The organism is Rhizobium sp. 2MFCol3.1 (assembly GCF_000377565.1).
GTDB lineage: Bacteria > Pseudomonadota > Alphaproteobacteria > Rhizobiales > Rhizobiaceae > Rhizobium.
Genome location: NZ_KB898353.1, coordinates 1 through 115,343, shown reverse-complemented (window position 1 = coordinate 115,343; position 115,343 = coordinate 1). Strand labels below are relative to the sequence as shown.

The 115,343-nt window shown below is 58.5% G+C and carries 100 protein-coding genes (1 of these 100 running past the window's edge); 69 read left to right on the top strand and 31 right to left on the bottom strand.

Annotated elements, in window-relative coordinates; genetic code table 11:
- From D460_RS0100540 to D460_RS0100510, 7 genes are all read left to right on the top strand, one after another.
- Positions 1-611 carry the final stretch of a sugar ABC transporter ATP-binding protein gene (locus D460_RS0100540; RefSeq protein ID WP_018896529.1) on the top strand. It extends 925 nt beyond the left edge of the window, so 611 of the gene's 1,536 nt are visible here — the last part of the coding sequence; the start codon falls outside the window, past its left edge; the stop codon is at positions 609-611.
- Between the two features lie 10 nt (positions 612-621).
- Positions 622-1,623, top strand: a complete 1,002-nt coding sequence (locus D460_RS0100535) for an ABC transporter permease (RefSeq protein WP_018896528.1) — start codon at positions 622-624, stop codon at positions 1,621-1,623.
- A complete protein-coding gene (locus tag D460_RS0100530; RefSeq protein ID WP_018896527.1) occupies positions 1,620-2,633 on the top strand; it encodes an ABC transporter permease in 1,014 nt (337 codons plus the stop codon). Before D460_RS0100535 ends, D460_RS0100530 begins: the two co-directional genes overlap by 4 nt.
- On the top strand, positions 2,630-2,950 hold the full coding sequence (rhaM, locus tag D460_RS0100525; protein ID WP_018896526.1) for an L-rhamnose mutarotase: 321 nt from the start codon (positions 2,630-2,632) through the stop codon (positions 2,948-2,950). The genes D460_RS0100530 and rhaM overlap by 4 nt, the downstream gene beginning before the upstream one ends.
- On the top strand, positions 2,947-4,329 hold the full coding sequence (locus D460_RS0100520) for an FGGY-family carbohydrate kinase (protein ID WP_018896525.1): 1,383 nt from the start codon (positions 2,947-2,949) through the stop codon (positions 4,327-4,329). Before rhaM ends, D460_RS0100520 begins: the two co-directional genes overlap by 4 nt.
- Positions 4,330-4,414: 85 nt before the next feature.
- Positions 4,415-5,182, top strand: coding sequence for a hypothetical protein (locus tag D460_RS0100515; RefSeq protein ID WP_018896524.1), 768 nt, complete (start codon positions 4,415-4,417; stop codon positions 5,180-5,182).
- A 217-nt stretch (positions 5,183-5,399) separates the two neighbouring features.
- Complete coding sequence (locus D460_RS0100510) at positions 5,400-5,789, top strand: hypothetical protein (RefSeq protein ID WP_245267695.1); 390 nt, start codon at positions 5,400-5,402, stop codon at positions 5,787-5,789.
- A gap of 35 nt (positions 5,790-5,824) precedes the next feature.
- Here the strand turns inward: D460_RS0100510 and D460_RS0100505 are convergent, their stop codons facing one another.
- Both D460_RS0100505 and D460_RS32355 read right to left on the bottom strand, forming a co-directional pair.
- Entirely contained in the window at positions 5,825-6,556 is a 732-nt protein-coding gene (locus tag D460_RS0100505; protein WP_245267694.1) for a CpsD/CapB family tyrosine-protein kinase, read from the bottom strand.
- Between the two features lie 110 nt (positions 6,557-6,666).
- A complete protein-coding gene (locus D460_RS32355) occupies positions 6,667-8,202 on the bottom strand; it encodes a Wzz/FepE/Etk N-terminal domain-containing protein (protein WP_018896521.1) in 1,536 nt (511 codons plus the stop codon).
- A 471-nt stretch (positions 8,203-8,673) separates the two neighbouring features.
- On the opposite strand from D460_RS32355, the gene D460_RS0100495 reads away from it, so the two are divergent.
- From D460_RS0100495 to D460_RS0100465, 6 genes are all read left to right on the top strand, one after another.
- The gene (locus D460_RS0100495) at positions 8,674-9,987 is read left to right on the top strand and encodes a polysaccharide biosynthesis/export family protein (RefSeq protein WP_018896520.1); all 1,314 of its coding nucleotides are present in this window, start codon (positions 8,674-8,676) and stop codon (positions 9,985-9,987) included.
- Between the two features lie 82 nt (positions 9,988-10,069).
- A complete protein-coding gene (locus D460_RS0100490) occupies positions 10,070-11,611 on the top strand; it encodes an O-antigen translocase (RefSeq protein ID WP_018896519.1) in 1,542 nt (513 codons plus the stop codon).
- Positions 11,612-12,257: 646 nt separating this feature from the next.
- Positions 12,258-12,761 carry a copper chaperone PCu(A)C gene (locus D460_RS0100480; protein WP_018896517.1) on the top strand — a complete coding sequence of 168 codons (504 nt, stop codon included), beginning with the start codon at positions 12,258-12,260 and terminating at the stop codon, positions 12,759-12,761.
- A 56-nt stretch (positions 12,762-12,817) separates the two neighbouring features.
- Entirely contained in the window at positions 12,818-13,186 is a 369-nt protein-coding gene (gene copC / locus D460_RS0100475; RefSeq protein ID WP_018896516.1) for a copper homeostasis periplasmic binding protein CopC, read from the top strand.
- Positions 13,183-14,061: a copper homeostasis membrane protein CopD gene (copD, locus tag D460_RS0100470; RefSeq protein ID WP_018896515.1), complete on the top strand. Its 879-nt coding sequence runs from the start codon at positions 13,183-13,185 to the stop codon at positions 14,059-14,061. Before copC ends, copD begins: the two co-directional genes overlap by 4 nt.
- Positions 14,062-14,183: 122 nt before the next feature.
- The gene (locus D460_RS0100465; RefSeq protein ID WP_026282634.1) at positions 14,184-14,786 is read left to right on the top strand and encodes a HupE/UreJ family protein; all 603 of its coding nucleotides are present in this window, start codon (positions 14,184-14,186) and stop codon (positions 14,784-14,786) included.
- Between the two features lie 73 nt (positions 14,787-14,859).
- Here D460_RS0100465 and D460_RS0100460 read toward each other — a convergent pair whose 3' ends face one another.
- Positions 14,860-15,267, bottom strand: a complete 408-nt coding sequence (locus tag D460_RS0100460; protein WP_018896513.1) for a response regulator — start codon at positions 15,265-15,267, stop codon at positions 14,860-14,862.
- 292 nt (positions 15,268-15,559) lie between these two features.
- On the opposite strand from D460_RS0100460, the gene D460_RS0100455 reads away from it, so the two are divergent.
- The 7 genes from D460_RS0100455 (at position 15,560) to D460_RS0100425 (ending at position 28,312) form a co-directional block, all read left to right on the top strand.
- Positions 15,560-21,034 (top strand): alpha-2-macroglobulin family protein, encoded by a 5,475-nt coding sequence (locus tag D460_RS0100455; protein ID WP_018896512.1) that lies wholly within the window; start codon positions 15,560-15,562, stop codon positions 21,032-21,034.
- A complete protein-coding gene (pbpC, locus tag D460_RS0100450; RefSeq protein WP_018896511.1) occupies positions 21,031-23,121 on the top strand; it encodes a penicillin-binding protein 1C in 2,091 nt (696 codons plus the stop codon). The genes D460_RS0100455 and pbpC overlap by 4 nt, the downstream gene beginning before the upstream one ends.
- Before the next feature lie 105 nt (positions 23,122-23,226).
- The gene (locus tag D460_RS0100445; protein WP_018896510.1) at positions 23,227-25,722 is read left to right on the top strand and encodes a heavy metal translocating P-type ATPase; all 2,496 of its coding nucleotides are present in this window, start codon (positions 23,227-23,229) and stop codon (positions 25,720-25,722) included.
- A gap of 9 nt (positions 25,723-25,731) precedes the next feature.
- Complete coding sequence (gene cueR, locus D460_RS0100440) at positions 25,732-26,127, top strand: Cu(I)-responsive transcriptional regulator (RefSeq protein WP_018896509.1); 396 nt, start codon at positions 25,732-25,734, stop codon at positions 26,125-26,127.
- Positions 26,128-26,288: 161 nt separating this feature from the next.
- Positions 26,289-26,828: a sigma-70 family RNA polymerase sigma factor gene (locus D460_RS0100435; RefSeq protein ID WP_018896508.1), complete on the top strand. Its 540-nt coding sequence runs from the start codon at positions 26,289-26,291 to the stop codon at positions 26,826-26,828.
- Positions 26,815-27,579, top strand: a complete 765-nt coding sequence (locus tag D460_RS0100430; protein WP_018896507.1) for an anti-sigma factor — start codon at positions 26,815-26,817, stop codon at positions 27,577-27,579. The genes D460_RS0100435 and D460_RS0100430 overlap by 14 nt, the downstream gene beginning before the upstream one ends.
- A 19-nt stretch (positions 27,580-27,598) precedes the next feature.
- Positions 27,599-28,312 carry a Bax inhibitor-1/YccA family protein gene (locus D460_RS0100425; protein ID WP_018896506.1) on the top strand — a complete coding sequence of 238 codons (714 nt, stop codon included), beginning with the start codon at positions 27,599-27,601 and terminating at the stop codon, positions 28,310-28,312.
- A 137-nt stretch (positions 28,313-28,449) separates the two neighbouring features.
- Here the strand turns inward: D460_RS0100425 and D460_RS0100420 are convergent, their stop codons facing one another.
- On the bottom strand, positions 28,450-29,571 hold the full coding sequence (locus D460_RS0100420) for an RHE_PE00001 family protein (RefSeq protein ID WP_018896505.1): 1,122 nt from the start codon (positions 29,569-29,571) through the stop codon (positions 28,450-28,452).
- Between the two features lie 360 nt (positions 29,572-29,931).
- Between D460_RS0100420 and cobF the strand changes: the two genes are divergently transcribed.
- The 5 genes from cobF (at position 29,932) to D460_RS0100395 (ending at position 34,253) form a co-directional block, all read left to right on the top strand.
- Positions 29,932-30,699 carry a precorrin-6A synthase (deacetylating) gene (gene cobF, locus D460_RS0100415; protein ID WP_018896504.1) on the top strand — a complete coding sequence of 256 codons (768 nt, stop codon included), beginning with the start codon at positions 29,932-29,934 and terminating at the stop codon, positions 30,697-30,699.
- A 65-nt stretch (positions 30,700-30,764) separates the two neighbouring features.
- Positions 30,765-32,126: a precorrin-3B synthase gene (gene cobG, locus D460_RS0100410; protein WP_018896503.1), complete on the top strand. Its 1,362-nt coding sequence runs from the start codon at positions 30,765-30,767 to the stop codon at positions 32,124-32,126.
- Positions 32,127-32,128: 2 nt separating this feature from the next.
- Positions 32,129-32,761 carry a precorrin-8X methylmutase gene (locus D460_RS0100405; RefSeq protein WP_018896502.1) on the top strand — a complete coding sequence of 211 codons (633 nt, stop codon included), beginning with the start codon at positions 32,129-32,131 and terminating at the stop codon, positions 32,759-32,761.
- Positions 32,758-33,489, top strand: coding sequence for a precorrin-2 C(20)-methyltransferase (locus D460_RS0100400; protein WP_018896501.1), 732 nt, complete (start codon positions 32,758-32,760; stop codon positions 33,487-33,489). Before D460_RS0100405 ends, D460_RS0100400 begins: the two co-directional genes overlap by 4 nt.
- Positions 33,486-34,253 carry a precorrin-3B C(17)-methyltransferase gene (locus D460_RS0100395; protein ID WP_018896500.1) on the top strand — a complete coding sequence of 256 codons (768 nt, stop codon included), beginning with the start codon at positions 33,486-33,488 and terminating at the stop codon, positions 34,251-34,253. The genes D460_RS0100400 and D460_RS0100395 overlap by 4 nt, the downstream gene beginning before the upstream one ends.
- Here D460_RS0100395 and D460_RS0100390 read toward each other — a convergent pair.
- Positions 34,228-34,983, bottom strand: coding sequence for a cobalt-precorrin-6A reductase (locus tag D460_RS0100390; RefSeq protein ID WP_018896499.1), 756 nt, complete (start codon positions 34,981-34,983; stop codon positions 34,228-34,230). The two genes, D460_RS0100395 and D460_RS0100390, sit on opposite strands and share 26 nt — an antisense overlap.
- On the opposite strand from D460_RS0100390, the gene D460_RS0100385 reads away from it, so the two are divergent.
- From D460_RS0100385 to D460_RS0100375, 3 genes are all read left to right on the top strand, one after another.
- A complete protein-coding gene (locus D460_RS0100385) occupies positions 34,982-36,214 on the top strand; it encodes a bifunctional cobalt-precorrin-7 (C(5))-methyltransferase/cobalt-precorrin-6B (C(15))-methyltransferase (RefSeq protein WP_018896498.1) in 1,233 nt (410 codons plus the stop codon). The genes D460_RS0100390 and D460_RS0100385 overlap by 2 nt on opposite strands.
- 10 nt (positions 36,215-36,224) lie before the next feature.
- Positions 36,225-36,983: a precorrin-4 C(11)-methyltransferase gene (gene cobM / locus D460_RS0100380; protein ID WP_018896497.1), complete on the top strand. Its 759-nt coding sequence runs from the start codon at positions 36,225-36,227 to the stop codon at positions 36,981-36,983.
- A gap of 622 nt (positions 36,984-37,605) precedes the next feature.
- Positions 37,606-38,394, top strand: a complete 789-nt coding sequence (locus D460_RS0100375; RefSeq protein WP_018896496.1) for a response regulator transcription factor — start codon at positions 37,606-37,608, stop codon at positions 38,392-38,394.
- Between the two features lie 6 nt (positions 38,395-38,400).
- Here the strand turns inward: D460_RS0100375 and D460_RS32350 are convergent, their stop codons facing one another.
- Positions 38,401-39,411, bottom strand: coding sequence for a sterol desaturase family protein (locus D460_RS32350; protein ID WP_018896495.1), 1,011 nt, complete (start codon positions 39,409-39,411; stop codon positions 38,401-38,403).
- A 216-nt stretch (positions 39,412-39,627) separates the two neighbouring features.
- Here D460_RS32350 and D460_RS0100365 point away from each other — a divergent pair, with 216 nt between their 5' ends.
- The 16 genes from D460_RS0100365 to D460_RS0100295 all read left to right on the top strand — a co-directional run bounded on the left by D460_RS0100365 (position 39,628) and on the right by D460_RS0100295 (position 55,959).
- Positions 39,628-40,530: a DMT family transporter gene (locus tag D460_RS0100365; RefSeq protein ID WP_018896494.1), complete on the top strand. Its 903-nt coding sequence runs from the start codon at positions 39,628-39,630 to the stop codon at positions 40,528-40,530.
- A 399-nt stretch (positions 40,531-40,929) separates the two neighbouring features.
- Positions 40,930-41,208 (top strand): hypothetical protein, encoded by a 279-nt coding sequence (locus D460_RS35790; RefSeq protein ID WP_155947653.1) that lies wholly within the window; start codon positions 40,930-40,932, stop codon positions 41,206-41,208.
- Between the two features lie 212 nt (positions 41,209-41,420).
- Complete coding sequence (locus D460_RS35785; RefSeq protein ID WP_155947652.1) at positions 41,421-41,708, top strand: hypothetical protein; 288 nt, start codon at positions 41,421-41,423, stop codon at positions 41,706-41,708.
- Between the two features lie 464 nt (positions 41,709-42,172).
- Entirely contained in the window at positions 42,173-43,612 is a 1,440-nt protein-coding gene (locus tag D460_RS0100355) for an exopolysaccharide biosynthesis polyprenyl glycosylphosphotransferase (RefSeq protein WP_026282632.1), read from the top strand.
- Between the two features lie 50 nt (positions 43,613-43,662).
- Positions 43,663-44,712 (top strand): dTDP-glucose 4,6-dehydratase, encoded by a 1,050-nt coding sequence (rfbB, locus tag D460_RS0100350; protein WP_018896490.1) that lies wholly within the window; start codon positions 43,663-43,665, stop codon positions 44,710-44,712.
- Entirely contained in the window at positions 44,709-45,605 is an 897-nt protein-coding gene (gene rfbD, locus D460_RS0100345; protein ID WP_018896489.1) for a dTDP-4-dehydrorhamnose reductase, read from the top strand. Before rfbB ends, rfbD begins: the two co-directional genes overlap by 4 nt.
- Entirely contained in the window at positions 45,602-46,480 is an 879-nt protein-coding gene (gene rfbA, locus D460_RS0100340; protein WP_037110721.1) for a glucose-1-phosphate thymidylyltransferase RfbA, read from the top strand. Before rfbD ends, rfbA begins: the two co-directional genes overlap by 4 nt.
- A 3-nt stretch (positions 46,481-46,483) precedes the next feature.
- Complete coding sequence (gene rfbC, locus D460_RS0100335; RefSeq protein ID WP_018896487.1) at positions 46,484-47,029, top strand: dTDP-4-dehydrorhamnose 3,5-epimerase; 546 nt, start codon at positions 46,484-46,486, stop codon at positions 47,027-47,029.
- Between the two features lie 184 nt (positions 47,030-47,213).
- Positions 47,214-48,251, top strand: a complete 1,038-nt coding sequence (locus tag D460_RS0100330; protein WP_018896486.1) for a substrate-binding domain-containing protein — start codon at positions 47,214-47,216, stop codon at positions 48,249-48,251.
- Positions 48,252-48,271: 20 nt separating this feature from the next.
- Complete coding sequence (locus D460_RS0100325) at positions 48,272-49,525, top strand: glycerate kinase (protein ID WP_037110719.1); 1,254 nt, start codon at positions 48,272-48,274, stop codon at positions 49,523-49,525.
- Positions 49,526-49,773: 248 nt separating this feature from the next.
- Positions 49,774-50,808, top strand: coding sequence for a Gfo/Idh/MocA family oxidoreductase (locus tag D460_RS0100320; RefSeq protein ID WP_026282631.1), 1,035 nt, complete (start codon positions 49,774-49,776; stop codon positions 50,806-50,808).
- An 11-nt stretch (positions 50,809-50,819) separates the two neighbouring features.
- Complete coding sequence (locus D460_RS0100315) at positions 50,820-51,722, top strand: sugar phosphate isomerase/epimerase (RefSeq protein ID WP_018896483.1); 903 nt, start codon at positions 50,820-50,822, stop codon at positions 51,720-51,722.
- A gap of 67 nt (positions 51,723-51,789) precedes the next feature.
- Positions 51,790-53,022: a sugar ABC transporter substrate-binding protein gene (locus D460_RS0100310; RefSeq protein WP_026282630.1), complete on the top strand. Its 1,233-nt coding sequence runs from the start codon at positions 51,790-51,792 to the stop codon at positions 53,020-53,022.
- Between the two features lie 143 nt (positions 53,023-53,165).
- Positions 53,166-54,068, top strand: a complete 903-nt coding sequence (locus D460_RS0100305) for a sugar ABC transporter permease (RefSeq protein ID WP_018896481.1) — start codon at positions 53,166-53,168, stop codon at positions 54,066-54,068.
- On the top strand, positions 54,065-54,892 hold the full coding sequence (locus tag D460_RS0100300; protein WP_018896480.1) for a carbohydrate ABC transporter permease: 828 nt from the start codon (positions 54,065-54,067) through the stop codon (positions 54,890-54,892). Before D460_RS0100305 ends, D460_RS0100300 begins: the two co-directional genes overlap by 4 nt.
- Positions 54,889-55,959: an ABC transporter ATP-binding protein gene (locus D460_RS0100295; RefSeq protein ID WP_018896479.1), complete on the top strand. Its 1,071-nt coding sequence runs from the start codon at positions 54,889-54,891 to the stop codon at positions 55,957-55,959. Before D460_RS0100300 ends, D460_RS0100295 begins: the two co-directional genes overlap by 4 nt.
- A gap of 43 nt (positions 55,960-56,002) precedes the next feature.
- Here the strand turns inward: D460_RS0100295 and D460_RS0100290 are convergent, their stop codons facing one another.
- A complete protein-coding gene (locus D460_RS0100290) occupies positions 56,003-57,034 on the bottom strand; it encodes an aldo/keto reductase (protein WP_018896478.1) in 1,032 nt (343 codons plus the stop codon).
- A gap of 655 nt (positions 57,035-57,689) precedes the next feature.
- Between D460_RS0100290 and D460_RS0100280 the strand changes: the two genes are divergently transcribed.
- Positions 57,690-58,271 (top strand): hypothetical protein, encoded by a 582-nt coding sequence (locus tag D460_RS0100280; RefSeq protein WP_018896476.1) that lies wholly within the window; start codon positions 57,690-57,692, stop codon positions 58,269-58,271.
- A 242-nt stretch (positions 58,272-58,513) separates the two neighbouring features.
- Entirely contained in the window at positions 58,514-58,978 is a 465-nt protein-coding gene (locus tag D460_RS0100275) for a hypothetical protein (protein ID WP_018896475.1), read from the top strand.
- A gap of 32 nt (positions 58,979-59,010) precedes the next feature.
- On the opposite strand, the gene D460_RS0100270 is transcribed toward D460_RS0100275, so the two are convergent.
- The 9 genes from D460_RS0100270 to D460_RS0100220 all read right to left on the bottom strand — a co-directional run bounded on the left by D460_RS0100270 (position 59,011) and on the right by D460_RS0100220 (position 71,184).
- A complete protein-coding gene (locus D460_RS0100270) occupies positions 59,011-60,801 on the bottom strand; it encodes a TniQ family protein (RefSeq protein ID WP_018896474.1) in 1,791 nt (596 codons plus the stop codon).
- A gap of 78 nt (positions 60,802-60,879) precedes the next feature.
- A complete protein-coding gene (locus tag D460_RS0100265) occupies positions 60,880-61,905 on the bottom strand; it encodes an ATP-binding protein (RefSeq protein ID WP_018896473.1) in 1,026 nt (341 codons plus the stop codon).
- 10 nt (positions 61,906-61,915) lie between these two features.
- Complete coding sequence (locus D460_RS0100260; RefSeq protein ID WP_018896472.1) at positions 61,916-64,144, bottom strand: DDE-type integrase/transposase/recombinase; 2,229 nt, start codon at positions 64,142-64,144, stop codon at positions 61,916-61,918.
- Between the two features lie 42 nt (positions 64,145-64,186).
- Positions 64,187-64,489 carry a hypothetical protein gene (locus tag D460_RS35780; protein ID WP_155947651.1) on the bottom strand — a complete coding sequence of 101 codons (303 nt, stop codon included), beginning with the start codon at positions 64,487-64,489 and terminating at the stop codon, positions 64,187-64,189.
- Positions 64,482-65,201, bottom strand: a complete 720-nt coding sequence (locus D460_RS0100255; protein ID WP_018896471.1) for a hypothetical protein — start codon at positions 65,199-65,201, stop codon at positions 64,482-64,484. The genes D460_RS35780 and D460_RS0100255 overlap by 8 nt, the downstream gene beginning before the upstream one ends.
- A 105-nt stretch (positions 65,202-65,306) precedes the next feature.
- Complete coding sequence (locus D460_RS0100250) at positions 65,307-66,665, bottom strand: DDE-type integrase/transposase/recombinase (protein WP_018896470.1); 1,359 nt, start codon at positions 66,663-66,665, stop codon at positions 65,307-65,309.
- A 449-nt stretch (positions 66,666-67,114) separates the two neighbouring features.
- On the bottom strand, positions 67,115-67,606 hold the full coding sequence (locus D460_RS0100240; protein ID WP_037110654.1) for a hypothetical protein: 492 nt from the start codon (positions 67,604-67,606) through the stop codon (positions 67,115-67,117).
- Positions 67,607-67,608: 2 nt separating this feature from the next.
- Positions 67,609-67,914, bottom strand: a complete 306-nt coding sequence (locus tag D460_RS0100235; protein WP_018896467.1) for a hypothetical protein — start codon at positions 67,912-67,914, stop codon at positions 67,609-67,611.
- 1,422 nt (positions 67,915-69,336) lie between these two features.
- On the bottom strand, positions 69,337-71,184 hold the full coding sequence (locus tag D460_RS0100220; RefSeq protein WP_018896464.1) for a TniQ family protein: 1,848 nt from the start codon (positions 71,182-71,184) through the stop codon (positions 69,337-69,339).
- A gap of 209 nt (positions 71,185-71,393) precedes the next feature.
- Between D460_RS0100220 and D460_RS0100215 the strand changes: the two genes are divergently transcribed.
- Positions 71,394-71,831 carry a hypothetical protein gene (locus D460_RS0100215; protein WP_018896463.1) on the top strand — a complete coding sequence of 146 codons (438 nt, stop codon included), beginning with the start codon at positions 71,394-71,396 and terminating at the stop codon, positions 71,829-71,831.
- Entirely contained in the window at positions 71,832-72,665 is an 834-nt protein-coding gene (locus tag D460_RS34385) for a hypothetical protein (protein WP_018896462.1), read from the top strand.
- A gap of 603 nt (positions 72,666-73,268) precedes the next feature.
- Here D460_RS34385 and D460_RS32340 read toward each other — a convergent pair.
- Positions 73,269-74,378, bottom strand: a complete 1,110-nt coding sequence (locus D460_RS32340; protein ID WP_018896461.1) for a hypothetical protein — start codon at positions 74,376-74,378, stop codon at positions 73,269-73,271.
- A 577-nt stretch (positions 74,379-74,955) separates the two neighbouring features.
- Positions 74,956-76,092, bottom strand: a complete 1,137-nt coding sequence (locus D460_RS0100195) for an endonuclease/exonuclease/phosphatase family protein (RefSeq protein WP_018896460.1) — start codon at positions 76,090-76,092, stop codon at positions 74,956-74,958.
- Between the two features lie 269 nt (positions 76,093-76,361).
- Between D460_RS0100195 and D460_RS0100190 the strand changes: the two genes are divergently transcribed.
- From D460_RS0100190 to D460_RS0100175, 4 genes are all read left to right on the top strand, one after another.
- Positions 76,362-77,525 (top strand): acyl-CoA dehydrogenase family protein, encoded by a 1,164-nt coding sequence (locus D460_RS0100190; RefSeq protein WP_018896459.1) that lies wholly within the window; start codon positions 76,362-76,364, stop codon positions 77,523-77,525.
- A gap of 162 nt (positions 77,526-77,687) precedes the next feature.
- Complete coding sequence (locus tag D460_RS32335) at positions 77,688-78,557, top strand: alpha/beta hydrolase (RefSeq protein ID WP_081619827.1); 870 nt, start codon at positions 77,688-77,690, stop codon at positions 78,555-78,557.
- Positions 78,558-78,628: 71 nt separating this feature from the next.
- Positions 78,629-79,423 (top strand): indole-3-glycerol phosphate synthase TrpC, encoded by a 795-nt coding sequence (gene trpC, locus D460_RS0100180; RefSeq protein WP_018896457.1) that lies wholly within the window; start codon positions 78,629-78,631, stop codon positions 79,421-79,423.
- A 137-nt stretch (positions 79,424-79,560) separates the two neighbouring features.
- A complete protein-coding gene (locus tag D460_RS0100175) occupies positions 79,561-80,982 on the top strand; it encodes a pyridoxal-dependent decarboxylase (protein ID WP_018896456.1) in 1,422 nt (473 codons plus the stop codon).
- A 102-nt stretch (positions 80,983-81,084) separates the two neighbouring features.
- Here D460_RS0100175 and D460_RS0100170 read toward each other — a convergent pair whose 3' ends face one another.
- A complete protein-coding gene (locus D460_RS0100170; RefSeq protein ID WP_018896455.1) occupies positions 81,085-82,551 on the bottom strand; it encodes an MDR family MFS transporter in 1,467 nt (488 codons plus the stop codon).
- A 154-nt stretch (positions 82,552-82,705) separates the two neighbouring features.
- Entirely contained in the window at positions 82,706-83,599 is an 894-nt protein-coding gene (locus D460_RS0100165) for an alpha/beta hydrolase (RefSeq protein WP_081619826.1), read from the bottom strand.
- An 893-nt stretch (positions 83,600-84,492) separates the two neighbouring features.
- On the opposite strand from D460_RS0100165, the gene D460_RS0100155 reads away from it, so the two are divergent.
- The 6 genes from D460_RS0100155 (at position 84,493) to D460_RS0100130 (ending at position 91,648) form a co-directional block, all read left to right on the top strand.
- Positions 84,493-85,368, top strand: coding sequence for a MurR/RpiR family transcriptional regulator (locus tag D460_RS0100155; RefSeq protein ID WP_018896453.1), 876 nt, complete (start codon positions 84,493-84,495; stop codon positions 85,366-85,368).
- A gap of 313 nt (positions 85,369-85,681) precedes the next feature.
- Positions 85,682-87,841 (top strand): TonB-dependent siderophore receptor, encoded by a 2,160-nt coding sequence (locus D460_RS0100150; protein ID WP_018896452.1) that lies wholly within the window; start codon positions 85,682-85,684, stop codon positions 87,839-87,841.
- A 62-nt stretch (positions 87,842-87,903) separates the two neighbouring features.
- A complete protein-coding gene (locus tag D460_RS0100145) occupies positions 87,904-88,839 on the top strand; it encodes an ABC transporter substrate-binding protein (RefSeq protein ID WP_026282619.1) in 936 nt (311 codons plus the stop codon).
- Positions 88,840-88,854: 15 nt separating this feature from the next.
- Positions 88,855-89,856, top strand: a complete 1,002-nt coding sequence (locus D460_RS0100140) for an iron ABC transporter permease (RefSeq protein WP_348625609.1) — start codon at positions 88,855-88,857, stop codon at positions 89,854-89,856.
- Positions 89,853-90,857: an iron ABC transporter permease gene (locus D460_RS0100135; protein ID WP_018896449.1), complete on the top strand. Its 1,005-nt coding sequence runs from the start codon at positions 89,853-89,855 to the stop codon at positions 90,855-90,857. The genes D460_RS0100140 and D460_RS0100135 overlap by 4 nt, the downstream gene beginning before the upstream one ends.
- Positions 90,854-91,648, top strand: a complete 795-nt coding sequence (locus tag D460_RS0100130; RefSeq protein ID WP_018896448.1) for an ABC transporter ATP-binding protein — start codon at positions 90,854-90,856, stop codon at positions 91,646-91,648. The genes D460_RS0100135 and D460_RS0100130 overlap by 4 nt, the downstream gene beginning before the upstream one ends.
- A gap of 508 nt (positions 91,649-92,156) precedes the next feature.
- Here the strand turns inward: D460_RS0100130 and maiA are convergent.
- The 5 genes from maiA to D460_RS0100100 all read right to left on the bottom strand — a co-directional run bounded on the left by maiA (position 92,157) and on the right by D460_RS0100100 (position 95,667).
- Complete coding sequence (gene maiA / locus D460_RS0100120) at positions 92,157-92,792, bottom strand: maleylacetoacetate isomerase (protein ID WP_018896446.1); 636 nt, start codon at positions 92,790-92,792, stop codon at positions 92,157-92,159.
- 15 nt (positions 92,793-92,807) lie between these two features.
- Positions 92,808-92,975: a hypothetical protein gene (locus D460_RS36300; RefSeq protein ID WP_018896445.1), complete on the bottom strand. Its 168-nt coding sequence runs from the start codon at positions 92,973-92,975 to the stop codon at positions 92,808-92,810.
- Between the two features lie 63 nt (positions 92,976-93,038).
- Positions 93,039-93,455, bottom strand: a complete 417-nt coding sequence (locus D460_RS0100110; protein ID WP_018896444.1) for an organic hydroperoxide resistance protein — start codon at positions 93,453-93,455, stop codon at positions 93,039-93,041.
- 149 nt (positions 93,456-93,604) lie between these two features.
- Entirely contained in the window at positions 93,605-94,933 is a 1,329-nt protein-coding gene (locus D460_RS0100105; protein WP_018896443.1) for a HAMP domain-containing sensor histidine kinase, read from the bottom strand.
- Positions 94,930-95,667 carry a response regulator gene (locus D460_RS0100100; RefSeq protein WP_018896442.1) on the bottom strand — a complete coding sequence of 246 codons (738 nt, stop codon included), beginning with the start codon at positions 95,665-95,667 and terminating at the stop codon, positions 94,930-94,932. The genes D460_RS0100105 and D460_RS0100100 overlap by 4 nt, the downstream gene beginning before the upstream one ends.
- Before the next feature lie 392 nt (positions 95,668-96,059).
- On the opposite strand from D460_RS0100100, the gene D460_RS0100095 reads away from it, so the two are divergent.
- Positions 96,060-97,823, top strand: coding sequence for a cytochrome c biogenesis protein DipZ (locus tag D460_RS0100095; protein WP_018896441.1), 1,764 nt, complete (start codon positions 96,060-96,062; stop codon positions 97,821-97,823).
- A gap of 38 nt (positions 97,824-97,861) precedes the next feature.
- Here the strand turns inward: D460_RS0100095 and D460_RS0100090 are convergent, their stop codons facing one another.
- Positions 97,862-98,206: a hypothetical protein gene (locus D460_RS0100090; protein ID WP_018896440.1), complete on the bottom strand. Its 345-nt coding sequence runs from the start codon at positions 98,204-98,206 to the stop codon at positions 97,862-97,864.
- Positions 98,207-98,855: 649 nt separating this feature from the next.
- Between D460_RS0100090 and D460_RS0100085 the strand changes: the two genes are divergently transcribed.
- Positions 98,856-99,164 (top strand): hypothetical protein, encoded by a 309-nt coding sequence (locus D460_RS0100085; RefSeq protein ID WP_018896439.1) that lies wholly within the window; start codon positions 98,856-98,858, stop codon positions 99,162-99,164.
- Positions 99,165-99,232: 68 nt separating this feature from the next.
- Here D460_RS0100085 and D460_RS32330 read toward each other — a convergent pair whose 3' ends face one another.
- Positions 99,233-100,717 carry a catalase gene (locus D460_RS32330; RefSeq protein ID WP_051110744.1) on the bottom strand — a complete coding sequence of 495 codons (1,485 nt, stop codon included), beginning with the start codon at positions 100,715-100,717 and terminating at the stop codon, positions 99,233-99,235.
- Positions 100,718-101,164: 447 nt separating this feature from the next.
- The gene (locus D460_RS0100070; protein WP_245267693.1) at positions 101,165-102,058 is read right to left on the bottom strand and encodes an aldo/keto reductase; all 894 of its coding nucleotides are present in this window, start codon (positions 102,056-102,058) and stop codon (positions 101,165-101,167) included.
- Positions 102,059-102,303: 245 nt separating this feature from the next.
- Between D460_RS0100070 and D460_RS0100065 the strand changes: the two genes are divergently transcribed.
- Complete coding sequence (locus tag D460_RS0100065; protein WP_018896435.1) at positions 102,304-102,627, top strand: hypothetical protein; 324 nt, start codon at positions 102,304-102,306, stop codon at positions 102,625-102,627.
- Between the two features lie 125 nt (positions 102,628-102,752).
- Here D460_RS0100065 and D460_RS0100060 read toward each other — a convergent pair whose 3' ends face one another.
- Positions 102,753-103,490 carry an SDR family oxidoreductase gene (locus D460_RS0100060; protein ID WP_018896434.1) on the bottom strand — a complete coding sequence of 246 codons (738 nt, stop codon included), beginning with the start codon at positions 103,488-103,490 and terminating at the stop codon, positions 102,753-102,755.
- A gap of 71 nt (positions 103,491-103,561) precedes the next feature.
- A complete protein-coding gene (locus tag D460_RS0100055) occupies positions 103,562-104,098 on the bottom strand; it encodes a TetR/AcrR family transcriptional regulator (RefSeq protein WP_018896433.1) in 537 nt (178 codons plus the stop codon).
- A 188-nt stretch (positions 104,099-104,286) separates the two neighbouring features.
- Here D460_RS0100055 and D460_RS34380 point away from each other — a divergent pair, with 188 nt between their 5' ends.
- Both D460_RS34380 and ilvC read left to right on the top strand, forming a co-directional pair.
- Entirely contained in the window at positions 104,287-104,751 is a 465-nt protein-coding gene (locus D460_RS34380) for a hypothetical protein (RefSeq protein ID WP_018896432.1), read from the top strand.
- 402 nt (positions 104,752-105,153) lie between these two features.
- Complete coding sequence (ilvC, locus tag D460_RS0100045; RefSeq protein WP_018896431.1) at positions 105,154-106,173, top strand: ketol-acid reductoisomerase; 1,020 nt, start codon at positions 105,154-105,156, stop codon at positions 106,171-106,173.
- Between the two features lie 51 nt (positions 106,174-106,224).
- Here the strand turns inward: ilvC and poxB are convergent, their stop codons facing one another.
- The gene (gene poxB / locus D460_RS0100040; protein ID WP_018896430.1) at positions 106,225-107,952 is read right to left on the bottom strand and encodes a ubiquinone-dependent pyruvate dehydrogenase; all 1,728 of its coding nucleotides are present in this window, start codon (positions 107,950-107,952) and stop codon (positions 106,225-106,227) included.
- A 187-nt stretch (positions 107,953-108,139) separates the two neighbouring features.
- Between poxB and D460_RS32320 the strand changes: the two genes are divergently transcribed.
- The 6 genes from D460_RS32320 (at position 108,140) to istB (ending at position 115,238) form a co-directional block, all read left to right on the top strand.
- Positions 108,140-108,739, top strand: coding sequence for a TetR/AcrR family transcriptional regulator (locus tag D460_RS32320; RefSeq protein ID WP_018896429.1), 600 nt, complete (start codon positions 108,140-108,142; stop codon positions 108,737-108,739).
- Positions 108,740-109,195: 456 nt separating this feature from the next.
- Positions 109,196-110,320, top strand: a complete 1,125-nt coding sequence (locus tag D460_RS32315; protein WP_051110743.1) for a HAMP domain-containing sensor histidine kinase — start codon at positions 109,196-109,198, stop codon at positions 110,318-110,320.
- Positions 110,321-110,488: 168 nt separating this feature from the next.
- Entirely contained in the window at positions 110,489-111,505 is a 1,017-nt protein-coding gene (locus D460_RS0100025; protein WP_018896428.1) for a DUF3095 family protein, read from the top strand.
- A 34-nt stretch (positions 111,506-111,539) separates the two neighbouring features.
- Positions 111,540-112,079, top strand: coding sequence for an NUDIX hydrolase (locus tag D460_RS32310; RefSeq protein ID WP_081619825.1), 540 nt, complete (start codon positions 111,540-111,542; stop codon positions 112,077-112,079).
- Positions 112,080-112,896: 817 nt separating this feature from the next.
- The gene (gene istA / locus D460_RS0100010) at positions 112,897-114,450 is read left to right on the top strand and encodes an IS21 family transposase (RefSeq protein ID WP_026282616.1); all 1,554 of its coding nucleotides are present in this window, start codon (positions 112,897-112,899) and stop codon (positions 114,448-114,450) included.
- 11 nt (positions 114,451-114,461) lie between these two features.
- Complete coding sequence (gene istB, locus D460_RS0100005; RefSeq protein ID WP_018896424.1) at positions 114,462-115,238, top strand: IS21-like element helper ATPase IstB; 777 nt, start codon at positions 114,462-114,464, stop codon at positions 115,236-115,238.
- Positions 115,239-115,343: the final 105 nt, after the last annotated feature.

The window sequence follows — 115,343 nt, the reverse complement described above, 5'->3', positions numbered from 1 at the left end:
CCGAGCTCTGTCAGTCCCTGTTCGGCATCACCAAGCCGCTGTCGGGCAAGCTCACGCTTGATGGCCGGGAGATCAGCATCAATTCGCCGCTCGACGCCATCAGGGCCGGCATCGTCTACGTGCCGGAAGAGCGCGGCCGCCACGGCGTGGCGTTGCCGATGCCGATCTACCAGAACATGACGCTGCCATCGCTCGGGCGCACCTCACGCAAGGGCTTCCTGAAGGTGGCCAATGAGTTCGCGCTGGCGCGCAAATATGCCGAGCGACTGGATCTGCGCGCGGCGGCACTTTCGGTTCCAGTCGGAACGCTGTCGGGCGGCAACCAGCAGAAGGTGGTCATCGGCAAGTGGCTGGCGACCATGCCCAAGGTCATCATTCTCGACGAACCGACCAAGGGCATCGATATCGGCTCGAAGGCCGCCGTTCACGGCTTCATCAGCGAGCTCGCCGCCGAGGGCCTCTCCATCATCATGATCTCGTCTGAACTGCCGGAGATCATCGGAATGTCCGATCGGGTGCTTGTCATGAAGGAAGGGCTGTCGGCCGGCCTCTTCGAGCGCAAGGACCTGACGCCGGAAACGCTGGTGCGCGCCGCCACCGGTAACGCTTGAGGTAACCAGCATGTCCAGACTCTTGAGAAAACGCGAAACGCTGCTCTTCATCATCATCGCGGTGATGATCGCCGCCTTTTCGACCCGCGCTGACGGCTTTGCCACACCTGGAAACCTCGCCGGCATCTTCAACGACACGTCGATCCTGATCATCCTGGCGCTGGCGCAGATGACCGTCATCCTGACGAAGTCGATCGACCTGTCGGTTGCCGCCAATCTCGCCTTCACAGGCATGGCGATCGCGATGCTGAATGCCGCGCATCCGGATCTGCCGCTGCTCGTCCTGATCCTCGCTGCGGTCCTGATTGGTGCCTGCCTCGGCGCTATCAATGGCTTCCTCGTCTGGGCGCTCGAGATCCCGCCGATCGTCGTGACGCTTGGCACGCTCACCATCTATCGCGGTATGGCCTTCGTGCTCTCGGGCGGTGAGTGGGTCAACGCGCATCAGATGACGCCGACCTTCCTCAACGTTCCCCGCACCCTCGTTCTCGGCATGCCGGTGCTCAGCTGGGCTGCGATCATCATCGTCGCGCTGATCTATGTCGTGCTGAAATACACCCAGTTCGGCCGCTCCACCTATGCCGCCGGCGGCAATCCGACAGCGGCGGTCTATGCCGGCATCGATGTCGGCTGGACGAAGTTCCTGGCCTTCGTTCTGTCGGGCGCGCTCGCCGGCCTTGCGAGCTACCTCTGGGTCTCGCGTTACGCGGTCGCCTATGTCGATATCGCCAACGGTTTCGAACTCGATAGCGTGGCTGCCTGCGTCATCGGTGGCATATCGATCGCAGGCGGCGTCGGATCGGTGCTCGGCACCGTGCTTGGCGCGCTCTTCCTCGGCGTCATCAAGAACGCGCTTCCCGTCATCGGCATCTCGCCCTTCACGCAGATGGCGATCTCCGGCACCGTCATCATTCTCGCCGTCGTCTTCAACGCAAGGCGCGAGCGCAATCGTGGCCGCATCATCCTGCGCGACAAGGCCGCGGCAGAGACCCCAGCAGAGGTGGCAGCATGAGCACCGTCGTTTCCACACTCGCCGAAAAGCGCGTCATCCCGGATCGCCTGGGAACGCCATTCAAGCGGATCATGTCCAGCTGGGAAGTGCTGCTCTTCGGCGTCGCCGTCGTGATCTTCATCTTCAATTCGCTGGCGTCACCCTACTTCCTGGATGCCTGGAACCTCTCTGACGCGACCTTTAACTTCACCGAAAAGGCGATGATCGCGTTTGCCATGGCGCTGCTCGTCATATCCGGCGAGATCGATCTCTCGGTCGCGGCCATCATCGCACTGGCCTCGACGGCCATGGGCGCTGCTGCTCAAGCTGGTGTCGGCGCGCCCGGCCTCGTCGCCATCGGCGTCGGCGTTGGCCTGCTTTGCGGCATGTTCAACGGTTTCCTCGTATCGGTGATGAAGCTTCCCTCCATCGTCGTCACCATCGGCACGATGAGCCTGTTTCGCGGCATCTCCTACATCGTGCTGGGCGATCAGGCCTACGGCAACTATCCCGAGGATTTCGCCTTCTTCGGCCAGGGATACGTCGTCTGGGTCTTCTCCTTCGAGTTCGTGCTCTTCATCGTATTGGCGATCCTGTTCGCCATCCTGCTGCACGCCACCAATTTCGGCCGCCAAGTTTACACGATCGGCAACAACGACTTCGCCGCGCGCTTCTCCGGCATCCCCGTCGAGCGAGTGAAGTTCATTCTCTTCATGCTGACGGGCGTGATGAGCGGCATCGCCTCGGTCTGCCTGACCTCGCGGCTGGGCTCGACGCGCCCGTCAATCGCGCAGGGCTGGGAGCTTGAGGTCGTCACTATGGTGGTTCTCGGCGGCGTCTCGATCCTCGGCGGTTCTGGCAAGATCGGCGGCGTTGTGATCGCGGCCTTTGTCATGGGTCTCGTCACCTTCGGCCTCGGTCTGCTCAACGTTCCCGGCATCGTCATGTCGATCTTCATCGGCCTGCTGCTGATCATCACCATCGCGATCCCGATCATCGCTCGCCGCATCAAAGCCATGAGTTCGAAATGACGCTGGAAAAACACGCCTTCAAGATGACGCTCAATCCCGGCATGGAAGTCGAGTACATCAAGCGCCACGACGAAATCTGGCCGGAACTGGTCGAGCTGCTGCACCAATCCGGCGCCAGCGATTACTCGATCCATCTCGACCTCGAGACGAATACGCTGTTCGGCGTGTTGACACGAACAAGCGACAACACACTGTCGAGTCTGCCGGAGCATCCGGTGATGAAGCGTTGGTGGGCGCATATGCGTGATATCATGGTCACAAATCCGGATAATTCGCCCGTCCAGACCGACCTCGTCACCGTCTTTCATATGCCATGACATCAAGCCAGAGCTACGCCCGCGTCGCGGTTCTCGATATCGGCAAGACGAATGCCAAGGTCGTCGTGCTCGACAGCGCCACCGGCGCCGAGGTCGCGGTCGTCAAGACCCCGAACGTGGTGATCAAGTCGGATCCCTATCCGCATTATGACGTGGACGCGCTGTGGGCTTTCGCGCTCGATGCGTTGAAGCGGTTTGCGGTTTCGCCCGGCTTCGATGCGATCTCGATCACGACCCATGGTGCCAGCGCCGCTTTGCTTGCTGCGGATGGGGCGCTCGCCATGCCGGTGCTCGATTATGAGCACGAGTATCCACGCGAGATTATCGACGCCTACACGGCGCTGCGCCCGTCATTCGACGAGACCTATTCGCCGCGCCAGTCGATGGGACTGAACATCGGAGCGCAGCTGCATTATCAGCAGACGGTGTTTCCAGAGGCATTCGCGGGCGTCGCGACGATTGTCACTTATGCTCAATATTGGGCGGCGCGGCTGACAGGTGTTTCGGTAAACGAGGTGACGTCGCTCGGTTGCCACACGGATTTGTGGAACCCGCGCGCATCGAGCTACTCCAGTCTCGTCGACACGTTGGGTATAAGACCGCTGATGGCGCCGATCCGGTCGGCTTTCGATGCGCTCGGACCAGTGCTGCCTAAAATCGCTGAGGAGATCGGGCTTTCCAAATCCGTTCCCGTCTATTGCGGCATCCACGATTCCAACGCTTCGCTGCTACCGCATCTGGTCAGCCGGCAAGCCCCGTTCGCGGTCGTCTCGACGGGTACGTGGGTGGTCAACTTCGGTGTGGGTGGCGATCTCGACCATCTCGATCCGAAGCGCGATACGCTTGCCAATGTCGATGCCTACGGGCGTGCGGTTCCGTCCTCTCGGTTCATGGGCGGGCGCGAGTTCGAGATTCTTTCCGCCGAGATCGGTCCTGTGGTGGTCGAGGACGCGGTTGCGGCCATGCCTGGCGTCATCGAGAATGGCATGATGCTCTTGCCGAACGTGGCGCCCGGGTCGGGGCCTTTTCCGGGCAAGGAGCGACGCTGGATCAACGCGGAGGCGGCGAGCGCTGGTGAAGGTTACGCGGCGGTCTGCCTCTACCTGGCGCTGATGACCGAGGCGTGCCTGGGCTTGATCGGCGCCGGCGGGCCCGTTGTGATCGAGGGGCCGTTTTCGCTGAACGAGACCTATCTCGATGTCGTCGCGGCGCTCACCGGCCGGGATGTGATCGCCGTTCCCGGCTCGACGGGCACGAGCGCAGGTGCCGCACTTCTCACCGGAATTGCTCCGATGACAGGTAAAAAGAAGCATTTTCCGCCGCGCGAGATCTTTCGCTTGCCTGAGTATCGGCGGCGCTGGTACGCCGCGCTCGCATAAGACTCTTTCCGGATCGCCTCTTTGCGCCATCTATGAATGCCGGTAGAGTTGAGGCGCATTTCATACCAGGTGAGGAAAGCACGACATGACAGTTTCATCCGGCGAGGGTTTCGATCCGCGGGCGCTGGCCGCGCGTTTGAGTGGCCTTGAAAAGGCAGGCGAAAAGGCACCGACGGCGGACTTTGTATTGCCCGCGACTTTGCGCGAAGCGATGGACGCGCAGAATTTTCTTGCCGCCGATGAGCGCATATCCACGCACGCCTGGAAGGTGGCCATGTCGCCGTCGGGCGAGCCTGTCCTCGCGCCCTTGCATCCCTATTTCGAGGCCGTCTCCGGCGCATCGATTTCCTGGCGTCCGGGCATGAAGTTCGAGGCAGAAGTGGCAGTCCGCCTGGGACAGGATCTCCCGGTCCGTCAGAACGGTGACTACACTCGCGAGGAGATCGTCGCGGCGATCGCAGAATGCCATCTCGGCGCCGAGCTTCTGGCCAGCAGCATCGTGGAAAGCGGACAAGTGTCCTTCCTGCTCTATCTGGCCGAACGCATCGGCAACAAGGGCTATGTTCTGGGTCCCACACTGCCGAAAAGCATCGTCGACACCATTGGCAACACAACGCTCAAGGTGACGCATGGCGAGCAGGTGATCTATGACGCCCTGGCGCGCCATCCGAAGGACGACGTGCTGGTATGGCTGCTGGCCTACGCCAATGACAAGCTGCGCCCGCACACGTCGCTGAAGAAGGGCGCGCTGATCACCACGGGCACGCTCTGCGGAGCGATCGAGCTGACGTCGCGCGGCCCGATCGACATCGTGCTCGGGAATGAAACGCGCCTCAGCCTTTCGATCGTCTGATCGAGGCGCGCGTCGCTCGCTGTTTTTGTATCCGCGGTTGACAATAACGCGGAACATTGACGCCACTCACGCATTCTCCCGGATTGAGCTTTGGGAGGATGTGATGGGGGTATATCGCCTTACCTTGTGCATGCTCGTTGTCTGCTGGGCCGGAGGCGCATCCGCGAGTGAGGCGCCGTTCCTCCAATCACTCGTCGGCAATTGGACCGGCAGCGGAATGATGAAGCGGACAACGGCCTCGTCTCCTATCAATCTGAGCTGCAGCTTCCAATCGAAAGCCAACGGCGAAGCGCTGTCGATGGATGGCAAGTGTACGGGGATGCTGGTCGTCTCTCGCGCCGTATCGGCGCAGCTGAGGGCTGCGGGCGGCAACTATGCCGGCCGGTACATTGGTCCCTCGGGTAGGGTTTCTTCACTCAGCGGCGCAAGGCGGGGCGATGCCATCGAGCTTGGCGTCACATGGTCCAGGATTGTCAACGGCGACCGAAGCGCGACCATGACGATCCAGCGCTCCGGCGCAAACGCGCTGCGGATCCGAACGGTCGACAAGGACCCCGCATCCGGCAAGCAGGTCGTGACAAGCGAGATCAACCTGCAGCGAAAATAAGCTGATCCGTTTGCCGCCACGCCTGCCCGGTGCGATCAGTACCCGTACTTTTCCGCGCTGAACTTGCACTTGTTCAACACCACGCCGAGCACGTTGGTCTTTTCGCTAAGCGTCTGTTCGCAAATGTCGATTTCGCTGAGCGTGCTCTGCTCGGCCGCGGCAACCAGGATGATGCAATCGACATTCGGCAGAAACGCCAGCACGTCGTCGGTCGAAAGCATCGGCGGGAGATCGTATATGACGATATCGTGGCGCATGCGTTCCCGCATGTCCTGCAGGGCCTGCGTGGCGGCTGCGCTCTGGAGAAGCTCGGCGGAAAACTGCACGGACTGCTTGTTGGGGGCAATGGCGAGATTGTTGCCGTGGCGCCTGAAGATATCGTCGGCCTGCAGCTCGCCACGCAGGAAGGATTCCATCGAGGCGGCATCACGCATTCCCAAGGTCTTGCCGACCTGCGGGCGCTTCATGTCGAGATCGAGCAGCACGGTGCGGCAATCCTTCTGGTTCGCCAGACTGAAGGCGAGGTTGAGCGCGGTGAAGGTCTTGCCGCAGCCCGGCGTCGGCGAGGTAATGGCCACGGATGTCCAATTGTTCTCCCGCATGTTCTGCAAGATCTTGGTGCGCATCATGTCGAAAGCGGTATGCGCGGTATCGGAGCGATTGACCGTCACGATCCGGTTTTTCGCGACCAGGCTCGCATCCGGGGTGAACGACTGAAGCTTCTCCCAGGCTAACTCGCTGATTTCCCGCGAAGGCGCTGTGGACATGTTATTCTTCTCCTGGAGCGCTTGCGAAAACGACGATACCAGAGTCTGTTCCATAGGGTTTGCCTTAACTCTCTTGTTCGATGCAGCTGAACGTTTTCAGTGGTTTCGCGCTACATCGAGCCGGGCTTCATGAAGCCCGATAGCAGCCTTTGAAAAGCGTTCGCCAGCGGCGCGTAGAAGTAATGGACGATCAGCAGGACGGCGGGGATGACGCTGGCCGAAACGGCCGCGGCCGCGAACCTCTTGTTGTAGAAACCGCCGCTCGCGTCGGCTGGTGACGCGATATAGGGGATCACGCCGAGCGGTTGACGCTGCAGCAGCTGACTCAGTTCCGATGGCCTGCGGATCGTGCGGTTCATCATTTCGAGCAGGAAGGTGACGCCGAGGCCGAGGCCGATCCCACCGAGACCACCGGCAAGCACGATTATCCGGCGCTTCGACTTTACCGGCGTTTCCGGCGGCTTTGCGGCTTCAAGCAAGGAGAAGCGTCCGCCGTCCGAGCGCGCTTCGATCTGCGTACCAAGCGATGCTTCCGCCCGCCGTGCAATGGCGGTGTTGTACTGTGTTTGGATATTTCCGAGATTGCGCTCGATGACGTTCAGCGCCGTCTGCGTAGCGGGGGTTTCACTGACTGATTTCGTGAGATCGGCGATGCTCTGTGTCAGGGCCGCACGTTCGCGTTCGATCGCCTCCAGTCGCTTGTCGATATCGCCTAGCTGGAGATCGAGAGCCGACGCGCCCTGCTTGCCGGCCTCGCCGGTGGTCCGTGCCGAACCTCGGCCGCGCAGGGCTGCGATGCGGGCACGCAGGTTGACGATATTGGGGCTGTCTTCCGAGAAGATCGCCAACTGTTCGGCGAGTGCCCTGTTCAGATCCAGCAGCATCTGCTGTTCGGTGCTCAGCGGACCGACATTGCCTGTGGTGATGGCGTTTTCCGCAAGCAGGCTTCGCCGCGCGCGAAGGTCTGCTTCCTCACGCTCCAGCGCCACCAGGCGCTCCTGTTGGCTCGCCTGTTGCTGCCGACGGAATTCAAGACTTTCGGGAAGGGTGTCTTTGTGTTCGGTCTTGAATTTGAGGAGCTCGGCCTCGATCCGGTTCAGCTCGACATCGAGCCGTTTGACCTCGTCGTTGAAGAATTGCAGCGTATCGCCGGCGCGGTCGGTACGCTGGCGCTGGTTGTCAAGCAGGATCGACGATGCGAGTTCGTTGGCGGCTTTAGCAGCCAATTCCGGCGTTCCGGCTTCGAAGACTACGCTGAAAACTGTTGTCGCGCCGTCGCCAAGCGGCAACTGATCGAAGGTGATACGCGAACGCATGTCCTTGATTAGCGCGTCCCTTGAAAGCTCGTTCTGGTCGACGCCGTAGACATCCAGCTTGCCGGCGAGCTGCACCAGATTGTCGCCCGTCGTCATCTGTTGCTGCAGGATCAGCAACTGCTCCAGCGAGCTGGTGGGTACCGTCGACTTGACGAGATTGGTCGGTATCTGCGGCGCTTCAACGAGAATTTTCGCTGTTGACTGGTAGGACTTCGGCATCAGAAGAGCAACCGCCAACGCAATCGCTGTCGTGATCACGGTGAGAATTATGATGTGCGGCAGTCGCCTTAGCAGGATCGACAAGTAGAAACGAATATCGATATCACCCATTACAAGTTCGCCTGACTGATCCTGAGAATCTGAAGGTGTTTTACCTGCGCTCATTTTCGGTCAGTTCCCCAGCCGAGGGTAGTTCGTCGATAGTGGATGCCGCGACCTGGTTGCTAGTACCTTTGGACAGGGTTCGGGTTTTTTTGAGTTTAATTGCAGATCAATTTTAGTATATAAGATATTATACTTTGAACTACGGATCGTTTATTTCGCTCTTGCCCGCGATACTTAGCGTGTTCGCAGCTAATTCTTTCGTCGCGGCATTCTTATGGGGCACTCGATCACCAAGAACAGGCGGACGCTAGTCTATTTTGGTAGATAGGGAGATATTGATCTCAGTCAGTAATATAATGAATAATAATTCTGCGAAATTCGATTAAGCCCCCGATATTCTGAATACAAGCAAGGAATGACTAGGTGGGCTCCGCAGTATTTTGAGCGTTTTCGCGCCAGGATGAGGAATGATCGGGCATGGTCATGCAATGCATGCGTTTTTCGACAGGTCGCCATCAGCCCACGCGGCTGGGCAGGTTGCTGACCCTGCTTGCGCTGGGGACGGCGATGTTCGCCGGTACGGCCGCGAGCGCTCCGCTTCCGCCCCACACCAAGATCAGGCTGAGCGTTGTGCAATGGATGCCCACCAAGGGCGTCTATGAACAATGGGGCTCCATCGGCGGCGATCTCACTGTTTCGGATGCCGGCACGGTGTCCGTACCGGTGCTGGGGAGTGTTGCTGTCGGTGATCTTGACGACGACGGCCTGGCCGCGGAAATCGGCAAACGTCTCAAGGAAAAGATCGGGTTGGTCGATGCGCCGGCGACAACTGTTCAGGTACTCGAATATCCGCCGGTGTATGTCGTTGGGGATGTGTCCAAACCCGGCGAGTATAAATTTAGTCTAGGGCTGACCGTCTTGCAGGCAGTGGCATTGGGGGGCGGCGAGTTTCGAAGCACTTCGGCTCTCGAAGGCGCAAGCGAAGTCACACGACTGGTCGGCGCACTCAAGGAATTGGACGATTCGATTACGCGCAGCAATGCTAAGATTGCCAGGCTGGAAACTGAGATGACTGGCGCAACAACTGCTGACTTGTCAAAGCAGGCCGACAAATCCGATCCCTTTGCAGCGGCAATCTATAACCAGGAACAGGTTATATTCGAGGCCAGAACGAGCTCGATAGACCGCAAGGCGAAGTCGCTTGCGGAACTGCGGGAGTTGCTCAACGAAGAGATCCGCGTGCTTGACCAGAAGACGGCCAGCACGGATGCGAACATCAAGTCCATTCAGCAACAGGTAGACAGCACTGCGACGCTCGTTGCGAAGGGTGCCGTGGTGGCGACACGGCAGGGCGAAGTCGAGCGGACGCTGCGAAGCTATCAAGACGATCGGCTGGACATCAGCACCGCGATCATGCGCGCTCGGCAAAGTATCAGTCAGACCACCAGGGATCTGCAGGCACTCTACGACGAGCGAAAGACGGAGGTCGCTTCGGATCTCCAGGCGGAAAGAGCAACGCTCGTCCAGCTGAAGGTCAAGCGCGAAACCAGCCAGAAGCTGGTGCTGGACAGCCTGTCGTCACTCAGCGGCGCCGCTCGCCAGGGCGAGAAGCCGGTCTTGACGTTCGTTATCGTGCGCAGGGAAAACGGGACTGCAAACGAGATTTCCGCATCAGAAAGCACTACACTCATGCCCGGCGATGTCGTTAAGGTAACTCGGACCGCCTCTCAAGCCGCAAACCCGGTCGAGCAGGTTTCCGCTATCCCGAGCGCGGACCAGGCCAGCCGATGAACATTGTCATCTGGCGTGAGAGCCAAGGGAGTATCGCGTATCGGCGACCGCGATCCGCCGAGTTGCAGGGTAGTGTGCCCTGATGGCCGCAGATGTGAGCGTGACGGGACGGCAAAGCTATACTCAGATCCTGAAATCCACAGTTCTGATTGGCGGGTCCTCGGTCGTGAATATCGGCTTCTCGATTATTCGCAACAAGTCGATAGCACTCCTGCTGGGGCCGGAAGGCGTAGGTCTTATCGGCCTTTACAACGCCACGATCGACATCGCTCACGCTGTCGCAGGCTTCGGGATGAACGCCAGCGGCGTTCGCCAGATTGCCGAATCCGCCGGCAGTAATGATCCCGATCGCATTGCTCGAACGGCCATTGCCCTGAGGCGCATTTCCTTGGCGCTCGGGCTTCTCGGAACGCTTGCGATGGCGCTGCTGGCGGAGCCGATCGCCAGGTGGACATTCGGCGACGACCAACACACAACCGCGATGAGGCTCCTGTCCATCGTGATCTTCTTGCAAGTCATGTCGGCAGGACAGGCAGCCCTGGTCCAGGGGATGCGCGACATCGCAGGCCTTGCGCGCCTTGGCATGCTGGGGGCATTTTTCAGCACGGCTATAAGTGTGCCCATCATCTATTTCTTTGGTGAGAAGGGCATCGTGGCGTCTATTGTATGTATTGCCGCCGCAACGCTGGCGACTTCTTGGTGGTACAGCCGCAAGATCGAGATTAAACCGTGTCGCTTGTCATTCACGGATTTACGATTGGAAGCTGCCGGTCTGTTCAAGCTTGGCTTTATCTTCATGGTCAGCGGCTTCCTGACGTTTGGCAGCGCCTACGCAATCCGCATCATCGTGTTGGACGAGGCAGGCATCGTCGCGGCTGGGCTTTATCAGGCCGCATGGTCGCTCGGTGGATTGTATGCAGGCTTCATCCTGCAAGCGATGGGCACGGATTTTTATCCGCGGCTGACCGGTGTGGCCAATGACGACGTCGAATGTAACCGCCTCGTTAACGAACAGACGCAGGTGAGCGTGCTTTTGGCTGGACCTGGCCTGTTTGCCACGCTGACGCTAGCACCGGTTATCATACATGCCTTCTACTCGCCGGCTTTTTATGCGGCCGTCGACCTCTTGCGCTGGATCTGCCTCGGAATGATGCTGCGCATCGTCGCCTGGCCGATCGGTTTTATCATTCTGGCGAAAGGCGCCCAGCGGATATTCTTCTGGACCGAGGTTGCGGCCAGCATCGTTCATGTCGGGCTTGCCTGGATCTGCGTCAAGACCTTCGGAACGGTGGGTGCCGGTATCGCCTTCTTCGGTCTTTATGTTTGGCACAGCATCCTCATCTACTGGATCGCGCAGCGCTATACCGGCTTCCGCTACTCTGCGATCAATCGCATCCTCGTCATGGTGTACCTTCCGCTTTCGGGCCTGGTATTTCTGGCGTTCCAGTTCCTGCCGATTTGGCTTGCCGCATCGATGGGGTGCGCGGCGACCGCCGCGACGGGGCTCTACTCGCTAAAGACCCTCGCCGAGCTGCTGCCACCGGAAGCGCTTCCGCGCGTTGTCAGAACCAGGCTCGGCCGCGCCGCATTGTCTTGGTCTAGCTCCGTACGCCAAGTCCCGTGAGCAGCTGAGATGTGCCGTATCGCCTGCCGATTACCTAAACTGTCGCATTGAGATTTGCCGGCATTTTGCGTAAAGACGATGCAAGTTAGCGGTGAGGGGCCAGGTGAAAGCGGCGGAGGCAGGCATAGTTCGATGGCTGGTGCGTATCAGCTGCGCCGTTGCGCTGGTCCTTGTGGGCTTCGCGCACCAGGCGCCGGCCTTTGCCGATGGCGCATTCATCACCGATGAGCTTTCCGAATATGTGCTGCCGGATGGGACCGCGCCGATTATATGCACGGTCGATACGGCGCAATCGACACATCACGACAGCAAGATTCATACGCATGGCTGCGAAGCGTGTCGGATCAGCGCGTCGACTGTGTTGCCCGCTCCCGTTTTCGTCGCATGGCCAAGCGCTTCGATCCCCACCTATCTTGGCCCGATCCATGGCGCCGAGGCTACCGGAAACCGGCCTTTATCCCCCGGTGGCGGTCCAAGGGGCCCACCGTTGATGGCCGCTCTAATTTGAGCTGCCATGCGGTATGCCGTAGCCGGTGATCCCGTAAGAAATCCCACTGTCCCACACATCCGTCCGCTGCCGATGCCGCACGACACATTCGTCATGCGAGTTCAGCAAACAGCGGTCGCTCTGGCAGGAACAATCATCATGAAGAAGCTTACAGTCCTTCTGGCTACTCTCTTTTTCGCAGGTCTTTTCGGCGCGCCCGCCGGCGCGCAGACGGTCACCGCAGGCGATATAGAAATCTCCAATCCGAGTGCCCGCGCCATGGTGCCTGGTGCGAAAGTCGGTGGCGGCTATCTGAGCATCACCAACAAGGGCAATGCTGACGACAAGCTCGTCGGCATCACCTCGACCCGCGCTAAATCATCTGAAATTCATCAAATGAACGTCGATAATGGTGTCATGACCATGCGCCCGGTTGCGGGTGGTCTTGCCATCCCCGCGGGACAGACAGTCGAGCTCAAGCCGGGCGGCTACCACGTCATGTTCAAGGACGTCGCCGAGCCCTTCAAGCAGGGCGAAACGGTGAAGGCGACGTTGACCTTCGAAAAGGCCGGACAGGTCGATGTCGAATTCGCGGTAGGCGGTGCCAACGCCATGAAGATGGATGGTCATTCCGGGATGAGCGATATGTCCATGCCGCAATAGGCGGCAGGTATTAGACTGTCATCAGCAATCTCAAAGTCATTACAAGGAGCAATCCTATGTCTAGAACGAGCAAAATCCTTATCGCTTCCGTGATCGCCACTCTCGTTGTCGCAGGGCAGGCGAGCGCCCATGCGCATCTCACGTCAAGCGTCCCCGCCGACAAGGCCACGGTGCAGGCGTCTCCCGCCGCGGTGGAACTGCATTTTTCCGAGGAACTTAACCTCCGCTTCTCGGGCGCAACAATTGCCGGTGCTGGCGACAAACCCGTTGCGACCGGTGAAGCCAAGCTGTCGGATGATGGAAAGACGCTCACGGTGCCTGTTTCGGGAAGCCTTGATGCCGGCGGGTATATCGTCGAGTGGCACGTGCTGTCGACGGATGGCCACAAGACCAAGGGCAGCTATGGCTTCACGGTCAAGCCGTGACACCGGATACGGCACTCATTCTTTGCCGTCTTCTTTTCGATGCCACTGTCATTCTGATTTGGGGTAGCTCTGCCTATCTCTGCGCGCTCGTTTCGCCCGAGCTGGCACGTCTTGTCGGAGACCGGCTGCGGTGGTTGAGCGCGGCTGCAATTGCAGTCGCGTTCGCGTCCACCGTTGCCATGCTGCCGCTTCGAACGGCGATCATCGGCGACGGCTGGTCCGATCTGCTGACGCCGGAGATGCTCGGCGCCGTGCTAACGCGGACGGATGTCGGGACAGCCTGGATGGTCCAGGCCGTCGGCGTCGTTTTGCTTGGCGCGACAGTGGTTCTTCCGCCCAAATATCGGCAAATGGGACGGGCCGTCTGTGCGGCACTCCTGTTGCTCGGCCTGACGCTGAGCGGCCACGCGGCGATGAATAGCGGCTGGCTGCGGGTGATGCACCGCATCAACGATGGTGTGCATCTTCTGTCCGGTGGAGCCTGGCTGGGTGCGCTCGTGCCGGTCCTCTTTATCCTGCCGATGCTTGGACGCGGCACGCTGCAGGCCGATGCGCGCGTCGCGGTCATGCGGTTTTCGACGACGGGGCATGTCGCCGTTGTGCTCGTGCTACTCTCCGGCGCCACGAACACCCTGCTCATCCTCGGGAGCGTACCGTCGGATTGGTCGTTCAGCTATCAGCGTCTGCTGAGCGCCAAGATCGCGGTGGTGGCGGCAATGGTCTTGATTGCGATCGTCAACCGCTATGTCTTCGTGCCGAAGTTTGCTCGAGATCACTCTCTTCTTCCGCTGAAGGCCTGCGTTGTCACCGAGATCGTTCTCGGCTTGACGGTTGTCGCTCTCGTCGCCTGGTTCGGCATGTTGCAGCCACGCTAGGCGCGAATACAGCAGGACGACCCATCTACGTCAAATAACGGTGCTGCCGTTTTTTCGCTTTGAAGCCTTGATTCTCCATGCCATTTTCGGCGCAACACTGCATACCAATAATGGGGACGATCATGTTTTCAAAAAGCATCAAATTCAACGCCGCGCTTGCCGCCCTCGTGCTCGCGCCATCGCTTGCATTCGCCCATCCGGGTGCCGGTCAAGCGGTCGGCTTCGCGCATGGCTTCAGCCACCCGATGTCCGGGCTCGACCATATCCTGGCCATGATCATGGTCGGCGTCGTTGCCTGGCAGCTTGGCGGCCGTGCGGTCTGGATGGTGCCTGCCACCTTCGTCGCCGTCATGGGCCTCGGCGGAGCGATCGGCATGATGGGTATCTCGATCCCCTTCGTGGAAGCCGGGATCGCGCTTTCGGTGATCGTCCTCGGCGCCGTCATCGCGCTTAACGTTCGTGCGCCGGTTGCCGTTGCCGCCGGTCTGGTTGGGCTGTTCGCCATTTTCCATGGTCATGCGCATGGTTCCGAAATGCCGGCTGCCGCCGCAGGCATGTCCTACGCCGCCGGCTTCATGATCGCGACAGCCACGCTGCACGCCATCGGTCTTGCTATGGGCTTTGCGATTGCACGGGCCGGTGATGCCAAAGGCGCTTTCGTAACGCGCTTCGCCGGCGGTTTCGCGGCGCTGGCCGGTATCGGTCTGCTGACCGGTCTCATCTGATCGCTGTTTGCTCTGGGATGAGGGGGCCTTGTCGGCTCCTCATTCTACGTTTCGCGGAGGCAACTCGGCGTTTTTAATTCAAGCCGCGGCGAAGGTCCGCTGCTTTCCTCAGCGTGCGTTGCACGGTCGAGGGCATGGCCGGCTTGGTGACGACGCCAAGCGCGCCGTTCAGCTTGTCTGCCACGGCCTCGGGATTGCCGGTCATGAACACCACGGTCACCCCGAATTCCTCCACCAGACGGCGGCCGATTTCCGGGCCGGTCGGTCCGTCCGAGAGGTTGACATCGACGAAGGCGATATCGGCGTCACGCGCAAGCTGCAATGCCTGATCGCGACCGTTCGCCAGACCGGCGACGTCGAAGCCCATCTCTTTTATCGTTTCCTCAAGATCAAGGGCGATGAAAAGCTCGTCCTCGACGATCAGGACACGCTGCTTGGTGCTATTTTCAGTCTGTGAACTGTACTCAACGCCGGTGCCCATACTTGGCCCCCTGTTACTCATTTTCACCAGAACTCGGACGGAAAACGGCTCGGCAACGGATATGTTCCGCCGCGGGACAGCTTTATTTTCGGTTAAGATATTGTTAGTATTAACAAAACGATAATTCACGCCTCTCGTGATGCATGCTCTCTCAGAGATCCACAGCCGGTCTTGATGGTGCTGTTACACGATTGAGATTTACTGCCGGGCAACGCTCCATCCGAGTTGACAACAGGGGTGCGAGTGGGGAGAGTTGCCGCCAAATGAGGCGCCAGCATATTGGGGGGAACCTATGTTCGCACGCGCGTTCTTGACAGCCATAACCGTTGTTCTTTCGACCGCTCTGATTGGTTCACCCGCCTTTTCCGCGGACAGCAAGCGCCAGATACAAACCGTGCGCGATGCCGATTATTTCGGCTTTGATCTGCGCAGCGAGCAGAATGTCACGCTCGACCAGTGCAAGGCATCGTGCATTGGCGACAAGTCGTGCAAGGCCTTCACCTATAACCCCAAGGCCAGCTGGTGCTTCCTGAAATCCGACTTCAAGACGATGAATGCCTTCCCGGGCGCCATCGCCGGGAAGATCGTCGAGGCAGCGGGCAGCCAGGAGCCGGATCTCGGGGCCGCACCTCGCATCGGCTTTCTCTCGGGCGATGTGCTGCAACAGGCGCGCGACGACAAGGCCAATCTCGAGCTCGCCGACGACCAGCAGGGGCAATCCGCCGACAGCCTCATCGCCAATGCGCGGATCGACCTCACGGCAAGTAATGTCGTCGATGCCCTGAAATCCTTCCGGGGGGCGCTGGCGCTGACACCTGACAATGCCGACCTGTGGCTGGAGACGGCGCGCGCTGGCGACAGCTTCGTCAAGACCGACGACAATAACGGCAGCGACATCTATGCGCAGGCCGTGCTCGCCGCCATCAATGGCTACGACCTGACGCGGACGACGACCAGCCGTGCCGATGCGCTTGCGGTTCTGGCCGTTGCGCTGGAGAAGAACGCGAACTACCGGGCCGCGCTGAACGCCTATAAGGCAAGCCTCGCGCTGGTGAATTCGAAGGAAGTTCAGGCCGCCTACCTGCAGCTGAAGTCGACCCAGGGCTTCCGTATCACGGATCACACCGTCGATGCCGATAGCGTGACGCCGCGCGCTTGCGTCACTTTCTCGGAATCGCTGGTCAAGACCACCGACTATACCCCCTTCGTGACGCTGAATGGTGCGTCTCCGAAAGCGCTCGAAACCAAGGACAGGCAGATCTGCGTCGAGGGCCTGACGCATGGCGAGAACTACAAGATCTCTTTCCGCACTGGCCTTCCCTCGTCGGTCGACGAAGTTCTGGAGGCGCCAGTCAGCCTCGACATCTACGTCAAGGACCGCACCGCGAGCGTCCGCTTCACCGGCGACAGCTTCGTGCTGCCATCGACGGCGCGCCGCGGCATCCCGATCGTCTCGGTCAACATGGCCTCGGCCAACCTCAAGCTCTACCGCATCGGCGATCGCGGCATCGCTCCGTTGCTGACCAGCTCGCAGTTCCTCACCCAGCTGGATGGCTATAGCGCCCAGCGGATCGAGGACGAGAGCGGCGAGCTTGTCTGGCAGGGCGCGATCGATATCGCCAATGACCTAAACAAGGATGTCGTCACCAGCTTCCCCGTCGATGAAGCGCTGCCGGAGCGCAAGCCTGGCGTCTACGTGCTGACGGCGACATCGACGACCGGGCCGGACCAGGAATGGAATTCGCAGGCGACGCAGTGGTTCGTGGTGTCGGATATCGGCGTGACGACCTATGCCGGGACCGATGGCCTCAACGTCTTCGCCCGCTCGCTTGCATCAGCCAAGCCGATGGCCGGCGTCGCGCTGCAGCTTCTCGCCAAGAACAACGAGGTGCTCGGCACCGCCACCACCGACGACAACGGCCGCGCCACCTTTACCGCCGGCCTGATCCGCGGCACATCGGCACTGACGCCGGCCGTGATCACGGCGAAGAATGGGACGTCGGACTACGTCTTCCTCGACATGACACGGGCCGGCTTCGACCTCTCGGACCGTGGCGTCACCGGCCGCGCGTCGCCCGGCGCGATCGACGTGCTGACATTCACCGAGCGCGGCATCTACCGCGTCGGCGAAACGGTTCACGCGTCTGCGCTGGCGCGCGATACGGATGGCAAGGCGATCGAAAATCTGCCGCTGACCTTCATCTTCATGCGCCCCGACGGCGTCGAGGATCGCCGTATTGTCAGCCAAACCAGCAATCTTGGCGGCTACAATGTCGATTTTGCCGTGCAGGACAACGCCATGCGCGGTACCTGGACGATGAACATCCATACCGATCCGAAGGGCTCGCCGATCGCCAGCAAGAGCTTCCTGGTCGACGACTTCGTGCCGGATCGGACCGACATGGAGCTGAAGACCGAGGCGAAGGTGATCGGCCCGGACACGCCGGCAACGATCAATATCTCGGGCAAGTATCTCTATGGGGCGCCCGCCGCCGGGCTCACGCTCGAAGGCGATGTCGTCATCAAGCCGACGCGCCAGGCCGATGCGTTTCCGGGCTATTTCTTCGGCCTTGCCGATGAAGAGGCGAGCGAGGATTCGCGCCAGTCGATCGAGGGGCTGCCGGATCTCGACGAAAAGGGCGAAGGCGTTACCGATCTGACGGTCGGCGAGCTGCCCGCAACGACGCAGCTTCTGAACGCGACCGTCTATATTCGAATGCAGGAAGCCGGCGGGCGCGCGATCGAGCGTTCGCTTGTGCTGCCGGTGCAGAACCAGGGGCCGATGATCGGCATCAAGCCGGAATTCTCGGGCGATCTCGGCGAGAACTCGATCGCCAACTTCACGGTCATCGGCGTCAGTGCCGATGGTGCGAAAGAAGAGATGAAGGGGCTTCGCTGGAAGCTCTTCAAGCTCAACCGCGATTATCAGTGGTATCGCGATGGCACGGCCTGGAAATACGACCCGGTCTATACCGCCGAGCAGGTGGGCAACGGCAATGTCGATGCCGGCGTGGATGGCGCCAAGATCGCCTCGCCCGTGCAATGGGGCCGTTATCGCCTTGAGGTCGAAAGCACCGACGCGGATGGACCGACCTCCAGCGTCGAGTTCGACGCCGGCTGGTTCGTGCAGGCTACATCCACGGAAACGCCGGATGGGCTGGAGATCGCACTCGACAAGGATAGCTACAAGGTCGGCGAGACCGCGAAGCTGAAGGTTTCTTCGCGCTATGCCGGCGAACTCATGATCGCCGCCGGCACCGAAACGCTGGTTGCCGTGCAGAACGCGGCGATCGGCGAGACAGGTGGCGAGGTGGATATCCCCGTTACCGCCGATTGGGGCGCTGGCGCCTATGTGACCGCAACGCTCTTCCGTCCGGGCGATGCCCAGGACAGCCATATGCCGATGCGCGCCATCGGCGTGAAATGGCTGAAGGTCGATCCTGAGGATCGGGCCTTGCAGGTCAAGATCGAGGCACCTGAGAAGATGCTGCCGCGCGGCCCTCTGCCGATCACGCTCGCCGTTGCGGGTGCTGGTGCAAACGAGGACGCTTATGTCACGGTTGCCGCAGTCGACGTCGGCATTCTCAACCTGACGCGCTACGAGCCGCCGAACCCGGAAGAATGGTATTTCGGCCAGCGCCAGCTTGGTCTCGAGATCCGCGACCTCTATGGTCGCCTGATCGATGGCTCGCTCGGCGCCACCGGCAAGCTGCGCACAGGCGGCGATGGCGGCGCGATCGCGCTGCAGGCAAGCCCGCCGACGCAAAAGCTCGTCGCCTTCTTCTCCGGTCCGCTGAAGCTGGACGCCGAAGGCAAGGCGCATGTCAGCTTCGATATTCCACAGTTCAACGGCACGGCGCGCCTGATGGCGGTCGCCTGGTCCAAATCCGGTGTCGGCCATGCCACGCAGGACGTGATCATTCGTGACCCCGTCGTCGTCACGGCCAGCCTGCCGCGCTTCCTGGCGCCGGGGGACAAGTCAGAACTGCGCCTTGATATCGCCAATACCGATGCGCCCGCCGGTGACTACAAGCTTGCCGTCACAGGCAATAACTCCGTCGGCATCGACAAGGCCACGCAGACGATCCGTCTGGATGCCGGCGCGAAGCAGGCGGTGACGCTGGCGGTGACCGGTCTTCAACCGGGCAACGGTGTCGTTTCGATCAACCTGTCGGATGCGGCGGGCCTGTCGCTCGACCAGAGCCTCGATGTCCCCGTGCGGCCGGCGGTGTTGCCGGTCACGGAGCGTCGCGTGCTGGCGCTGAAGCCGGGCGCGAAGCTGACGATCGACAAGGCGCTTCTGGCAGACAGCGTCCTTCCGGGCGCGTCGGTCAGCGTCAACGTCACGCGCTCCGCCGCCTTCGACATTCCGGCCTTGCTGATGTCGCTCGATCGCTATCCTTTCGGCTGCGCCGAACAGACGACCAGCCGGGCTTTGCCGCTGCTTTATCTGAGCGAGCTTGCCGAGCAGGTCGGGCTTGATGGCGATGCCGATATCAAGAAGCGCGTGCAGGATGCCATCTATCGTGTCCTGTCCTACCAGGCATCTGCCGGCAGTTTCGGCCTGTGGGGGCCGGATAGCGGCGATCTCTGGCTCGATTCCTACGTCACCGACTTCCTGACGCGGGCTCGCGAGCAGAAATACGACGTGCCGGATCGTGCGCTCGCACAGGCGCTGGAGAACCTGCAGAACGCGTTGAGCTATGACGTCAATGTCAAGGATCAGGGCGACCAGATCGCCTATGCGCTCTATGTGCTCGCGCGCAACAAGAAGGCCGCGGTCAGCGATCTGCGCTACTATGCCGACACGATGATCAACGACTTCCCGACGCCGCTCGCCAAGGCCCATATTGCGGCCGCGCTGGCTCTCTACGGCGATGCGACGCGGTCGAAGAACATCTTCGTTGATGCGCTGCAGATGTCGGCCCAGTCGATGGTCACCAAGGTCAACCTGTCGCGCACCGACTACGGCTCGGTGCTCCGAGATGGCGCCGCCATCCTCGCGCTTGCCGCCGAAAGCCGCCCGGTGCCGCCGATCGTGCCGGAACTGGCGAAGGCCGTGGCCAAGGAGTGGGAGCGCAGCAAGTACACCAGCACCCAGGAACAGGCCTGGATGCTGCTTGCCGCCCGCGCCATCCAGGGCGGCGACGATTCGCTCAAGATCGACGTCAACGGGGCGCTCCACAACGGCGCCTACATGGCGCGGATGAATGGCGAGGCGCTGGCTGATCACGCCCTGACGCTGACCAACCAGACCAGCGATGCCGTCTCGGCTGTCGTCACGACCGTTGCAGCACCGGTGACGCCGCTCCCGGCAGGCGGCGATGGCTTTGCCATCGAGCGCAGCTACTACACGCTGGACGGCGAGGAAGCGAATGTCTCGGAGGCGAAGCAGAACGAGCGCTATGTCGTCGTGCTGCATGTCACCGAGAGCAACAAATGGCCGTCGCGCATCGTCATCACCGACCTGCTGCCGGCCGGCTTCCAGATCGACAATCCGAGCCTTGTCGACAGCGCGCAGCTGACCAACTTCGACTGGATCGGCGATGTGACGGCCGCGCATACGGAGTTCCGCAACGATCGCTTCGTCGCCGCCTTCAATCGCAGCGCCGATGACAACAGGGAAATCAACGTCGCTTACGTCGTGCGCGCCGTGACCCCCGGCGTCTATGATCACCCGGCCGCGAACGTCGAGGACATGTACCGGCCGCAGCTTTCGGCGCGGACGGCAACCGGCAAGATGGAGGTCGTGGCGGCACAGCCATGAGACTGAGGCGGAAAATCGCGATCGGCGTTGTGGCGGCGGTGGCAATCGCCGGCGCCGGGCTGATCGCGCTCGACGCGGCGGACAAGGCATTTCCGCCGCCGCTCGACAAAGCGCGCGTATCCGCCGAGGTGCTCGATGCCGACGGTGAACTTCTGCGCGCCTTCGCGACACCGGAGGGGCGCTGGCGACTGAAGACTGATGTCGGCGATGTCGATCCGCAGTTCCTGCGCATGCTGGTCGCCTATGAGGATCGGCGTTTTTACGAGCATGGTGGCATAGACCCGCGCGCGATCGGCCGCGCCGCCTTCCAGCTCGTCACCAACGGCCGCATCGTCTCCGGGGCCTCGACGCTCTCAATGCAGGTCGCCCGGTTGATCGAGCCGCGTCAGGGACGATCGCTTTCGGCCAAGCTGCTGCAGGTGGTGCGCGCAATCCAGATCGAGCGACGGCTGTCCAAGGATGAGATCCTCGATCTCTATCTGACCCATGCGCCCTATGGCGGCAATCTGGAGGGCGTTCGGGCTGCAAGCCTTGCCTATTTCGGCAAGGAGCCGAAGCGGCTGACGGTGGCGCAGGCCGCGCTCCTCGTGGCATTGCCGCAGCTTCCCGAAAAGCGCCGTCCCGATCGCAACCTCAAGGCCGCCGAGGCGGCGCGCAAGCGCGTGCTGGAGCGCGTCGCGGTCGTTGACGCTGTCGGGGAAGGGGAGGGGGAGCGCGCCGAGGCGACGCTTGTGCCTGCAAGGCGCATGCAGCTGCCGGCGCTTGCGGCCCATGTCGGCGAAGCGGCGCTGCGCAAGGCGCCGGATGCGTCGCCGTACCGGACCACGCTGAAGAAGCGGGTGCAGGAGGGGCTGGAGACCGTCGCCAAAGCCGCTGCGCTGAAGCTTGGCCCGAAGCTGTCGCTGGCGATGGTGATGGCGGATGCGCAGACAGGGGATATCGTCGGCGAAGTCGGCTCCGCCGATTATTTCGACGCCAGCCGATCCGGCTGGATCGACATGACGCGTGTCCCGCGCTCGCCGGGCTCCACGCTAAAGCCGTTCATCTATGGCCTTGCCTTCGAGGAGGGATTGGTCAGCCAGGAGACCATCATCGAGGATCGGCCGGCGGATTTCTTCGGTTACCGGCCGCGCAATTTCGATATGAGCTACCAGGGCGACGTGACGGTGCGCGACGCGCTGCAGCTTTCGCTCAACGTTCCCGCGGTCAAGCTGCTCGATGCGGTCAACCCGGCCAAGCTTCTCATCCGCTTCCGCCGCGCCGAGGTGCGCCCGCTGCTGCCGGCGAACGAAACGCCGGGGCTGGCGATCGGGCTCGGCGGCGTCGGTTTGACGCTCAAGGATCTGGTGCAGCTTTATACCGCGCTCGCCAATCGAGGGCAGGCGGTCAGGATCGGGGACGGCATATCCGGCCAGCCCGGAGAGATCGAAGGCGAGGCGTTGCTTGAACCGGTCGCGGTGTGGAATGTCGCCGACATCCTCTCGGGCGTCATACCGCCCGCCGGTGCGCCGCAGCGTGGCATCGCCTACAAGACCGGCACGAGCTACGGATACCGCGACGCCTGGTCGGTTGGTTATGACGGCCGTTATGTCCTTGGCGTCTGGGTCGGTCGCCCTGACAACGGCGCCTCTCCCGGGCTGACCGGCTATGGCACGGCCGCGCCGATCCTGTTCGAGGGGTTTGCCAAGTCGGGTATCGCGACAACGCCGCTGCCGCGCCCGCCATCAGGGGCCGTTCGCATCGCGCAGGCGCAACTGCCCATCAGCCAGCGCCGCTTCGCCATCAATCCCAGCGGATTGCTGGCCACTTCCGGCCGCGAGCCCGCGCCGCAGATCGTCTATCCGCCTGAAGGAGCGCATGTCGATCTCGGGGCCCAGGGTCTGGCAAAGGGCGGCGAACTCTCGCCGCTGATGCTGAAGCTCCAGGGTGGCCGAGCGCCCTTCCGATGGCTCGCCAACGGCAAGCCATTGCCCGACTTGTCGCGGCGGCGCACCAACCAATGGACGCCCGATGGCGGCGGCTATTCCAAGCTGACGGTCATCGATGCGATGGGCCGGGCGGCAAGTGTCGGCGTCTTCATCGATTGACGCGGTTTTGACCGCCGTCAAGAAACGCGCATTTTGTGCTTGACCTTCCAGTTGCTGGAAGGTTGATAAGCATCTCCACTGCCTTGTCAGGCACAGGAGATACAAATGGACAGCAGCCACGCACATCACCACGGCAACAGCGACCAACACCATCATCCAGCGGATGACGGCGTGGTCCGCGACCCCGTCTGCGGCATGATGGTCGATCCCGCCGCCGGCAAGCCGTCGCTTGAGCATGAGGGACGGCGCTATTTCTTCTGCTGCGAGGGCTGCCGCACCAAATTCGAAGCCGCGCCGCAGGAGTATCTGACGGCAAAGGACCCGGTCTGCGGCATGAGCGTCGATCGCGCGACGGCCAAGCACTTCCTGCGGCATGAAGGCGAGAAGCACTACTTCTGCTCGGCCGGCTGCAAGACGAAATTCGAGGCAGCGCCGGCGGATTGTCGCGATGGCAACAAGCCGCAACCAAAGCCTGCTCCGAAGGGGACGCAGTATACCTGCCCGATGCATCCCGAGGTGATCAGCGATCATCCGGCCGATTGCCCCAAATGCGGCATGGCGCTGGAGCCGATGGGCATCCCGCCCATGGATGAAGGCCCGAATCCGGAGTTGGTCGATTTCACCCGCCGTCTCTGGATCAGCGGCATTCTCTCGGTTCCGCTGCTTGCCATCACCATGGGGCCGATGATTGGCCTGCCTGTGCGCGATTGGCTCGGCGAACCGCTTGCGACCTGGGCCGAACTAGTTCTCGCGACACCCGTGGTGCTCTGGGCGGCACTCCCGTTCTTCCGCCGTGCCTGGGCGTCGCTTGTCAATCGCAGCCCGAATATGTGGACGCTGATCGGTCTCGGTGTCGGGACGGCTTACATCTATAGCCTTGTCGCCACGCTGGCGCCGGACATCTTCCCGCATACGTTCCGTGGGCATGGCGGCGCCGTGCCTGTTTATTTCGAGGCAGCGGCGGTGATTGTGGCGCTGGTTTTCGTCGGGCAAGTGCTGGAGTTGAAGGCGCGAGAACGCACCGGTTCGGCCATTCGCGCATTGCTCGATCTCGCGCCGAAGACCGCGCGGCGTATCGGTCGCGATGGCAGCGAGGCCGATGTGCCGGTCGACGATATCGTGGTTGGAGATCGCCTGCGCGTTCGGCCGGGCGAGCGGGTTCCTGTCGATGGCACGGTCATCGAGGGGCAATCGACGATCGACGAATCCATGCTGACAGGCGAGCCGATGCCTGTCGATAAGGCTGTGGGCGATACGCTGACCGGCGGTACCATCAACAAGAACGGCATGCTGGTGATGACGGCCGAGAAGGTCGGCGCGGAGACCACGCTGTCGCGGATTGTAGATATGGTCGCCAAGGCACAGCGCTCGCGCGCCCCGATCCAGGGCGCCGTCGATCGCGTCTCGGCCTTCTTCGTCCCGGCCGTTGTCGCCGCTGCGATTGCTGCGTTTGCGATCTGGGCTCTCGTCGGTCCCGAGCCGCGCATGGTTCACGCGCTGCTCGCCGCCGTTTCCGTCCTCATCATCGCCTGCCCCTGCGCGTTGGGGCTTGCCACGCCGATGTCGATCATGATCGCCACCGGTCGTGGTGCCCATGAGGGTGTGCTGATCAAGGACGCGGAGGCGCTGGAGCGTTTCTCGAAAGTCGATACGCTGATCGTCGACAAGACGGGCACGTTGACCGAAGGCAAGCCTTGGCTGACGGATGTCGTGGCGCTCGGCAACGTGGCGGATCACCATCTCTTGCAGCTTGCCGCCAGCCTAGAGCGCGGATCGGAGCATCCGCTGGCGGCCGCAATCGTATCAGGGGCGGAAGAGCGCGGGATCGCCTTGGCGGATATCACCGGCTTTGAGGCAGCAACGGGCAAAGGCGTGCGAGGGGATGTCGGGCAGAACGCGGTGGCGCTCGGCAACGCGGCGATGATGGCAGATCTCGGTATAGACGTCGCTGCCCATGGAGAGCTACTCCAATCGCTGCGGGACGAAGGCAAGACGGTGATGTTCGTCGTCGTCGACCAGCGCCTCGCCGGGCTGGTGGCTGTCGCCGACCGTATCAAGCCGACAACGGCTGCCGCGATCAAGGCGCTGCATGCGAGCGGTCTGAAGATCATCATGGCGACGGGTGACAACGAGCGCACGGCGCGCTCGGTCGCCAGAAGCCTGGGGATCGACGATGTGCGCGCCGATACCCTGCCCGAGGGCAAGAAGGCGCTGATCGACGAGCTGCATGCCAAGGGGGCGGTGGTCGCCATGGCCGGCGACGGCGTCAACGATGCACCGGCGCTGGCCGCGGCCGATGTCGGCATTGCCATGGGCACGGGTGCCGATGTCGCGATGGAGAGCGCCGGCATCACCTTGGTCAAGGGCGATCTCAACGGCATTGTCAGGGCAAGGCGGCTCGCCGAGGCGACGATGCGCAATATTCGCCAGAACCTCGGCTTCGCCTTCGGCTACAATGCGCTCGGCGTTCCGCTGGCCGCCGGCCTGCTCTATCCCATCTTCGGGCTGTTGTTGTCGCCGATGATCGCCGCGGCGGCGATGAGCCTGTCGTCCGTCTCGGTCATCGGCAACGCGCTGCGGCTGCGCGCCGCAAAGCTCTAGGAGGTCGCCATGAATATCGGTGAAGCATCGGCACGGTCCGGCCTGCCATCGAAGACCATCCGCTACTACGAGGATATCGGCCTCATCCGGCCCGATAGAAACGACAACGGCTACCGCGACTATGCGGTCGCCGATGTTCACAAGCTGCGCTTTCTGCAGAAGTCGCGCGGGCTCGGTTTCTCGGTGGAGGAGTGCCGGCAGCTGCTGGCGCTCTACGAGGACAAGAGCCGGGCCAGCGCCGATGTGAAGGAGTTGACCCAGGCCAAGCTCACCGAGATCGACCGCAAGATCCGCGAGCTCAGCGAACTCCGGCACACGCTCGAGCACCTGGTCCACGCCTGTCACGGCAATGACCGGCCGGACTGTCCCATCCTCGAGGAACTGTCTGACGAGCAGCATGCCTGACGATTTGCGCGCGTGTGCGACATCTCCGAGCAATGCTTAAGGTCATGATTTTCATTTGATATTCTGCGCGAACTCTGCCGTGTCGTTCGCTGGATGACGAAAAAGCAGAAAAAATCGCAGCCGCAGGGAATAAAACGACGCGCGGCTTCGTATACTCAATCATGGAACGGAAAGAACGCCCATTCGATGTCATCGGTCAGCTCGCAGCGCTTCGGCGCTACGCGCGCTCCCTGGTGCGCAATTCGGATGATGCGGAAGATCTGGTTCATGATGCCCTGGTCCGGGCATACGAGAAGAAGCAGAGCTTCCGCAGTGGCGGTAACTTGCGTACGTGGTTGCTCTCGATCGTGCATAACGCTCACATCGACCGCGTCCGACAGGGGCGATCGCTGACACGACGGCACGATGAGGCCGCCGTAGAGGCCGAGCAGTCCTTGCCAGCCGCGCAGGAACATGCCGTGCGTCTGCAGCAGGTGCGCAATGCTTTCTTCCGCTTGCCGGAGGAGCAGCGCGAGGCCCTCCATCTCGTGGCGATTGAAGACCTCTCCTATCAGGAGGCTGCGGCAGCGCTCGGCGTTCCGATCGGTACATTGATGTCGCGCATTTCGCGCGCTCGCGCCCACTTGCGCGAAATCGAGGAAGCGACACCGCGCGCGCCACATTTGAGGTTGATCGAAGGAGGCGGGAATGAAAGCAGTTGATCCCATTATCGACGCCGATCTCGATGCCTATGTCGATGGCGAACTCGATGTGACCCGGCGCATCCAGGTGGAATCCTATCTTTCCGAGAATCCCGAAACGGCCGCGAAGGTCATGGCGGATCTGAGCATGCGCGGCGAACTGCGCCTTGCTCTCGCTCATGAAGGCGCCTCGGGCCGGGCGGAAACGCGCGATCTTGCGCGCCGTCTCGAGCGTGGGCTTGCCTATGGTCGTATCTTCCACGCCATGCAGCGCGTCGCCGCCGTCGGCGTCATGGTGGCGGCCGGCTGGGTCGCTCACACCTCGTTCGGCGCCTTTACCGCGACAGAAGTAGCCGCGTCCGTACCGGCACCCGCCTATGTCGAGGAGGCCGTTCAGGCCTACAAGACGGCCCTGGTGCGCCAGTCCGTCTCGTCGCAGCCGGCGGAAGGCTACAAGCCGGATGAAATTCGCGCCGCGACGGGCATCGTCATGCCGCAGCTTCCGCGCGACTGGACGATCTCGGACGTACAGATATTCCCGTCCGAATTCGGCCCAAGCGTCGAAATGTCGATCACGGCCGACCAGAAGCAGCTTTCGCTGTTTGCCGTTCGTCCGGGCGTCTTCTCCGTTCAGTCGGTCAACCATATCGCGCTTGAAGGCGCCGAGGCCGCCTATTGGCAGATCGGTGACGTCGCTTACGCGCTGGTGACCGCGGATCGCTCCATCTCACTGGATCAGGCAGCCGATGGGCTTGCCCGTACCCTTTACTAGTTCACTCGAGGAGATCTCAATGAACCCAATCAATCAGCAGCGTTACGGTGCGGCCGTTGGCTCGCAGGCCATGTTCGACGAGGGTCTTCGCCAGCACATGCTGCGCGTCTACAACTACATGGGCATCGGCCTTGTCATCACCGGCATCGTCGCGTTCATCGTTGGCTCGACGCCGGCGCTTTATGTGCCGATCTTCCAGTCACCGCTCAAGTGGGTGGTCATGCTGGCGCCTCTCGCCTTCGTCTTCTTCTTCTCGTTCAAGATCCAGACGATGTCGGCAAGCGCCGCGCAGATGACTTTCTGGGCCTTCTGTGCCGTCATGGGCCTGTCGATGGCCTCGGTGTTCCTGGTCTTTACCGGCACCAGCATCGCACGCACCTTTTTCATCGCCGCGACCATGTTCGGCTCGACCAGCCTCTATGGCTACGTGACCAAGCGTGACCTGTCTCGCATGGGCTCGTTCCTGATGATGGGCCTGATCGGCGTGGTTATCGCCAGCGTGGTCAACATCTTCCTTGGCTCTAGCGCCCTGCAATTCGCGATCTCGGTCATCGGCATCGTCGTCTTCGTCGGCCTGACCGCTTACGACACGCAGAACATCAAGGAACAGTATTCGGAGAACTACGATCAGGAATCGAACCAGAAGCTTGCCGTCTTCGGCGCTCTGTCACTCTACCTGAACTTCGTGAACATCTTCCAGCTGCTGCTCAACTTCACAGGCGAGCGCGAATAGTCGAGTTACGGCGCTTCTGGGGGCAAAGGAAGCGCCAGAACGCCCGATCCGCACTCTGTGACAGGATCGTGGATTGGGTGTTCACCATAGGGAAGCGGCCGGGCGCAAGTCCGGCCGCTTTTCTGTTTTAGAGATGGTCAGATGATGCCCCAGGCGCGGTAGCGTCCGCGCCCTGTGATCTCTCGGATGCCGATATCGTTGAGCAGATTGAGCGCGCCGCGACCGCTGACCTTCAGCTCCCGCGCAACCATCGCCGAAGACACCATCGGTCGCGACAGCACGAATTGCGCAAGGTCAGGCAGACTGCTGTTGGAGCGTCTGTCCTTGAAGCGCATCTGCATCTGCTGCTGTGCCAGCGACAGCCGATCCATCTCCTTCAGACCGAGATCGGCGCTCTCCACCATGGCTTCGAGAAAAGATTGCAGCCTGATGAGGCGTTGCCGGGAGCGTCGGCGTTCGTAGCGAACGGTCTTCAGGCCCGCGAAGAACGAAAACAGATGCGACGTGATCTTGCCGCGCTGGCGCAGATATCCTGAAACCAACAGCCCGCCCAGCCAATGCTGCCGCCGCAGCGGCTCGATCTGCTCCCACGCGTCGAACAACACCGCCGCGCCCAATGTCGGCGGCAAGGTGTCGGCAACGGCGATGACGGAACGCCACTCGCGCAGGCGCGCTGCCTCGTCCCAATCCTCATCATCGAGCAGCGCCAGCCTGTCGTCCGCTCGCTCCGGCCGTGTGGGTTCAGGCTTGGCCTCTCGAACGCCTCTGGCGAGATCGTCGAGAAGCCTGCTCGACCGCTCCAGCACGGCGTCGATTTCGGCCAGCTCCGTCGCCAGCGGCGCATCGGGCTCTTGATCGTCATTGTCGTGATCGCGATAGACGCTCTTGAATTCCGGTGCTCTCTGCTGTTCGCCACCGATCCCTGTCAGAACCGTCATGCCGGTTTCGCTCAAGGCCCAATAGGGATCGCTCGTCCATATTCTGCGGCGCGCGCGCAGGACCGCATGGGCGATCGTCAGTTCATGGCTCGGCGCGCGGGCATCCATATGAGCGTCGTGCAGCACCAAGTCTTCGAGATGCACCAGTTCGCCTGCGACCCACAAGGCACCGACGGCATCGAAGAAGTGGCGGCGCTCGGAAAAGCCGTCGGCGATCGAGGATCGCAGTGCGCGCTCGTCCAGCCGCGCCAAGGCATCTTCCGCCCGAACGAAGAGCGGCAACAGCGTCATCAAGGAGGTGGTATCGATCTCGTGCTTCATCGCCAGCCGTCTCCGGCCGTCCGGCTGGCCTGCGTGTTCCGAGAGATCGGTGTTGGGCGCTTAGGGAGCGCTCTGCTATATCCCGTCAACGCTTCGAAAAATCGTCCTGCCGTGAACATGCCCGGCTATTCCTGCTTTATGGGGTGGTGGTAGATATTGATCACCAGCCCGTTCTTTGTCCGCGGCATGTGGGCCAATGCCAGACGGAACGTTATCGACAAAAAAGATCGCACGATTCGAAAATGGCAGCAATCTACAGCGTCGATCGGTCGCTGATTGCCCACTGTCGGTTTCATCCATGCCCTTGCGGCGCCGGACCATGTGCGTCAAAAGCAGGGAGAATTGATCAGGAGAGCGGGCGTGCGCCACATCTACGTCATCGGTATCGGAACGGGAAATCCCGAGCACGTCACCATCCAGGCCATCGGCAAGATTAACGCCGCCGACATGATCTTCCTGCCGACGAAAGGTGAAGAGAAGGAGAAGCTCGCCTCCGTTCGCCGCGAGATTTGCGAGCGCTTCGTCACCAATGCGAAGACCCGCATTGTCGAATTCGCCATTCCGCAGCGCAAGACGGCTGACCGCAGCTATGTCGAAAGCGTCGATGACTGGCACGCGACATTGGCGCAGACCTATGTGCGGCTGATCAACGATCTTCCCGAAGACGGAACCGGCGCTTTCCTCGTCTGGGGCGATCCGAGCCTTTATGATAGCGTGATCCGCATTATCGAGCGGGCAAGAGCACTCGGTACCGTCGATTTCGACTTCAGCGTCATCCCGGGCATCACCAGCATCCAGGCTCTGGCGGCAAGCCACCGCATTCCGATCAACATGGTCGGTAAGCCGGTCGAGATCACGACCGGGCGGCGGCTTATCGAGCATGGGAACCGGGCGGATAGCACCGTGGTCATGCTGGATGGAGAACAGGCCTTCTCCAAGATCGAGGATCCGGATGCCGAGATATTCTGGGGCGCCTATCTCGGTACGGAGGATGAGATCGTGCGTTCGGGACGGCTTGGCGATGTCGCCGCGGATATCGTGAAGCTGCGCGCCGAAGCGCGGGCGCGACATGGGTGGATCATGGATATCTACCTGCTGCGCAAGGGCCGCGATTTCGATGACCTCTGATACTGCAAATAGCTTTGCCCCACGCCTCGCGATTATGCAGGCACCGGGCGGAAGGAAATGACGAGATGGCACTCGACGAGCGCACCGAGATGGATATTGCAGGCGAAGCCGCGCAACCTTATGCGCGGCGCGGTGCCTGTCCGACTCTCGCGCGGCCGATGCCGACGGGCGATGGCCTGCTCGCTCGCCTGCGTCCGCAGGGTGGCGTCCTGACGGTTCATCAGTGCGCGCAACTGGCACAAGCCGCCTTGCTGCATGGTAACGGTTTGCTCGAGATCACGGCGCGGGGCAGCCTCCAGATCAGAGGGCTTCGGCCGCAAACGGTCGAGCCGTTTGCCGAAGCGGTGGATGCGGCGGGCATCATCGTGTCACCCAATCCCGTGATCGAGTTGCCGCCGCTGAATGGTGCTGAATTCGGCGATGTCGCGGATGCCGCTGCCATGGAGTTGCTGCTGCGGGACCGGCTCGCCGAATTTTTGCAGGCGCCGGGGCTTGCGCCGAAGCTGTCGATCATCGTCGATGGAGGTGGGCGCTTCGATCTGGCCGATGTCACCGCCGATATCAGGCTGCTGGCCCTTTCGGCGGATGAGTGGCTGGTCGCCATTGCTGGGGATGGTGCCAGCGCTCGCCCGGTTGCCGTCGGCACTGCCGATGAGGCGGTCACGGCGGTCGGTGATGTCCTCAAGCTGCTGCTTTCGAGCGGCTGGCAGAAGCGTTGCCGCGATATCGATCCGGAGCGATTGGTGTCTGTCTTCACGGATATGCACGCCATTTCGCGCCATCCCCGCGCGGGCGCGACGCGATCGGTCGGCATGCATCGGATGGCAGGCGGCATGGCGGTGATCGGTCTCAAGCCGCGTTTCGGGCAAATACACGCGAACGACCTGCTGGCGTTTCTGGCATTCCTCGGCGACCTCGATGTGAGCGACATCCGATCGGCGCCCGATCGCTATCTTTTCATAACAGGCTTGAGCGAAGAGAGCGCAGCAGCAGTCCGGCAATCGGTCGAGCGCTTCGGTCTATCCGCCGATAGCGACGATCTCTCATCGCGCATCGCCACTTGTGCCGGTGCAGGCGCTTGCGCGTCGAGCTTCTACGCCACCAAGGCATTAGCGGAGACGCTGATCGAGCGGTGTCCGGAGGCGTTGGATGGCTCGCTCGACCTGCATTTGTCCGGCTGCGCCAAGGGCTGCGCGCATCCGCGCCGTGCTCTGACCATCTCGGGAGCCGCAAACGGCTATCATCTGGTGCTGGACGGTCTCGCGTCGGATGCGCCCGATGCACAGATTGCTGGTAGTGACATCAATTCCGCTATAGAGAGGCTTTCCCGTCTCATCAAAAGTGAAAGACAAGCTGGCGAATCTGCTAGGGCCTGTCTCGACAGGGTGGGGACGGCCATGATTACGCGAGCGCTGCGACAGGAATAGGAATGCCAGACTACGATTACATCCACAGCGGTGACGCCATCTATGAGCGGTCGTTTGCGATTATCCGCAGCGAAGCCGATCTGTCGCGGTTTTCCGCCGAGGAGGCCGACGTTGCCGTGCGCATGATCCATGCCTGTGGACTGGTTGAAGCCGCCGAGCATTTCGTGTTCGCGCCGCATTTCGTCAGCGCTGCTCGCGCCGCTTTGCATGCCGGCGCGCCGATCTTCTGCGACGCCGAGATGGTGGCGCACGGCGTGACCCGCACGAGGCTTCCCGCCAAGAACGATGTCATCTGCACATTGCACGATCCGCGCACCGCGGAGCTGGCGAAGGAGACCGGAAACACGCGTTCGGCAGCCGCCCTTCATCTCTGGAAGGACCGTCTTGCGGGCAGCGTCGTTGCCATCGGCAATGCGCCGACCGCGCTCTTCCACCTGCTCGAGCTGTTGCGCGACGGCGCGCCAAAACCGGCGGCTATCATCGGCATGCCTGTCGGTTTCGTCGGAGCGGCGGAATCCAAGGATGCCTTGGCTGAAAACTCCTACGGCGTGCCCTATGCGATTGTGCGCGGAAGGCTTGGCGGCAGCGCCATGACGGCAGCGGCGGTCAACGCGCTGGCGAGGCCCGGCCTATGAGCGGCGCCGGTCGTCTCATCGGCGTTGGCACTGGTCCCGGCGATCCGGAACTGCTCACCGTCAAGGCCGTCAAGGCAATCGAAGCGGCCGATGTGATTGCCTATTTCGCCAAGCGCGGCAGAGGCGGCAACGGCAGGGCCATCGTCGAGCACCTGATCGGGTCTGAGGCGGTGATGCTGCCGCTTTACTATCCGGTGACCACCGAGATCGAGAAAAACGAAGCCGAATACCGGCGACAGATCACCGATTTCTATGAGGAGTCGGCGGCGGCTGTCGCCGCGCATCTTGATGCCGGCCGCTCCGTAGCCGTCCTCAGCGAGGGCGATCCGCTGTTCTATGGCTCTTACATGCACCTGCATGTGCGTCTTGCCAACCGCTATCCGACCGAGGTCATTCCCGGCATCAGCGCGATGTCCGGCTGCTGGTCGCTCGCCGGCATCCCGATCGTGCAGGGCGACGACGTATTGTCGGTCCTGCCCGGGACGATGGCCGAGCAGGAACTCGAGCGTCGCCTCTCCGATACGCAAGCGGCGGTGATCATGAAGGTCGGGCGCAACCTCCCGAAGATCCGCCGCGCGCTGGAGGCATCGGGACGGCTTGCCGAAGCGGTCTATGTCGAGCGTGGCACCATGGCAAACGCGGCGATGATCAAGCTCGCCGACCGGCCCGAAGGCGACGCGCCTTACTTTTCGCTGGTGCTCGTTCCCGGCTGGGAGAGCAACCGATGAGCGGGCAGCTTTTCGTCATAGGCACCGGCCCGGGCAATCCCGATCAGATGACGCCGGAGGCGCAGGCCGCCGTTTCGAAAGCCACGGTCTTTTTCGGCTATGGCCCCTATCTCGATCGCCTTAACCTGCGGGCTGACCAGACGCGTCAGGCGTCCGATAACCGCGAGGAACTGGATCGCGCGGGCGCCGCGCTACGTGCCGCGTCCGAGGGCGCGGTCGTCTGTGTCGTCTCGGGCGGCGATCCTGGTGTATTCGCCATGGCGGCTGCGGTCTGCGAGGCGGTCGACAATGGTCCCGATGCGTGGCGGGACGTCGATCTCGTCATCCTGCCGGGGATCACCGCCATGCTGGCGGTCGCCGCCCGTGTCGGCGCCCCGCTTGGCCATGATTTTTGCGCGATCTCGCTCTCCGACAATCTGAAGCCCTGGGCGACGATCGAAAAGCGTCTGGCCGCGGCGGCCGAAGGCGGCTTCGTGATCGCGCTTTATAATCCGATCAGCAAGGCGCGTCCGTGGCAGCTTGGAAAGGCGTTTGAGCTGCTGCGCGGGAAGCTTCCCGGGTCTACGCCCGTCATCTTCGGTCGCGCCGCCGGACGGCCGGATGAGCGTATTTCCGTTCAGCCGCTTAACATTGCGGATGCTGCGACGGCCGATATGGCGACATGCGTGATCATTGGCTCGGCGGAGACGAAGATCATCGAACGCAAGGGTCGGGCCGGTCTCATCTATACCCCTCGTTTCAGCCCGGGGGCAGCAGGTGATTGATCATCGCCAAGGCCTCGTCGACGGTAGCGACCGTGGGGATGGCGGGCGCTTCGGCGCGGCCGATCATCATCACCTCGATGCCGAGCGCGCGCGCCGCAGCGATCTTGGCATAGGTGGCCGAGCCGCCGCTGTTCTTGGTGATGACGACATCGATACTGTGTTCCCGCAGCAGCGCGACCTCGCGCTCGACATCGAAGGGTCCGCGATCGAGAAGATAATGCGCGTGGGGAAGCACGGGCTGCGGATCGACTGGATCCACGCTTCGGATCAGATAGTAGTGCTGCGGGGCGGCATCGGCCCGGTGCGCCTCTTGGCGACCGATGGCGAGGAACACCCTGCGCGGCGCGCTGCCGATCTGCGCGATGGCATCCTGGACGCTCGCGGCATGTCGCCAGCGGTCGCCCGGCTCGGCCTGCCAGGGCGCGCGGCGAAGGCAGAAGGCAGGCAGGCCGGTTATCGTGGTGGCTTGCGCGGCGTTTTGCGAGATGCGCGCGGCAAAGGGGTGGGTGGCGTCGATCAGCAGGTCGAATTTTTCGTCACGCAGAAAACGCGCGAGCCCCTCCGCCCCACCAAATCCACCGACGCAGGTGGGCAGGGACTGCGGAGCGGGCTTTTCCGTCCTGCCGGCAAGCGACAGCAGGGCATCGTAGCGCGGTTGAGCGGCCAAAGCCTTGGCGAGCGCGCTTGCCTCGGTCGTGCCGCCAAGCATCAAAATGCGGATTTTGCTCATGGCTGATATCTCTTCCGCTCCCGGCCAACCTTGGCTGACTATTATCGGCATCGGCGAAGATGGTCCAGCAGGGCTGGGCGATGAGGCCAAGCGTCTGATCGCTGCCGCGTCCGTCGTCTTCGGCGGTGCTCGCCATCATGCGCTGATGGCCGGCCTCATCGAGGGGGAATGCCTGGCGTGGGAAAGCCCGTTCGAACGTTCGGTCGCGGCAATTACGGCGCGTCGCGGTTCGCCTGTCGTCGTGCTCGCCTCGGGTGATCCGTTTCTCTACGGCGTCGGGGCCACGCTGTCGCGGAGCGTTGATGCAACGGAGATGCGCACAGTACCGGCGCCGTCATCCTTCAGCCTTGCCGCATCGCGGTTGAGCTGGCCGTTGCAGGAGGTCGCCTCCGTCTCCCTGCATGGACGCTCGATCGATCTCATCCGTCCGCATCTGCACCATGGCCGGCGCATCATCGCGCTGACCTCCGACCAAGAGACACCGACGCAGCTCGCGGCTTTGCTTGCAGCCAATGGTTTCGGCCGGTCGCGGCTGCATGTGCTCGAAGCGCTTGGCGGAGAGCGCGAGCGTGTCAGCGCTCGCCAAGCCGATGCGTTCGATCTCGAGGACATCGATCCGCTGAACGTCTGCGCCATTGATGTCGTGGCAGGCGAGGGCGCGCGCATGCTTGCCTTTGCGCCGGGGCTCGACGATGCGCTTTTCGAGCACGATGGCCAGATTACCAAGCGGGAGATTCGGGCGCTGACCCTGTCGACGCTTGCACCTCGCCATGGCGAGGTGCTGTGGGATGTCGGCGCCGGCTCCGGCTCGATCGGCATCGAGTGGATGCTGTGTGACCCGTCGCTTCGGGCGATCGCGATCGAGCAATCGAGCGAGCGGGCGCAGCGCATCGCGCGCAATGCGGCAGCCTTCGGCGTGCCGGGGCTCGCGGTCGTGGAAGGCGCGGCGCCGCAGGCGCTGCAGTCGCTGCCCGAGCCCGACGTTATCTTCGTCGGTGGCGGGGGCAGCGAGGATGGGGTAATGGAGGCGGCGATCGCGGCGCTGAAAAGCGGCGGCCGGCTGATTGCCAACTCTGTGACGCTTCAGATGGATGCGAAGTTGCTGGCGTTGCACGCCACACTGGGCGGGTCGTTGACCCGCATCGATATTTCCCGCGCCGGTGCGATCGGCGCCATGACGGGCTGGCGCCCGGCAATGCCCGTCACGCAGTGGCACTGGGTCAAGAATTGAGGACAACGATATGACCGTTCATTTCATCGGCGCTGGCCCGGGTGCCGCGGATCTCATCACCGTGCGTGGCCGCGACCTCATCGGAAAATGCCCGGTTTGCCTCTATGCGGGCTCGATCGTTTCGCCCGATCTTCTCGCCTATTGTCCGCCGGGAGCGCGGATCGTCGATACCGCCCCCATGTCGCTCGACGAGATCGAAGCCGAGTATCTGCGCGCGGCCAATGCCGGCGAGGACATCGCGCGCCTGCACTCGGGCGATCTCTCGGTCTGGAGCGCCGTCGCCGAACAGATCCGTCGCCTGGAGAAGCATGGCATTGCCTACACGATGACACCGGGCGTGCCGTCCTTCGCCGCCGCAGCTGCCGCGCTTGGGCGCGAGCTGACCATTCCCGAGGTCGCGCAGAGCCTGGTTCTGACCCGCGTATCAGGCAGGGCGTCACCGATGCCAGGTGGCGAGACCCTGACGCAGTTCGGCGCCACGGGCGCCACGCTTGCCATCCATCTCGCCATTCACGCACTGGACCGGGTTGTCAGCGATCTTACGCCGCTCTATAGGGCCGAATGCCCCGTCGCCATCGTCGTGAAGGCGAGCTGGGAGGACGAGCGGATCGTGCGCGGGACGCTCGGCGATATCGAGGCCAAGGTGGCCGCGGAGCCAATCGAGCGGACAGCGATCATCTTTGTCGGCCCATCCTTGTCATCGACCGATTTTCGCGAAAGCTCTCTTTATGATGCGACCTATCAGCGTCGCTTCAGAGGCCGACAGTAAAGCCGCCGCAAGACTTGGACTTCGAGCCGCGCAATTGCCCGGCCGTGTGGTCTGCGCGTCCGATGATCGGCGCGCGGCGAAGCGTAATGTTATCCACAGCGCCCAATATCCTCGAAGATTGCCCTGCCATCCGCGTGTGAAGGGTAAATGAAGGATTAACCAATTGGATTAGCTTGGTTTCGTGAGCCTGTCATCGGGACGTTGCTACAGTATTTACTGGGGCGGACGTTGCTTCATCTATGCCAGAACAATACGGGCTTCGGAACTATACCGTGGCACGAAAACACAAACGATTATTATCGTTAAGAAACGGTATTTCTAAAGAATAAATGGCATACGCTTCTTGGTTGATGTTTTTTCGTTGGAGTAAAAAATAATTCCTGTTTTTATGTTTAGGCGGTAGAATTTTATATACTGCGCATTTTTAATCTAACGCGGACGAAATATTTTGTATTGATTGTCACTACTGATGTATGTAGGTTCTTAACAAAGTAGAAACCACACGCGATAAGTGATCCAAAACGGATAAACTACTTTACTGACTTAATACACGCCGATGTCCCCCGAGTATTGCATTTCGTTGCGAATGGTCACCTCTAACACTATTGAGTATGAGGCTAGTATGAATTACGTACCTTCGGAATTTGAAAGCGGACGCACGCCTGTCAACAGACTTCAGGCCGTTGCCGTGGCACCCAGAGCTCTCAGCGAACTGGGCGAAGTAAAGGTTATCGGCGAAGACCGGTGCCTGCTGATCATCGACGGCAGAACACTCGAGCGGGAATGCCTCGCGACGACGCTGACGCAGAACGGCCTCGGCATGAAGGCCTGCGCGGTGGGTTCGGTGGCGGAGTGGCGGCGCAAGAAAGATGCAACGCAGCGCGTCAAGGCGGTGCTGCTAAACATCACCGGCCGTGCGTCGAGCGATGGCGCTCTTTATGAAGAGATCGCCAGCATCGCCACGGAACTCGCGCCGGCGCCGGTCGTTATCCTCGCCGATGGCGACGATCTCAACCAGACGCTCCGGGCGATCGAGCATGGCGCTCGCGGGTTCATTCCCACCTCCGTGGGCATCGAAGTCTGTGTTGAAGCCATCGGGCTGGCCGTCGCGGGCGGCACCTTCATCGTGGCCGGCAAGGCCTTCACGTCGTCGGCTCCGGTTGACAACGCGCCACGGCAGAAAGAGCTGTCACGCATGTTCACGCTGCGCCAGGCCGAAGTCGTCCAGGCGTTGCGCAAGGGCAAGGCAAACAAGATCATCGCCTATGAGCTCAATCTGCGCGAAAGCACCGTAAAGGTTCACATCCGCAACATCATGAAGAAGCTGAAGGCCACCAACCGTACCGAGGTTGCCTACAAGCTGAACGATCTGTTCCAGTCGGACTCGCGCTGGAGTGCATCGGCGGACTAGATCAGGCTAGGCGGTGCCATCCGAGCTGACCGGATGGTTCTCGCTGATGGTCCCGGACGGGCTCCGCGAGCCTTTATCGCCTGTTCCTACCTCCTGGCCGTCGGGGTGTACCCGGCGGCCAAGGATTTGTCTGTAGCCCTTCTTTGAGAACGGCTGGAACAGCTGCCCAATAAAGTTGTCGGAGACACGGCCGCTGATACCGATGTTTGTCGGCGGGCGGCGGTCGGGATTGAAGTAGGTTCCGAACAGCTGGTCCCACAAGACAAGGTTCTCGCCGTAGTTCGTATTGCCCTCGGCCAGTACGCGCGAGTGGTGCCAGCGATGCAGGCCCGGTGTGCTGAAGATCAGGTCGAGCGGGCCTGTGCGCACGTCGATGTTGCAGTGGGTGAGCAAGCCGATGAAGGCCGTGACTGCGCCGATCCACAGGAAGACCGGAAGCGGCGCGCCCAGGAGATAAAGCGGAAGCTGGCTGAGCGCTATCTTGAACAGCGAGTCCATGAAATGGAACCGGCCGGTGTTCACGACCCACAGCCGCTCTACACTGTGATGAAGGGCGTGAAACCGCCAGAGCGACAGGATCTCATGGGCTGCGCGGTGGGCGACGTATAGTCCGAACTCGGCGATCACCAAGCCGAGGACCACCTGAAGGGCGAGCGGCCAGCTGCTGGGCCAGATATCGGGTATGCCGGTGACAAAGGGATGGGCGACGGTCGCGACCGCCATCGGCGCGGTCGCGCCCAATGCGGCGGCCAGCTGAACGCCACCCTTGCTCAGCAGCGTATGCGCGACGTCGTTGAATGTCTCGCCATCGCGGCGCAGCCATTGTTGTTCGAAAGGCATCACACGCTCGAACGCGGCGATCGCAAAGACGATCCCCAAGTAAACCACGTTGAACCACAGCAACGGCGCCTTTGCCTCAAAGGCAAACCCGGCGCCAATCAGTCCAGCGGAAAACAGCGCTGGCCATAGCGTCCATGAAAGCAGCGCGTAGGGAAGCGATGCGCTCTTATCAGTCACGTGTAATCTCCGCCAAAGTTCGATGTCACTCGTTGATACACTACGATTGTGGCTCGTATGCAATATCGTGCGTTTAAGCAACCGTGCGCAAACGTCGCGCGTGGTCTTCGACTGCCGCGTCCAAAGCGTAGGCCTGGCCAAAACTAGCCATTGTTCGCCATTCAACTTCTTGCTAGTTGCTCACCACCATCAATGCCGCATCCAGGCTGCCATACCATGCACTTCCGCGCTTCAGACACCTCGCCCAACCCGCTCGTTGGCATAGCATTGTCCTGCGCGGGGTATTCGCTGTTCGCGATCCAGGATGCAGTCGTGAAATGGCTGGTCGCGGACTATGCGGTGCCGCAAATCCTGTTTGTCCGCAGCGTGATCATCGTCGCGGTAGCGGGCTTCATGGTCAAGCGGTTGCGTCATCCCTCGATCCTTAAGAGCGCTCACCGCGGTTCGCTCGTTCTGCGCGCCCTGCTCATGCTGGGCGCCTGGATGGCCTATTACTCGGCAGCCAGGCATCTGGGTCTTGCCGAAATCACGACCCTATACTTCTCGGCACCCATCATCGTCATCTTCCTTTCCATCTTCGTGTTGAAGGAAAGCGTCGGGCCGATGCGATGGTTTGCTTGCTTCGCGGGCTTTGCCGGCGTTGTGCTTGCCGCCAACCCCACGCAGTCGCCCAGCCTTGTGCCAACGCTCATGGTGTTGTTCGCCGGCTTCTGCTGGGCGTGGAGCACGGTGCTTGTTCGCCTGGTCAGCCGCTCGGAGAGCACATTCAACCAGATGATGGCGACCAGCTTCCTCTTCGCCATCGCCTGCGGGGCCATGTTGCCGTGGGTTTGGAAATCGCCTGATCTCATCGGCTGGGCGCTCATGCTCGGGCTTGGCGCGGTATCGGCGCTCGGTCAATTCCTGCTCTATGAGGGATATAGGCATGCGCCGGCGTCTACACTCGCGCCCATGGAGTATAGCGGCCTCATCTGGGCGTTTCTCTTCGGTTATCTCATCTGGTCCGAGATCCCGACAGTGAACGTCGTTGCCGGCGCTGTGCTAATTGTCTGCTCCAGCCTGCTGCTTGTTTGGTGGGAGCGCCGCGCGGTGCTTGCCAACCGCCGCATGGCCGCTTGAGCATTCCTCATCGGGGCCGCTGCTGCTCATCGCGCTACGCGAGCCAACAGGCTGATCTTAAGAATACTTCCGGTTGATGAGTTGCTTGTGCTCCTTATCACAAGTAACGCCATCGTAATTATCGGTATATCCGAAAAGATGACGGGCAGGTGTGAATATATTGCTGCTAGTGATTGTCGCATCTGCTAGAGTTTCTTTATGGCGTGCTGCGCCCAATCTTCGTTGTATCATATTGAAATTTGACTATTGCATCGCTGAAATTTTGCGCTTAGCATTGTATCAAGTTAATAATAAAGTGAACGAGATCAATATCGTCGAGTGCGGCTTCCTTAGAGTGTATGTATAGTGTCCGGAATTTTCTTGTCCGGAGGTGTTGCCTGTGTGTCTTTGGGGGAAGAAATGGGAAAACAACTAAAAATCGTCGACCCTGTCGACGAGGGTTTCGAAGAGATACTTCATCGTCGATGCCCCGACAGTTTCTCCGCCGCCGGAACCGCCTCCGCTCAATTCACCTTCAAGCTCCCGCTATCGTTGATAAATGTCGGCTCGGCAGATGAAACCGCCCGCCGGCGACATTCCCTGCTGAGAAAATCTCACCGATCGCGTGCGTTTTTGCTGCTGGGCCCGGCTGGGCGCTGGGTCGATATCCGAGCACGCCGGCTGCTATTCATCGCATAAGTGAGATGACATTTGAGGCGCACGTTGATGACACAGGGACTTACGGAGATCGTGATCGCTGGCGGAGACCAGGCCACTCAATGCGAGCAAATTGGGATCGTCCGCCGGCCGATGTGCGCGATGCCGCTTGCCCTTCGTTCGATCCATCAGACGCGACATGAGAGAGGACGCCAGTTCTGCGTTCGTGGCGTCGACAACAGAGGTCGATGACGATGGCGTGGAAGAGTGCGCGAAAGCGCAGTGTTACGTTTCGCAAGCGCCGCCAGCGGGATGAGCCTTTCGCCTGGAGCATGCAGCCGTATCGCGAGACCGGGCCACGGGTCATGACCTGCATGGCGCTCGTCATGCCGGAGAACGGCTCCGGCGTCGGCCGCGCCCACAACTGGATCGTTCTGATCAGCAACGAAATCAAAGCACGCGCTTATCAGCAGATGACAGTCGAAATGCAGGGCGGATCATTTGGCTTCGATGACGATGACGACGACCAGCTGGACGAGTGACGACGCCATCGAGGCGTAAATTCGGATCTATTTGAAGTATAGATTCACAACACTTCAAATAAATCGGCAATTGTATATTGCGGCTGGCCATGCGCTTCCTGCCAACGCATAGGTCGCTGTTACGTGGTCTATGGCGTGCGTTTCAAGCTCACAGCCTTCTCGGGCCTTGTATCGGCGCTCGTCGGCAGGCTCGTCTTGGATCTCGGTCACGTGCTTTCACATCTGGGGCCCAAACCGCGGTTACATATTTTGCTACCAGAACGGTCGACATTCGCTGCCGCTTAAAACGCCTACTCTTAGTTTGTATGTTTTAGCCGTTACTCAAACGTCAAGTCGTATATTCGCAAAAACTACGACGTCTCCCACATTCCTACTTTGAAATACTAAATAAGGAGTAATCCTGGGCGAATTGTTGGGCGTATTAATCTTGTGTTAACTAGGCTGGCGGGTTGAGGATATACGTTATGACCATGCCAGTGGAACACAGCTGGAACGTGCGGCTTTCAGCCAAAAATGATCGACGGTGGTTCAGCTTTAACACTGTGGCGACCACTTATGTCGCGTCTATACTCGATTTTGTGGTTCTATTCTTGTCGAGCGCCGGTGGATACATGCTTTACGAGCAGGTATTCTTGGGGGTGGATGGGGACTTATCGCGATATGCGGGGATTGGACTGCTGGTCGCCACGGTTTTCGTTTTGGCGCTTGGCGGCGCTCATGCCTATCGCCCCGCAGGGCTCCTGTCGTTCCGCAGGCAGATGGCCATTATCTGCACGTTTCTGCCAGCGGTCGTTGCGTTTCTCCTCGCGATTGTTTTCTTCCTAAAGATCGGAACAATGGTGTCGCGCGGCGCCATCCTGTCGGCAGCCGTTCTGTCGTTCGGCGCGCTGACGACGCTGAGGCTCGCCTGGTATTCCTATCTGAACCGCGCGGTCGCGCATGCATCTTTTCCGACCCGGCGCGTGTTGCTGATCTGCCCCGATTCCACGCCGGTTGAACCCCTCATTCACAAGGCTGCGCTCGGTGGGCTGTCGATCAAGCACACGATGCACCTTCGCGGCGCCGACGAGGCGCCGAGCCTGCTGCAGGAAAGGCTTCAAAAGAACGGCATCGCCGATGTCGACGAAGTCCTGATTGTCTGGGGCGATTATGCCAATGCCGCCGTTTTCGAAGAATGCCTGTCGGCCTTGCGCGAATTCTGTGTCCCAGTAAGCGTGATGTTTTCCGGCCTCGTTGGCGATATCGCCCAGGGTTTTGCCCAGGATATCGGCGAAAACCGAGTGTTCCAAATCCACCGCCCACCACTCGGCCTTGTCGAGCGTATCGTCAAACGGCTGTTCGACATCGGCTTTTCGATTGCGGCGCTAACTGTGACGCTACCGCTCTGCGCGCTGGTGGCCATCGCCATCAAGTTCGATAGCCGTGGCCCTGTCTTCTTCAAGCAATGCCGCAAGGGACATAACGGCAAGCCGTTCCGGATCCTGAAGTTCCGCAGCATGACTGTTATGGAAGATTCCGGCGATATCCGCCAGGCGACGCGCAACGATCCTCGCGTCACCCGCGTCGGCGCCTTCATCCGCTCTACCAGCATCGACGAGCTGCCGCAGTTCTGGAACGTGTTGCGCGGCGAGATGTCCGTGGTCGGCCCGCGCCCGCATGCGCTGGCGCATGACGATCTCTACGGAACGCTGATCGCCCAATACGCCTCTCGCCGGCATGTGAAGCCGGGCCTGACGGGCTGGGCGCAGATCAATGGACACAGGGGCGAGACGCCCACGGTCGACAGGATGGCGGACCGGGTTCGGCACGACATTTGGTACATCAACAATTGGTCGTTGTGGCTGGATCTCAGGATCGTCGTGATGACGGCGATCGGCTTGCAGGATCGGAGCAACGTCTACTGAAATTTCGTCGTCAATCCTGGTGTTTGCGTTGGTTGAGAGGTGCGTAGGCGATGATACTTGTGACTGGGGGAGCCGGCTTCATTGGCTCGAACTTCGTACTGGATTGGCTGGCGGACCATGACGAGCCGGTCGTCAATCTCGATGCGCTGACCTATGCCGGTAATCTGAACAATCTGCGGCCGCTCGAGGGCGATCCTCGCCATATCTTCGTGCATGGTAACATTGGCGACGCGGCACTTCTGAGCGATCTCTTTACGCGCCACAAGCCCCGGGCGGTCGTCAATTTCGCGGCCGAAAGCCATGTGGACCGGTCGATCCACGGGCCGGAAGATTTCATCCAGACCAACATTCTCGGTACGTTTCGTCTGCTGGAGGCCGCGCGCGCCTATTGGGGTGGCCTTGAAAACAAATCGGATTTCCGCTTTCTGCACGTTTCGACCGACGAGGTCTTCGGGACGCTCGGCGCCGATGATCCGGCGTTCAATGAGGAAACAAGCTATCGGCCGAACAGCCCTTACTCCGCCAGCAAGGCGGCGAGCGACCATCTGGTTCGCGCCTATTTCCACACCTATGGGCTTCCTGTCGTCACCACCAACTGCTCCAACAATTACGGCCCGCTGCATTTCCCGGAGAAGCTCATTCCGTTGGTGATCCACAACGCGCTGAAAGGTCGTCCTCTGCCGATCTACGGCGATGGCATGCAGATCCGCGACTGGCTCTACGTCAAGGATCACTGCAGCGCGATACGCCGGGTGCTAGAGGCGGGGCGCCTGGGCGAAACCTACAATATCGGCGGCTGGAACGAGCGCGCCAATCTTCATGTCGTCACCACGCTTTGCGAGGTCCTTGACGAGCTTCAGCCGCGATCGGATGGCAAGAAATACGGTGAGCAAATCGCCTTCGTCGCCGATCGCCCGGGGCACGACCGGCGCTATGCGATCGATGCGCGCAAGATCGAGGCCGAACTCGGCTGGCGTCCGGCGGAAACGTTCGAGAGCGGCATTCGCAAGACGGTCCGGTGGTATCTCGACAATGCCGACTGGGTCGAGAACGTGACCTCAGGCAGCTACCGCAACTGGGTGGAGAAGCAATACGCATGACCGTGCTGCTTCTCGGAAAAAACGGGCAACTGGGACGCGGGCTTCAGCGCACGCTGCTTCCGTTCGGCAATCTTGTTGCCTTCGCGCGCGACGAACTCGATCTCGATAATCCAGAGGCGATCGCAGCGCGTCTTGATGCCGTCCGCCCTGACATCATCGTCAATGCGGCGGCTTATACGCAGGTCGATCTGGCCGAGACGAATGCCGATTTGGCGTTTCGCACCAACCACCAGGCCGTGAAGGCGTTGGCGGATTACGCCCGCCGGAGTGACGCGCTGCTGGTTCATTATTCGACGGACTACATCTTCGATGGTCGCCAAGAGACGCCCTATCGCGAGGGCGACGAGACGCATCCGTTGAATGTCTATGGCCAGTCAAAACGTGCCGGCGAGTTGGCGATCGTCGAGTCCGGCTGCCGGCACCTTTTGTTTCGCACCAGCTGGGTCGTCTCGGCCGATGGCACGAATTTCGTGAAGACCATTCTGCGCCTGGCGCGGGAGCGTCCGAACCTTCGGATCGTCGCTGATCAGTTTGGCGCGCCGACGGCCGTCGAGCTGCTTGCCGACGTCACCGCGCTTGCCATTGCCGCGCACCGGCGCGGCGGCATCGCCAATGGCACCTACCACCTGACCGCATCGGGACGAACAAGCTGGCACGGGCTCGCCCGGTATATTGTCGAGAAGGCGATTGAGATCGGCTTCGTATCGGCTGTCGCACCCGCCGATATCGAGGCAATCACCACCGACGAGTTTCCGCGGCCCGCCGCGCGGCCGCGCAATTCGTCGCTCAATACGGATGCTTTGAGTTCCGCCCTTGGGCTGACCCTGCCCGAATGGACGGTGCATGTGGATCGCGTAATTGATCAATTGAAGGAACGGGAGTGGGCGCTGTGACCCGAAAAGGCATCATTCTCGCCGGTGGATCCGGCACACGTCTTCATCCGGCGACACTTGCCATGAGCAAGCAGTTGCTGCCTGTCTTCGACAAGCCGATGATCTATTATCCGCTCAGCACGCTGATGCTGGCCGGCATCCGCGACATTCTGATCATTTCGACGCCGCTCGATATTCCTCGCTTCGAGCAGTTGCTAGGCGACGGCAGCGCCTGGGGCGTCAAGTTTTCCTACGCCGAACAGCCGTCGCCCGATGGTCTGGCGCAGGCTTTCATCATCGGCGAGAAGTTTCTCGATGGCTCGCCGTCGGCGCTCGTGCTCGGCGACAACATCTTCTACGGTCACGACCTGCCGATCCTTCTGGCAAGCGGCATGTCCGTCGATCGCGGCGCGACGGTCTTCGCCTATCACGTGCTCGATCCGGAGCGTTATGGCGTCGTTGAATTCGACAGGCGTTTCAGGGCTGTCTCGATCGAGGAAAAGCCGGCCGAGCCGAAATCGAACTACGCGGTGACGGGCCTCTATTTCTACGACGAACGCGCCGTCGAATTCGCCAAGTCTCTGCGTCCCTCGCCGCGCGGAGAGCTTGAGATCACCGATCTGAACCGACGCTATCTTGAGGACGGCAACCTGACCGTCGAGATCATGGGACGCGGCTACGCCTGGCTGGATACGGGAACGCATGATTCCCTGCTCGACGCCGGACAGTTCATCTCGACGCTGGAGCGACGCCAGGGGCTGAAAGTATCCTGCCCCGAGGAAATCGCGTTTCGCAACGGCTGGATCACCGGCCGCCAGCTGGAGCAACTGGCAGCGCCGCTCTGCAAGAACGGATACGGGAAATACCTGATGCGACTTCTGGCGGAGGCGGGCTGACCGATGAAAGTCTCTTCGCTGGCAATTCCTGAGGTCCTGCTCATCGAGCCCACCGTCTATGGCGATGAACGCGGCTTCTTTTTCGAGAGCTTCAACCAGGCTCGCTTCAACGAAGCGGTCGGGGCAGAGGTTTCATTTGTTCAGGACAATCACTCCAAATCCGCCAAGGGCGTGCTCCGCGGGCTGCACTACCAGATCAAACAGGCGCAGGGAAAGCTGGTTCGGGTGGTCGAGGGCGAAGTCTTTGATGTGTCCGTGGACCTGCGGCGATCCTCTCCAACCTTCGGGCAGTGGGTTGGCGAAATCCTGTCGTCGGACAACAAACGCCAGCTCTACATCCCGCCGGGCTTTGCGCATGGCTTCGTGGTTCTTTCCGAGACCGCGCAGTTTCTCTACAAGACGACCGATTTCTATTCGCCCCAACACGAGCGCGCCATCATCTGGAACGACCCGACGGTGAACGTCGCCTGGCCGATAGAGACAACCCCCACCCTTTCATCCAAGGACGCGCAGGCGCCGTTTATGAAAGATGCGGATCTTTTTCCGTAACGGCGTTTAGCGACTATCGCCGCATCTTTAGTAGGCAGAGCTCAGACGAGGCGCGAAAGTTGCCGATCGTCGGCCTGCCGTCTCCCGCTCCACCACATATCGTTGCCCTTGGTCCTTTTCGGATCGGTTTTGGTGTGTCACATAAGGTCGGCTAGCCATCGCCACTGGGAGGACGATTGTCGGAATGAGGGGAATTCGCCAACTGGCCAAGCATCTCGATATTTCGATCGGGACCGTATCGCGGGCGCTGAATGGCAAACCGGATGTGAATGAGGAAACCCGCAAGCGCGTGCTGGCGGCGGCCGAAGAGCTTGGTTATGTGGCGAACCAGTCGGGCCGAAGCCTGCGGCAGGGGACGACCAACGTCATCGGCCTGATGATCGAGTCCAGCAAGGAAACGGTCGAAAACGCCGACAACTTCTTCCTTGGCCTGACGGGTGGCCTGCAAAGCGTGCTTTCGCGCCACAAGCTCGACCTCATCATGCTGCCTTGCCCCAACGACGAGGACCCGCAGGAGTATCTGAAGCGCATGGTGGCGCGTCGTGTCGTCGATGCACTGATCATTTCCGCCACGCAGCGCATCGACAAGCGCATCGATTTCCTGGCCAAGGCGAAGATACCCTTCGTTGCGCTTGGCCGCAGCTCGTCCGGCGGCAATTACAGCTGGATCGACCTTGATTTCGAAGGCGTCGCGGCCTCGGCCGTCGATCGGCTGGTGGCCAAGGGCCATCGACGGATCGCGATCGCGGTGCCATCGAGCGATGTCAATCTCGGCTATATCTTCCTTGATGCCTACCGCCGCTCGCTGGAACGCCACGGCATCGCCTATGATCCCGAGCTCGTCATTCGCGCGAAGTCGAGCGAGCAGGGCGGATATCAGGCCGGTCACGAGCTCATCCGCCTTGATCCCAGGCCGACGGCAATCATTCTGATTTATGAGCTGATGGCGATCGGGCTTTACCGGCGCATGGTCGAGGCGGGCATCATTCCAGGCCGGGATCTTGCTGTCATCGGCTTTCGCGAGGAGCCGCGCGCCCGGTTCCTGCAGCCGGCACTGACATGTTTCAGGATGTCGCTGCGCGACCTCGGCGCCGAGCTTGCGGAAACGTTGCTCGCGACCATGCCCGCCTACGCGGATTTCTATCCCGGTGGCGCGCGCAATACGATTTGGCCGCTTGAGCTCGTTGCCGGCGAAAGCGATGCCTTCAGTCTCGACAGTTGAATTTTTTCGAAAGCCAGCCCATGCAACCGCGCGATTTCCTAAAAGATCTCTTCTCCGCCGCCGTCAAAGCTGCCGACCCGCTGACGGGCATCACCGCTCATCTTCCGACCAAGCCGAAGGGCCGAACGGTGGTGATCGGCGCCGGCAAGGGTGCGGCACAGATGGCACAGGCGCTCGAGAGCGTCTGGGATGGGCCGCTCGAGGGCGTCGTGGTGACGCGCTATGGCTATGGCTGCGAAACCAGAAACATCGAGATCCTTGAAGCCTCGCATCCCGTGCCTGATCGCGCCGGTCTCGTGGCTTCGAAGCGGCTGATGGACGCCGTGAGCGGGCTTGGCGAGGATGATCTCGTCATCGCCCTGATCTGCGGGGGAGGGTCCGCCCTGCTGCCGGCGCCGCCGGAGGGGCTGACGCTGGAAGACGAGATTGCCATGAACGAGATCCTGCTCGCCTCGGGCGCGCCGATTTCCGCGATGAACGTCGTGCGCAAGCATCTCTCCACGATCAAGGGCGGCAGGCTGGCTGCGGCTACCAAGGCGCGCGTCGTCAGCATGGTCGTGTCGGATATCCCCGGCGATAATCCTGCTTATGTTGCTTCCGGTCCTACCGTTCCGGATCGCTCGACGCGGCACGATGCGCTCGAGATCATCGCGCAGTACAAGATGCCGCTGCCGCAGGCCGCGCTCGATTTCCTTGCCACGCCAGCCGCCGATGCGCCGAGCCCGGATGATCCGGTTTTCGGCCGCCACGAACATCATGTGATCGCCTCGGCCGGCGTCTCGCTAGAGGCCGCGGCAGCGCTTGCCAGGTCGCACGGGGTAGAAGCCGCCATTCTGTCGGATTCCATCGAGGGCGAATCCCGCGATGTCGCTTCGGTGCATGCGGCGATCGCCCGCGAAGTGCTTGCCAAAGACCGGCCGTTCCAAAAGCCGGTCATTATCCTCTCTGGCGGCGAGACGACGGTGACGCTCCGAGGCAAGGGCGGCAAGGGCGGGCGTAACGGCGAATTCGCGCTCGCCATGGCGCTGGCGATCCAGGGTCACGACATGCATGTGCTGGCTGCCGATACCGATGGCATCGATGGCTCGGAGGACAACGCCGGCGCCTTCGTTGATGGGAAGACGGTCGACCGATTGCGCGCCGCCGGTCTCGATCCGCGCCGCCTGCTCGACGGCAACGACAGCTACAGCGGCTTTGCTGCGATTGGCGACCTGTTCGAGACCGGCCCGACGGGAACCAATGTCAACGACTTCCGCGCGATCCTGATCCGCTAATCGAGGAATCGAAATCTGATCCGGCCACCTACGTTCCAGCCGGAACGAAGGCGCAAAACGGTGCGAAATTTTTTCGTGCTGCGCTGCGGCGCAGCCGAGGTTAAGGCCCCGCATTTGCAGATGTTTTCCGCAGCATTTTTTGTCTGATCACGTGGGATTGACAGCGAGAAACGTTTCCGCTTAGTATCGTAAACGTTTACGGGACAAGTTTCGGGAGGAAAGCCGGAAACTGTCCACGGGAGGAAATCGTGACATTGAATGCCGTTCTGTGCGGTTGCGGAGCCATGTCCAAGGGCTGGTTGCGCGCCATCAAGGAAACCCCGGCTCTCGCAGCCGAGATCGAGGTCAAGGGCCTCGTCGACGTCAATCCTGCGGCAGCTGAAAAGCTCGCCGAGGAGTTTGGTTTGAGTGGTGCCGTGATCGGCACGGATCTCGCCGACGTCATCGCGAAATCAAAAGCCGATATCGTCTTCGACGTGGTCATCCCGACCGCACGCTTCAACGTGGTGTCGACGGCGCTGAAAGCCGGCTGCCATGTGCTGAGCGAAAAGCCGATGGCAACCTCGCTTGCCGAAGGGGCTGCCCTCATCGATCTCGCCGCCGAGACCGGCAAGATCCACGCTATCATTCAGAACCGCCGCTTCATCTCGGGCGTGCGCCGCATGCGTCGCTTTGTCGAAAGCGGTGCCATCGGCGATATCACCGGCATCCATTGCGATTTCTTCCTGGCGCCGCATTTCGGCGGCTTCCGCGAAGAGATGCAGAACGTGCTGCTGCTCGACATGGCGATCCACACTTTCGACGCCGCGCGCTTCGTTGCTGACAAGAAGCCGCTGGCCGTCTACTGCGTCGAGCGTAATCCCAAGGGCACCTGGTATCAGCACGGCGCTTCCGCCAACGCGACTTTCGAATTCGCCGATGATGTCGTCTTCACCTATCGCGGATCCTGGTGCGCCGAAGGCGAGCGCACGAGCTGGGAAAGCCAATGGCGCCTCGTCGGCTCCAAGGGCATGCTGACCTGGGATGGTGAAGAGGGCTTCAAGGCCGCGACCGCTGGAAGCGAGCCCGGTCTGCTGCACGGCTTCACGCCGGTCGAGGTTCCAGCGCCTGAACATGACGAAGAGACGCATGGCCACGCCAGCGTGATTACGAGCTTCGTCGAGGCGATCAAGACGGGCAAGCGCCCGGAAACAGCAAGTTCCGACAACATCAGAAGCCTCGCCATGGTCTTCGGCGCGATCGAAAGCGCCAAGACCGGCAAGCGTATCGAAATTTCAGCATAAGGATTGAGATTGTGAGCAACCCCGCCAAGTCCATTCGCATCGGAACCATGGTCAGCGCGTCGAAGGGCGGCGCCGACAAGCGGATCGGCCAGATCGCCGATATGGGCTTCGAAAGCTTCGAACCCTTCTTCTGGCAGACGACCAATGGCCAGAACCTTGCCGAACTCGGAAAGCGCTGCGTCGATGCCATCGGCGACCGTGACATCACCATCTCGACGCTCGGCATGTTCGGCAATCCGCTTGAAACGACGGATATCGATCTCGACACGCTCCAGGGCTGGAAGGATTGCATCGACAACGCGCATCACTTCGGCGCCACCTGCGTCGCCGGCTTTACCGGCCGTATCCGTGGCAAGGTGTTGACCGACAGCCTGCCGCGCTACAAGGAAATCTGGAGCGAGCTTGCCAAGCGCGCCGCCGACAAGGGCGTTAAGATCGCCTTCGAAAACTGCGCGATGGACGGCAACTGGCAGACGGGCGATTGGAACATCGCGCACAATCCCGATGCCTGGGAACTGATCTTCAACGAGACGCCTGACGACAACATCGGCATCGAATGGGAGCCGTGCCATCAGATGGTCTATCTGATCGAGCCGCTGCCGCAGATCCGCAAGTGGGCGTCGAAAATTTTCCACGTTCACGGTAAGGATGCAACGATCCGCTGGGATGTCATCAAGGAGCATGGCATCTTCGGTAAGGAGAAGTTCGTGTTCATGCGCACGCCGGGCTTTGGCGACAGCAACTGGACGGACATCATTTCGGAACTGCGCCTCGCTGGCTGGTCGGGATCCATCGACATTGAAGGTTGGCACGATCCGGTCTATCGCGACGCGCTCGAGATGACCGGTCAGGTTCATGCGCTGAACCATTTGAAGCATGCCCGGGGCGGCGACTTCGTCGTCGATCCGGTTTGATGATATCGCGGCCGGCAAGGAGGAATTGCCGGCCTACGATCTAGGATAACCACAAAGGAGGAGAACCATGGCTATCCGTAAATTTGCAATGATCGGCGCGCTTGCGCTGGCGGGCGTGTCGCTCTTCGGCCTAGCCGCCAAGGCCGAAGACGTCACCCTGACCCTCTGGTCGCTCGACCGCGACATCCAGCCGGCGCCGAACCTGATCAAGGAATTCAACGATCAGAACAACGGCATCAAGATCGAATACCGCCAGATCCAGTTCGACGATGTCGTCAGCGAATCGATGCGCGCGTTTTCGACCGGCAAGGCGCCCGATATCATCGCCATCGACAACCCGAACCACGCGATGTTCGCCGACCGCAAGGCGTTTCTCGACCTCACCGACATGATCGCCAAGTCGACCGTCATCAAGCCCGAGAACTACTTCCCCGGACCGCTGAAGTCCGCCACCTGGGACGGCAAGCTTTACGGTGTACCGAAGGCGACCAACACGATCGCGCTCTACTATAACAAGGACATGTTCAAGGCCGCCGGCCTCGATCCGGAAAAGCCGCCGCAGACTTGGGACGAGCTCGTCGCGGACGCCAAGAAGCTCACCGATCCGTCGAAGAACGTCTACGGCCTGACCTTCTCGGCCAAGGCGAACGAAGAAGGCACCTTCCAGTTCCTGCCATGGGCCCAGATGGGCGGCGCGACCTACAAGACGATCAACGCCGATGGTGCGGTGAAGGCTCTGACGGTCTGGAAGCAGATCATGGATGAGAAGCTTGCTTCTCCCGATACGCTGACCCGCAGCCAGTGGGATTCGACCGCCACCTTCAACGCCGGCAATGCCGCCATGGCCATCTCCGGTCCGTGGGAAATCGACCGCATGCTGACGGACGCGAAGTTCGACTGGGGCACGGCGCTGCTGCCGATCCCGCAGGAAGGCGCGACGCGGTCTTCGGCCATGGGCGACTACAACTGGGCGATCTTCTCCAGTTCCAAGCATCCGGCGGAAGCCTTCAAGGCCCTCGAGTTCTTCGCCTCGAAGGACGACACGATGTACCAGAAGTTCGGCCAGCTGCCGGCTCGCTCCGACATCGCCATCCCGCCGACAGGCAACAAGCTGAAGGACGATGCGCTGAAGACCTTCGTCGAGCAGCTGAAATATGCCCAGCCGCGCGGTCCGTCGCCGGAATGGCCGAAGATCTCCAAGGCAATCCAGGATGCCATCCAGGCCGCTTTGACCGGCCAGATGTCGCCGAAGGATGCGCTTGATCAGGCCGCCGAGAAGATCAAGGCCGTCGAAGAGTGACATATCAGGGCAAGCGGAGCGTGCGCGACGCGCTTCGCCTGTCCGACCCCAATGGCGTTCTCGCCATCCCACCGTTTCCTCCCGGCAGGGGCTGTCTTCCGCGCAAGCGCCAGGCAGCCCCGTTCGGAGCTTAAGGGGTATCCATGAAGAGGCTATTTTCCAGCATCACCGATGGCCGCGGGTTCGACATCACGCTTGTCACCCTGCCGCTCATCTTCCTGTTCGTGCTCGCGGGCCTGCCGCTCGTCTACAACATCGTCATGAGTTTCCAGGAGGTCGACATGTTCAGCCTCGGGACCTTCGTGCGCCCCTTCGTCGGTTTCAAGAATTATGTCGATCTGTTCAAACAGCCCGAAACGCTGCCGATCATCTACAACACCGTGCTGTTCGTCGTCGGCTCGATCGCCGGCCAGTTCCTGATCGGCTTCGGCTTGGCGCTGTTCTTCTGGGTGAACTTTCCCGGCGCCTCCTGGCTGCGCGGCCTGTTCCTAGTTTCCTGGGTCATGCCCGGCCTAGTCGTCGGCGCGATCTGGAACTGGGTGCTGTCGGGCGATTTCGGCGTCTTGAATTTCATCCTGCGCGAAAGCGGGTTGATCAGCTCCAACATCTTCTGGCGCTCGGACCCCAATTTCTCGCTCTGGGCTGTCGTCATTGCCAATATCTGGCTCGGCACGTCCTTCAACATGATCCTGCTCTCCGTCGGCCTCTCTTCCATTCCCGGCGACCTCTATGAGGCGGCCGAACTCGACGGTGCCAATGCCTGGCAGCGCTTCTGGACGATCACGCTTCCGATGATGCGCTCGACCATCGGCGCCATCGTCTCGCTCGGCCTGATCTTCACGCTGCAGCAGTTCGACCTGTTCGCGGCCATCACCGATGGCGGGCCGAACAATTCGTCCAACGTCACGCAATACTGGGCCTGGGACCTGTCCTTCCGGCAATACGACTTCGGCAAGGGCGCCACGATCTCCGTCATCATGATCGTCTTCGTGATGTTCGCCTCGATCGTCTATGTCCGGTCGACAAAACATGAGGTGCGCGGATGAGCGATACCAACCGCAACCGCCTGATGCTCTTCATCGCGATCGTTCTGGCGGCAATCTATCTCTTCCCGCTCTACTGGATGTACATCACGGCTCTGAAGAGCGGCTCCGAAATGTTCGCCAATCCGCCCAGCTTCTGGCCGTCCTCGCCGCAATGGGGAACCTACGCCTATGTGTGGGAAAGCCGGAACATGGGGCGCTATCTCTGGAACTCCGTCGTCATCGCCTTCGGTTCCGTGGCGTTGATCACCGTGCTCGGCGTCGGCTGCGCCTATGTGCTGGCGCGCTACCGCAACATGTGGGTGGATATCGGCCTGTTCCTCATCCTCATGCTGCAGGTCCTGCCGGCATCGCTGATGATCACGCCGATCTTCGTGGGCTTCTCGCAGTTCGGCCTGCTCGACTATCCGCGCTTTGCCGTCATCCTGGCGATCGCCGCGAAAAGCATGCCGTTCTTCGTGGTCCTGGTGCGCGCCACCTTCATGGCCGTGCCGATGGAGCTCGAGGAAGCAGCGCTGGTCGATGGCAACTCCCGCTTCGGCGCCTTCTTCAACATCGTGCTGCCGCTTGCCCGCAACGGCATTCTCGTCAGCGCGATCCTGATCTTCATGCAGGCCTTCGGAGAGTTCGTCTATTCGAAGTCGATGATCCAGGAAGCAGAGCTTCAGCCCGCCAGCGTCGGTCTCAACTCCTTCATGGGGCCGAACACCAGCGAGTGGAACAACATCATGGCCTATGCCACGATGTATGTGACGCCCGTTCTCGCCATCTTCGTTCTCTTGCAGCGCCGCATCGTATCCGGCCTCACCTCTGGAGCCCTCAAATGACCAATCAGATCGAGCTCAGCGGCGTCAACAAGCATTACGGTGCCTTCCATGCGCTGAAGAACATCAACCTTGAGATCGCCAAGGGCAGCTTCGTGGCGCTCGTCGGCCCCTCGGGCTGTGGCAAGTCCACCTTGCTGCGCTCGCTTGCAGGCCTGGAAAGCATCTCCGAAGGCGATCTGAAGATCGCCGGCGAGCTGATGAACAACGTGCCGCCGCGCAAGCGCGACGTCGCCATGGTGTTCCAGTCCTACGCGCTTTATCCGCATATGACGGTCGAGGAAAACCTGACCTATAGCCTGCGTATCCGCGGCGTTGCCAAGGCCGAGGCCAAGAAGGCAGCGGCCGATGTCGCGGCAACGACCGGCCTGTCCAACCTGCTTAAGCGCTATCCGCGCGAACTCTCCGGCGGCCAGCGCCAGCGCGTAGCGATGAGCCGCGCCATCATCCGTCACCCCAAGGCGTTCCTGTTCGACGAGCCGTTGTCGAACCTCGATGCGGCGCTGCGCGTTCACATGCGCAAGGAAATCCGCGCGCTGCACGATCGGCTCGGCGCGACCTCGGTCTACGTCACTCACGACCAGATCGAGGCGATGACCATGGCCGACCACGTCGTCGTCATGCGCGAGGGTGTCATCGAGCAGCAGGGCAAGCCGCTCGAACTTTATGACACGCCGGCCAACAAGTTTGTGGCCGGCTTCATCGGCTCGCCGGCGATGAATTTCATTCCTGGTGTCGTGCAGGCGGACGGAAGCGGGCTCGCGATCGATCTCGGGACGGTCAAGCACACGCTGCCTAGCAATCGCCAACTGCAGCCTGGCCGCAAGGTGACCGTCGGTATTCGTCCGGAGCATATCGGTATCACCACGACAGGACAGGGTACGTTCGACATCCCTGTCGATGTTGTTGAATCCACTGGCTCAGCCACCTTCATCACGGCGGCGACGACGCCGGAACTGACGATCGTCGAGACCGGCCGCAGCACCGCCCGTGGCGGTGAGACGATCGGCGTGACCATCGATCCGGCACAGCTGCATCTCTTCGACGACGCGACGGGCATCCGTATCTGAAGGAACAAGGCAGCGGCGGTATGCGCCGCCGCTGCCTGATGATTTACCGTCCGCCTTCGAGCTTGCGGTGGCGCTGGTTCGTGCCGCCGACCCCGTAGGGATAATCGAAGGGGTGCGGCGCGCTGATCTCGGTGAGGCGGCTCATCTCCTCGTCTGAGAGGCTGATCTTGGCCGCACCGAGGTTGTCCGCCAGTTGCTCCGTCGTGCGGGCACCGAGAATGACCGACGTCACGGCCGGCCGCGCAGCGGTCCAGGCAAGTGCCACCTGCGCCATGCTGCAACCCTTGGACTTCGCGATGTCCTCCACCGCGCCGATGATGTCCCAGGTCCGCTCCTGCGCGTTGCGCTGGTCGTAGGATTCCATGCCACGCTTCGGATTTTCCCCGAGCCGGGTCGCACCCGTCGGCATATGGTCACGACGATATTTGCCGGTCAGCCAGCCGCCGCCGAGAGGTGACCAAGGCAACAGGCCCATGCCTGCGTCCTGGCAAGCTGGCACGATCTCGAGTTCGATATCGCGCACGAGAAGGCTGTATTGCGGCTGCAGCGTTACTGGCCGGGTATAGCCGCGTGCCTTGGCGATTTCGGCCGCCTTGGCGATATGCCACCCGACGTAATTGGAGAAGCCGTAATAGCCGATCTTGCCGCTGGAGACGGCATCATCAAGGAAACGCAGCGTCTCCTCGATAGGTGTCAGGGCGTCCCATGCATGCATCTGGTAGAGATCGATGTGCTCGACGCCGAGACGTCGAAGCGAGTCGTCGAGCGCGACGTTCAAATGCCGCCGCGACAGTCCGATGTCATTCGGTCCGCTTCCCATCGGGAAACGTCCCTTCGTGGCAATCACTGCCTGGCGGGCCTCGGTGGGTCGTGCTTTCAGCCAGCGGCCGATGATCTCTTCTGAAACGCCTGCGCTATAGACATCGGCGGTGTCGATGAAATTGCCGCCCCATTTGAAATAGTCGTCGAGTATCTTGTGCGAGGTAGCCTCATCGGCTTCCGCGCCGAATGTCATCGTTCCCAGGCAGTATGGCGCGACGATTGTCCCGCTTGGTCCAAGCTTGCGATAGTCCATTGAACATCCTCCGTGTCGAAATGGGTTTCTCTGTCTGGATCGCCGGCCGCTAGGTCAGGTCGCCGATCCGCTTGCTGTCGTCTCTTCCAGAACTGTAGGGGAGCACAAAAAAAGCCCCAATTATTCGGGTTTCCGGTACCAACGCGTCACCTCGAAAGGTCCCGAGAGCCAGCCGGATTTGCCCCAATAGATTAAGTGGCTGTACATAAAGGAGAATTTGAGGCGCCAATACGGGGAAAATAATGCCTCAGTGTCTTTGAAACGGACCGGTGCTCATCTCCCGGGGAACTCCATGTGGCTAGTTCGATAGCTGTGCGCGGAGAAGAGGGAGCGCATGAGATCACATTCCTCGATAGGCGAGGACTGTGATCGAAGGGGTTGCCATCTCGGCTGATCGCGTAAAGTAAATGCTGGTCGACTTAAAGAGATTGTCTGAGGTGATGGCGATCGCGAAATTAGCTGGCCGCTGTTTCCAATTCGCCGCCCAGCTTCTCAGCTCGGCCTTCGCCTTCTCGGGCCGCACGATTATCCGAAGCGTCGAGAGCTTATCCATTGGTTTGAATGCGAGAGACACCGAATGGTGGTCATACATCGCGCGGTTGTCTCTTGCGACTATAGCATGAACTGTTGGTCCAACGCAGATGGAGACAACAGCATGAACCACCTTACCCACCCCGAACGCTTCGCCAACCGCACTTGGGTCACTCCGGCCCATCGCGATAGCGACCTTGCAAGGCGGCAGGGAAATATCACCGAAGTATTCAAAACCTGGAGCAGTGGGGGCGGCACACTCGTCGACATAAATGCGATAGCGGGTGTTTCGGCTGGCCCAGACGATATCCCCGTGGGACAGCTCGGGCTCGATGACAACATGTACCTTCATTTTGGCCGGCAGCAGGGGGCGTGGCTGTCAAATAAGAAAGATGTTTTCATCGACGGCCTCTATCTATGCAGGCGAGATTTCGAAGGGCGGTCTGGCTATTTCCTAACTGTCGTAACAGATCGCCTTCAGGCAGCGGCCAGCGCGGCCTTGGAGGATGCCTGCATTGCGTCGGGATGGGTGGATGCTGAGCTCTCGGTAGACGACGGGATGGCAATCCTTGGCCTGTGGGGCGACGTGGCGATCGTTGAGAGTGCTCGGCGCTTTGAGATCGAATTCCTTGTGGGGAAGGCAATCTCGGCAGTTGGGTCGTTGGAGGCTGCAGCTCCAAGCTCGGCGTCGCTCGGCTTCCACTAGGGCCGTTTGATGTGCGCTCGAACACAAGTACCCATATGGTGGAGCCGAGCAAGCAGGATCATCTGCGGCCATGTTGTCGTACGACCGACAACAAGCAGAGGGAGGCTATCCGAGTTATCGTACGTCATTTGCTTACGGCAGAGAACGAGATACTCCCTCAGAGGATTTATCGGCTGTTTACCTCATGTGCCAACGCTTCCCTCATACACTCTGGTCTAAGAGGTTCTTGAAGGAGACGAAGTATGATCAAAAACTCTTTGGCGGGTAAAAATGAGGTTGATAACGAGCCGCACCCGCTTGGGATTGAGCTCGATCGCTCTGGCAGCGCCGGCACCCAGTCAGACCTCCCCGAGAACATCAGAGCTATTCAGGAACTATTCCGTCCTCGCTTCGAAGCGCAGGATCGCAGGATGGAGGCGCTTTTCGCGGCTCACGCTGCAGCAGAGGCGGCGGCTGCCGAATTGAGCCACGGTGTTCCGGTGCACGAGGCGTTAGAAATGCTCGAACGATTGGAAAGCGGGCATTCCATTTTTGCGTCTGAAAGTTTGGATGCCCTTGACGAAGCGGACGAGCGGATGGAGGCGCTTGCCGCTACGGAGTTCGCAGCAAGACTGAGAAACGCCAAAGTCACACACGACCTTCCGGTAGACGAGGCGCTTGAACTGCTGGAACAAGTGGCAAATGGAGAAATTGACTGGCCCGTGTAGCTGTTTGCAACTCATATGCCGTGAGGCATCCATCACATCACAGTCATCGTCTCAAGCAACCTCGGCACCTTATTTCGTTCAATGAAAGCTGTCTTGAATTCTGCTGGAGGGAAAACCGGGCGTACGCCGCGCGACCTCATTCGTGCATTGATCAGATTGCGATCAAGTCCGGTTTCCGCAACAAGCTGAGCGATAGAGACGTACCTATCGACAAAGTCCGCAATATCCTTTCGATCAACCATCTTGCGTTTGAAACGCTGGTTGAGCCCACTAACTTCACGATACGGGATCACACCGTGCACAAGAAGCTTTGCGAGCGTATCGGATCGTACATTCAGTAGCGTTGCAGCCTGTAGCGCCGTTACGAAATCTCCTGGCGGATCGAGTTCGCTAAAGTCGAGCATGACGTTGTCAGCCATAAGCGCCTTTCCGCTGAGTCCGACGATCTTATACTCGCCCGACAGGATGCCGGCGATGATCGCTGCTTTAGATTTCCCACTTCGGCGGGCTGCCAAGCGAAGAGTAATCATCGAGTCGGTGACACCGGATTGCGCTCGCACCTCCACGGATTGGCGAAAGTCAACGAGGTCGCGCCGGCGGAAATTTGCTTGAAATCTCCTTTTTCCGTTTGGCATACGCGCGGCCTCGTAAGCACGCTCGATAAGGCCGGCCTCCACCAGGCTATCAAACATCTCCTTGTCGCAGCCGACAATTTCACATGCAGTTTTCGCCTTCACGTGCTCATCATCTTCGCTGAGCAGATCGAACACCGCATCCATCGGGACGGTTTCAGAGTTCATAGAGGTAGTGATCCCGGTTTCATAAAGCCGTCTCCTAACCCTGTCTTTACTAGAACCGGTGACTCTCGCCAAAGCCGTCGCAGACGTCCATGTCTTGTTTTCGGCGGAAAGCCTTTCGCCTCTCAACATGAACCGGCCGCTCGCGTGTTGGATGAAAATTTCCTTGATCGGCTGATACTCGTCTCCTGTACTACGAAGCAGCATATTAGCGAGCCTGCCGTAGGCAAAGTAGATCGCGGTTGCACGCGGATTCACAATACTGTCTAGCGCAGCACGTACGCCTGACGCTCCAGACTGCAACACACACATTCCTTTGTCTGTCGATAAGGCGACCTCTTCTTTGGACAGCTGTGTCACGGCCTGTTCTGAGCCATGAGACAACGCCACGCCCAAGAGCCGCGCCGTATGGATGGCCGCGCCGAGTGGAATCCCGTCCAGAAGAGGCCCGTGAGAGACATTGCCTGCCAGGCGTTCGACGATGAACTTATCCACTAATGATGGTTCTGCGTGGACCGGCGCGCTGATGTAACCGGCAACCGCAATGCTATTTCGATCGAGCACCTGGCATAGATCATGAAGTCGACTATGCGGCGGGAGACCTTCGAGCTGGCATCCATGCACGACGCAAACTTTTGCGTCGCTCATGAGCCATGACTTGCGCCAGTAACGACGAGTATCGATTGCCCCTGGGTTACCAGCATCATCGTCTGCAAAGCACTTGGGACAGAACGCAAGCTGGTTCTTGCGCATGAACTTCTTCGAGACCGTCTCGTTCGCAATTTGAACTTGGTGCCCAGCTCCAAACACCAATGCATGGGAGGTCAGCTCGCAGCTTGCGCGCCCTGTTAGGGACGCCAGCATTTCGACTTCCGCAGGTCGACCTAGCAACATGCCGGAGAAGTCCACTCCGACATCACCGCAGAACGAAAACGAGCTAAGTTTTCCGTTCGCCCGCGCAAGCCTTGCAACCCAACTCGGAAGTGTTTCCTCGGAGAAGAGCGGAACTTGCAGAATCCCGGCCATAAACGCAGTCCTTGATTTAATTGACTTTGGAGGGAAACTTCCCGGCGAACGACGTCGCCGGGAAGAAAACGTCGAGGCTCAGCTGCCCACGAGTTCGGTGGTCAGCTTCCCATCGTCGCTAACCTCGCGGACGATGTCCCGCCAATCCTTCCGGAGGAATACGTTGGTGTCGTCGCCGCAGTCACACAGGCGGCGATAGCCTTCGACAAAGTGGTCGAACCGCACCGTACGGGTTTCGGCTTCCTTAGGGTCCCAGATCGCCGCTTCAACGGAAAGCTTGATCAACTGGATGACCATTCCCTGAAGCGACATGCCGCCGTGAATCATCCGACTAACGAACTCCGTATTCAGCGGAAAGCCGATCGTGAAGGAGACCCGAGCTGCGATTGCCTTCACGATGGCGATGATTGTTTTGAAGTCCTCCTCCGTGAGGTCGCCGATACGGATGACACGCGATCGGCGCTCGAGCTGATGGTCGCCATCGCCCTCGATGACCTCAAGCATTTTAGGGATGCCGCTCATGATGATCCAGATCGGCCACGTGGGATCCTGCATCAGCGACTTGATCGTATCCGTGACCTCCGTCACGCTTTTCTTGGCCTTGAGCACGTGCTGAGCTTCATCAAGGTAGATGATGCGGATTTCGCGACGCTTGAGCTGTTCGCGGACCAAGCGCCAGATCTCGATCTCGTTCATCTTGGAGCGCGAGAGCGGGTATCCCACGTGCTGCAGGATGGCGACGCCGAGGGACTTGGTGCTGCAGACGGGGGGCGTGCGGACACGCATGCAGATCTGCAACTCGTTCACGCCGACCATGAAGGGCTTGAAGGCGGGATGTTTGTCGAGCACGTGATTGATGGCGTGGGTTTTACCGGCGCCGGATTTTCCGACAACAGCCAGCGCGTAGCCTTCCTCAGCTTTTTCGCTGAGAATGGTAGCCAACAGCTTTTCGATTTCCAGAGTCAGCAGCTTGTCGTGGCGCGTGCTGACGTGGAAGTCCTCAAGACTGCGAACAAGAACGGACTTGTTCGCCAAGATGTCGGTCGCCGTAGCGCGGATATGTGCGAGACCTGCGTTGAGAGAAGTCGGGAGCGTATCAGCCATGGAGGTCATCCTATTCGTCGATTTCGAGGACTACGTCAGAGGTATCGATCTCAGCGTCGTCGTCGGTTGAGGGGACAGGCGTATGCATGGGGGCCTTGGCGGCCTTCTTGGTCTTGGCAGTCTTGGACTGCGGGTCGATGAAGCCGTCCGAGCTGAAATCGCCCACCGGGTTCATCGGATCGCTGTCGCGAGCCTGAGCACCGTCAGCCGATGCGGCGACTTCGCCGCCGTCGTTGCCGAAGTCGATCCAGAGGTGACGCGAGTATTCGTAGATCGCCTTGTTCTTCTTCTCGAACTCGACGATGCGATCTTGATTCTGCAGCGGCGAACCGACGTTCGCGGCAAGACGCGAGCTTTCGCTGGCCTTCACGACGTCCGCCAAAGTCTTCAGCACAAGCTCCTTGGCACGGCGAGCGTTGCGCGCCTTAGGGCCATGCTTTTCGACGATGAAGCGAACGGTCTCCATCCAATCAGAGAGGGGGACGTTATCGAGACCTTCGAAGGTGGCTTGGGCGTCGTACCACTTGCCATCGCGCGGATCCTCGAACGAGATCGCCGACATGTTCTGGTCGTTGATGCGCACGTTGAGTTCGATGTTGTACTGCCACTCCTGCACAGCGCTGAGCTTGGGAGAGCGATAGTCCAGACCGAGGATCGTGATGCCGTTGTTGCCAACCTTTCGTTTCATCTGGATGCCGAAGATGTCCCGGTATTCACCTTGCGTCGGCGGAGGAGCCACTTCGGCATCCTGTTGAGACGAGCGGTACCAGCGCTGGAGCGGCGTCTCACCGTTCAGCGATCGATGTGGCGTGTTGTGGTAACAGACCACCATGAGACGGATCAGAAGCTCAGTAAGCTCCATGTGCGTGAGGTGAGCGTGTTTGGCAGGATCGTACTTGTCCTTCATCAGAACGTTCGAGTACGTGCGTCCAGAGAACAGATGCATGTAGCGGGAATTGAGCGTTCCAAAGAAGCGCTCGACCCGGGCACGCAGATGCGGGTGCTTGGACGGAGGAATGCGATGCTTGCCAGTCAGTCCGATCACCGCGCGCTGGAAGTCCGCGGAGACGTAAGCGGCGCCGGCATCCGTGTGCACGGCGTCGGGGCGGCCGCACTGCGGCCACTCGATGTGACCGCCGCTTAGCGCCGTCTCATGTTCCTTATTGCGCACGGCCATCGCGAGCGTAGCGACTGCTTCTGCCGCTTCCGGTTCGCCGGGAAGCACACGGATTCCGCAGATGGAGCGCGAGAAAGCATCCATGGCGACCGAGATCCAAGCGCGGGATTTCTTCTCCAACTTTGCCTGGACGTCTTCGTGGAGACGGTCCCAGATACCCAGGTTTTTGGAGACGCGAATAAGGTCGAGCTTATGCTCGTCCATCTCGAGGATCTGCATCGCATACTTTGGCTGCAGACCTTTGCCCGAAAGCATGTACTTTCGCTGGATGCGATGCTTATCCTTGTGCCGCGCGAAATCGACGTCGCGGTCGTCCATGTCACGGGCCAGACGGAGGAATGTGCTTTCCGAGCATGGTTCCACGAATGGCTCGTTAGCGGCTTGGCAGGCGTAAACGTCCGCAAGCATCATGTTGTAAGCCGCTCGGACGGTAGGCTGGTTCTGGTTCAGATACCCCCGAACGAACTTGGAATAGTAGTCAAGCTGAGCAGAGGTGAAGCTGCTTCCGTAAGACGTGCTTCCCTTGTTTTGGCGCATCAGGGAATCCGCATTGCGCGCGTTCTTCTCGAAGCGCTCAATCCAACGGCAAAATTGCCGGCGGCTCACGAAGAGGTTGCGCTTCGCCTTCTTTTGCTTGAGTTCGTCGCGAGCGTCTTCGACAAGCTTCTCGTTGTCGATTTTGAACTTCGCGTAGAACTTCTTGATCTTCGCGTCCGAGCGGCTGATGGCGTCCACGCCACCGCCTTGGGCTTCTTCCTCGAGAAAGGTGGCCACGAGAACGTGGCGAAACGTGACCTCGTGCGAAACAACAGGGGACTTGCGCTTGCTGGCACGCTTGATGGCGTTCGCCGCGGAATAGTAACCCTTCTCGATCTGAAGGCGGAACGTGCGGATGTACCCGTCGATGTCCTGCCAACTCATGGCGACAACATTCTTCGGCTTATCATCGTCCGAGCCGATCACGATGCCGTGGTCATACTTCTGCTCGAAACGGTGCGGACGTCCGTCGAACGTGACGAGGTCGTCGGTGGTGACTTTGAACTTGGTGTAGTTCTTAGGCATAGGCACTCTCCTTTTCGGTATGGCTGCGATGAAGGCTGGGCATCAGGATTGCGGGTGGCGCTCAAGCCAGCGGCGTAGCCGGCGTTGGCTTAGAGAGTGGCGGCGGCGAGATTTTTTTACTGCGAGGTTCCGCGTTTCGATCTCCGCGGAAAGTCGCTTGAGCAACGCGGTAGCGAGGCTAAATCCGCCATCTCCATTCTGTGCATCGGGAAACGGCGTGGAAGGCGCGCGGTTTTCCACACCTTCGACTGGATTATCCTTCTGGTCCTCGAGGCGATAGTGTCGAGGGTTGGGGTCGAAGCTTTCGATTCCATTGCCCAGGGATTTCGACTCTTTCTTAGACATCGGCATTTTCCTTTGCGATACGGATGCGGGACAGGCGGGTAATCACGGCGGCGGCCGGATTAGGGTGGACATGACGGATCAAGCCATCGTGGAAGAGGGCCCAGATCGCCGTCCAAAGCTCGGCGAAGACGAGTTTCGTTCCGAGATACGTGGCGAGATCGAAGATGACGGCGGAGCCGCCAAGCGCCTTGAGGGCGTCGATCACCCACGCCATCTTCTCGGAGTTCTGCAACTTCACAGCACGGGCCATCTCACGGGCTCGGTAGATTTCGGGCTTCGTGATTTGGGCTTCAGTCAGCAGGTGCAGACCGTGAGCGTAGTGGCGAAGCGTCTGCGTTCGGATCAGCTCGAGCTCGATCTTGAGGTCGCCGATGTTGGCCTCGTTGCGAACCGCGTACAGGTTGCGGCAGCCGTTGCGGAAATCGACACAGAGATCCGCGAAATGCTCGCGGTTCTTGCCATCGCGGCGAAACGGGATGGCGCCGAACTGCGTACGAATGGCAACCACATTCTGGTTGGCATTGAACAGCTCCATGGCGCCGGTTTCGAGCTCGCTCTCAAGGCGGTGCGCGGTGCCATCACGGAACGCCATCGTGACGCGGTTGGAGACGATGCTTTTGCGTTCCTCGACGGGCTTCGCCCCCGGTCTTTGACGCAGCGTGATGTCGCGTCCACCGATGATGAGCTTGGGATATTTACGACCGTCCGACATGCTTGTTTTCCTTTCGATTGGGCGCAGGCGTCCATCGCACGCTCGTGTCCGAGGTACGCCTGCAGTTTCTGGAGGTGGGGCTAGGCGCCCCTTGGGTAAGGTGGATTAGAGGGTGGCCACGGCGCGCTTGAGATGATGCAAGGCTGCTGTGACGGCGAGACGATCGGCGCAGTCAAACCGTCCATCGCGGGAGATGATTTGCCTGATTGCCAGCATCCACTCTGCGAGCGTGACGTTTTCAAGCCACTCTTCAACTGCGGGCGCATTATACCAACGTCCGTCGCGAGGGTCTCGGAACGAAATGACGGAGATGTCCCATTCGTTGAGGAGGACGTCGGCGTCCACACGATGGCCCGCTTTATGCAGTTCAGCAATCTGGGCCGAACGGTATTCGATCCCGGCGACCGAAATCCCGTTTGCATAAACCCGACCAAGCATCTTGACGCCGAACAGCGTGCGATACTCGTCCTTCGAGAGCGGAGGTGCCACGCCTTCACACTGTTGAGACAACTGCTGCCAACGTTGCAACGGAGTTTCCAAGGCCAGCCCGCGGTGCGGGGTATTTTGGTAGCAACCCACGATCAGCAGCGCAAGCAGATCCAAAAGCTCCTGGTGGGTGAGCTGCGAGTGCTTGGTGGGGTTATAATTTTCGGCCAAGAGAATGTTGTCGCCAACCACATCTGCTTGCGGAAGACGACCGCTGCTGATAGCGCGGAACATTCGCTCCACGCGCCCGCGGAAGTGCGGACGCTGCGTATACGGAACCGGAGGCTTGCCGGTCAGGCGAACAACCGTTTCTCTGAATTTCGAGGACACGTAGGGCGCTGCAACATCAAAGTATACTGCGTCAGGTCGACCACTGGGCATCACGTTTTCGGCACCTTTTTCGCGTACGGCCATCGCCAACGTTGCAATCACGCTGCTCACACTCGGAGTGCTTTTGGTCAAGTGGAGCGCGCAGAGCGCGCGCGTGCATGCGTCCATCGCGACCGTAGCCCAGACGAAGCGGGCGTTTTCGAAACGCGCCTGAACCTCAGGATGCAAGCGGTTCCAGAACCCGAGATTCAGGCCGACGCGGCGGATATCCAATTTGTGATCGTCCATTTCCAAGACATCCATTGGTCTGACTTCGAGAGATCGCGGCGTAGCTTTTTCCAGCGAGGTCCCGTCCACCGCTAGGGGACGAAATTTCGCAGGACGAGATACTTGCTCCATCGAGCTGGTCTTTGCTGGTGTACCCGCTGCACTCTGCGCGTAGTACCCTTTGTCGATGACCAAGCGGCTCGTGCGAAGGTGATCTTCGACATCGACCCACGTCAGGGCAAAGACCCCCCGCGGGCCGCCGTCGTCAGACTCTAGGACGATGCCTTGTTTGAACTCGTCGACGTAGCAGTGGTGGCGGCCGTCGAGAGTCACGCGGTCGTCCGCATTGACATGAACGTTCTTGGCGTTGCGTTTAGACATTTGGATCCTCCTTGCTGGATTGGTTCGTTCGACAATTGCTGGTGTTATTTCGTCAAAGCCGGATGCTGCAGATCGAACGGGTCCGCTGATCGATTGCGAGCGTCGCGAACGCGGGCGGATAGGATCGGATTTGAACCATCGCGGAAGCGGCAAACCGATCGTCCACCGCCGTCATCCCTCGGGCCAATCGACATTCCTGCCCAAGCACGGCACAGGCCGGCCTCGTGTAACGATCGCCATCACCGCCCCTCGATGCCATCTGGATGGAAGCAGCTACCGCCGTTCCCTCGGCTTCAGCGAATGACGCTGTATCAGGGCGCACGAAGAGCCGGCTCTCACTCATGTTGATGTTTGACATTTCAAGTTCCTTTCGAATGGCCGCAGACGACCCTGCGCACGCTCGTCTCCGAGGTACGTCTGCTTGTCGGCATTAGGCTGCTTTGCTCGGCTTAGTCGGATTGCGCCTCTTCCATCGGCGCGTACCTCGCCATTGCACGCTCTGTTTCAGCTGCACTCCTACGCATCTCGTCAACGAGGCGTTGAAAGGTTCGTTCGGAGCAGAGCTCGAAGGTCTGGCGACCAAGCTCCGTGCTCCAATAGTGGTCTGCCTTCATAGCCAAGTAGACCTGGCGCACAGTTGGCCTCATGACGCTGAAAACAGAACAGGCATGGCGTCGAAAGTACGCCACCTGATCATTCGAGAAAGTCGAAAGCACGCCACTCTTGACCAGTTTGTAATAGTCCTTTTGGACCGCCAAGCGGAAACTGCGGAGGTGGTCGCCCACATCCTTCCAGGTCAGCCCAAGAACCTCACGCGGACCGGCACCGTCAGACTGCAACAGGACGCCATCTTTCGAGGTGCTGTGATAACGGAACTCGCGCCCATCCACGATAAGGCGATCAACCACGTTGAAGCGGTACTTCGTTGAGCTCTTCAACATCATCATGCTCCTTTGCGATCGATTTTCTTAACGATGGAGAGCGGTTCAAACGTTCGACGGTTGAAGCAAGTGTCGATTTCGCGAAGGACGCGGATGAAATTCAAAACGTACTCGTCCATCTCATGAACTTGCTTGACACACCGATCGCCCGCGTCAGCTTGGGTCGATCCGACACCCAACTGGACATCGGACACGAATCCGGCCCCAACGCTCTGGAAAAAGCTTTCAATCTCGCCTCGCGAGACAGGCTGGAGGACCGGCGCCGCCAACGCCTTCATCGGACCTTCACATTTGCTGCCGTTCGTCATCTCATGCTCCTTTCGAATGGCCGCAGACGTCCCCCGCACGCCCGTGTCCGAGGTACGTCTGCATTTGCTAGACGGGCGCTGACACCCTATGATTTCTGTTGGTTAGAGGTCGTTCTCGAGGCCGATTGACTTCACGGCCTTTCGATAATCGTCGCCTTCAAACGAGTCTCCGCTATCCGTGAAAGCCGGATCCAGGAAAACCCAGCTCTCCCAACGGGCGGTAATAGATCCACCCTTCGCACACTGCGCAGAGACACGGCCGCGATTGCGCGGTTTTTTGGCACGGTTCGACATTCGGATTCCTTCCGTCAAGACGCAGGCGTCCTCCCGCAAACTCGTGACCGAGGCGCGCCCGCAGATTACAGAATGGGCTTTCGCCCTGAGAGTTGGAGGTTGTTAGGAATCCTCACCCGTGCGCTTTTTGACAACGCGGCGCGACTTCATGGCGTCCGGTTGCGCGAAACGGGTTTTGCGCTCGAAGGGTAGCGCAAGGATATCATGTCCCTTGCGACGCTCGTGCAGGATTTGGATGACATACGAGATGTCCATACGTGTGCCTTTCCCGTCCAGTTGGACGAAATCAGCCCGTAGCCAAGGGCAGGGTTGTTTGCAGCCGCCGACCCGAAGGGCAGCGACTCTACAGCCGAATGGTCCTTGTGACCAAGCGACTAGCTGGCTAGGCGTATGAGCCCTGCAGCGCGAAGCGACTTGGAAACGTATTGCAATACCGCCGAGCCGCGAGCAAACGCGGGTTCCCGGGATGTCGGGGCGACAGCAAGTGCCCGACGGATTGCGACCGTAGTATGGTTTTGTGGGAAATCGATTGAAGTATTACGCATTTCATGGCCTCCGTAGTGTGTGCATTAAAAAAAAGCGTTGGGGGCCGACCGTGACCTCAGGTCACGGCGAACATACCGGACTAGAGATTATGCGGCGGGCCGCGTTTCTACTTGTATGTTCGCGTTCATTGCGAGTTCCTGTTTCAATCTTCATTCAACATATAGTTTTGGCCGCACCCGTCAACGGAAAAAATGCTGTGGAATCAATGGCGCAGCGATGTGAGCGTGTGCTTAACTGAAGCCTAACTCGCGTTTCCTAAAATTAAGTTAACGCTAAAATACGTGATTTTATTCCGGGTTACTTGGCCGGTGTCGACTGCCGTTCCCAATTTGATACAGGTGACTCTCGCCCGACTTGCGGGACTTCGTCGAAATTGCCTCTGAAGCGCCCTCGAAAAAAAATTGGACCCAATAGCGCTTTTTCTAGCGCCTTGACTCACCTGCTACCACGCATTAAATCGCCGCCCCCTGACGTATGATCGCCGAGTGCTCAGCAAGCCTGAAATCGGGTCGAACGTGCTGTCCGGCCTTGTGTGATAGCTCTCCTTTCCAAGTCTTGGCAACGCTGCCAATGTTGCTGCAATCAACGCGAGCCTGCTAGAATCGTGCCTAAGTTTGTTCGAAGGAATATTTGCTGACCAACGACATCTGCCGGGTAAGCCGGGGGAACGCCGGCTCGCCTTGCAATGCTGGCCATAGCGTTCTTGCTCACCTTGAGTTTCTCCGCGCATTCCTGCATCGAGATAAAGGTCGCCCGGAAGCGATCTACCTCCGCTAAGGGGACAGCATGCCAATCAGCTCTCGGATGTTCGAGAGAAGTTGTCTCGATGAGACCATTCGCCAGAAGGTCGGCGAACCCGGTGGTGTTCAGCCTCAGTAGCTCCCTGGCAGCCTCGGCCGTGACATGACCATCAGGGAGGTGGGCTTGTCGAACTTCTTCGATGCTCACCCTAAGCGCCGCGAGGATCGGCCTATTCCCTTCGATGGCCACGGAAGAAAGCCTGCCATTGAGAACGTACCGGACTATCTCGGCGATAGATGACTTCGCCCCGGCCCTGGCGACAGAAATGTCTACCAAATGCGAACCGACATCAACCGTTCGGCTCTCAGCCAGCCGTATTGCGAGAGACATGGCTGCCTGTCGAGACACGAACCCTTGTGGAAAGGATGTCGGCGGGCGAGGGATTATTCCCGCTTCCAGTAAGCTGCTGAAAGTCCGTAAGTTACAGCCGAGAAACTCACGTGCATCTTTGAATGACCAGACGTCCGCAAAATGCTCTTTCGCAGCGGCGGCCACGGTTGGATCCAGCAGTCCGGCCGCGCCGGCCGGCGCCGTCAGGCCCTTGGCTTTGAGAACACGTTTTACGCGGTCGATCGCAACGCCTGCCTCATTGGCGACTGACCGCACTCTTGAAGCAGCCGTAGTTGAGCGTGCTCCAAACAGTGACGTACCCGGAGCGATGCGGCCCGACATTGCGGCATGCTCAACTAAGGCGGAGCGAAAGACGTCATACGAGCCTTGCGACCGGGTACGGTCGAGAGCGGTGTAGAGAGCTCCGTAGAGACCGTGAGGTGAGCAGCTCCCCGCAGGCGCGAGCGCTGTCACTCTGTCCAGGCTTTCCTGAAAGCCCCGACGGCCTTTCTCGATAGCAGCAAAACCTACTTCCCGGACCTCCACCATCTGTTCGGACGATAGATTGCGTTTTGAGGCACCAAGATGAGCAACCGCCACTCCAACAACCTCGCTCATCACGATGATCGTCTCCAAAGGCAGCCCGTCTAAGTTGGGTTTCTCAGACATCTCTCCGCACAATCGCTTGGTCGCATAGACCTCGAAATGTGTCGGGTCACGATTGGCGGCTGGATATAGCAGGGCCGGCGCCTGCTTCCGTAGCTGATCGATAATCGCGCAGAAGTCCTGGCTGTTCGTTTCCAGGCGCTGAGGCTGTTCCGCCTCCACAATGTGCTTCCGATGTTTCGCGCATGTCACGATCTGGGGAAGTAGCCAGTAGGTTCGGTAATACGGGCCACTAAACGAATCCCTGACGAGGTCGGTGGCAACGCATTCAGGGCAAAAGCGAAGGTGCATGCGACTCAGGCGACTGTTGTCGAACCACTCATGGCCAACACGGATGCGCGTCCGATTATCTCGCTCAACGGCGGCATGCAGCATCTGATCTCGCGACGCCCCGACCAAGTCTGCGAACTTGAGGACCTCTGCTCGGTCGCCCAACTTCAGCTTTGGCAGACTTACTCCAAGGTCAATGCAGAAGGACCGCATCCGCTCGATGCCGTTTGCCCGGGCAGACCTCGATACGAAACTTGTGAGGATTTCATTCGCGTGGATTTGAACTTTGAGCATAGTTGGTGCCGCCGCTGACCAGTCCACACCTGATTTCGAGCGGAGAGTCCGCGCATCGTGATTCTTCATGCCATTATCCTGATGCCGGCTTAATAGATCGTTCATCGGAAGGGTTTGACCAACACGTAAGGTCAAGCGCGGTCTAGGCACTCGGTGGGCGTGGGCAAGGAGCATCTTTGGCCCACGTTGAGGTTAGATACTCCGGTGTCCGTCCGGGTTGACTAAGAGCGCAAATTGCATAGTGATGGCTGCCTCAATCCTGCTTGAAGGCCGTTGACATGGATCAAACGAAAGAAACGCTTGCGCAAATTATTGTTGCGGAGACAAAGAGATATTGGGACGACGAGCATAAGCCGCTTCTTCTCTCTGACCTTGTCCCGATCCTCATAAATGAAAAATACCAGTATAAGGACCTAATCGCGCCGCTGACTCTAAAGCAGTTCGTTTCGAGCATGAGTGGGAAGGTGAAAGTGGTTCAGCATTCCCAGCAGAAAGCCAAAGTTGGCGTTATTCCGCCCGATGAAACCTACTCGTTCGAAATTCATGCCGTGGCTGATGAAAGAGAGCCGGTGAAAGATTCGCTCGTAAGAAAGTCGCATGCGCGCTCAAACAAATATGTCGTTCTGAATTTCCTGGAAGCGCTGTCTACGCTCGACAAGGAGGATTTGGACCAAATAGTCATTCCTGCTGGCATTCTGGCAAAACTAGTTAGATAAATGACCGTCAACATATTGGTTGTCACGAGCTCTGATGAGCTGCATCGGCACGTCGGTATTAAGAAACTGACTGTGTTCGCTAAAGATGTTCGAGAGAAATTCTCTGATATTTTCCGCAGTTGTAACATTTCCTCTGTAAAAGTTAGGAATGATCAGGTCACTGCGGATGTGCTAAATCAGTATTTCATTAAGTATCTCGATGAGCTGGAGGATGTCATTCTTATTGTCGAAGACCGTATAGCCCATAACCTGGGTGATTTGGGGACGAGTTGTTTCTTATACATTTACGACAGTGAGTTAGGCGGCGGAAATATCCACAATTACTTAGGAAGGGTCCTGCCGCGATTGATAAAGGCATATTCGTATTTTTCGAAATTGTTCGATGCCGAGGCCACCCGAAAGATGTTTTTACTTCCGTTTCGAAACTTCGAGGCTGAAGACCTTCGAAAACTGCGGCGTTTTTTTGCCGGAGGTGTTGTTCTGCCGGGTTTCGAGGACAACATCGACCTGTTTGCGAAAAACATGAGGCAGCGTCAACAACCTAAGACGACAAGCAAATCTAGCAAACAGTATTACATCGACGATAAGGATCGTTTTTTTTCGTACGGTCTTGAAAGGCATGCGGTACCGGAAACTAGTATCCCGCCACACAATCACCATTGCATATTGAACTCATACACCCGGTTCGGCAAAGCGTTCGACAGGCGAAGACATTTCAATATGTCCCTAGCTACAGGCCTTATTACAGGGAGTTTTCCTGACTGCCATGGTGACAAAGTGCCACGGAAGAATGTCGAACACGTCAATATCTTCCCAAGTGACCACATCGCATGAACGCAAACGGGGGCACACCATGTGCGCCCCCGAAAATGTTGCCTAAGCGTTAGATCGCTTCACCGCTGCGGTAAGATCGAGTCACGACCAAGGCCGCTGTCCCAATCAACCGACACAGACGCTTCTGGCAAGAGGATACCTACTATTTAGGTTGAATCCGCTCGCATGAAACGACGCTAGGCGAGACTAGATATGGCGCACCGTTGACATAATGTCAATGCAAACCTGCAACCCGTTATGACGGTGACAACCGTCGCCCCATCCAGTGCCTATATACTGCAATTCAAGCGCGACTCGAGCCCCGCTCGCCGTGCAGTCAGCAGCGCTGGACACTTAGCCTACAAACTACGGCTACGTCCTTAAACATGCAAGCGAAGCCAATATACGATGTCGGCTGAAAGTCCTCTAGAATGCGCTCCGTACGCATGATGTCAACCTATCCCGAGGAAAACATCTTTGGACGCCGGCTGAACCAAGCCGACTTCCGCCCTATTAGACGAGAGCACGCCCTTGACGCGAAAGTGACAGCCACGCCGTGATTCCGATGGATGGTTGAAAAGTGACAGACCGTAAACATGATGACTGCAGCGTTCAGCCTATTGGTTATAGTGGAAAACGAAGGCCACGTGAGTGGCAGACCATGATCTCCATGCGCAACAACGCAACGCACTGCAAGAACAAAGCGTCGCATCGCGCTAGATACTGCCCATACGCGAGCTTCTGTTCGTCGCCTAATCCACCTTTTCCTGCACGATATACGATCGTCTGGGTCTCGGTGTCGAGTTTCGTTCCGAGGTGGTGCGAAGCATTCCGGAGTTGGTTGTCGCGCTCTGTGCACAATGCCGCGAATTCTGGCGTGTCTTCGAATGCACGAAAGCGCCCCGCCTTGTCGAGCTTCAGGTACTCCTTGAGCGGAATTGTCTGCAATGCATCGAATGATCGCCCCGCGATCATGTTGTTGAAGCAGACAAGCACATCGACTGAAGATGAGAACGCCTCGAAGAGATTGCCATACAGCATCCGGGTCTCTTTGAAGTCAACGTGAGATATAACGTCTCCGGGCGGAATTGGAATGCCACGAACAACGTAGAAGTGAACCTGCGCAAGATCATCGTATGCCTCGAAAAAATTCTCGAAAAGTTCGAAATAGCGATCACCGCGTTTCGCGGCTATCGATTTGTAGTAAGTCTCGAAAGCGTCGAAGGCTGGTGTGCCGATGAGCGGGCCAACACGCTTCATCGCGCTTTGAAACGTTAGCTCAAAGTGAGGCTGGCTAAAGAATAGAAGAAACCGCCAAAGCCAATCAGGCAGGCTCTTCAATGGGTCTGATGCATAGAACTCCTCGGATGCCGCGGCGATTTTGTCTTTGACAAGATGTTCTCGCCCACGTCGATGGAGTGACCACGCTTTTCGCAGTAGCTTCCATTCAGTCTGGAAATCGGGTTGTCGATTGGGTCGCGATCGTAGCTGAATATCAGTTAAGTGGCCGATCGGACGGAGGGAGCCATTTCGTTCAGCGACATCCATCATTTTCCGGAATTCGTCCATGCGTGGGAAAACATTGTCGACGTTTCGCTGGTCTTTCGGGATGATAAAATTTGCTTCGACATTGACGACAGGCGCATCATCGACGGCCTTGACGAGCTCAGCGTTTTCTACTGCTTCCACATCGTAGGAGATGTTGACGAAGTCGACATTGAGCGCGACGACCATGTCTTCTCCGCACTCGACGCACGGAAACCGATGATTTTGTCGAGGCTCCTGGCCCATTCCGATCCTGACTAGATGGGGCTGCGAGCAGGTTTCGCATCGAATATATGTTCTTACAATCATCGTAGTGGTCCGGGTAATTTCGCGTTCTGGTAGTTACTATCGCAGGACCGTCGAATTTTGAAGACACTCTGTCGGGGGCCGCTCCGACCGCCAATCGATGCGACGCGACGCTCGTTTTTATGCCCGGCACTTATGAAATCGTTTCGATCAGGTGGGTTATGTGCATGGGCCAAACCCCGCTTTCAGTGAACCAGCTCGAGCTTTGTAAGCCATTGAAGCCTCGACCGACGGGAAAGGAGCCAGACCGTACGCGAAGCATTGGCTTGGTACAGCCCGCAGGCGACGACATTGGCTGCCTCAGTCGGATGTCAGCATGACATGCCGATCACGACACAGCGGGACTGCGCAATGTCAGTCGTGGATTGTCGGCTCTGTCACCCGCCGGCGGCGCATTTTAGAGCGCTTGCGCGACTGGACATGCGCTACTCAGCCGGACAAACCCATCTAGCACATCGACCTAACTATCTGACACCACCTCACGGAGGTAATCGTCGGAGAAGTCTGTCTCGATCTGAATCCAAAGGGGAACATGGTCCGACATCTGCCAAGTTCTCCACTTTTTGTATCGGGCCTCCAGCGTGGTGGCTTTGAACTTTTTGTCTGTCTCTGGGTCTTCAGCGGGTATCGAACCCTTGTAGATATCGATGTCGCTGTCCCGGAAAACATGGTCGAAAACAGATACCATGCCGCCCCCAACGACCTTGAACCTGGAGTCTTTCACTCGAACGGCAATTTGGTCGTAGAAATGCTGGCCTTTCGCGCGCACTTTGTCACCATCGATAGCGTCCGGGACCTTGAAGCCCTTCGACTTTAGGGCCTTCATCGTTTCATGCTCCGGGCTTACAACGTTGAAATCGCCTAGCAGAATGAAATTCTCGGGCGATCCAAGGTGGTCAACGTCAGGCGTTGCGTTGTCCTGGCGTTTGGCGAAGAACGCCACCAGTCGTTTGATTTCCTCGATGCGGCGCTGGAGTTCGGGTCCACTGTCTTTACCATAGTAGATATGTACCGTGCACAGACTGAAGCGGAACCAGCCCGACTGGAACGCTACGAGGAAGGGACTGCGGGCAAACTGCTGCTTGGCCTCGATCGTCGTAGGCGGAACATCTTTTTGTCCCTTAACAGTAACGCGCTTGTTAGCAACGACCATCTGGCCGTCGGGTAAGACAATCTCGCCGGCGATTTTTCGAAACCAAACTTTCTCCGTGTTGTAGACAAACGCCATGCGCTCGCCGTTGCCGCTAGGACCTTCGGTGACATCCGTTACGATGTAGTCCCATTCCCGACCAAGTATCTTCATAACGCGTTCGAGCGGCTTCAGGTTCTCGTTTACTTCCTGAATGGCAACCAGGTCGAAGCACGAGATCATTTCGGCTAGATAATAGAAGCTCTCTGGAAGGCGCGGCCCCCAACCGAATTTGTTTCCATCAAAGTCGCGAATGTTCCAAGTCGCGAGCAGTACAGAGCGATCGTTTTTCCGACTCCGTAGCTCTTCCAGCTGCTCGCGTATCGAAAGCAGGCGCTCCGCGCACCGCCTTCCTGCAGCGGGGTCATCGTTGAACGTGGACCTAAGGCCTGCGTAGTTATTCGCCATGTCAAATCCCCTTTACCTGACGTCCAAGATTATCGCCCTGATCCGGCGGCGGTTGAGTATTCATCAAATGCAACGATAAGGCGATTACCCTCTTGGGATAGGGTGCCAAGAACCAGACGGGGAAACGGAGTTCGACGGCGACTGTTACCTGTTGCAAATGTAGTCAGTTTCCATGCCTCGCAAATCAACCACGCAGTTTGCCTGGCTACTCTCGCTTCTCGCTCATCACTTCGTCGCCCCATGATGACCAGCTGGAGATAAATTTCCCAATGGACCAACGTGTTGAAAATGGAACCGCCCGGTCGCCTGACGTCGACGCCTTGCGGACAATTCTTGAACCGCACATCGTGGCGATGGAGGATTTGGGACATCTTCCTGGTCCAGCTGTCGAAGGACTAAGACAGCTTGGTATCTTCCGAATGTTTGCCCCCAAGCAATTGGGAGGAGAGGAGTGGCCGCTCCCGGAAGCGCTCGACCTGATCCAGAAGATTTCGAGAGTGGACGCCTCGATGGGCTGGGTCGCTTCCATCACAGGCGGTGGCTGCCTTATCCTCCCGAAACTACCAATGGCTTCGCTTGAACACATTTACCGGAGCGGTCCCGACCAAATCGTGGCGGGCTCTGCGCTGGCATCGGGATCAGGACGGCGGGTGCCCGATGGCTGGCGGATTAGCGGACGCTGGCCACTAGCAAGCGGCTGCATGGCAGCCGACTGGATACTGACATGCTTCAAAGAAGAGGGGTCGGGTGAGCCGATGGTCAAGGCGGCTCTGCTTCCTGCGGAGAAAGTACGCATCGATCAGACGTGGCGCGCCATGGGCCTGCGAGGCACAGGAAGCCATCACTTGGCGGTTGACAATGCCTTCGTCCCAGACGATTTCGTCTTTTCGATTGCAGAAGGACCACTGACGATCGATAGCGCGCTGTATCGGCGGCCGCCCCATGTTTTCGCCCTCATGCACGGTGCTGTCCATCTTGGGGTGGCCCAGGCAGCGATGGATGACGCAATCGAGATCACAAAACACGGTGAGAACGGCCCAGCGCTTTTGCGTCGTCAAAGTGCGTACTTCGACCTTGGATGGTGCGAAGCGAAGCTCAAGGCGACACAGGCAGCCTTAAACCGACAGGTGGAGTTGGTTTGGAAGGATGCTGTCGAAAACACACAGACAGACGCCGCCTCCCTGCCAATCACCATCCAGCTCGGGGTCTACATCGCAGGTGTCGCATTGGAGATTGTTAGAAAATGCTTTGAGCTTGGTGGAAGCGCGGCGGTTTATGATGACTGCCCGCTCCAACGGCGACTTCGGGACATTCAAGTGGCGACCCAGCACGGTCTAATCCAGCGCGCGAACTTCATCAGCGGTGGGATGGCTCTGCTCGATGCGCCTTTGCACAACGACGGTAGCAACGCCCTCTTCGCAGGAAAGAAGTAACTCTTCGGGCGGCCCAGCCCCGATGACAGCCGTAACTCAAACCGCGGGCTTGGTAATTTTGATGAATGACGGATCGATGAAAATCGCTGGACATCATTAACGTATGCGCTGGCCGTATCGGCAGCGCGTACGATTCTGATCAGTCGATTACCACGGTGCACAATGACCCAGCGAATTCAATATCGAATCGAGACGCCTCGAGCCAGCATTGCCGTTGAAGAAGTCGGGCGCGGAAGCCCGGTCCTTTTCATTCATAGCGGCTCCACATCGCGTGCTGTCTTTACAAAACAGTTCGAAAGCCGATTGGCCGAAGAGCATCGCCTTATAGCATTCGATTTGCCCGGACATGGTGCGTCGTCAGACGCGTATGATCCCGCCAGAACCTACGTGATACCGGGGCTCGCGAACACCGTTTTGGATCTGATCGCCTATCTCGGTCTTTCCGACATTATATTGGTCGGGTGGTCGCTTGGCGGGGAAATTGCGATCGAGGTCGCTTCTAGGTTCGATGATGTTCGGGCGTTGGTACTTTCCGGCACAGCTCCCGCCGCAGAGTATTACACTCAAGGGTTAAAGCCGCCGCCGCGAGTAGCCCTGTCAAGCAAAACAATCTGGTCCGCAGACGACGCATCAGGGTACATCTCGACGGCGATCGATCCCTTGGCGGTCCCGCTAATGCTGCAATCCGCGGCCCGCACGGACGCGCGGTTCCGCGAAATACTCGTTACTGGCATGCGTGACGGATTGAGCTGCAACCAACGCGAAGTCGTTCAGAACAGCCAGTTTCCAATCGCGATCATCAACGGAGCAGAGGATCCCATAATCGACCTCGACTATGTTGATACTCTTGCGATCCCGAACTTATGGGCCCGCCAGTGTCTGCGAATACGCCATGTCGGTCACGCCCCACATTGGTCTGCACCAGACGTATTCAACCAGCTGCTCAGAGGCTTCGCTCATGACTTGAACGAGGGCTACTCGGGATACCCCAAGTATGGCCACATGGCCAACCTTTGGCACAGGTCCGGATGACGGCCCAGTCCGGCGTCCGTTTTGTCGTCGGAATGCATGGAACCCAACTCCATGATAGAAAGGGAAAGCAAATGACTGACATTCTCAAGAAGATCGAAGCGTACAAGCTCGAGGAGATCGCCGCCGCGAAACAGTCCGTCCCAATGGCGGATCTCAAGGCAAGACACGCCGATCAGGAAGCGCCCCGTGGGTTCGCGCGAGCCCTCGCCAGCAAGAAGGAGGCCGGAGAATTTGGCCTTATAGCGGAGATCAAGAAGGCAAGCCCGTCGAAAGGGCTGATACGACCTGATTTTGATCCACCCTCGCTCGCGTCGTCTTACGAACGTGGGGGCGCAGCGTGTCTATCGGTGCTCACGGACAAGCCAAGTTTCCAAGGTGCGCCGGAGTTTCTTACCGCGGCTAGACAAGCCTGCTCGCTGCCTGCACTTCGAAAAGACTTCATGTTCGACGTCTACCAAGTGAACGAGGCCCGAGCTTGGGGAGCGGATTGCATTTTGCTCATCATTGCGTGTCTCTCGGATGACGGCGCAAGACGTCTCGAGGACGAAGCATTCAGCCTCGGCATGGATGTCCTGTTGGAAGTACATGACGAATGGGAGATGGAGAGAGCGTTGAAATGCACTTCGATGCTTCTCGGAATCAATAACCGCGATCTGCGCACCTTCAACGTCGACCTTGCCACGAGCGAGCGTCTCTCAACACTCGTCCCAGACGAACGAATTGTTGTGGCGGAAAGCGGGATTCTGGATCACACTGATTGCGTCAGGCTGAAATCATCGTCAGACATCACGACCTTTCTCATAGGCGAGAGCTTGATGCGCAAGAGCGATGTGGCCGCTGCTACGAGGGAACTACTCGGCGGATGATGCTTCCCGACCAATGATGCGGTCGCCTGTTACATACGAAATGACCCAAGGCGGTTTTGAAATCGCCTGCGAATGGCGCTGATGGATTTTTGGCTTCATGGGCTCTGCCCTTTTGAAGAAGTTACCTGAGGTCCACAATGTACGAAAATGGCATCGCTTCCCTCTTCGCCGCTGCCGCCGATCGGGCGGCGCGGTTCCGGGAGAAAATTCGTGACCGGCCGCAGCGGCCATCCCAAGATTACGCCTCTTCGCTGGAAGCGTTCGATGAGCCGTTGCCCGAGCACAGCAGCTCAATGCAAGATGCCCTGGAAGAGCTTTGGGAAAAGGCAGAGCCTGGTCTGCACATGCCGACCGGGCCGCGATTCTTCGGTTGGGTGATGGGTGGATCACATCCCGTCGGAGTAGCTGCAGATTTTATGGCTTCGGCGTGGGGGCAGAACGCAGGCAATCATATGGCTGCCCCTTCTGCCGCCGCCGCGGAGACAGTTGCTGCCCGCTGGCTGCTTGAGCTTCTTGATTTGCCTCGTGAAAGCTCCGTAGGTTTCGTGACTGGTGCGACTGCTGCGAACTTCACCTGCTTGGCCGCGGCGCGCAGTTCGCTTTTGCGAGGAGTCGGATGGGATGCCGACGCCAGAGGTCTATTTGGCGCTCCTCCGATAACCGTTTTGATCGGCGACGACGCCCACACCACGATCTTCTCTGCGCTGCAATATCTAGGACTGGGACACGAGCGTGTCGAACGAATTCCGACAGATGAAGATGGGAGGATCGATGTAGGCGAGTTCACAACCCGTTTGGGTCAGTTGAAAACTCAAGGCGCCCTGATCCTCGTGATTCTTCAAGCCGGGCAAATCAACACGGGGGCCTTCGACAATTTCGACGAGTTAATCCCCTTGGCCAAGAGCGCAGGAGCTTGGGTGCATATTGATGGAGCATTTGGCCTGTGGGCTAGGGCTTCAGTCAACAAGAGGCATCTTGCTACCGGCGTAGAACGTGCGGACAGTTGGGCCACCGATGGTCATAAATGGCTTCAGGTCCCGTACGACGGTGGCTACGCGTTCGTTCGCGATGAGCTTTCGCACCGTCGTGCGATGACCATGTCGGCGAGTTATCTGCCCGTAGCTTCAGACTACGAACGCGATCCCGCACAGTACGTCCCCGAATTGTCCCGACGTGCCCGTGGCTTTGCCACATGGGCCGTTATCAAGCACCTTGGACGGGATGGAGTGAGCGCGATCGTTGAGAGGAATTGCGATGCCGCGTCTGAGATGGCTTCGATCCTGTCGGGCGAGCCCGGAATTGAAGTCTTGAACACCGTTGCATTGAACCAGATTGTCGTCAGCTTCGGCGGTGGAGTAGCGCTGGACAGAGACTCGCTTACCGCAAGGGTAATTCAACGGATACAGGAAACCGGCGAGGTTTTTGCGGGAGGTGCCCGCTGGAAGGGGAAATCTGTTATGCGGATTTCGGTCACCAACTACCTTACGGACGTCGAAGAGGGCCGCCGTGCCGCACAATCCATCATCGGCTCTTATCGGGCGGCAGTGAATGGTGGTTAGCTGGGTCGACTGATGACCGCTGTCGCGATGAAGCCATCTATCCGCTGAAGCAAAAAAGGGCCGTTGCCCCTAGAATGGAAATTGCGGGCTCGCGTAAAAAGCTCAGCTCTCACCCTGGAGGGCTGAGCACCGACCGGCGGGCATTAGGAGCGCGGCTATGAAGGCGCAGGTGGCGGCGACCACAATGCCAGCGAATGCCCAGTGCAACGACTTGTCGAAAACCAACTGTAGCTCGCGAACGGAAGCGAGCGTGCTTAGACCGTTGGTCTCGCTCAACGAAGCGTGGATCAACGCAGACAATCGCCCAGATCCATAGCGATCGATTCCGATATTTATGATCGAACCCAATACCGTGGCTCCCAAGGTATTTCCAAGGGTGCGCGCAAACATCACGGACGCCGTCGCTGTTCCTCGCAATGACCACTCAACACTGTCCTGAACTACGGCTATGCTCGTCAGACTGAGTAAGCCCATACCAAACCCCATCAGGAAAGCACCCGTCGCCGCGACCGCTGGATGAGTTGCGGGATTGAGGAAAAGTAGTATCAACGCGCCTGCCGGCAGCATCAGACTGCCTCCTTGGAGGGTATTGCGGATGCCCACCGACTTGTAGAAACGTCTCGCAAGGAATGTAGACAACGGCCACCCCACGATGAGAGCTGCGAGAGCCGTGCCAGAGACCATGGGCGATCGCCCCAATACGCCCTGAACATATAGAGGGAGTACGGTCGTGATCCCGATCAATGCAACACTCGCGAAGAAGTTCGCCGCAATGCTGGTCGCAATCGGGCGCTTCCCCCAGAGAGCGAGTGAGATGACCGGTTCGGCTGTCCTCTGTTCTGCTCTGACGAACAATGCGCCACTCACGACGCACGTTAACGCCAAGCATGCCAAGATAGGTCGTCCGGCGTCAAACTCGGTAACAATGACGAGCAAAGTCACCATTGCTACTATAAACAGCAGCATGCCGGTGTAATCGATGTGAGAGTAGCGTCGCGGTGGGTTCTCGCGCAGAAAAATGCCAAAGCCGGCAAGCGCTAAAATACCGATTGGTATGTTGATCCAGAAAATCCAAGCCCAGTTTAGCGCATCGACGATCAACGCGCCGGCTAGAGGGCCGATGACAGCCGACGCCGCCCAGACACCGGCGGCTAGACCTTGAACCCGTCCACGTTCCTCCAATTTGTATAAATCGCCCACGATCGTGATCGTCAGGGGCTGAATAGCTCCGGCTCCAATGCCCTGTAGCGCGCGGAACGCAATCAGGGATAGGAGAGACGAAGCGAAACCGCAAAGAAGCGAGCCGCCGAGAAACAAGGCGATACCGATCATGAGGATGGGTCGACGGCCGTGGATATCAGCAAGTTTCCCATAAATCATCATCGTCGTGCACTGGGCAAACAGGAAGGCGGCAAAGACCCAGCTGTAACGTGAGAATCCCCCAAGCTCGCCAACTATGTTTGGCATCGCTGTGGCGACGATTGTCGCTTCGGTCGCGATCATGAACGTCGCTAGTAAAATTGAAGCGACGACGAGATTGCGATTGGTAGATGTGGTGATGCCAGGCATGGTGGGCTTTCGAGTAAACAAGCGTGACGGCTTTCGAATGGCGTGATTGTTGCCTAGAGCGCTCCGAGCTGAGCTGGGGTTTCAGCGAGACGGCAGTCGTGTCTGATGCGCCTCGTACCCGCCATAAATCGGCTGATGAGAGGTGTTCATTGACTCACGACGATGTGGGAGGCCCGCACCAGTCCACGGAGCCGAAGAAATCGGTGACGACGTTGCGAAACTCGTCGGGCTCTTCAGAAAACAGGAAATGTCCGGAATGCTTGAATTCTACGAAGATCGCCTTTTCGATCCCTTCAACCAGGCATCGGCTCGCTCGCGGCGGACACACCCAGTCATAGGAACCGACCATCACTAGCGCGGGCGCGGAGATACGGTCCAATGCGCCTCTGAGATCGTACTTGGGGGCCAGTTCGGTCATGAAATGCTTCATCATGTCGATATTAGGTAGCGTCGATCGCATGAGGCGTGCCGTGAGCCGCTCGTTAGCGGGACCCGCGTAGTAAGGTCCGACTTTCTCGAAGAACTGAAATACGGTCTCTCTTGTAATGTTGCCTCCGAAGAGCCGCGAGGCCGCCTCCAATGCCTCCGGCGAAGCACGATCGGCAAGTGAGGGGGCGCGTGTCCCAGGCACATCCTCGATCGGAAGGACCGTTGGCGATGTTCCCGCCAGCAATAGCCCCTTTGCGAAGCCCGGGTAGCGAAGCGCGATGTGCAGGGCAACGAACCCGCCTGCGGAGTGACCAAACACAAAAGGCTTCGTCACTCCCAAGTTCTGCGCCAACGCTACGACATCGTCAGCCATTTGCTCCAGCGTAGCCGTCTCGAGCGGTGATCTCTCCGATCGTCCCTGGCTACGTAGATCGACATAAATAACCTGTGCAAGGTCCGCCAACGGTCCTAGCCCATCCCGAAGATACCCATGATCGAAGCCAAGGCCACCATGAAGCGCGATGATAACCGGTTTTTCTCGGAGCACGCCGTCGATGCTCTCAAGCGCTGATCCTTGGACATCAAAGAAAAGGGCTGTCCCATTCACAGTCGAGTACACTGCTGAGTTCCTTCACATCAATTATTGTGAAGACGTTCCAGCTCCGGCGTTTTGTAGCGATGTCAAAAACGTGCGCGGCGGGTTGCAAACGTAACGGGAGAGCTACCCACGTCCTTCTGGCGGAGATAATTTCGTCGGTTTCCGAGTGCTAAGGCCCTTCGCTAGGATTGCCGAAGCCAAGCCAGAGAAACGGGCTGTCGTCTCTCAGGTGCACGTGGCTGTCTTGATGCTCGCGGGAGAAGGCCTGATGAGACATGCGCGCTGACTGAGAGGGCACGACCAAGAAGCACGCCATCACTATTCCGCATAGTGCGATTGCCACACCAGCCGTGTATGAACATGGGAAACTGATCGCTCTGCCGAAGCTGTCTGCACCTTCGATTCGCCGTACGTGATCCCGGTAGTCACTGCAGTTCATGCATCCTCCATCTCGGTTTTCGGAAAGCTGGAGCGTTTTTGCTGCCTGGCTATTTAGAAAACGGGATTTAGCGGTTACATTTGCAACACGAGAAACCTATCGGGATTGGTCCCACATCAAGGGGCATCGACCGGTTGCCGAGCACTCACGCCGGGAACATCCTGCTGACGTAGCAAACTCGCCGAAACTGTCGTCCAATCGACGATAGTGTAGTATTCTCGAGGGGACGCACAGCTAGTTCTTTTGAGCTGGTGACGCGCGGCAGCGCGAAGGTTGCGCGGTCCCCATCAGGCGATGAACGTCGACGTCGCCACACCGATTTCTGGCCGTGCCTAATGCAGCGTTGATACGCCTTTTTGTCGGTCGGTGCTTGCAGGCCGCTTTTCGCTGTCACTCGTCAATCAGGCAACTTCAGTTTTGTATTCTGAACGCTTTTCAGGTATCTGCCTTCTTAGTTCACGGGAAGGTTCATTGCATGGAAGTACACGATCGGACGTCATCGGTATTGAAGGATCACTTCGACCGAAACCGGACGAATCTAAGTCGCTCGGAGCTAGTCGTTGCCGAGCATCTCGTTTCCATGCCGATCGACGTTCTCATCTTTCGAAGTGCCGAAGAAATCGCTGCCGAAACAGGTACCAGCGATGCGACCGTCATCCGCGCGGCTCGTCGATTGGGCTTCAGCGGACTGCCGGAGCTGAAGCGTATCTGCAGCAGGGTCATGGCGCAAACTCTTCCTACGTCCGAACGACTCGAGCATCGGTTTCGCGCGACGGGGGAGAATTTGACCAACGTTGCCAAGCAGATGTTCGAAGCTGCGCGGGAAGTGGTCACCGCGACCGAAGAGCAGTTTGACGAAAACGAAGTCTCCCACGCGGTGTCAATCTTGGAGCAGGCAGACACTGTATGGTGTCTGGGTATCGGGACCTCGGAAGCAGAAGCAATCCATTGCTCTGTAGCGCTCAGCAGGGTGGGGCTTCGGACACGCTGTTCGGGTGCATCCGGCTTCACTCTTGCTAACGAGCTCCTCGACTTGCGCCGCGACGACGTCGTCGTGATGTTTCATGCCCTTCGGGACGCTGATGAACTCAAACTCGTCGTACGCCAAATCTCAGAGATCGGATGCAAAGTCATTTTGATATGCGGCGTTCAGCTGAAGGCCACTTATGAGGGCATGGTCTCGGCTTTGATCACATGCACGAGCACGCCGTCGAAGTTAGCCAGTTGGAGCCTTGGAGCGCTCGTGATGGCTGACATTCTTTCTTACGGTGTGGCGGTCCGCAATCAGAAGCAAGCGATTGACAGCAAGGCGCGTCTAGCAAAATTGCGTGCCGCGATCAGCACCAGGTGAAAGTGGATGCTGACCGTAGATTTCGTGCAAATAACATGATTATTATAGTTATGTTTATTGAAATGCATGCTGCAATAATGTAGTGCTCACGACATTGTCGCGCTGGCCTCTGGTTGTCGCGATAATGACCGAGGGATTCGAGCCGCTTGCAGCCGGCCAAATGAATTGATCGAGGGCTGGTTACATGCCGGCTCGAGTTCGGCTTGTCGTTATCGATCCGACAGGCATCCTTGTTGCCAATTTCCAATCCGGCGGGAAGTAGTCGCTTCCGCGCCCGGGATACCTGTGTTGTCTATGTCGCCGAGGGATTTCAATGATTTATAGACAGAGCCGATTGATTTTCACTTTGCTTGCGACTTCAGCCATGTTGCCGTTTGTCGCGCTCGCACAGGAAGCCAAGGACGACGAAGCGGCGACTATTCTAGATACGATCGCCATCACAGGCAATTGGCTGGACAAACCAAACGCTGAGAAAGTCCTGAAGCATGCGGGCGCACGTACGATTGTCGATCAACAGCAGATCGAAGAAAGCGGGGCTCAGAATGTCCGAGACGCGTTGAGGTTGGTTCCTGGGGTCCAGGTGCAGGACAGTAACGGGACTGGCGGCAGCGATGTGTCGCTGAATTTGGGAGTTCGCGGCCTTACATCCCGTCTTTCCCCGCGTTCGACGGTGCTGATGGATGGGATCCCGTTGTCCTACGCCCCTTATGGGCAGCCTCAGCTTTCTCTATTTCCGCTCGTCTTGGGAAACGTCGATACGATCGATGTCGTCCGTGGCGCGGGGTCCGTGCGCTATGGCCCGCAGAACGTCGGCGGGATTATCAATTTTGTCACGAACCCAATCCCAGAAAATTTCACCGCTAGGTTCTCGTCCGGCGCTGAAATCGCAGGCAACAACGGCAACGTGAAAGCAACGCCCAGCGTCCTCATCGGCGGTACGAACGCTGATGGCTTGGGTGGGGCTATTCTTTATTCCGGGATCCATGGGGAAGGATATCGCGATAGCAATGACCGATCGGATATCGATGATATCATATTGAAGGGAAGTTATGAGCTTTCCGATACTGACAAGCTGAGTGCCCAGTTTCATCATTACGAGGGCGAGGGCAAAATGCCAGGTGGCCTGACGACCGCTGAGTATGATGCTGATCCATACCAGTCTACCAGAAAGTACGACAACTTCACCGGTCGTCGGAACGACATCTCGCTGCGATATCAACATGATGACGGTGAGAACAACTTCGAGCTGCTCGGATACTACGTCAACTCCTTTCGCGGCAGCAATGTTGAACAACAGGGCACGGGCGCGAGCGCCGGCCTCTACCGCCTCACTTCCGCACCCCGCAGCTACGAGTATTATGGTATCGAGCCGCGATACTCGCGCCTATTTGAATTCGGCGGGATCTCGCAGGAAGTCACCATTGGGTACCGATATCTTTGGGAACAGAGTTCGGAAGTAGCAGCCCGGACCGGGTTCTACAATAGAGCCACGGGGATCAATCCCAACAACCTGAGTATGAACACCTATCAGACGAGTGATGGGGGGACGACCGCGCATGCCTTCTATATCGACGACAAAATTGAGATCGGCAACTGGACGATCACACCAGGCGTTCGGTATGAAATCATCAATACGCACAATGAGATAGTGAATATCGGCACGACGACCACGTCGGTCAGCCGGGAAATTGATGCGCGCGAACTTCTCCCGACCCTTTCGGCTTCCTACCAGGTCAATGATGCGTGGACCGTCTTTGCGAACGTCGGCGTTTCGTTTGGGCCGCAGCAGTACAGCCAGCTCGCATCCACCACTGACGGCCTTCATCCTGAGAAGGCGACGACCTACGAGATTGGCACCCATTATGAGGGTGACAGCTGGAGTGCCGAATTCACTTTGTTCAATATCGACTTTGACAAGGAACTCTACCTCGGGAGATCGATCGTGGGTGAGGGGATATGGACGGACCTCGGCGCGACTCAGCATCGGGGCGTGGAAGCAGCCGCGCGCTACGATCTGGGGAGTGTCACGCCTATGCTCGAGGGCTTATCGTTGAACGCAAGCTATACCTATACAGAGGCGACCTACAAGGCAGGCGCATTCAAGGACCGCGACCTCCCCTTCTACTCGCGCCAGGTGGCATCCCTTGGTGCCGGCTATCAGTACAACGACTGGGCCTTCAATGCCGATGTCACGGCACAGACCAAACAGCACTCGCCCGGAACGGCTACCGATGGCGCGACGTACGTCACCGATGAAGATCCAACAGGTCGGCTGGGCGACATCCCCGGTTACGCAACGGTTAACCTCCGCGTGGCCTACCAACCGCAAGACAAGAAGAATGCACCGAAGTTTGCATTCGGTGTAAAAAACCTTTTCGACAAGGAGTACTTCACCCGCGCCACCGACAACAACGGGGGCAAATTTGTCGGACAGCCGCGCACATTCTTCGTTAACGCATCCATCGCCTTCTGATAACGAAATAGTTCGGTGCCGCATGGTGCCGAGCTTTCGCTCTGTGTATGCAGGACATCTTCTTGACCGAATTTTCGAACTCGATCTCTCGCCGCCGGTTCTGTGCCGGCCTTCTGGCTGCCGGAGCAGGGGCCATGGTGCTCCCAGCTCCGGCAACGGCGGCTGAATCCCGGACGATATCCCATCGCGCCGGGGTAACGGAGATATCGGGACGTCCAAGTCGAGTAGTGGCGTTGGAGTTTTCATTCGTCCAGGCCCTGGACGCCCTCGACGTTGCGCCCGTGGGCATCAGTGACGACAACCAGCCTGGTCGGATCGAGCAACTGCTGGGTAAGAGGATTGCTTACGGCTCGGTTGGAACACGGCTCGAGCCAAACCTCGAACTTGTCAGCGCACTCGGCCCTGATTTGATTATAGCCGATGAAGTACGCCACTCGGCGATTTATGCGCAGTTAAGCGCCATCGCCCCGACGATCGTTTTGAACAGTTGGGAAGGCGACTACCCCACGATCCGACAGTCGGTGCTGGAAATTGCGGATGCTTTAGGAGACAGGTCAAGAGGAGAGCGTGCTCTAGCTGCACATGACGCGGTCGTTTCAGCCCTGATCTCAAAAGTGCCGAAAAACGAGAGCCGCAGATTTCTTTTGGCGGTGGCGACCACCGATTCAATGAGCCTCCATACGTCGTCGTCCTTCACAGGATCGATATTCAAAGCAATGGGCCTGACGCCAGCTCTTCAGTCGTCGAGTGCCGTTGAAAGTGGGGCCAGCCTCGAAAGGTTGATTGCAGTCAATCCCGACGTTCTTCTCGTTGCCACAGATGATGGAGGCACGGTTTTCGATCTATGGAAGACAAACACCGCATTTGCGAACATATCTGCGGTCAAGAATGCGACCGTGTTCGAAGTTAACCGCAATCAGTTTGCGCGCTTCCGAGGCCTTAAAACCGCGGAGCTAATTGTCCGCGACGTCCTTTCAAAAGTCTATCATGCTGGATGAAACGCATTGAGGTATGTGGATGTCCGGACCAGCACAGCCTTGAGGAGCCGTCTGATCGTGGTGGCGGCACTGCTCGGACTCTTGTTGATAGTTCTAGTGGCCGCGATCTCGTTTGGTGTTGCCAACCTTCCCCTCTCGCGCGCCCTGGCGCTATTGCTTTCCCCCGATGGATCGGCGGACAGTTCACTCGTTTGGGAGGTAAGGTTGCCCCGTGCCGTACTCGGGGTTTTGGTCGGGGCTAATCTGGCTGTCGCGGGTGTGTTGATCCAGACTCTCACAAGAAACGGATTGGCATCCCCACAGACATTTGGGATCAACGCGGGAGCTTCCTTGGCCATCGTGGCATGCCTGATCGCAATTCCCGGGATGCGCGGGTGGGGAACCGTGTGGCCGGCATTCGCCGGCGCCGCGGCGGTTGGTATCGCGATGTGGTCACTGTCGCTATCTCGGACAATGACCGATCTCAAGCTTGCCTTAGCTGGAATTACGATCCAACTTGTCCTTTCCGCCTTGGTCCAGGCGATTTTGATCTCGAACAACGCTGCGCAGGATGTCGTCTATTGGCTCGCGGGCTCGATCAACGGAGCACAATGGTCGAAAGTCTTGATCGTTTTGCCGTTCAGTCTCATCGGTACTGGAATTGCGATTTTAGCCGCTCGACATTTTGGCGTGTTGGCGCTGGACGAGACAACAGGTACCTCGTTGGGGCAAAACTCCCGTCGCGTGGGCGGCCTCGCCGCTTGTCTGATCGTCATCCTGGCGGGATCGGCAGTTTCAGTAAGCGGGCCGATAGGTTTTATAGGCCTGCTCGTGCCTCACATGGTTCGAAAGATCGCGGGAGGTGACCACCTGAACTTGGTCATTTTTAGCACTGTAGGCGGCGCGCTTCTTCTCAATGTTGCAGATATCTTAGGGCGAACCGCTGCGTTCCCGGCCGAAATTCCGGTGGGGATCGTGACGGCGCTCATAGGCGCGCCAGCGTTCCTTATTATTTTGTGGAAGGGCAGGAGGGCATGATCAGCGGCCTCTGCTCTTTTAGAGAATCGCGCGTACTTTGGGTATGCACAGGCGTCCTTGGACTTACCCTTGCCGTGGCCGTTCTGTCGATGACAGTTGGCGCTGTCACGCTCAGTGTCGCCGATGTGTTCAACGCATTAGGTGGGGGAAAGAACGAATTTATTGTCATGCAGTATAGGGGACCTCGGGTTGTGGTGGCGATGTTGGCTGGCGGGTCGCTCGCAGTGGCCGGCGTGTTTCTTCAGGGAGCGCTAAGAAACCCACTCGCATCCCCAGATGTCGTCGGAGTTACGAAATGGGCGGGCTTAGGTGCGTTCTTGGTGAGTGTCTCGACGCCACCTAGTTGGGCCGTATGGGCTATTCCGATCGGGGTCATCGTCGGTTCGTTGTCTGGTTGCTTGATGCTTTTTGCGATCGGCCGCCTCCTGGCCGGAGGAATAGCCGGATTTGCGTTGGCAGGAGTTGCGCTGGGCCTTTTTGCACATGCCTTGGTTCAGTACGTAATGGTCCTGTTTCCCAGCCGAGCGGACCAATCAATGGTGTGGCTCGCAGGCAGTGTTTATGGCAGCACATCGTCCGACGTGATTGCGCTGTCGTGCTGGGTTATTGCTTGTCTGCCGCTCATATTCGTTGGCACTAAACACCTCGATGCAGGAGGTTTTTCCAATGAAACGCTGATCAGCATCGGGTTGTCGCCGACATTGCTGCGAGGGGGGCTTGTCGTCGTGTCGGTGCTATTGTGCGCGGGCAGCGTGGCGAGCGTGGGCAGCATCGGGTTTCTCGGACTACTCGCTCCGCATGCGGCGCGCTTGCTTGTAGGCTCTCGACCGGCGGCCTTGGTTACAACTAGCGCGCTGTTGGGAGCACTGATCCTGACGACTGCGGACCTGCTTGGCAGAATCGTTGCACTACCCAACGAGATACCTGCCGGGATCGTTGCCGCGGTCATCGGTGGACCCTATTTGATCTTTTTGCTTTTCCGAGAGGCCAAATCAGATTGACCCACGATAACGAACCGAGACTGTCTGGTCACAATCTCAAGCTTGGCTATGCTTCGAATGTTGTCCTCGAAGACATCGATATCGTCATTCCCGATGGCCGCATCACCGCGTTGGTCGGCGCGAACGGTAGCGGAAAATCGACGCTTCTCCGCACGCTGGGACGTGTAAGTCCTCCACTTTCGGGCACGGTCTGCCTCGACGGAAAGGCAATCGCAGCATTGGCGGGTCGCGACGTCGCTCGAGCGTTGGCGCTCCTTCCGCAGAGCCCGGTCTCACCGGAAGGTCTTACGGTGCGTCAGCTTTGCCGCTTTGGCCGGCATCCGCATCGAGGCATTCTGTCCCGGCCGAGCTCGCGGGACGAAGACGTTGTCGCAAATTCTCTCGATGCGACTGGTCTGACCGCCCTGGCGGAGCGGCAACTGGACCAGCTTTCCGGCGGTCAACGGCAGAGGGCGTGGATTGCCATGGCGTTAGCTCAGGAAACGCCCATCCTTCTTCTCGACGAGCCGACGACCTATCTGGACATCGCCCATCAGTTTGAAGTGCTCGAGCTACTAAAGCGCCTCAATCGCGACCATGGCCGAACAGTAGTGATGGTCGTCCACGATCTCAACCATGCTGCAAAATATGCGGATAACGTCGTCGCTGTAAGCGGAGGCAAAATTCTTGCACACGGTAAGCCTGCAGAGGTTTTCACCCCTCGGCTGATCAAAGCGATATTCGGCATTGAAGCAATGGTCATTGAACATCCGATTGACGGCACTCCGTTGTGCCTCCCTTTTGTTGCGTGAGGTCGCCAGGCTTCGGCGGGAGTTTAGGTAAAGTTCGGGCGCTTGAAGGTGGACTTCGCCCACCAAAGATGGGACGATAGCCACATGTTTCACCTTGTCGACTTGGCAGCGTTTGCCCTCATCGCAGATCTGAAGAGCATTTCGAGCGCCGCTCGGTCGCTCAATATGCCGAAGTCCTCAGTAAGTCGCGCGTTGACGCGATTGGAGGCCACCATCGGGAGGGTTTTGATCGAGCGGTCTACCCGGCAACTTCGTCTGACTGAGGCTGGGGAGATGTTTCACAAACACGCGCTCAGAATTCTGGATGAGGTATCTGCGGCGGAGAAGGCAGTGGACGTGCTGCCGGCATGCCCCTTTATGTCCGCTGAGGCTCCGCGGGACCGGAGTGCGGACTGAGCTAATTAACAGCATCACATGTAGGGTTAGCCGCGTGCTGTTGTGGCAGCACGCGGCTTAATTGAATACCCCTTCCCGTAAGAGGGGTCGTTATGGGATCGCGATAATACTGCTACTTGCGCGGAGCAGGAGCGTTTTCAGCGAACGCAGGCAGGGTCTCCAGCCGGCTAAACACATCCGCGATGTTCGGCCACCGTCCTAGATCGAACCCGAGACGCTTCGCCCCTATCGCTTGCGGATATAGAAAGATGTCCGCGACAGTCGGAATGCTGTTGATCGCGAAGACGCTTCTTCGGTTCTGGTGTAGCAGTTGCTCCACCGCGTCGAGACCTATCCCAACCCAATGTCGGTTCCAAGCCGTTGTCGATTGAGAATCGGCGTTGAACGCGTCGGTTAAATGCAAGGCCACGCGCGGCGTAAGGAGCGCGTGTATCTCAGATGCGATGGACAGAGCGATAGAACGAGCCAGCGCGCGCTCAACCGGTGCGGTTGGCAGCAGAGCCGGATCGGGTCTCAACTCATCGAGGTATTCGATGATAGCGAGGGACTGAGTGATCAACAGGCCGTCGTCAGTCTCTAGTGCTGGCACTAGTCCTAGCGGGTTGATGCGCCGATAGTCGCTCTTTCGACTTTCAGCCTCGAGCCCGAGAATGCCGATCTGTTGAGTTTCGACAGAGAGGCCCTTGAGTGCCAAAGCGATCCGGACACGTGACGCGGCCGATGATACCTCGTTGAGATACAGCTTCATCTGGGGGGCCTCGCGCTAGAACAACAGTTCGCTTGCGGCAGTGTAGCTATTGATTGCTTGTTTGCCCGGCTGAACCGCTGCCACGAGGCCATTCAGAGGGGAGGGCTCGTTCGAGGTGATGTCGTAGATACATGGCGCGGCGAGAACGGTAATGGCAAGCAGACAGATGATTGCGATTTTCATGATTCACTCCTTGGGACGGGCCAGATGCCCGTCCGCTTCTAGTTTGAACGATACACGGCTAGCTCAGGCCAGGTTCAGTTCGACGTTGATGTTTCCGCGCGTCGCCTTCGAGTAGGGGCAGGTCTGATGCGCTTCCTCGACGAGAACGCGTGCGAGTTCGGGTTCAACGTCGGGCAGGCTCACTCGCAGCCGTGCCTGGAGAGCGTATCCGCCGTCGCTCTGACCGAGATCGACCTCCGCATCGACTGCAGTGCCAGCCGGGAGAGCAACTTTACGCTTCCCAGCTGCAATGCCGAGAGCGCCGATGAAGCAAGCGGACCAGCCGGCGGCGAAGAGTTGCTCCGGATTGGTGCCGGCGCGACCGCTTCCCGGAGGCGAAAGCTTAATGTCCAGGGCGCGATCGTCGCTGAGCGCCGCGCCTTCACGGCCACCGGTCGTATGCGTCCGTCCAGTGTAAAGTACCTTGTCGATCTTAGTCATTGCGAACTCCTCATTCGAGCCGCAGTTGTGCGGCGTTGTTGACGAGAGAGTATTGAGTGACCGACGTATCAGGCATGTTTCCGGAAACATGCTATTTTGTAACGAACAGTAGCGAAGCGCCCGAGACGCTGCGGCCGAGGTCTCTAAAGCTATCGGGCTGGCAGGTGCACTTCCGCTACGAGACCGCCACCCTGACGGTTTGCCAGGCGCATCGTTCCACCGAGCGCGGTAGCAAGTTGCTGAGCGATTGCAAGCCCGAGCCCTGACCCGCCGGTATCTCTGTTGCGCGATTGCTCGAGCCTGAAGAATGGCTGAAGGACGGCCTCGATCTGGTCCTCTGGGATGCCCGGACCGCGGTCGCCTATCGAGATGACAATCCCATTGCTTTGGTCCCGGACTGCTCCAACTTCCGCACTGCCGCCGAACTTCAAGGCATTGTCGATGAAGTTCGTAAGAATGCGTCGAAGCGCGTGAGGTTTTGTGATCGTCGTACCGCTGGCCAGATCGGTGAACGTGACCGCTTTGCCCGTGTCCTGGTAATCGTAACAAATACTCTCGATAAACGAGGCAATGTCTATCCTTGTGGCCTTCTCACCGTTCCCGTGCGAACTCCTGGAGTATGCGATCCCGTCTTGAACGAGCTGCTCCAGCTCTGCCAGATCGTTTAACAGTTTCGCCTTTTCGGGACTGTCGTCGGAGAGGTCTGCTCTTAGTCGCATGCGAGTAATAGGCGTCTGGAGGTCATGTGATATTGCTGCGAGTATCTGAACTCGCTCCTCGAGATAATGGGCAATTCGCTCGCGCATTGCATTGAATGCCTTCGCAGCATGCGCCACCTCGGTTGGTCCCCGGTCGCTCAAGGCCGGCCCGCGTTTCATGGGGTCCAAGGCGTCCGCCGCTGCGGCCAGATCGGCTAGCGGACGGGAGGCTTGCCGAACCGCAAGCCACGCCAGTATTGCGATGAAGACCATCTGCAAGGAAAACACCCAAGGCAACCAAGCCGCCAGAGGCATGATCGCGCGGGGCGTTATGTCTATTGTCAGAGGAGTGCCGTCTGACAATTCCAGATGAGCCTGTAGTCTCTCAACGCCACCGGGGATGGATTCCATCCGTATTGGAAACCTGTGATCTATTGCGGCCCCTATTGTGTCCGCAATCTCAGCACCCTTGACGCTTTTGTCTGGAACTCCCGGCTGACCGGAGCCAAGTACAAACCGATAGTTCCCCCGGCTGAGCGGGTCAGTGAGGTCGGCGCGTTTGTCTGCAGGGAGACGGTCGAGAACCGCTATAGATGTGGCGACATCGGTTTCAAGAGTGCCGAGCATGACTGCCTTTGCGGACATATATCGTTCGACATAAAGCACACTGAATGACATGCCGTAGGCAACCGCCAAGCCCAGCAGCAGAATGAGAAACATTCTCGACCGCAAGCTGCTCGGCAACAGCATCCGCAGCGGTGAGCCGGTGAGTGCGGTCATTCCGGTAATCCCGACTCGACTGGCACCGAGAAGACATAGCCTTCACTGCGCACCGTCTTTATGTAAATGGGTTCGCGCGCATCGTCACCGAGCCTTTGTCGAAGGCGGCTCACCAGAAGGTCGATTGACCGATCGAAGATCTCCGCGTCACGGCCCTGTGTGAGGTTCAACAGTTGGTCGCGGTTCAGCACCCGCTGAGGATGGTCGATGAAGACCCTAAGCAGACGGAACTCCGCTCCGCTGAGCACGATGGCCGTACCGCTCTCATCGAGCAGATTGCGAGCAACCGTATCGAGCCGCCATTCTCCAAACCTCAATATCTGGCCTAGCTCCGAGACCTGAAAATTCGGCGGTAGCATCCGCGTTCGTCTCAGGACGGACTTGATGCGGGCGAGAAGCTCGCGAGCTGCGAATGGTTTGGCGAGGTAGTCGTCCGCGCCCATTTCCAATCCGAGAACACGGTCCATCTCGTCGCTGCGGGCGGTCAACATCAGGATAGGGGTAGCTTTGTGTTTGCCCGATCGCAGTTCGCGGCAAAGTATCAATCCATCGTCGCCAGGCATCATGACGTCCAACACGATCAAGTCGACGACGTTCGATTCTAGAAAGGTGCGCATCTGGCGACCATCACCAGCGACTGTAGCGCGGAGGCCGTTTTTCTTTAGATAGCCCGAGACCAATTCCCGGATCTCATTGTCGTCGTCGACGATGAGTATGTGATCGACATGCTCCATGGCCCTATCCCGTAACCTTTGCTGATGATCCTGAAGTTTCCATGCTCAAGCCTGCCAATCCGCAAACGCAACGAGCGCCAACGACGTAAGCCGATCACGCTGCATACCTCTTCACGGATTTGTTATTAGATGACGGCGATGTATCTCAGATGTGTCGCGCGCGACGCAAAATGAATGCGTTTGTAACATTCCGGCGTCCAGATACAGTTTGATACAAATGTCTAGAAGCATCGCAGGCTCGCATTTTTGTATCTGTCTGTTCTGTGCGCTGTGGTAGCTACGTTGCGGTACAGTTTGCAGCTGAACCCGACACATCCCGGATACGTCGTCACCCCCATTTAGCATGAATTGTTGCTCACGGGCATCAGATCAACTGCGCAAGGGAAACGACTATGACACTTCTCATCATTGCTTATCTCGGGGGTGTGCTGACAATCTTCAGCCCATGCATCCTTCCCATACTCCCGTTTGTCTTCTCCCGGGCAGGGCAGCCGTTCGTCCGAAGCACGCTTCCTATGCTTCTGGGAATGGTGCTGATGTTCGGGGTCGTTGCATCGCTTGCGGCCGTAGGCGGAAGCTGGGCAATCCAGGCGAACGAATATGGAAGATTTGCAGCGCTAGTTATCCTCGCGCTTCTGGGCGTAAGTTTGCTTTCGACACGGGTCGCCAATGGCCTTACGAAGCCGGCCGTTGATTTCGGTAACAAGCTGCTGAACACCACGGGCACTGCCCCAGCTACGGCATGGAGTTCCCTTGTTCTTGGGCTCGCGACGGGATTGCTGTGGGCTCCGTGCGCGGGACCGATCCTTGGTCTCGTTCTGACCGGCGCTGCCTTAAAGGGGGCCAATGTCCAAACGACCTTGCTCCTCTTAACCTATGCAGCAGGTGCTGCCTCTTCTTTGGCGGTAGCTCTTCTGGTCAGCGGCAAGGTATTCCGAGCCATGAAGGGGTCGCTGGGGGTGAGCGAACGGATACGGCAGGCCCTGGGCGTAGCTGTTCTGGCTGGCGTCGTCACAATCGGATTTGGCTTGGATACGAGCATCCTGGCGCGGTTCTCCTACGCCAGCACCGGCGTCATTGAACAGGCACTCTTGAATACGATCCACGGCACGCCCACGCAGTCTGAGCGGGCCCCAGACGACGAAGCGGCGTCGGTTGTTGCAAATAAGGCTGTGCCCTTCAGGAGCGATCTGCCAAATGAGGGACGCGCACCCTCTCTTGACGGTGCCGTCCAGTGGCTGAACTCCCCGCCACTCAACGCGGCGGATCTTCGGGGCAAGGTTGTTCTTGTCGACTTCTGGACGTACTCATGCATCAATTGCATCCGGACCATACCATATGTCCGTGCGTGGGCTGAGAAATACAAAGAGCAGGGCCTGGTTGTAGTCGGCGTCCATGCACCCGAATTCGCTTTTGAGAGGAATGTCGACAACGTTCGCAAGGCTGTAGCCGATTTCCAGATCGAGTATCCTGTCGCAATCGACAACAATTTTTCTATCTGGCGATCGTTCAACAACAACTACTGGCCTGCCCACTACTTGATCGATGCCGCTGGCCAGATCCGATACAGCCACTTTGGCGAGGGAAGCTACCGTCAGACCGAAAAGGCCATTCAGGATCTTCTACGAGAGGCGGGCCGGGCCGACGTGTCGAACGTATCGTCCAAGCCCAGCGCGAGCGGAGCCGAAGTCAGTGCCAACTTGGCGACCTTGCGTTCAGGCGAAACATATGTCGGTTACAGCCAGGCATCCAACTTCGTGTCGCCCGGCGGTCTGCAAGCGGACGAGAGACATGACTACTCGCCAGGCAATCCCGGGCTTAACGAGTGGGGGCTTTCGGGCGCTTGGACTGTTGGGGGCGAGGCCGCGAGCCTGGACGAGCTGAACGGTGGCATCACCTACCGGTTCAGTGCCCGGGATCTGCATCTCGTGTTAGGGCCTGGTGCAGATGGTAAGCCAGTCCGATTTCGGGTCACGGTCGATGGCCAGCCTCCTGGGGCTGATCACGGTACTGACATCGATGCTGAAGGCAATGGAGTTGTAACTGAGACGAAGTTGTATCAGCTCGTGAGACAGACGGGTGATGTTGCGCCGAGAACGTTTGAGATCAAGTTCCTCGACACAGGCGTGCAGGCATACGCTTTCACTTTTGGCTGATGGGCGATTATGCACGTAAGCAAGGTGGAGAAAAACGCTCATGCCGCGACCTCGGTATGATCTCCATCTGAGGCCAAGCCGATTTCGAAGGTGGCGTCGATCGCGGAGACAATCATCGTCTCTGCGATCGAGCGGTGACCTATGTTCGTGCTGAGAGCCGCAATTACAGAGCTTGCAGCCGAGGCGCGAGTATAAATCTCGACCTTGGCGCAATGCGCAAATTCACTAGCGCACTCAACTCCACGCACTACATCAACAGGCAGCCCGCGATGCCGTGCGTACTTCGTATCCGATACGATGAATTCGAGAATTGAAATGCCGTGCAATTTCTCATTGATGTCCCCCACGAAAAACGGGCGCGTCAAAAACTCGATCTTCACCATTTCACCCGGCCCAGCTGCTTGTTTCGATTTGCTAGGACGATATTTGCAAAGCGATGTGACCAGAGTGTTTGGCGATCCAGAAGGTGACTTCAGATGTAACGGATGACGATGTTGCTTTCGCAACCCGCTGCATTTCAGATGTAACCCGATTTCTGCGGAAAGCCCTGGGCCTGTAAGCGCCTCAGCGGTAGCATTTGGGCGGCCCCAGTTCCCACCGTGGCAATGAACGTCGGGCTTTGTGAAAGTGGAGAGCAGTTTGTCAAGGGCCCGCAGATTCAGCGTGAAATGGCGATATCTTCGAGGTTTGTGCGTTAGGAGTGGTCGCGCACCGCCTTCCGACTCTGTGTCTGCCGTGTGCTAATCGAGAACGATTTACAGCTCGGATTGGTGATGAGCTGCCGACTTATTCTTCCCTGCAGAGATGTTATGTCTCCCGCAAATCAATCACCCCCGAAACGCTGGCCGTTTGCCGCGAGTAAGCCACTTCTTGGCTATAAAGCCACCACTCGGGAGGAGGGCGCAATCATTTGCACGCGACCTCCATTGCAGATTTTTCGCACATCCGCCGTGTTTACGGCGGGTCCAGTCGTCGTGACAACGATCCCGCCCGACGACACACCTCGAATTAGGGACGCCCAAGGAAATCGAAATGAGAAAGCAAACAATCTTGGCGATCACTCTGGCCACGACGATGAGCCACTACGCATCGGCCTCGAGCGATGGCGCGTGGAACGCGCTATTTGCAAAAGTGAATGGAACCTGCATTGGCCAATCCGGGTTCGACACACCCGAAGCTTCCGCCCCGGTCGTCTTTGACGACGCAACGGGAAAGATCGCGGTGCTACTACGCGGCTCTGTTGGCCGTGGTAAGGCGAAGACGATTAGCAGCGTTATATGTCTCTACGACAAAAAGACGGGTCGTGCCTCCATCGCCGAATACCGTTGGCTCGGCAAATAATCAGATTCTGAAATGCTTGAGCTGAGCCTGCGCCAAATTGTCGGCGCAGGCTCTTTTGCAGGGGTAGGTTACTCGGCCGCATCCGTGACCGGATTAGGCGCGCCTTTTGCCCTGTGAATGCGTTCGACCGCTTGTGCAATCCCTGCGCCGTATGCCGGGTCGGCTTTTGTGCAATTGTCGATATGCCGTTGAATTGTCCTGTCGGACGCACCGTAAATCGCGCGGGCGGTGTTTTCGAACAAAACCAGCTGTTGGGCTTCGGTCATCAGTCGAAACAGATCGCCAGGTTGCGAGAAGTAATCGTCGTCGACTCTGTGGTCCCAACGCGCAGCAGCTCCGTCGACTTTGAGCGGGGGTTCCGAGAAATCTGGTTGAGCAGACCATTCGCCATAGCTGTTGGGCTCATAGGACAAAGTACGTCCGCCATTGCCGTCGATCCTCATCCCGCCATCGCGGTGATAGCTATGAAACGGGCACTTTGGAGCATTCACGGGGATCTGCGAGTAGTTTACGCCGAGACGGTGACGCTGAGTGTCGCCGTATGAAAAAAGTCTGCCTTGAAGCAGCCGGTCGGGCGAAAAGCCGATCCCAGGAACGATCGAGCTTGGAGCGAACGCCGCCTGCTCGATCTCCGCAAAGAAGTTTTCCGGATTGCGGTTCAGCTCCATTACGCCAACTTCAATGAGGGGGAAGTCTTTTTTTGGCCAGACCTTCGTGATGTCGAACGGGTTCAGGCGGTACGAGTTAGCCTCGTCTTCGGTCATGATCTGCACGAAAAGCGTCCAGCGCGGGAAGTTTCCCGCCTCGATGTTGTCGAAGAGATCGCGTTGGCTGCTCTCTCGGTCGCGACCGATGAGATCGGTTGCCTCCTGGTCGGTGAGGTTTTCGATGCCCTGCTGCGTCCGAAAGTGGAACTTCACCCAGTGGCGTTCATTCTGTGCGTTGATGAAGCTGTAAGTGTGGCTACCGAAGCCATGCATATGACGCCAGCTTTTGGGAATGCCGCGATCACTCATCACGATCGTGATCTGGTGAAGCGCCTCCGGGAGGTTAGTCCAATAGTCCCAATTGTTCTCAGCGCTTCTCATGCCGGTGCGTGGATCGCGTTTTACGGCGTGGTTCAGATCGGGAAATTTTAGAGGGTCGCGGATGAAAAAGATGGGCGTGTTGTTGCCGACAAGATCCCAGTTTCCCTCCTCGGTATAAAACTTCATTGCGAAGCCACGGATGTCACGCTCGGCATCGGCCGCACCGCGTTCGCCTGCAACTGTCGAAAAGCGGACCATCATCTCCGTCTTTTTGCCGACCTCTGAGAATATCTTGGCACGCGTATATGGCGTGATGTCATGCGTGACTGTGAATGAACCAAACGCGCCAGCGCCCTTGGCGTGCATGCGGCGTTCCGGAATGACTTCACGGTCGAAGTGGGCGAGCTTTTCCAGAAACCAAACATCTTGCAACAGCGCAGGACCCCGCTGGCCTGCGGTAATCGTGTTGTTATCGTCGGGGACAGGTGCACCGAAGGAGGTGGTGAGTTTGCTCATAGTTGCCATCCGTTAGCGAGTAAAAACGGCCAAATGGCCGACCGCCACAGACTGCGCGGCAGCTGCATGATAAGGCAGCAAATACATATACTTAAAGAGCTGTAAGTGTAAAGTATTGTAGCTCTGTGGTTTGGGACTCTTTGGATGCAAGCTTCTGAATATTGGAAACTTTTCGAACTGAGCCGAATGACCTGCAGTACAATGAGGCGGCGCGAGAACGCCTCATTGTACAAGTTTGCGTACTGTATCGACATTGACAAACTGGTCTGTGTCGGCAAATCGCGGCTGCTTGAGATCGTCCCTGGGCAATCTTCGTCGACGACAAGGCCAATCGACATCCGGGCGTGGACGCACGTAGTCACGCAAATCGATGCTGACGCATTGAAACATCTTCGAAGCCCGTTCCAGTTTGATCCCCGAAGGGTCTGACTGTTCAGGTCGAGCCCATTTTCTCGCTCAAGGAAGAACGTGGCCGCCGGCCTTGAAGAGCTTGTACCATTGCTGCCGGGTCAACCTGATGTCCGCGCCAGCGACCCCGTCTGCCAAGCGAACAGGATTGGTCGTGCCGAGTACAACTTGCATATTGGCTGGATGCCTTGTGATCCACGCAACCGCGATAGCTGACGGTGTCACGCCATAATCGGAAGCGATTTCATCCAATGCAGTGTTCAGTGCGCCGTAGCTTTGTAGATCGCCGAGAAAAATCTTACCGGTTAGTGCACCCTGGAACGGAGACCACGCTTGAAGGGTGACGGATTTAAGCCGGCTATAGGTGATAACCTCACCATCTCGGTCGACCGATTGCTCAAGGGTAGCCATGTTCGCAGAGAGGCCTGAAGCGATAGATGGTGCATGGGCGACACTAAGCTGAATCTGATTGGCGACGAGGGGTTGGTCGACAGCTGTCTTCAGTAACTCAATCTGACCAGGGGTGTGATTGGAAACACCGAAGTTCCTCACTTTGCCGTCTGCAGCAAGTTGATCGAACGCTGCCGCGACTTCCTCGGGTTCGACCAATGCGTCCGGTCTATGCAGCAGTAGAACGTCGAGGTATTCAGTCTTCAGCGCTCTCAGCGAGCCGTTTACCGAATCCAAGATGTGATCCTTGGAGAAATCGAAAAAACCGCGCCTGATACCGACTTTGCTTTGCAAAACAACTTCACTGCGATCTTGCGCGGTCAATTGGACCGCGTCGCCAAACAGGGTCTCGCATCGGTGCGGCGATCCACCGTATATATCCGCATGATCGAAATGGTCAATTCCAGATGCTCTCGCGGATTCAAATAGTTCTCGAATGGACGGTTGATCCATCTGCGATATCCGCATCATCCCCAAGATAATGCGTGACACTTGGACCTCCGACTTTCCTAGCGTTATCCTCTGCATTTGACCTCCCTGTCATTGAGCGCAGTACGAGAGCTTCTAGCACCCTCCGATAACATCGTAACCTCGCATTTGTAAGGTTCCTTGTCGCGCCGGTAACCGTGTCGACACAACGAGCTATTACAAGCAGCACATGTATATAGGCGCATCGGTAGAAGCTTTTTTAACCAAGTTTTGCGCTTACTGGGATCGGGAAAGAAGAGGGATGATCTATGATTTCTGGGTTCTCTGGTCCGCCGGCGGTTGGCGGTCGCGACAATCTTGCTAGTGTGCAGTCCGACATTGCGAGTTTGAAAACCGATATCGCCGAAAAAAAGAAGCAGATCGAGAAAGCTACCAGCGGCCAATACCGGATGCAGTTGAAAGCGGAGCTGGACGAAATGCTCAAGACGATGGTGGCCCTGGAAGCCAAGCGGCAGGCCATGGCGGAAGCACAACAGAAGCAAAAGGACGTCAGTTCCGAACAGCCATCAAAGATCGGAACGAAAAACTTTGGAACGTCTACGCCGTTCGGCGCGCGTTCTATGTGGGTCTAGTGCGTTTATGTTGAGCGATGAGCCGTAGCATTAGCGCGCGCTGCGGGCTTTCAGTAAGCGAATAGTGAGTACGACAAACAAGAAACGATGGCGCGCCTAGTTGCGCCGCGCCATCGTGTGCTGGATTACAGAGCGAAGCCGCCGTCGATCGTAAGGCTAGCGCCTGTCATGTACGAAGACTCATCGCTGGCGAGATACGAGATCAGGCCTGCAATTTCCTTGGGATCGGCAACCCGCTTCATCGGGCTCATGTCCGAAAGCATTTCGATAGCGCCGGCGTTGATGTCCGTGTTGGTGGGACCCGGCTGTACGTTGTTGACGGTGATCTTGCGCGGAGCGAGATCCTTCGCGAGGCCCGTGACCATCGATGCAACGGCGGCCTTGGTGAACTGATAGACGCTAGCACCGGGACCCGCGGTGCGAATGGCCACATTGGAGCCAATCGTAATAACGTGGCCGCCATCTTTCATTTGTGCTACCGCGGCCTGAACCGACAGGAATACTGCACGCACGTTGATATTCAGCATCAGGTCCAGGTCCTCAACGCTGACCTCTTCAACAGATGCCATCTTGAAGATACCAGCGTTGACTACGACGGTATCAAGCTTGCCAAACTTGCTCACCGCGGAGCCGACTGCGCTGCGGATCGCGTCAGCATGCGCGCTGTCTGCCTGAATGGCGAGAGCTTTGCCGCCGGCAGCTTCGATCTCAGATGCAAGCTCATTCGCCTTGTCAGGACGAGAAACGTAGGTGAATGCGACAGCAAACCCATCTGCGGCTAATCGCTTGACGGCAGCAGCGCCGATACCACGTGCACCACCAAATACAAGTGCTGTCTTCTGAGTTGTACTTACTTCAGTCATTGTCAAATTCTCCATTGTTGACAGATTAGTCCATAACTGGCCGAAAGGAAGGCCACTTGGCATTCCAAGTTCTAGTCGGCTCGTAGCCGCTCAGTTGCGAAACGGGCTGTCGACCGTAAATCGTCTAGCCCTCCGCCACCCCGCGCTGCGAGCTGAAGTCCGCTCATTGTCACTTGAACGAAGGCTGACGACTCATTGGGGTCTAAGCTACGACTGATTTCGCCGAGTGCCTGACCTTCGATTATTCGCTCGGTCACTCTTCTACCGATTGCTTGGCTCACTCTCGAACGAAGCGCTACTAGTTCTTCATCCATCACGCCAAACTCTCCTACAGATCCAAGGCCCATGCATCCGAGGTTCCGGACCCGCTCATCTTCGGCAACCAGGCCCGTCAGCAGGTTTTCAATGCCCTGTAGTGGCGATTGCGCATCGTTAAGACGCTTGAGATGTTCTGCGGTGACATTGCGCTGGTATGTGGTGAGCGCCTCGATGTACAGTTGTCGTTTATCCCCGAAGGCATTGTATAGGCTTTGTCGACCTATTTTCATTGCTTCCAACAAGTCGTCGGTCGATGTCGCAGCGAAACCCTTCGCCCAAAACACGGCCATTGCTTTTTGTAAAGCTTCGTCTCGGTTGAATTCTCTTGGTCTAGCCATGAGAGAAAGCTAAGGGTTATAGACTGATCTGTCAATAACGGGCATTCGGGATTTTTGTATCATATTGTAGCAACCTAAGCGCGTAAGCTTGGCGCATGGATGGACGATCACTCATGCCCGGGCAACCAGGAGGTGATCGAATGCAGATCGAACGTGGATATCTGAGTTCTCACGCTGTCAATCGCTCAACGCAGTTTAACGAACAAAGCAATGTCTCGCTGGGAAACAGCTTCGCGGGTGTATTGAAACGCAAGGACAGTGCATCGATGCCTGATGACCTCGTGGCGTCGCAGATCGGGATTGAGGCGACCATAGATGATGAGACTGACGCCGAGGTCTCCGCTAAATCCTGGCACAGTTCGCTGTTCGCGGAACTTTCGAAGATCGCGAGCATGCGCGCCAGATGTTTGGCCGCTCACGGACTGACTGAAGAGTCGCTGCGAGGTATGTCGAGTGATGATCGGGCCGCGATCGAAAAGGATATCGCCGATAGCCTCAAGCGTGAGTTATCCGACAGAGCGGGTGCAAGCGCTACCTCTGATCAACCTCAAGCCAGCTATGGTAATGACGACAGTCGCGGCGGACAGGGAGCCGACGCCGGCTAGTCGTGTTAGTCCGGTTTGGAAAGCCGCAATGACGCCACTCGTCAGCGCGTCAACAGGTGGGGTGCGTCCGAACAAAAAGGGACCATTCGTTCGCTGGAACGAATGGTCCGTAGATGGAAGAACGAAACTCCCGTTCTTCGAGGGGAACGGCACACAACGGTTAGGAGCGCTGAGTGCCACGCTCACTCTGGCGAAAGCTGGCTCCGGCGCAATGGACAAAATACAGCCAACGCCGCAGAAACGGTTACATCGATAACGAACCAATTTCCGATGTAGTTCGACGGAAGACATCTCCCGATTTCTGAAACCTCCCCAAAACTTCCCTGTGAAAAAAGGTCTCTCGCGGTTGGTTGGAAGTCGACCCTCCGCAGCAGAATAGCTAGCAAATGGGAAGGAACTCCAATGCGAGTTTATTACGATCGGGATGCTGATCTCAATCTCATCAAATCCAAGAACGTTGTCATTGTGGGATACGGCTCTCAGGGTCGTGCACACGCTCTTAATCTCAAAGATAGCGGAACAGCCAACATCGTGATCGCGCTCAAGCCGGATTCGTCGACGAAGAAGAAGGCAGAGGCGGACGGCTTCAAGGTGATGACAGTAAGTGAAGCCGCCAAGTGGGGTGACCTCTTGATGATGGCGACACCTGATGAGCTCCAGGCGGATATCTACAAAAACGAGATTGCCAACAATCTTCGCGATGGCTCGGCGATCGCATTTGCCCACGGCCTCAACGTACATTTTGGCCTTATCGAGCCGAAGGGGTCTCTGGATGTGGTAATGATCGCTCCTAAGGGACCGGGCCACACTGTCCGTAGTGAATACCAGAAGGGTGGTGGAGTGCCGTGCCTCGTAGCTGTCCACCAGAATGCTTCAGGCAACGCGTTGGAAGTAGCGCTTTCCTATGCATGCGGCATCGGAGGCGGAAGAGCCGGCGTGATTGAGACCAATTTCCGCGAGGAATGTGAGACCGACCTGTTCGGCGAGCAGGTGGTTCTCGCTGGAGGGCTTGTCGAGTTGATGAGGGCGGGATTCGAGACACTTGTCGAGGCAGGCTACGCACCCGAGATGGCGTACTTCGAGTGTGTTCACGAAATGAAGCTGATCGTGGACCTCATCCACGAGGGCGGCATCGCTAACATGAACTACTCCATTTCCAACACGGCAGAATGGGGTGAGTATGCCTCCGGCCCTCGAATTATCACTGCCGACACCAAGGCAGAGATGAAGCGTGTCCTTGAAGATATCCAGACCGGAAAGTTCACCTCGGAGTGGATGCAGGAATACAAGGCTGGCGGGTCTCGCTTCAAAGGCATCCGTCGATTGAACGACAGCCACCAGGTCGAAGAGGTTGGCGCGCGTCTCCGGGCCATGATGCCGTGGATCGCGAAAAACCGACTTGTTGACAAGTCAATCAACTGACTTGAGAGGTGGGCGGATAACGTCTTCGCCCACCGAACTATCCTGTCTGCGTTAGCGCAAGATGTTGGACTTTGCCAAATCGACGACTTCGTTCCCACGGCCATTCAAGACGGCCTTGGCCATCCACAAACTAAAGCCTGCAATCTGGTCTGCGTTTAGTTTAGGTGGCATGATCAACTCGTCATGATTGGTAACCACATCCACAAGCGCCGGACCGTCGTGATCCAACGCTTTCCTTATGGCGGACTGCAATTCTCTACCGTCCTCCACCCGAATACCCAGTACGCCAGCGGCGGACGCTATTTCGGCAAAGTTGGGGTTCTTCAAATCTGTGTTGCTCTCCACCAAGCCCGCCGCCTTCATCTCCAGGTCGACGAAGCCAAGTACGCCGTTGTTGAATATTACGACCTTCACTGGGAGGTTTTCTTGCGCGAGCGTCAAAAAGTCGCCCATGAGCATCGCGAATCCGCCGTCGCCGCACAGCGCAATCGCTTGTCGCTGCGGGAACGCTGCCTTCGCTCCGATTGCTTGGACCATGGCATTGGCCATTGATCCGTGCACAAACGAGCCCAACAGTCTCCTGCGGCCGTTCATTTTTAGATATCTGGCGGCCCAAACAGTTGGCGTCCCCACATCGCATGTAAACACGGCATCTTCGTCTGCGGATTCACTGATGACCTTAGCCAAGTATTGCGGGTGGATTGCGGTGCCGGGCCTCTCAATCTGCGCCAGGTCATCCAATGATTTTCGAGCCTGGGCATAGTGCCCTTGGCAGCGATTGAGATGTTCTCGGTCGTGCTTTGGGTCTATTCGCGGGAGCAATGCGTCTATGGTGGACTTGACGTCTCCAACAAGACCTAGCGAAATCGGAGTTCGCCTACCGAGGCGCGTCGGATCTATGTCGATCTGGATTATCCGGGCGCTTTCCGGGTAAAACTGGCGGTAAGGAAAATCCGTTCCGATCATGAGCAGAGTATCGCATTCCTTCATGGCGAAATATCCGGACGAGAAGCCGATTAGGCCGGTCATGCCGACATCATAGGGGTTGTCCCACTCTAGGTGTTCCTTCCCGCGGAGGGCGTGTACGACCGGAGCTTTCAGCTTTTCTGCAAGGCTGACAATCTCGCGATGCGCTCCAGCGCAACCCGCTCCCGCCAAGATCGTCGTTTTTCCCCAATCGTTAATAAGTGCGGCTGCCCGATCGAGCTCGAATTTGTCAGGAACAACTACCGGCCTCGCGGGAACCAACCACCTGTCAGCCGGAGGAGTCTCGATCTGTTGCATGGCGACATCGCCGGGGATAACCAGAACCGCGACGCCGCGCTTGCCAACTGCCTGCCTGATCGCCACATCGAGGAGCCTCGGCATGACCGACGCTGCTGAGACGAGTTCCGTGTAGTGGCTGCATTCCAGGAAAAGCTTCTCGGGATGCGTTTCTTGGAAGTAGCCGGTTCCGATTTCTGAGCTGGGGATGTGGGCCGCGATCGCGAGCACTGGAGCGGCACTTCTATGGCAGTCAAACAGACCGTTGATGAGGTGCAGATTCCCTGGACCACAACTGCCAGCACAAACGGCAAGCTCTCCGGTTAGCTGCGCTTCCGCTCCGGCGGCGAACGCTGCCGCCTCCTCGTTGCGCATGTGGACCCACTCTATGGTTCCCTTCCGTCGGAGCGCGTCGCTGAGTCCGTTCAGCGAGTCACCTGTAACGCCATAGATTCGCTTAACCCCCGCCGCTTGCAGCGTGTTCACAATCACATCGGCTACAGATTGCTTCGACATCCCGTACCTCTCATTCGTTTGAGGAAAACATTTTCGTACGAGATGGGGGTTTCGTGTTGACGATCAATAGACTGATACAAGCCGAAACAAATTGCCGTAGAGCAACTCAGGTGTGTCGCCTGAAAAGATGCGATTCGTAGACAGACCGATCTGTATAGTGTTAGTATCGATGTATAGGAGGCTAACAATGACTGCCAGAACCATGACGAAGGCGCAGACGCCCACTCGCGAGCGCATTCTCGCAGCTGCGGCCAAGCTCTTCTATCATCATGGGGTACGCGCTACGGGGATAGACCTCATCATTTCCGAGGCCGGCGTGGCAAAGATGTCCTTCTACGCACACTTTCCGTCTAAGACAGACCTAATACGGGCCTTCCTCGTTCGGCGGCACGCCTATTGGATGGACATGTTCACTACTGAGGTCGAACGTCGGCTCCAAGATGAAGGATTGAAGGCGCTTGGTTCCGCTCTTCTCGTTTGGTTCTCTAGCGGTGATTTTCGAGGCTGTGCTTTCATCAACACTTTCGCGGAGTTTGGCGAAGAATTTTCGGAGCCTGCTCAGCATAAAGCAGATCTGGAAGATTACATTCGTACCGTCGCATCGAGAACAGGTCTAACGAACCTGGATGCTGTAGCTTCGCAGATTATGATTGTCATCGAGGGAGCAATCATCAGGGCACAGATGGGGGCCTCCGCAGGTTTAGACAAAGCACTCGCATCAATTTTCTCGCAGATTTCCGACGCCTTCCGTGCAACCCACCAGGTCAATCATGGTGGTGGAGGATAGTCAGCGAGCAAAGCTCACTTGAGTGCTCATCCGATGATTACATTTGAAATGACAACTTTGGGGGTCTGAAATTTTAAAGGAACGAGCTGCTGTTCTATTGCAGATGCAGCCTTTCAAAAGGTTGCCGAAAGTTCAAAGGCTCTCAGTTGTTAGCTCTTCGAGTGTGTTGCTTCAATGTAGTCCTGGACCGGGTTAATCGGCGAAGTAGGGATGCAGGAGCAAAGGCGCAGTACTCGACGGCTGGAGCGATACGGAGGACCTGATTTGTCGATAGGAGGTTAGGCTAAGCCTGGCCAGCTGAGGAGATGCAGGCATGCCCGAATCTTTGGAGCAGTTGACACCATCTCCCTTGCTTGGGGGCGTCGCAAATCGGCGGGTTGGAGTAGAGCCTTTACGCGACCTGGGCGGGTTGTTGCGCGGCGCGCGAGGTTGGAATTTGGGAGAGGGGAGGCGATAATGTCGGTTATCAAGGACGATTTTTGGCTTCCCGAGGATGCGGATGCTGAGCACGAGGGGCGTTCCTCACGCCCGCCCTTGAGCAAGAGGCGGCTGGCCTTCGGCGCAGCTCGAATATCCGAACTGTTTTTTCAAAGCGCCCTTCGACGTGGGTTCGGAGCCTTGTCATGGCTTCAGCCCAAGTCTCTAAAATCCAGATTTTTGATCCTTCCGCTGACGGGCCCGCTCGCGGCATACGCTGCGTTGATTGCCTTTGGAGATCTCCAAGCGCCTCAATGGACACTCGGGACTTTTGCTGCATCCACCTTATTTGTTGTGGTGACGACTGGGTATCTCGTTCGTCAGATGCTTCGTCCGCTAAGCGACATTGCAGCGGCGGCAAACAGGCTGGGAATTCATGGCAAGGTTGAAAGACTGCCGGAGGATGGTCCACGCGAAGCGCTGATGGCGGCCAAGGCGTTCAACTCAATGTCGGAAAGGGTTAGTTCGCAGGTTGAAGAGAGGATTCGGCTTCTCACGGCATTCTCTCACGATATGCAGACTCCGATCACGAGGATGCGCCTGCGGGTGGAGTTGGCTGATCAGTTTCCCGAGCAGGAGAAGTTGCTCAGAGACTTGCGAGAAGCCGAGCGACTTGTGAGGGACGGTATAGCTTATGCACGCAACTCGCACCTCAGCCATGAGAAGGACATGCCGACCGATTTGCGTTCGTTCATCGAGAGCGTCGTGTTCGATTACCAGGACACCGGCCGGGACGTCACCATAGACGGGAAGATTAGTGGGGTGCGAACAGTAAAGCCCGCAGCTTTGCGCCGCATTCTATCAAACTTCATCGACAACGCCTTGAAGTTTGCGGGAGCGGCGGAGATAAGGGTTTCCAAAACGGTGAACGGACAAACTGTGATCGCTGTCATGGACCGTGGACCGGGGATAGCTCCGGAGTTGATAGAATCCGTCAAACAGCCTTTTGTTAAACTTCGCCAATGCCTTGGGGACAACACTCCCGGAGTCGGATTGGGCCTCGCCATTGCACAGCAACTAGCGAGTGAAATGAACGCTACGTTGTTGCTCGAGAACCGCCCTGGTGGCGGGCTTGCGGCGCAGATCGTTTTTAACGCCAATTAGTCGACCTCGAGCTTCGTTTGTATCGAACTGTGTCACGGCTTTGATCGAAACAATTCGTTGCAATTCAGCCCAATCTCGAAATACCCACGATACATCGTGGTGTTCTTATCACGGAATAAGCGAGTTGAGCGTGCGCGCTCCTACGTGGTTCAGGAATCGGGGCTCCACATGAGCGAAATGCCTTCTCATACGCAGGTCTATCGTAAGTTCGCTAGCGTGCTTGACCGATCCAACTATGAACCGCTCCCTGACGATTGGATCATCGGAATGACTGACGTCGTTGGATCGACAGAGGCAATCAGACGGGGCCGATACGAGGACGTCAACTTTCTTGGGGCGTCTATCATCGCGTCAGTCGGAAACGCAATCGGCTCGTTCGACTTTCCCTTTAGTTTTGGGGGCGACGGTGCGACCTTCGCACTGCCGATTGCCCATCAGCTCAAAGCAATTGGGGCACTTAGGCAGGTCGTCGCACTTTCTGAACAGAGCTTCAATCTCGAGATGCGCGCAGGCGTGATCCCTTTGCGCGACATTCGAATGAACGGTCGGGATGTCAGTATAGCAAGATACGCCGTGTCATCTGACGCAACATATTACATGTTCGCGGGGGGTGGCGTCCGCTGGGCGGAACAACAACTGAAAAGCGGGGAATTCTCTGTAGGGCGCGGCGATGACGAGTTGCGTCCGCCCAACCTCGATGGCCTGTCGTGCGAGTGGAACCCTTTCGAGAGCAAGCGCGGAATTATTCTTTCGTTGCTGGTTGAACCCATGGACAGCACCTCCGATCTCATCTTCAGCCAGATCGCGCGTCAAATCATCCAAGTCTTCGAAAGTTCCGATGGCAATGCGAGCCCGGTTCCTCTCCGTGTTCCTACGCGGAAGGATGGCCGCAAAAGCATTGATGAAAAAACCTGGGCTGTCGTTGCTTCTAATTCGGATTACCGAAAATTCGACGATGTCCTCAGATTGACTGTCGATTGCACGCCCCAGGAAGTCGAACAGGTCGAGGCGATACTACGAGGCGCTGTCTCATCGTCATTGGTGCGCTACGGCCTTCACCGACAGTCCCATGCCATAATGACCTGTCTCGTCCCGGGTGGCGGTGAAAATTCTCACCTTCACTTTCTTGACGGAGCGGACGGTGGATATGCACGTGCTGCAGCAAAGATGCGGCTCAACGGTTAGTGCGATCGAATAGTAGCATCAAGGAATCGCTCGAATGAGAGTATCGATGCGCCGACACGGCAAAATGGCCATCCTGCATGGAATTGTCCGCCTTATGCCGGCTAGTATGGCCAAGGTTTTCGGCGGCTCCAGACACGACATCGAACAGGCTGGGGCGATCTGCTATAGACGAGCAGCCTCAGGCATTGAGATCCTGTTGATCGGCAGCCGCCGCAACGGGCGGTGGGGTATCCCCAAGGGCGGAATCGACACGGGCGAAAGTCCCTGGCATGCAGCTGCGCGTGAAGCTTTCGAAGAAGTCGGAGCGCTCGGCACCTGCGAGGTTGAGCCAATCGCGTATTTCTTCCATACCAAGACCAGAAGGCGTCTTCCAGCGCGGGTCTCCGTTTTCATGCTGGAAGTCGGCGCAATGGCGACATCCTTCCCTGAGAAAGGCCAGCGTGCATCGATGTGGGTAACAATAGACGAAGCTTGCGAGTACGTTTGGAGCGACGGACTTCGAGACATAATCGCGGGCCTCACCCTATCTCTCGAGGATCGAGAGGCAAACCTCAGGCGACGATACTCACGGTAATCCGCCCGGATCAAATATCAGCGCTGTTGCCTTGGGGGTCATATTGCGTCGCCGGCTTGGGCGTTGCCGCGGGTCGAGAGTCTGGGACCGGGCTGAAGTGCGGGTACAGAAGCCAAGCGGCGTAACCGTAGCTCATGAAAAGTCGATAGAGCCAAGACCGCTTTGGTGCGTTGTTCGTTGGCGTCGGATCCAAGTCGGCTGGAACTTGCTCATCCCGAAGGTAGAATTCGAGATCGGGCAGAAGCAATCCATCGACTGAGACTAGTCTTATTGGTGGAATGGGCCTCCGGGCCTGGGATTCGTCCATATCAATAATCACTCTCTGAGAAGGGCGAAAGCTGCACTTCTCAGAGGGTAGACGGTCGGTCAGTCTACACGATTTTAAACCGTGGCAGATTGATTACATCTGCCACCTCGCAGCCCAGATGGGGGCGGTCAGTAGCGCGAGGGGTGTTTCCTCCCACAGTGGCCAAGCGCAACAAATCGTTCCGAAGGCTGCCGATAGACAGCCAACCAATTATGCCGGTATCAGCTTCCGAATCTCGGTCTCTGCGGAACTCTCAAACCCGGCATCCAGGTGATACCGCGTGTTCGCGATAATTTCTCGCGCTCTAGCCAGCCTATCGACTCTCCACTGGGCGCTGCCTGCGGGTTTCACAAAGTCGCGGACAGGCATTTCAGTAAGTCGCGGACACCGATTTCACTAAGTACGGGACAGTGATTTCAGTAAGTCGCGGACAGTTCTTGCGGCGGATTTTGATCGATTTTCGTGAGCGCCGATCTGGCACATTCCCCTCGTGGTTTGAGCGAGGACATGATGCCCAGGCGGAAGCAAGCGAGACATACTGACGTGAAGGATATCCGATCGATCCTGCGGCTTACCTTCGAGCAGGGATTATCGATACGTGCCGTTTCCGAGCGGCTGAAGATCAGCAAGACATCGGTTTCGACGTACCTACTGCGGGCAAGGGAAGCTGGGCTTGCGGTCTGGCCTCTACCTGCGGGCCTGGACGAGGACGACGTTCTCGAGCGTCGACTATTCCGGCGTATGGGACGGCCTCCACGCGATACCGTCGAGCCAAACTGGCCAAAGATGGCCAGCGAGCTGAAGCGCAAAGGCGTCACGCTCCATTTGCTTTGGCAGGAATATCGGGAAGCTCATCCGGATGGCTATGGCTATACGTGGTTTTGCGGCCGGTTTGCCGATCATGAAAGCCGAGCCAGGCCCACCTACCGCAGCCGTCACGTTGCTGGTGTCGCGATGGAATGCGACTATGCTGGCCATACGATCCCGATCATCGATCCATCGACTGGCGAGATCCGCGCAGCTCAGATCTATGTCGCGGTTCTGAGCGCGTCGCAACTGACGTTCGCCTATGCCAGCTTCAGCCAAAAGCTGCCCGACTGGATTGAGGCCAATCAGCGGGCCTTTAGTTACTTTGGTGGCGTTACGAAGACGACGATCTGCGACAACCTCAGATCGGCTGTTGCCAAGGCTCTTTGGTTCGAACCCACACTGAATTCGACGTTCGCCGCTTTCGCCGAGCATTACGACACAACCGTTGTTCCGGCACGCCCGCGACATCCTCGCGATAAGCCGTCTGCTGAAGGGACGGTCTTGATCGTGGAACGGTGGGTTCTAGCGAGGCTTCGCAACGAGCGCTTCTTCAGCCTTGTCGATCTTAATATCCGCATCAGCGCTTTGATCGAGGACCTCAATACCCGAACCATGCGGCGATATGGAAAATCTCGCCGCGCATTGTTCGACGAAGTCGAACGCTCTCAACTCAAACCTTTGCCGTCAACGCCGTTTGAGTATTCGGAATGGAAAACCGCAAAAGTCCATCCCGACTACCATATCGAAGTCGACAAGACCTTTTATTCCGTACCGCATGGGCTGATCGGACGACGGGTCGATGTCAGGCTGACGTACCGGGCGGTTGAGATCTTCTTCGACCACAAACGTGTCGCAAGTCACATCCGGAGCTCGCAGCGTTCAGGCCACGTCACCGTCAATGAACACATGCCTAAGGCGCACCAGCGCTATGCAAACACGACACCCCACTCGTTGCGCAGCGAAGCAGCAAAGGTCGGGGTTAATACGGCGACGTTCATCGAGCGTCTCCTCAGTGATCGCCCCCACCCGGAACAGGGCTACCGATCTGCTCAAGGCGTTCTTTCCCTGGCGCGTCGCTACCAATCCGATCGGTTGGAGTTGGCTTGCGAACGGGCGCTGGTGATCAACGCGCTGAGCTATTCGTCTGTCGCCAACATTCTCAGATCTGGTCTCGATCAGGCTCCGGCCATGACCGAGGCTGTGAAGCCGGCCCCGCCGCACGGCAATATCCGCGGCAAAACCTACTATCAATAAGAGGACATCAGATGCTGACACATCCAACACTTGAGCAAATGAGTGCGCTTGGTCTGGCCGGTATGGCAACGGCCTATCGCGAGCTCCTGGAGCAGGCTCATGGAAATGATCTGAGCTTCGACGAACGACTGGGGTTGATGCTTGACCGCGAGATCGCTCTCAGAACGGACCGTAGACTGACAAACCGGCTCGCCACCGCCAAACTCCGTTTTGCCAATGCTTCCATTGAAGACATCGATTTTGGAGCGCACCGGGGACTGGATCGCCGAAACGTCCTGTCTCTGGCGCAGGGTGCATGGCTCAAGGCAAATGAAAACTTGATCCTGACAGGCCAGACGGGCACCGGAAAGACGTGGATCGCGTGTGCCTTTGCACGCCAGGCGGCCCGCCTCGACCACTCCGTTCTTTACGTTCGCATGCCACGGTTATTTGAGGACCTCGCGCTTGCCAGACTGGACGGACGCTTTCCGCGCCTCATCGACAAGCTTGCACGCGTTCATCTGCTGGTGCTTGATGACTGGGGAACCCATACCCTGAACGATCGGCAGCGCCTCGATCTGCTGGAAATCTTTGAAGAAAGATACCGTCGGAAATCCACTCTGATCACGGCCCAGCTTCCTGTGGCCGCATGGCATGAGATGATCGGCGAGGCAACTCTAGCGGACGCGATCCTGGACCGTATTGTTCACAATGCCCACCGTATAACGCTCGAAGGCGACAGCATGCGGAAGCGGAAAACACCAACGCTCTTGACCGGCGCCGAAATAAACGAAATCAATCACCCATAACAGCAACCAGGCTGGCGGAACTCGATCGAGCACGCTGTCCGCGACTTAGCGAAATGCTTGTCCGCGACTTGCTGAAATCGCTGTCCCGATTCATTGAAATCCGCA

What these genes read in the sequence shown, in the direction of transcription:
- D460_RS0100520 (WP_018896525.1), top strand. Translation starts at nt 2,947, where the DNA reads ATGACATCAAGCCAGAGCTACGCCCGCGTCGCGGTTCTCGATATCGGC.
- D460_RS34380 (WP_018896432.1), top strand. Translation starts at nt 104,287, where the DNA reads ATGCAGATCGAACGTGGATATCTGAGTTCTCACGCTGTCAATCGCTCA.
- D460_RS0100215 (WP_018896463.1), top strand. Translation starts at nt 71,394, where the DNA reads ATGGATCAAACGAAAGAAACGCTTGCGCAAATTATTGTTGCGGAGACA.
- D460_RS0100055 (WP_018896433.1), bottom strand. Translation starts at nt 104,098, where the DNA reads ATGGCCGTGTTTTGGGCGAAGGGTTTCGCTGCGACATCGACCGACGAC.
- D460_RS0100515 (WP_018896524.1), top strand. Translation starts at nt 4,415, where the DNA reads ATGACAGTTTCATCCGGCGAGGGTTTCGATCCGCGGGCGCTGGCCGCG.
- pbpC (WP_018896511.1), top strand. Translation starts at nt 21,031, where the DNA reads ATGAGACTGAGGCGGAAAATCGCGATCGGCGTTGTGGCGGCGGTGGCA.
- D460_RS0100395 (WP_018896500.1), top strand. Translation starts at nt 33,486, where the DNA reads ATGAGCGGGCAGCTTTTCGTCATAGGCACCGGCCCGGGCAATCCCGAT.
- D460_RS0100235 (WP_018896467.1), bottom strand. Translation starts at nt 67,914, where the DNA reads ATGACGAACGGCAGCAAATGTGAAGGTCCGATGAAGGCGTTGGCGGCG.
- poxB (WP_018896430.1), bottom strand. Translation starts at nt 107,952, where the DNA reads ATGTCGAAGCAATCTGTAGCCGATGTGATTGTGAACACGCTGCAAGCG.
- D460_RS0100535 (WP_018896528.1), top strand. Translation starts at nt 622, where the DNA reads ATGTCCAGACTCTTGAGAAAACGCGAAACGCTGCTCTTCATCATCATC.
- D460_RS0100105 (WP_018896443.1), bottom strand. Translation starts at nt 94,933, where the DNA reads ATGACCGCACTCACCGGCTCACCGCTGCGGATGCTGTTGCCGAGCAGC.
- maiA (WP_018896446.1), bottom strand. Translation starts at nt 92,792, where the DNA reads ATGAAGCTGTATCTCAACGAGGTATCATCGGCCGCGTCACGTGTCCGG.
- D460_RS0100195 (WP_018896460.1), bottom strand. Translation starts at nt 76,092, where the DNA reads ATGGCGAATAACTACGCAGGCCTTAGGTCCACGTTCAACGATGACCCC.
- D460_RS0100325 (WP_037110719.1), top strand. Translation starts at nt 48,272, where the DNA reads ATGCAACCGCGCGATTTCCTAAAAGATCTCTTCTCCGCCGCCGTCAAA.
- D460_RS0100530 (WP_018896527.1), top strand. Translation starts at nt 1,620, where the DNA reads ATGAGCACCGTCGTTTCCACACTCGCCGAAAAGCGCGTCATCCCGGAT.
- istA (WP_026282616.1), top strand. Translation starts at nt 112,897, where the DNA reads ATGCCCAGGCGGAAGCAAGCGAGACATACTGACGTGAAGGATATCCGA.
- D460_RS0100455 (WP_018896512.1), top strand. Translation starts at nt 15,560, where the DNA reads ATGTTCGCACGCGCGTTCTTGACAGCCATAACCGTTGTTCTTTCGACC.
- D460_RS32315 (WP_051110743.1), top strand. Translation starts at nt 109,196, where the DNA reads ATGTCGGTTATCAAGGACGATTTTTGGCTTCCCGAGGATGCGGATGCT.
- D460_RS0100400 (WP_018896501.1), top strand. Translation starts at nt 32,758, where the DNA reads ATGAGCGGCGCCGGTCGTCTCATCGGCGTTGGCACTGGTCCCGGCGAT.
- D460_RS0100505 (WP_245267694.1), bottom strand. Translation starts at nt 6,556, where the DNA reads ATGTCCACAGCGCCTTCGCGGGAAATCAGCGAGTTAGCCTGGGAGAAG.
- D460_RS0100170 (WP_018896455.1), bottom strand. Translation starts at nt 82,551, where the DNA reads ATGCCTGGCATCACCACATCTACCAATCGCAATCTCGTCGTCGCTTCA.
- D460_RS35785 (WP_155947652.1), top strand. Translation starts at nt 41,421, where the DNA reads ATGGCGTGGAAGAGTGCGCGAAAGCGCAGTGTTACGTTTCGCAAGCGC.
- D460_RS0100255 (WP_018896471.1), bottom strand. Translation starts at nt 65,201, where the DNA reads ATGTCGGACGGTCGTAAATATCCCAAGCTCATCATCGGTGGACGCGAC.
- D460_RS0100175 (WP_018896456.1), top strand. Translation starts at nt 79,561, where the DNA reads ATGTACGAAAATGGCATCGCTTCCCTCTTCGCCGCTGCCGCCGATCGG.
- D460_RS0100250 (WP_018896470.1), bottom strand. Translation starts at nt 66,665, where the DNA reads ATGTCTAAACGCAACGCCAAGAACGTTCATGTCAATGCGGACGACCGC.
- D460_RS0100100 (WP_018896442.1), bottom strand. Translation starts at nt 95,667, where the DNA reads ATGGAGCATGTCGATCACATACTCATCGTCGACGACGACAATGAGATC.
- D460_RS0100375 (WP_018896496.1), top strand. Translation starts at nt 37,606, where the DNA reads ATGAATTACGTACCTTCGGAATTTGAAAGCGGACGCACGCCTGTCAAC.
- D460_RS0100135 (WP_018896449.1), top strand. Translation starts at nt 89,853, where the DNA reads ATGATCAGCGGCCTCTGCTCTTTTAGAGAATCGCGCGTACTTTGGGTA.
- D460_RS0100495 (WP_018896520.1), top strand. Translation starts at nt 8,674, where the DNA reads ATGGTCATGCAATGCATGCGTTTTTCGACAGGTCGCCATCAGCCCACG.
- rfbD (WP_018896489.1), top strand. Translation starts at nt 44,709, where the DNA reads ATGACCGTGCTGCTTCTCGGAAAAAACGGGCAACTGGGACGCGGGCTT.
- rhaM (WP_018896526.1), top strand. Translation starts at nt 2,630, where the DNA reads ATGACGCTGGAAAAACACGCCTTCAAGATGACGCTCAATCCCGGCATG.
- D460_RS0100190 (WP_018896459.1), top strand. Translation starts at nt 76,362, where the DNA reads ATGGACCAACGTGTTGAAAATGGAACCGCCCGGTCGCCTGACGTCGAC.
- D460_RS32335 (WP_081619827.1), top strand. Translation starts at nt 77,688, where the DNA reads ATGACCCAGCGAATTCAATATCGAATCGAGACGCCTCGAGCCAGCATT.
- D460_RS0100355 (WP_026282632.1), top strand. Translation starts at nt 42,173, where the DNA reads ATGACCATGCCAGTGGAACACAGCTGGAACGTGCGGCTTTCAGCCAAA.
- D460_RS0100460 (WP_018896513.1), bottom strand. Translation starts at nt 15,267, where the DNA reads ATGGGCACCGGCGTTGAGTACAGTTCACAGACTGAAAATAGCACCAAG.
- D460_RS0100390 (WP_018896499.1), bottom strand. Translation starts at nt 34,983, where the DNA reads ATGAGCAAAATCCGCATTTTGATGCTTGGCGGCACGACCGAGGCAAGC.
- rfbB (WP_018896490.1), top strand. Translation starts at nt 43,663, where the DNA reads ATGATACTTGTGACTGGGGGAGCCGGCTTCATTGGCTCGAACTTCGTA.
- D460_RS0100275 (WP_018896475.1), top strand. Translation starts at nt 58,514, where the DNA reads ATGATCAAAAACTCTTTGGCGGGTAAAAATGAGGTTGATAACGAGCCG.
- D460_RS36300 (WP_018896445.1), bottom strand. Translation starts at nt 92,975, where the DNA reads ATGAAAATCGCAATCATCTGTCTGCTTGCCATTACCGTTCTCGCCGCG.
- cobG (WP_018896503.1), top strand. Translation starts at nt 30,765, where the DNA reads ATGGCACTCGACGAGCGCACCGAGATGGATATTGCAGGCGAAGCCGCG.
- trpC (WP_018896457.1), top strand. Translation starts at nt 78,629, where the DNA reads ATGACTGACATTCTCAAGAAGATCGAAGCGTACAAGCTCGAGGAGATC.
- D460_RS0100305 (WP_018896481.1), top strand. Translation starts at nt 53,166, where the DNA reads ATGAAGAGGCTATTTTCCAGCATCACCGATGGCCGCGGGTTCGACATC.
- D460_RS0100090 (WP_018896440.1), bottom strand. Translation starts at nt 98,206, where the DNA reads ATGGTGAAGATCGAGTTTTTGACGCGCCCGTTTTTCGTGGGGGACATC.
- D460_RS0100405 (WP_018896502.1), top strand. Translation starts at nt 32,129, where the DNA reads ATGCCAGACTACGATTACATCCACAGCGGTGACGCCATCTATGAGCGG.
- D460_RS0100330 (WP_018896486.1), top strand. Translation starts at nt 47,214, where the DNA reads ATGAGGGGAATTCGCCAACTGGCCAAGCATCTCGATATTTCGATCGGG.
- D460_RS32310 (WP_081619825.1), top strand. Translation starts at nt 111,540, where the DNA reads ATGAGAGTATCGATGCGCCGACACGGCAAAATGGCCATCCTGCATGGA.
- D460_RS0100150 (WP_018896452.1), top strand. Translation starts at nt 85,682, where the DNA reads ATGATTTATAGACAGAGCCGATTGATTTTCACTTTGCTTGCGACTTCA.
- D460_RS0100430 (WP_018896507.1), top strand. Translation starts at nt 26,815, where the DNA reads ATGAAAGCAGTTGATCCCATTATCGACGCCGATCTCGATGCCTATGTC.
- D460_RS0100060 (WP_018896434.1), bottom strand. Translation starts at nt 103,490, where the DNA reads ATGACTGAAGTAAGTACAACTCAGAAGACAGCACTTGTATTTGGTGGT.
- copC (WP_018896516.1), top strand. Translation starts at nt 12,818, where the DNA reads ATGTCTAGAACGAGCAAAATCCTTATCGCTTCCGTGATCGCCACTCTC.
- D460_RS0100095 (WP_018896441.1), top strand. Translation starts at nt 96,060, where the DNA reads ATGACACTTCTCATCATTGCTTATCTCGGGGGTGTGCTGACAATCTTC.
- D460_RS0100465 (WP_026282634.1), top strand. Translation starts at nt 14,184, where the DNA reads ATGTTTTCAAAAAGCATCAAATTCAACGCCGCGCTTGCCGCCCTCGTG.
- D460_RS0100265 (WP_018896473.1), bottom strand. Translation starts at nt 61,905, where the DNA reads ATGGCTGATACGCTCCCGACTTCTCTCAACGCAGGTCTCGCACATATC.
- cobM (WP_018896497.1), top strand. Translation starts at nt 36,225, where the DNA reads ATGACCGTTCATTTCATCGGCGCTGGCCCGGGTGCCGCGGATCTCATC.
- D460_RS35780 (WP_155947651.1), bottom strand. Translation starts at nt 64,489, where the DNA reads ATGTCTAAGAAAGAGTCGAAATCCCTGGGCAATGGAATCGAAAGCTTC.
- D460_RS0100480 (WP_018896517.1), top strand. Translation starts at nt 12,258, where the DNA reads ATGAAGAAGCTTACAGTCCTTCTGGCTACTCTCTTTTTCGCAGGTCTT.
- D460_RS0100110 (WP_018896444.1), bottom strand. Translation starts at nt 93,455, where the DNA reads ATGACTAAGATCGACAAGGTACTTTACACTGGACGGACGCATACGACC.
- D460_RS0100270 (WP_018896474.1), bottom strand. Translation starts at nt 60,801, where the DNA reads ATGGCCGGGATTCTGCAAGTTCCGCTCTTCTCCGAGGAAACACTTCCG.
- D460_RS0100025 (WP_018896428.1), top strand. Translation starts at nt 110,489, where the DNA reads ATGAGCGAAATGCCTTCTCATACGCAGGTCTATCGTAAGTTCGCTAGC.
- istB (WP_018896424.1), top strand. Translation starts at nt 114,462, where the DNA reads ATGCTGACACATCCAACACTTGAGCAAATGAGTGCGCTTGGTCTGGCC.
- D460_RS32355 (WP_018896521.1), bottom strand. Translation starts at nt 8,202, where the DNA reads ATGGGTGATATCGATATTCGTTTCTACTTGTCGATCCTGCTAAGGCGA.
- rfbC (WP_018896487.1), top strand. Translation starts at nt 46,484, where the DNA reads ATGAAAGTCTCTTCGCTGGCAATTCCTGAGGTCCTGCTCATCGAGCCC.
- D460_RS32330 (WP_051110744.1), bottom strand. Translation starts at nt 100,717, where the DNA reads ATGGCAACTATGAGCAAACTCACCACCTCCTTCGGTGCACCTGTCCCC.
- D460_RS0100490 (WP_018896519.1), top strand. Translation starts at nt 10,070, where the DNA reads ATGGCCGCAGATGTGAGCGTGACGGGACGGCAAAGCTATACTCAGATC.
- D460_RS0100220 (WP_018896464.1), bottom strand. Translation starts at nt 71,184, where the DNA reads ATGAAGAATCACGATGCGCGGACTCTCCGCTCGAAATCAGGTGTGGAC.
- D460_RS0100425 (WP_018896506.1), top strand. Translation starts at nt 27,599, where the DNA reads ATGAACCCAATCAATCAGCAGCGTTACGGTGCGGCCGTTGGCTCGCAG.
- D460_RS0100420 (WP_018896505.1), bottom strand. Translation starts at nt 29,571, where the DNA reads ATGAAGCACGAGATCGATACCACCTCCTTGATGACGCTGTTGCCGCTC.
- D460_RS0100300 (WP_018896480.1), top strand. Translation starts at nt 54,065, where the DNA reads ATGAGCGATACCAACCGCAACCGCCTGATGCTCTTCATCGCGATCGTT.
- D460_RS0100290 (WP_018896478.1), bottom strand. Translation starts at nt 57,034, where the DNA reads ATGGACTATCGCAAGCTTGGACCAAGCGGGACAATCGTCGCGCCATAC.
- D460_RS0100385 (WP_018896498.1), top strand. Translation starts at nt 34,982, where the DNA reads ATGGCTGATATCTCTTCCGCTCCCGGCCAACCTTGGCTGACTATTATC.
- D460_RS0100260 (WP_018896472.1), bottom strand. Translation starts at nt 64,144, where the DNA reads ATGCCTAAGAACTACACCAAGTTCAAAGTCACCACCGACGACCTCGTC.
- D460_RS0100365 (WP_018896494.1), top strand. Translation starts at nt 39,628, where the DNA reads ATGCACTTCCGCGCTTCAGACACCTCGCCCAACCCGCTCGTTGGCATA.
- D460_RS0100295 (WP_018896479.1), top strand. Translation starts at nt 54,889, where the DNA reads ATGACCAATCAGATCGAGCTCAGCGGCGTCAACAAGCATTACGGTGCC.
- D460_RS0100435 (WP_018896508.1), top strand. Translation starts at nt 26,289, where the DNA reads ATGGAACGGAAAGAACGCCCATTCGATGTCATCGGTCAGCTCGCAGCG.
- D460_RS34385 (WP_018896462.1), top strand. Translation starts at nt 71,832, where the DNA reads ATGACCGTCAACATATTGGTTGTCACGAGCTCTGATGAGCTGCATCGG.
- D460_RS0100065 (WP_018896435.1), top strand. Translation starts at nt 102,304, where the DNA reads ATGATTTCTGGGTTCTCTGGTCCGCCGGCGGTTGGCGGTCGCGACAAT.
- D460_RS32320 (WP_018896429.1), top strand. Translation starts at nt 108,140, where the DNA reads ATGACTGCCAGAACCATGACGAAGGCGCAGACGCCCACTCGCGAGCGC.
- ilvC (WP_018896431.1), top strand. Translation starts at nt 105,154, where the DNA reads ATGCGAGTTTATTACGATCGGGATGCTGATCTCAATCTCATCAAATCC.
- cueR (WP_018896509.1), top strand. Translation starts at nt 25,732, where the DNA reads ATGAATATCGGTGAAGCATCGGCACGGTCCGGCCTGCCATCGAAGACC.
- D460_RS0100240 (WP_037110654.1), bottom strand. Translation starts at nt 67,606, where the DNA reads ATGTTGAAGAGCTCAACGAAGTACCGCTTCAACGTGGTTGATCGCCTT.
- D460_RS0100280 (WP_018896476.1), top strand. Translation starts at nt 57,690, where the DNA reads ATGAACCACCTTACCCACCCCGAACGCTTCGCCAACCGCACTTGGGTC.
- D460_RS0100445 (WP_018896510.1), top strand. Translation starts at nt 23,227, where the DNA reads ATGGACAGCAGCCACGCACATCACCACGGCAACAGCGACCAACACCAT.
- D460_RS0100085 (WP_018896439.1), top strand. Translation starts at nt 98,856, where the DNA reads ATGAGAAAGCAAACAATCTTGGCGATCACTCTGGCCACGACGATGAGC.
- D460_RS0100510 (WP_245267695.1), top strand. Translation starts at nt 5,400, where the DNA reads ATGATGAAGCGGACAACGGCCTCGTCTCCTATCAATCTGAGCTGCAGC.
- D460_RS32340 (WP_018896461.1), bottom strand. Translation starts at nt 74,378, where the DNA reads ATGGTCGTCGCGCTCAATGTCGACTTCGTCAACATCTCCTACGATGTG.
- D460_RS0100155 (WP_018896453.1), top strand. Translation starts at nt 84,493, where the DNA reads ATGGAAGTACACGATCGGACGTCATCGGTATTGAAGGATCACTTCGAC.
- D460_RS35790 (WP_155947653.1), top strand. Translation starts at nt 40,930, where the DNA reads ATGGGAAAACAACTAAAAATCGTCGACCCTGTCGACGAGGGTTTCGAA.
- D460_RS0100310 (WP_026282630.1), top strand. Translation starts at nt 51,790, where the DNA reads ATGGCTATCCGTAAATTTGCAATGATCGGCGCGCTTGCGCTGGCGGGC.